This window comes from Rhabdaerophilum sp. SD176, assembly GCF_030143245.1.
Taxonomy (GTDB): Bacteria; Pseudomonadota; Alphaproteobacteria; order Rhizobiales; family Beijerinckiaceae; genus Rhabdaerophilum.
Genome location: NZ_JARJNS010000003.1, coordinates 1 through 112,662, shown reverse-complemented (window position 1 = coordinate 112,662; position 112,662 = coordinate 1). Strand labels below are relative to the sequence as shown.

112 protein-coding genes and 2 tRNA genes (1 of these 114 only partly in view) are annotated in these 112,662 nt (G+C 61.9%); 52 read left to right on the top strand and 62 right to left on the bottom strand.

What is annotated here, in order from left to right; all coding sequences use genetic code 11:
- The 3 genes in view from nadC to nadA are tightly spaced (at most 23 nt apart) and all read right to left on the bottom strand, a layout consistent with a single transcriptional unit that may run on beyond the window.
- A protein-coding gene (nadC, locus tag P0652_RS07340) for a carboxylating nicotinate-nucleotide diphosphorylase (RefSeq protein WP_284178139.1) crosses the window boundary here: on the bottom strand, positions 1–34 show its beginning. 839 nt of this gene lie to the left of the window's left edge; 34 of the gene's 873 nt are visible here — the first part of the coding sequence; its start codon is at positions 32–34; its stop codon lies off the left edge, out of view.
- On the bottom strand, positions 31–1,587 hold the full coding sequence (locus P0652_RS07335) for an L-aspartate oxidase (RefSeq protein WP_284178138.1): 1,557 nt from the start codon (positions 1,585–1,587) through the stop codon (positions 31–33). Before P0652_RS07335 ends, nadC begins: the two co-directional genes overlap by 4 nt.
- Before the next feature lie 23 nt (positions 1,588–1,610).
- Positions 1,611–2,663 (bottom strand): quinolinate synthase NadA, encoded by a 1,053-nt coding sequence (gene nadA / locus P0652_RS07330; RefSeq protein ID WP_284178560.1) that lies wholly within the window; start codon positions 2,661–2,663, stop codon positions 1,611–1,613.
- Positions 2,664–2,864: 201 nt separating this feature from the next.
- On the opposite strand from nadA, the gene P0652_RS07325 reads away from it, so the two are divergent.
- Together P0652_RS07325 and trhA are read left to right on the top strand one after the other, a co-directional pair.
- The gene (locus tag P0652_RS07325) at positions 2,865–4,868 is read left to right on the top strand and encodes a glycosyltransferase (RefSeq protein ID WP_284178137.1); all 2,004 of its coding nucleotides are present in this window, start codon (positions 2,865–2,867) and stop codon (positions 4,866–4,868) included.
- A gap of 200 nt (positions 4,869–5,068) precedes the next feature.
- A complete protein-coding gene (trhA, locus tag P0652_RS07320; RefSeq protein WP_284178136.1) occupies positions 5,069–5,731 on the top strand; it encodes a PAQR family membrane homeostasis protein TrhA in 663 nt (220 codons plus the stop codon).
- A 28-nt stretch (positions 5,732–5,759) separates the two neighbouring features.
- Here trhA and P0652_RS07315 read toward each other — a convergent pair whose 3' ends face one another.
- The gene (locus tag P0652_RS07315; protein WP_284178135.1) at positions 5,760–6,743 is read right to left on the bottom strand and encodes a Bug family tripartite tricarboxylate transporter substrate binding protein; all 984 of its coding nucleotides are present in this window, start codon (positions 6,741–6,743) and stop codon (positions 5,760–5,762) included.
- 160 nt (positions 6,744–6,903) lie between these two features.
- Between P0652_RS07315 and P0652_RS07310 the strand changes: the two genes are divergently transcribed.
- Together P0652_RS07310 and P0652_RS07305 are read left to right on the top strand one after the other, a co-directional pair.
- The gene (locus P0652_RS07310) at positions 6,904–7,746 is read left to right on the top strand and encodes a DUF1932 domain-containing protein (RefSeq protein WP_284178134.1); all 843 of its coding nucleotides are present in this window, start codon (positions 6,904–6,906) and stop codon (positions 7,744–7,746) included.
- 111 nt (positions 7,747–7,857) lie between these two features.
- Complete coding sequence (locus tag P0652_RS07305) at positions 7,858–8,352, top strand: Csu type fimbrial protein (protein WP_284178133.1); 495 nt, start codon at positions 7,858–7,860, stop codon at positions 8,350–8,352.
- Between the two features lie 39 nt (positions 8,353–8,391).
- On the opposite strand, the gene P0652_RS07300 is transcribed toward P0652_RS07305, so the two are convergent.
- Positions 8,392–8,465 (bottom strand) — tRNA-Gly (locus P0652_RS07300).
- 164 nt (positions 8,466–8,629) lie between these two features.
- Here P0652_RS07300 and P0652_RS07295 point away from each other — a divergent pair.
- Positions 8,630–9,421, top strand: coding sequence for an ion transporter (locus P0652_RS07295; RefSeq protein ID WP_284178132.1), 792 nt, complete (start codon positions 8,630–8,632; stop codon positions 9,419–9,421).
- A 45-nt stretch (positions 9,422–9,466) separates the two neighbouring features.
- Here P0652_RS07295 and P0652_RS07290 read toward each other — a convergent pair whose 3' ends face one another.
- Positions 9,467–10,555, bottom strand: coding sequence for a 2'-deoxycytidine 5'-triphosphate deaminase (locus P0652_RS07290; RefSeq protein WP_284178131.1), 1,089 nt, complete (start codon positions 10,553–10,555; stop codon positions 9,467–9,469).
- 211 nt (positions 10,556–10,766) lie between these two features.
- Here P0652_RS07290 and apaG point away from each other — a divergent pair, with 211 nt between their 5' ends.
- Positions 10,767–11,159, top strand: a complete 393-nt coding sequence (gene apaG, locus P0652_RS07285; RefSeq protein ID WP_284178130.1) for a Co2+/Mg2+ efflux facilitator ApaG/CorD — start codon at positions 10,767–10,769, stop codon at positions 11,157–11,159.
- A 12-nt stretch (positions 11,160–11,171) separates the two neighbouring features.
- On the opposite strand, the gene P0652_RS07280 is transcribed toward apaG, so the two are convergent.
- From P0652_RS07280 to P0652_RS07270, 3 genes are read right to left on the bottom strand one after another with little or no spacing between them, the layout of a single operon-like run.
- Complete coding sequence (locus P0652_RS07280; RefSeq protein WP_284178129.1) at positions 11,172–12,134, bottom strand: Hsp33 family molecular chaperone; 963 nt, start codon at positions 12,132–12,134, stop codon at positions 11,172–11,174.
- Positions 12,134–13,081 carry an ornithine carbamoyltransferase gene (gene argF, locus P0652_RS07275; protein ID WP_284178128.1) on the bottom strand — a complete coding sequence of 316 codons (948 nt, stop codon included), beginning with the start codon at positions 13,079–13,081 and terminating at the stop codon, positions 12,134–12,136. Before argF ends, P0652_RS07280 begins: the two co-directional genes overlap by 1 nt.
- Positions 13,082–13,105: 24 nt before the next feature.
- The gene (locus tag P0652_RS07270) at positions 13,106–14,287 is read right to left on the bottom strand and encodes an aspartate aminotransferase family protein (RefSeq protein WP_284178559.1); all 1,182 of its coding nucleotides are present in this window, start codon (positions 14,285–14,287) and stop codon (positions 13,106–13,108) included.
- A gap of 506 nt (positions 14,288–14,793) precedes the next feature.
- Between P0652_RS07270 and P0652_RS07265 the strand changes: the two genes are divergently transcribed.
- Positions 14,794–15,273, top strand: coding sequence for a GcrA family cell cycle regulator (locus P0652_RS07265; RefSeq protein WP_284178127.1), 480 nt, complete (start codon positions 14,794–14,796; stop codon positions 15,271–15,273).
- Positions 15,274–15,342: 69 nt separating this feature from the next.
- Here the strand turns inward: P0652_RS07265 and phoB are convergent, their stop codons facing one another.
- The 14 genes from phoB to soxA form a co-directional block, all read right to left on the bottom strand.
- Positions 15,343–16,044: a phosphate regulon transcriptional regulator PhoB gene (gene phoB / locus P0652_RS07260; protein WP_284178126.1), complete on the bottom strand. Its 702-nt coding sequence runs from the start codon at positions 16,042–16,044 to the stop codon at positions 15,343–15,345.
- 7 nt (positions 16,045–16,051) lie between these two features.
- Entirely contained in the window at positions 16,052–16,765 is a 714-nt protein-coding gene (gene phoU, locus P0652_RS07255; protein ID WP_284178125.1) for a phosphate signaling complex protein PhoU, read from the bottom strand.
- Between the two features lie 26 nt (positions 16,766–16,791).
- A complete protein-coding gene (gene pstB / locus P0652_RS07250; protein ID WP_284178558.1) occupies positions 16,792–17,568 on the bottom strand; it encodes a phosphate ABC transporter ATP-binding protein PstB in 777 nt (258 codons plus the stop codon).
- 69 nt (positions 17,569–17,637) lie between these two features.
- The gene (gene pstA, locus P0652_RS07245; RefSeq protein ID WP_349774976.1) at positions 17,638–19,371 is read right to left on the bottom strand and encodes a phosphate ABC transporter permease PstA; all 1,734 of its coding nucleotides are present in this window, start codon (positions 19,369–19,371) and stop codon (positions 17,638–17,640) included.
- Between the two features lie 7 nt (positions 19,372–19,378).
- A complete protein-coding gene (gene pstC / locus P0652_RS07240) occupies positions 19,379–20,746 on the bottom strand; it encodes a phosphate ABC transporter permease subunit PstC (RefSeq protein ID WP_284178123.1) in 1,368 nt (455 codons plus the stop codon).
- 78 nt (positions 20,747–20,824) lie between these two features.
- Positions 20,825–21,877, bottom strand: coding sequence for a PstS family phosphate ABC transporter substrate-binding protein (locus P0652_RS07235; protein WP_284178122.1), 1,053 nt, complete (start codon positions 21,875–21,877; stop codon positions 20,825–20,827).
- Positions 21,878–21,995: 118 nt separating this feature from the next.
- The gene (locus tag P0652_RS07230; protein ID WP_284178121.1) at positions 21,996–23,312 is read right to left on the bottom strand and encodes an ATP-binding protein; all 1,317 of its coding nucleotides are present in this window, start codon (positions 23,310–23,312) and stop codon (positions 21,996–21,998) included.
- Positions 23,305–24,330 carry a lysylphosphatidylglycerol synthase domain-containing protein gene (locus tag P0652_RS07225; protein WP_284178120.1) on the bottom strand — a complete coding sequence of 342 codons (1,026 nt, stop codon included), beginning with the start codon at positions 24,328–24,330 and terminating at the stop codon, positions 23,305–23,307. The genes P0652_RS07230 and P0652_RS07225 overlap by 8 nt, the downstream gene beginning before the upstream one ends.
- Before the next feature lie 159 nt (positions 24,331–24,489).
- On the bottom strand, positions 24,490–25,563 hold the full coding sequence (locus P0652_RS07220; protein ID WP_284178119.1) for a YeeE/YedE family protein: 1,074 nt from the start codon (positions 25,561–25,563) through the stop codon (positions 24,490–24,492).
- Between the two features lie 13 nt (positions 25,564–25,576).
- Positions 25,577–25,939, bottom strand: a complete 363-nt coding sequence (locus P0652_RS07215) for an ArsR/SmtB family transcription factor (protein ID WP_284178118.1) — start codon at positions 25,937–25,939, stop codon at positions 25,577–25,579.
- Positions 25,940–25,942: 3 nt separating this feature from the next.
- Positions 25,943–26,284 carry a thioredoxin fold domain-containing protein gene (locus P0652_RS07210; RefSeq protein ID WP_284178117.1) on the bottom strand — a complete coding sequence of 114 codons (342 nt, stop codon included), beginning with the start codon at positions 26,282–26,284 and terminating at the stop codon, positions 25,943–25,945.
- Between the two features lie 113 nt (positions 26,285–26,397).
- Complete coding sequence (locus P0652_RS07205; protein ID WP_284178116.1) at positions 26,398–27,693, bottom strand: DUF3422 family protein; 1,296 nt, start codon at positions 27,691–27,693, stop codon at positions 26,398–26,400.
- 71 nt (positions 27,694–27,764) lie between these two features.
- Positions 27,765–28,382, bottom strand: coding sequence for a sulfur oxidation c-type cytochrome SoxX (gene soxX, locus P0652_RS07200; protein ID WP_284178115.1), 618 nt, complete (start codon positions 28,380–28,382; stop codon positions 27,765–27,767).
- A gap of 12 nt (positions 28,383–28,394) precedes the next feature.
- Entirely contained in the window at positions 28,395–29,210 is an 816-nt protein-coding gene (gene soxA, locus P0652_RS07195) for a sulfur oxidation c-type cytochrome SoxA (protein WP_502947481.1), read from the bottom strand.
- 184 nt (positions 29,211–29,394) lie between these two features.
- Between soxA and soxY the strand changes: the two genes are divergently transcribed.
- The 8 genes from soxY (at position 29,395) to P0652_RS07155 (ending at position 36,149) form a co-directional block, all read left to right on the top strand.
- A complete protein-coding gene (gene soxY, locus P0652_RS07190; RefSeq protein ID WP_284178114.1) occupies positions 29,395–29,856 on the top strand; it encodes a thiosulfate oxidation carrier protein SoxY in 462 nt (153 codons plus the stop codon).
- 18 nt (positions 29,857–29,874) lie between these two features.
- The gene (gene soxZ / locus P0652_RS07185; protein WP_284178112.1) at positions 29,875–30,204 is read left to right on the top strand and encodes a thiosulfate oxidation carrier complex protein SoxZ; all 330 of its coding nucleotides are present in this window, start codon (positions 29,875–29,877) and stop codon (positions 30,202–30,204) included.
- A gap of 96 nt (positions 30,205–30,300) precedes the next feature.
- Positions 30,301–31,998 carry a thiosulfohydrolase SoxB gene (gene soxB, locus P0652_RS07180; RefSeq protein WP_284178111.1) on the top strand — a complete coding sequence of 566 codons (1,698 nt, stop codon included), beginning with the start codon at positions 30,301–30,303 and terminating at the stop codon, positions 31,996–31,998.
- 16 nt (positions 31,999–32,014) lie between these two features.
- Positions 32,015–33,292 carry a sulfite dehydrogenase gene (gene soxC, locus P0652_RS07175; RefSeq protein WP_284178110.1) on the top strand — a complete coding sequence of 426 codons (1,278 nt, stop codon included), beginning with the start codon at positions 32,015–32,017 and terminating at the stop codon, positions 33,290–33,292.
- The gene (locus tag P0652_RS07170) at positions 33,276–33,929 is read left to right on the top strand and encodes a c-type cytochrome (protein ID WP_284178109.1); all 654 of its coding nucleotides are present in this window, start codon (positions 33,276–33,278) and stop codon (positions 33,927–33,929) included. Before soxC ends, P0652_RS07170 begins: the two co-directional genes overlap by 17 nt.
- A gap of 1 nt (position 33,930) precedes the next feature.
- Positions 33,931–34,308: a c-type cytochrome gene (locus P0652_RS07165; protein WP_284178108.1), complete on the top strand. Its 378-nt coding sequence runs from the start codon at positions 33,931–33,933 to the stop codon at positions 34,306–34,308.
- A gap of 14 nt (positions 34,309–34,322) precedes the next feature.
- Entirely contained in the window at positions 34,323–34,835 is a 513-nt protein-coding gene (locus tag P0652_RS07160) for a DsrE family protein (protein ID WP_284178107.1), read from the top strand.
- Positions 34,836–34,871: 36 nt separating this feature from the next.
- The gene (locus P0652_RS07155) at positions 34,872–36,149 is read left to right on the top strand and encodes an NAD(P)/FAD-dependent oxidoreductase (protein ID WP_284178106.1); all 1,278 of its coding nucleotides are present in this window, start codon (positions 34,872–34,874) and stop codon (positions 36,147–36,149) included.
- 48 nt (positions 36,150–36,197) lie between these two features.
- Here the strand turns inward: P0652_RS07155 and P0652_RS07150 are convergent, their stop codons facing one another.
- A complete protein-coding gene (locus P0652_RS07150; protein ID WP_284178105.1) occupies positions 36,198–37,352 on the bottom strand; it encodes an ATP-binding response regulator in 1,155 nt (384 codons plus the stop codon).
- Positions 37,353–37,470: 118 nt separating this feature from the next.
- On the opposite strand from P0652_RS07150, the gene P0652_RS07145 reads away from it, so the two are divergent.
- Entirely contained in the window at positions 37,471–40,305 is a 2,835-nt protein-coding gene (locus P0652_RS07145) for an ATP-binding protein (RefSeq protein WP_284178104.1), read from the top strand.
- Here P0652_RS07145 and prmB read toward each other — a convergent pair.
- Genes prmB through P0652_RS07130 form a run of 3 tightly spaced genes read right to left on the bottom strand, consistent with a single transcriptional unit; the run spans position 40,302 to position 42,864 of the window.
- The gene (gene prmB / locus P0652_RS07140; protein WP_284178103.1) at positions 40,302–41,261 is read right to left on the bottom strand and encodes a 50S ribosomal protein L3 N(5)-glutamine methyltransferase; all 960 of its coding nucleotides are present in this window, start codon (positions 41,259–41,261) and stop codon (positions 40,302–40,304) included. The two genes, P0652_RS07145 and prmB, sit on opposite strands and share 4 nt — an antisense overlap.
- Positions 41,242–41,667 (bottom strand): hypothetical protein, encoded by a 426-nt coding sequence (locus P0652_RS07135; protein ID WP_284178102.1) that lies wholly within the window; start codon positions 41,665–41,667, stop codon positions 41,242–41,244. Before P0652_RS07135 ends, prmB begins: the two co-directional genes overlap by 20 nt.
- 3 nt (positions 41,668–41,670) lie before the next feature.
- Positions 41,671–42,864 carry an acyl-CoA dehydrogenase gene (locus P0652_RS07130; protein WP_284178101.1) on the bottom strand — a complete coding sequence of 398 codons (1,194 nt, stop codon included), beginning with the start codon at positions 42,862–42,864 and terminating at the stop codon, positions 41,671–41,673.
- Between the two features lie 259 nt (positions 42,865–43,123).
- Between P0652_RS07130 and P0652_RS07125 the strand changes: the two genes are divergently transcribed.
- The 5 genes from P0652_RS07125 (at position 43,124) to dapE (ending at position 48,380) form a co-directional block, all read left to right on the top strand.
- Positions 43,124–44,593: a circularly permuted type 2 ATP-grasp protein gene (locus P0652_RS07125; RefSeq protein WP_284178100.1), complete on the top strand. Its 1,470-nt coding sequence runs from the start codon at positions 43,124–43,126 to the stop codon at positions 44,591–44,593.
- A 3-nt stretch (positions 44,594–44,596) separates the two neighbouring features.
- Entirely contained in the window at positions 44,597–45,538 is a 942-nt protein-coding gene (locus P0652_RS07120; RefSeq protein WP_284178099.1) for an alpha-E domain-containing protein, read from the top strand.
- A 28-nt stretch (positions 45,539–45,566) separates the two neighbouring features.
- Complete coding sequence (locus tag P0652_RS07115) at positions 45,567–46,391, top strand: transglutaminase family protein (RefSeq protein WP_284178098.1); 825 nt, start codon at positions 45,567–45,569, stop codon at positions 46,389–46,391.
- A gap of 69 nt (positions 46,392–46,460) precedes the next feature.
- Positions 46,461–47,210 (top strand): proteasome-type protease, encoded by a 750-nt coding sequence (locus P0652_RS07110; RefSeq protein WP_284178097.1) that lies wholly within the window; start codon positions 46,461–46,463, stop codon positions 47,208–47,210.
- A 3-nt stretch (positions 47,211–47,213) separates the two neighbouring features.
- Positions 47,214–48,380, top strand: coding sequence for a succinyl-diaminopimelate desuccinylase (gene dapE, locus P0652_RS07105; protein WP_284178096.1), 1,167 nt, complete (start codon positions 47,214–47,216; stop codon positions 48,378–48,380).
- 30 nt (positions 48,381–48,410) lie between these two features.
- Here dapE and P0652_RS07100 read toward each other — a convergent pair whose 3' ends face one another.
- Entirely contained in the window at positions 48,411–49,595 is a 1,185-nt protein-coding gene (locus P0652_RS07100; protein ID WP_284178095.1) for a DNA recombination protein RmuC, read from the bottom strand.
- A gap of 94 nt (positions 49,596–49,689) precedes the next feature.
- Here P0652_RS07100 and def point away from each other — a divergent pair, with 94 nt between their 5' ends.
- Genes def through truA form a run of 3 tightly spaced genes read left to right on the top strand, consistent with a single transcriptional unit; the run spans position 49,690 to position 51,924 of the window.
- Positions 49,690–50,211, top strand: coding sequence for a peptide deformylase (gene def / locus P0652_RS07095; RefSeq protein WP_284178094.1), 522 nt, complete (start codon positions 49,690–49,692; stop codon positions 50,209–50,211).
- On the top strand, positions 50,208–51,158 hold the full coding sequence (gene fmt / locus P0652_RS07090; protein WP_284178093.1) for a methionyl-tRNA formyltransferase: 951 nt from the start codon (positions 50,208–50,210) through the stop codon (positions 51,156–51,158). The genes def and fmt overlap by 4 nt, the downstream gene beginning before the upstream one ends.
- A gap of 1 nt (position 51,159) precedes the next feature.
- On the top strand, positions 51,160–51,924 hold the full coding sequence (truA, locus tag P0652_RS07085) for a tRNA pseudouridine(38-40) synthase TruA (RefSeq protein WP_284178092.1): 765 nt from the start codon (positions 51,160–51,162) through the stop codon (positions 51,922–51,924).
- Here truA and argB read toward each other — a convergent pair.
- The 7 genes from argB to rpmH form a co-directional block, all read right to left on the bottom strand.
- Entirely contained in the window at positions 51,914–52,810 is an 897-nt protein-coding gene (gene argB, locus P0652_RS07080; protein ID WP_284178091.1) for an acetylglutamate kinase, read from the bottom strand. The genes truA and argB overlap by 11 nt on opposite strands.
- Before the next feature lie 77 nt (positions 52,811–52,887).
- Complete coding sequence (locus P0652_RS07075; protein WP_284178090.1) at positions 52,888–53,250, bottom strand: DUF423 domain-containing protein; 363 nt, start codon at positions 53,248–53,250, stop codon at positions 52,888–52,890.
- A complete protein-coding gene (gene yihA, locus P0652_RS07070; protein WP_284178089.1) occupies positions 53,247–53,921 on the bottom strand; it encodes a ribosome biogenesis GTP-binding protein YihA/YsxC in 675 nt (224 codons plus the stop codon). The genes P0652_RS07075 and yihA overlap by 4 nt, the downstream gene beginning before the upstream one ends.
- Positions 53,918–54,565: a CatB-related O-acetyltransferase gene (locus tag P0652_RS07065; protein WP_284178088.1), complete on the bottom strand. Its 648-nt coding sequence runs from the start codon at positions 54,563–54,565 to the stop codon at positions 53,918–53,920. Before P0652_RS07065 ends, yihA begins: the two co-directional genes overlap by 4 nt.
- Before the next feature lie 24 nt (positions 54,566–54,589).
- A complete protein-coding gene (yidC, locus tag P0652_RS07060; RefSeq protein WP_284178087.1) occupies positions 54,590–56,371 on the bottom strand; it encodes a membrane protein insertase YidC in 1,782 nt (593 codons plus the stop codon).
- A 115-nt stretch (positions 56,372–56,486) separates the two neighbouring features.
- The gene (gene rnpA / locus P0652_RS07055; RefSeq protein WP_284178086.1) at positions 56,487–56,837 is read right to left on the bottom strand and encodes a ribonuclease P protein component; all 351 of its coding nucleotides are present in this window, start codon (positions 56,835–56,837) and stop codon (positions 56,487–56,489) included.
- 109 nt (positions 56,838–56,946) lie between these two features.
- The gene (gene rpmH / locus P0652_RS07050; protein ID WP_160084676.1) at positions 56,947–57,081 is read right to left on the bottom strand and encodes a 50S ribosomal protein L34; all 135 of its coding nucleotides are present in this window, start codon (positions 57,079–57,081) and stop codon (positions 56,947–56,949) included.
- 211 nt (positions 57,082–57,292) lie between these two features.
- On the opposite strand from rpmH, the gene P0652_RS07045 reads away from it, so the two are divergent.
- From P0652_RS07045 to P0652_RS07035, 3 genes are all read left to right on the top strand, one after another.
- Positions 57,293–58,468: a hypothetical protein gene (locus P0652_RS07045; protein ID WP_284178085.1), complete on the top strand. Its 1,176-nt coding sequence runs from the start codon at positions 57,293–57,295 to the stop codon at positions 58,466–58,468.
- A gap of 73 nt (positions 58,469–58,541) precedes the next feature.
- Positions 58,542–59,981, top strand: coding sequence for a sensor histidine kinase (locus P0652_RS07040; protein WP_284178084.1), 1,440 nt, complete (start codon positions 58,542–58,544; stop codon positions 59,979–59,981).
- Positions 59,982–60,042: 61 nt separating this feature from the next.
- Positions 60,043–60,119: transfer RNA gene (locus P0652_RS07035), tRNA-Arg, on the top strand.
- Here the strand turns inward: P0652_RS07035 and P0652_RS07030 are convergent.
- Positions 60,090–61,748, bottom strand: coding sequence for a recombinase family protein (locus P0652_RS07030; RefSeq protein WP_284178083.1), 1,659 nt, complete (start codon positions 61,746–61,748; stop codon positions 60,090–60,092). The genes P0652_RS07035 and P0652_RS07030 overlap by 30 nt on opposite strands.
- A 378-nt stretch (positions 61,749–62,126) precedes the next feature.
- On the opposite strand from P0652_RS07030, the gene P0652_RS07025 reads away from it, so the two are divergent.
- From P0652_RS07025 to P0652_RS07015, 3 genes are all read left to right on the top strand, one after another.
- Positions 62,127–62,576, top strand: coding sequence for a hypothetical protein (locus P0652_RS07025; RefSeq protein WP_284178082.1), 450 nt, complete (start codon positions 62,127–62,129; stop codon positions 62,574–62,576).
- Between the two features lie 175 nt (positions 62,577–62,751).
- A complete protein-coding gene (locus P0652_RS07020; RefSeq protein WP_284178081.1) occupies positions 62,752–63,558 on the top strand; it encodes a nucleotide-binding protein in 807 nt (268 codons plus the stop codon).
- Positions 63,555–64,400 carry a hypothetical protein gene (locus P0652_RS07015; protein ID WP_284178080.1) on the top strand — a complete coding sequence of 282 codons (846 nt, stop codon included), beginning with the start codon at positions 63,555–63,557 and terminating at the stop codon, positions 64,398–64,400. Before P0652_RS07020 ends, P0652_RS07015 begins: the two co-directional genes overlap by 4 nt.
- Positions 64,401–64,415: 15 nt before the next feature.
- On the opposite strand, the gene P0652_RS07010 is transcribed toward P0652_RS07015, so the two are convergent.
- From P0652_RS07010 to P0652_RS06955, 12 genes are all read right to left on the bottom strand, one after another.
- Positions 64,416–66,269 (bottom strand): hypothetical protein, encoded by a 1,854-nt coding sequence (locus P0652_RS07010; protein WP_284178079.1) that lies wholly within the window; start codon positions 66,267–66,269, stop codon positions 64,416–64,418.
- A gap of 359 nt (positions 66,270–66,628) precedes the next feature.
- A complete protein-coding gene (locus P0652_RS07005) occupies positions 66,629–67,672 on the bottom strand; it encodes an AAA family ATPase (protein WP_284178078.1) in 1,044 nt (347 codons plus the stop codon).
- A 196-nt stretch (positions 67,673–67,868) separates the two neighbouring features.
- Entirely contained in the window at positions 67,869–68,567 is a 699-nt protein-coding gene (locus tag P0652_RS07000; protein ID WP_284178077.1) for a hypothetical protein, read from the bottom strand.
- A 10-nt stretch (positions 68,568–68,577) separates the two neighbouring features.
- Positions 68,578–68,988: a hypothetical protein gene (locus tag P0652_RS06995; protein WP_284178076.1), complete on the bottom strand. Its 411-nt coding sequence runs from the start codon at positions 68,986–68,988 to the stop codon at positions 68,578–68,580.
- Positions 68,989–69,091: 103 nt separating this feature from the next.
- On the bottom strand, positions 69,092–69,481 hold the full coding sequence (locus P0652_RS06990) for a hypothetical protein (RefSeq protein WP_284178075.1): 390 nt from the start codon (positions 69,479–69,481) through the stop codon (positions 69,092–69,094).
- A 578-nt stretch (positions 69,482–70,059) separates the two neighbouring features.
- Complete coding sequence (locus P0652_RS06985) at positions 70,060–72,072, bottom strand: MobA/MobL family protein (protein ID WP_284178074.1); 2,013 nt, start codon at positions 72,070–72,072, stop codon at positions 70,060–70,062.
- Between the two features lie 358 nt (positions 72,073–72,430).
- Entirely contained in the window at positions 72,431–73,330 is a 900-nt protein-coding gene (locus P0652_RS06980; protein WP_284178073.1) for a PHP domain-containing protein, read from the bottom strand.
- A complete protein-coding gene (gene nikE, locus P0652_RS06975; protein ID WP_284178072.1) occupies positions 73,320–74,987 on the bottom strand; it encodes a nickel ABC transporter ATP-binding protein NikE in 1,668 nt (555 codons plus the stop codon). Before nikE ends, P0652_RS06980 begins: the two co-directional genes overlap by 11 nt.
- Positions 74,971–75,813 (bottom strand): ABC transporter permease, encoded by an 843-nt coding sequence (locus P0652_RS06970; protein ID WP_284178071.1) that lies wholly within the window; start codon positions 75,811–75,813, stop codon positions 74,971–74,973. Before P0652_RS06970 ends, nikE begins: the two co-directional genes overlap by 17 nt.
- The gene (locus tag P0652_RS06965; protein WP_284178070.1) at positions 75,810–76,763 is read right to left on the bottom strand and encodes an ABC transporter permease; all 954 of its coding nucleotides are present in this window, start codon (positions 76,761–76,763) and stop codon (positions 75,810–75,812) included. The genes P0652_RS06970 and P0652_RS06965 overlap by 4 nt, the downstream gene beginning before the upstream one ends.
- Positions 76,764–76,827: 64 nt before the next feature.
- Positions 76,828–78,390 (bottom strand): ABC transporter substrate-binding protein, encoded by a 1,563-nt coding sequence (locus tag P0652_RS06960; RefSeq protein ID WP_284178069.1) that lies wholly within the window; start codon positions 78,388–78,390, stop codon positions 76,828–76,830.
- A 47-nt stretch (positions 78,391–78,437) separates the two neighbouring features.
- A complete protein-coding gene (locus P0652_RS06955; protein ID WP_284178068.1) occupies positions 78,438–80,003 on the bottom strand; it encodes an ABC transporter substrate-binding protein in 1,566 nt (521 codons plus the stop codon).
- A 74-nt stretch (positions 80,004–80,077) separates the two neighbouring features.
- Here P0652_RS06955 and P0652_RS06950 point away from each other — a divergent pair, with 74 nt between their 5' ends.
- Complete coding sequence (locus P0652_RS06950; RefSeq protein WP_284178067.1) at positions 80,078–81,025, top strand: LysR family transcriptional regulator; 948 nt, start codon at positions 80,078–80,080, stop codon at positions 81,023–81,025.
- Here P0652_RS06950 and P0652_RS06945 read toward each other — a convergent pair.
- Complete coding sequence (locus P0652_RS06945; protein ID WP_284178066.1) at positions 81,005–81,562, bottom strand: HD domain-containing protein; 558 nt, start codon at positions 81,560–81,562, stop codon at positions 81,005–81,007. The two genes, P0652_RS06950 and P0652_RS06945, sit on opposite strands and share 21 nt — an antisense overlap.
- A gap of 547 nt (positions 81,563–82,109) precedes the next feature.
- On the opposite strand from P0652_RS06945, the gene P0652_RS06940 reads away from it, so the two are divergent.
- From P0652_RS06940 to P0652_RS06930, 3 genes are read left to right on the top strand one after another with little or no spacing between them, the layout of a single operon-like run.
- Positions 82,110–82,583, top strand: coding sequence for a hypothetical protein (locus P0652_RS06940; protein WP_284178065.1), 474 nt, complete (start codon positions 82,110–82,112; stop codon positions 82,581–82,583).
- A 30-nt stretch (positions 82,584–82,613) separates the two neighbouring features.
- Positions 82,614–82,982 carry a YciI family protein gene (locus P0652_RS06935; protein ID WP_284178064.1) on the top strand — a complete coding sequence of 123 codons (369 nt, stop codon included), beginning with the start codon at positions 82,614–82,616 and terminating at the stop codon, positions 82,980–82,982.
- 29 nt (positions 82,983–83,011) lie between these two features.
- Positions 83,012–84,205, top strand: a complete 1,194-nt coding sequence (locus P0652_RS06930; protein WP_284178063.1) for an RNA polymerase sigma factor — start codon at positions 83,012–83,014, stop codon at positions 84,203–84,205.
- A 239-nt stretch (positions 84,206–84,444) separates the two neighbouring features.
- Here the strand turns inward: P0652_RS06930 and P0652_RS06925 are convergent, their stop codons facing one another.
- From P0652_RS06925 to P0652_RS06915, 3 genes are all read right to left on the bottom strand, one after another.
- Complete coding sequence (locus tag P0652_RS06925) at positions 84,445–85,260, bottom strand: hypothetical protein (protein WP_284178062.1); 816 nt, start codon at positions 85,258–85,260, stop codon at positions 84,445–84,447.
- Between the two features lie 81 nt (positions 85,261–85,341).
- A complete protein-coding gene (locus P0652_RS06920) occupies positions 85,342–86,277 on the bottom strand; it encodes an alpha/beta fold hydrolase (protein ID WP_284178061.1) in 936 nt (311 codons plus the stop codon).
- Positions 86,274–87,461 (bottom strand): MFS transporter, encoded by a 1,188-nt coding sequence (locus P0652_RS06915; RefSeq protein ID WP_284178060.1) that lies wholly within the window; start codon positions 87,459–87,461, stop codon positions 86,274–86,276. The genes P0652_RS06920 and P0652_RS06915 overlap by 4 nt, the downstream gene beginning before the upstream one ends.
- Positions 87,462–87,511: 50 nt before the next feature.
- On the opposite strand from P0652_RS06915, the gene P0652_RS06910 reads away from it, so the two are divergent.
- Entirely contained in the window at positions 87,512–88,387 is an 876-nt protein-coding gene (locus P0652_RS06910; protein ID WP_349774968.1) for an SDR family NAD(P)-dependent oxidoreductase, read from the top strand.
- Positions 88,347–88,964, top strand: coding sequence for a TetR/AcrR family transcriptional regulator (locus P0652_RS06905; protein WP_284178058.1), 618 nt, complete (start codon positions 88,347–88,349; stop codon positions 88,962–88,964). Before P0652_RS06910 ends, P0652_RS06905 begins: the two co-directional genes overlap by 41 nt.
- Positions 88,965–89,182: 218 nt before the next feature.
- Here the strand turns inward: P0652_RS06905 and P0652_RS06900 are convergent, their stop codons facing one another.
- Positions 89,183–90,301, bottom strand: coding sequence for a TRAP transporter substrate-binding protein (locus tag P0652_RS06900; RefSeq protein ID WP_284178056.1), 1,119 nt, complete (start codon positions 90,299–90,301; stop codon positions 89,183–89,185).
- A 382-nt stretch (positions 90,302–90,683) separates the two neighbouring features.
- Here P0652_RS06900 and P0652_RS06895 point away from each other — a divergent pair, with 382 nt between their 5' ends.
- Positions 90,684–91,640 carry a 2-dehydropantoate 2-reductase gene (locus P0652_RS06895; protein WP_284178055.1) on the top strand — a complete coding sequence of 319 codons (957 nt, stop codon included), beginning with the start codon at positions 90,684–90,686 and terminating at the stop codon, positions 91,638–91,640.
- On the opposite strand, the gene P0652_RS06890 is transcribed toward P0652_RS06895, so the two are convergent.
- The 4 genes from P0652_RS06890 to P0652_RS06875 all read right to left on the bottom strand — a co-directional run bounded on the left by P0652_RS06890 (position 91,641) and on the right by P0652_RS06875 (position 94,844).
- Positions 91,641–92,249 carry a protocatechuate 3,4-dioxygenase gene (locus P0652_RS06890; protein WP_284178556.1) on the bottom strand — a complete coding sequence of 203 codons (609 nt, stop codon included), beginning with the start codon at positions 92,247–92,249 and terminating at the stop codon, positions 91,641–91,643. It lies immediately after the preceding gene.
- A 4-nt stretch (positions 92,250–92,253) separates the two neighbouring features.
- A complete protein-coding gene (locus P0652_RS06885; RefSeq protein ID WP_284178054.1) occupies positions 92,254–92,967 on the bottom strand; it encodes a dioxygenase family protein in 714 nt (237 codons plus the stop codon).
- A gap of 15 nt (positions 92,968–92,982) precedes the next feature.
- Positions 92,983–93,756 carry an alpha/beta fold hydrolase gene (locus tag P0652_RS06880; protein WP_284178052.1) on the bottom strand — a complete coding sequence of 258 codons (774 nt, stop codon included), beginning with the start codon at positions 93,754–93,756 and terminating at the stop codon, positions 92,983–92,985.
- Between the two features lie 107 nt (positions 93,757–93,863).
- A complete protein-coding gene (locus P0652_RS06875; RefSeq protein ID WP_284178051.1) occupies positions 93,864–94,844 on the bottom strand; it encodes a Bug family tripartite tricarboxylate transporter substrate binding protein in 981 nt (326 codons plus the stop codon).
- A 104-nt stretch (positions 94,845–94,948) separates the two neighbouring features.
- On the opposite strand from P0652_RS06875, the gene P0652_RS06870 reads away from it, so the two are divergent.
- The 9 genes from P0652_RS06870 (at position 94,949) to P0652_RS06830 (ending at position 102,332) form a co-directional block, all read left to right on the top strand.
- The gene (locus tag P0652_RS06870) at positions 94,949–95,671 is read left to right on the top strand and encodes a GntR family transcriptional regulator (protein WP_284178050.1); all 723 of its coding nucleotides are present in this window, start codon (positions 94,949–94,951) and stop codon (positions 95,669–95,671) included.
- A gap of 69 nt (positions 95,672–95,740) precedes the next feature.
- Positions 95,741–96,355 (top strand): glutathione S-transferase family protein, encoded by a 615-nt coding sequence (locus P0652_RS06865; protein WP_284178049.1) that lies wholly within the window; start codon positions 95,741–95,743, stop codon positions 96,353–96,355.
- Positions 96,348–97,580 carry a CaiB/BaiF CoA transferase family protein gene (locus tag P0652_RS06860; protein ID WP_284178048.1) on the top strand — a complete coding sequence of 411 codons (1,233 nt, stop codon included), beginning with the start codon at positions 96,348–96,350 and terminating at the stop codon, positions 97,578–97,580. The genes P0652_RS06865 and P0652_RS06860 overlap by 8 nt, the downstream gene beginning before the upstream one ends.
- A complete protein-coding gene (locus P0652_RS06855; protein WP_284178047.1) occupies positions 97,580–98,176 on the top strand; it encodes a carboxymuconolactone decarboxylase family protein in 597 nt (198 codons plus the stop codon). Before P0652_RS06860 ends, P0652_RS06855 begins: the two co-directional genes overlap by 1 nt.
- Positions 98,173–99,066, top strand: a complete 894-nt coding sequence (locus P0652_RS06850) for an amidohydrolase family protein (RefSeq protein WP_284178046.1) — start codon at positions 98,173–98,175, stop codon at positions 99,064–99,066. The genes P0652_RS06855 and P0652_RS06850 overlap by 4 nt, the downstream gene beginning before the upstream one ends.
- Complete coding sequence (locus tag P0652_RS06845; RefSeq protein WP_284178045.1) at positions 99,063–99,830, top strand: enoyl-CoA hydratase/isomerase family protein; 768 nt, start codon at positions 99,063–99,065, stop codon at positions 99,828–99,830. Before P0652_RS06850 ends, P0652_RS06845 begins: the two co-directional genes overlap by 4 nt.
- Positions 99,831–99,837: 7 nt before the next feature.
- Positions 99,838–100,707: a fumarate hydratase gene (locus P0652_RS06840; RefSeq protein WP_284178044.1), complete on the top strand. Its 870-nt coding sequence runs from the start codon at positions 99,838–99,840 to the stop codon at positions 100,705–100,707.
- A gap of 3 nt (positions 100,708–100,710) precedes the next feature.
- The gene (locus P0652_RS06835) at positions 100,711–101,286 is read left to right on the top strand and encodes a fumarate hydratase C-terminal domain-containing protein (protein WP_284178043.1); all 576 of its coding nucleotides are present in this window, start codon (positions 100,711–100,713) and stop codon (positions 101,284–101,286) included.
- A 215-nt stretch (positions 101,287–101,501) separates the two neighbouring features.
- The gene (locus P0652_RS06830; RefSeq protein ID WP_284178042.1) at positions 101,502–102,332 is read left to right on the top strand and encodes an MBL fold metallo-hydrolase; all 831 of its coding nucleotides are present in this window, start codon (positions 101,502–101,504) and stop codon (positions 102,330–102,332) included.
- 2 nt (positions 102,333–102,334) lie between these two features.
- Here P0652_RS06830 and P0652_RS06825 read toward each other — a convergent pair whose 3' ends face one another.
- Entirely contained in the window at positions 102,335–102,751 is a 417-nt protein-coding gene (locus tag P0652_RS06825; protein WP_502947480.1) for a winged helix-turn-helix transcriptional regulator, read from the bottom strand.
- Between the two features lie 84 nt (positions 102,752–102,835).
- Between P0652_RS06825 and P0652_RS06820 the strand changes: the two genes are divergently transcribed.
- Both P0652_RS06820 and P0652_RS06815 read left to right on the top strand, forming a co-directional pair.
- On the top strand, positions 102,836–103,666 hold the full coding sequence (locus tag P0652_RS06820; protein ID WP_284178041.1) for an SDR family oxidoreductase: 831 nt from the start codon (positions 102,836–102,838) through the stop codon (positions 103,664–103,666).
- Between the two features lie 125 nt (positions 103,667–103,791).
- Entirely contained in the window at positions 103,792–104,433 is a 642-nt protein-coding gene (locus P0652_RS06815; RefSeq protein WP_284178040.1) for a dioxygenase family protein, read from the top strand.
- Between the two features lie 503 nt (positions 104,434–104,936).
- Here P0652_RS06815 and P0652_RS06810 read toward each other — a convergent pair.
- From P0652_RS06810 to P0652_RS06795, 4 genes are read right to left on the bottom strand one after another with little or no spacing between them, the layout of a single operon-like run.
- Positions 104,937–105,551 (bottom strand): PIN domain-containing protein, encoded by a 615-nt coding sequence (locus P0652_RS06810; RefSeq protein WP_284178039.1) that lies wholly within the window; start codon positions 105,549–105,551, stop codon positions 104,937–104,939.
- Complete coding sequence (locus tag P0652_RS06805) at positions 105,526–106,707, bottom strand: XRE family transcriptional regulator (protein ID WP_284178037.1); 1,182 nt, start codon at positions 106,705–106,707, stop codon at positions 105,526–105,528. The genes P0652_RS06810 and P0652_RS06805 overlap by 26 nt, the downstream gene beginning before the upstream one ends.
- Entirely contained in the window at positions 106,704–108,077 is a 1,374-nt protein-coding gene (locus P0652_RS06800; RefSeq protein ID WP_284178036.1) for a 7-cyano-7-deazaguanine synthase, read from the bottom strand. Before P0652_RS06800 ends, P0652_RS06805 begins: the two co-directional genes overlap by 4 nt.
- Complete coding sequence (locus P0652_RS06795) at positions 108,074–108,634, bottom strand: hypothetical protein (protein ID WP_284178035.1); 561 nt, start codon at positions 108,632–108,634, stop codon at positions 108,074–108,076. The genes P0652_RS06800 and P0652_RS06795 overlap by 4 nt, the downstream gene beginning before the upstream one ends.
- A 178-nt stretch (positions 108,635–108,812) precedes the next feature.
- Here P0652_RS06795 and P0652_RS06790 point away from each other — a divergent pair, with 178 nt between their 5' ends.
- Genes P0652_RS06790 through P0652_RS06775 form a run of 4 tightly spaced genes read left to right on the top strand, consistent with a single transcriptional unit; the run spans position 108,813 to position 112,621 of the window.
- Positions 108,813–109,613 carry a type IV toxin-antitoxin system AbiEi family antitoxin domain-containing protein gene (locus P0652_RS06790; RefSeq protein ID WP_284178034.1) on the top strand — a complete coding sequence of 267 codons (801 nt, stop codon included), beginning with the start codon at positions 108,813–108,815 and terminating at the stop codon, positions 109,611–109,613.
- Complete coding sequence (locus tag P0652_RS06785) at positions 109,600–110,514, top strand: nucleotidyl transferase AbiEii/AbiGii toxin family protein (protein WP_284178033.1); 915 nt, start codon at positions 109,600–109,602, stop codon at positions 110,512–110,514. The genes P0652_RS06790 and P0652_RS06785 overlap by 14 nt, the downstream gene beginning before the upstream one ends.
- A complete protein-coding gene (locus tag P0652_RS06780; RefSeq protein ID WP_284178032.1) occupies positions 110,511–111,104 on the top strand; it encodes a hypothetical protein in 594 nt (197 codons plus the stop codon). The genes P0652_RS06785 and P0652_RS06780 overlap by 4 nt, the downstream gene beginning before the upstream one ends.
- Positions 111,104–112,621: a hypothetical protein gene (locus tag P0652_RS06775; protein WP_284178031.1), complete on the top strand. Its 1,518-nt coding sequence runs from the start codon at positions 111,104–111,106 to the stop codon at positions 112,619–112,621. The genes P0652_RS06780 and P0652_RS06775 overlap by 1 nt, the downstream gene beginning before the upstream one ends.
- Positions 112,622–112,662 lie beyond the last annotated feature (41 nt).

Here is a 112,662-nt window from a genome sequence, read left to right as displayed (position 1 = left end):
TGGCCGGGAGAAGAGCGGCCCGGGGTCCGATCATGCCAGCGCTCCGTTGGTCGCGAGATAGCGCTCCACGAGAAGGCCCGGAAACGGAGCCTCGCTCGCTCTCGCGGCAGGAGCCGTCTCGGGATAGTCCGTTCGGAAATGGGCGCCGCGGGATTCCTGGCGTTCCAATGCCGACGAGGCGATGAGCAAAGCGGCCGTGGTCATCCTGAACACCGTCCGGGAGCGGGTAGAGATTCGCAAAGCCATCAGTTCGTCGAGCGCAGCCTGCATGTCGGGCCCGTTCCGTACGACGCCGAACCGTTCAGCCATCAGCCTCCGGACGGTTGCGATCTCGTCCATCGGTTCCGGCTGCGGATTGGCGATCGACCGGTCGAGGATGCGGACGGGCGAACCTGCCTCGCCGAGTTCGGTGCGGACATGCTCGGCCGCCCGCGCCGCGAAAACCACCGCTTCGAGCAGTGAATTCGAGGCCAGCCGGTTGGCGCCATGCACCCCGGTGCAGGCCACCTCGCCAACGGCATAAAGGCCCTTGAGCGAGGTAAGGCCATTCTCGTCGGTCGCGACGCCGCCCATATGGTAATGCTCGGCCGGCGCAACCGGAATCGGCTCCGTCACCGGATCGATCCCCGCAGCACGGCAGCGGGCATAGACTGCCGGAAAGGCCTCGGGAAAGCGGTCGCCGATCGCCGCCCGCGCATCGAGCATCGGTCGACGGCCGGCCACCCATTCCTCGAAGACGGCCCGGGCCACGATATCACGCGGGGCCAGCTCGCCATCCGGATGATGGGCGAGGGCGAAACGCTTGCCCGCATTGTCGATCAGGATCGCGCCTTCGCCGCGCAGGGCTTCCGTGGCGAGCGGGGCGGGATCCATCCCGATATCGAGCGCGGTGGGGTGAAACTGGACGAATTCGGCATTGGCGATCCGGGCGCCGGCCAGCGAGGCCATGGCGAGGCCGAGACCACGCGCCTCCGGCGGGTTGGTCGAGCGAGCGAAAAGCTGGCCGATCCCGCCCGTAGCCAGGACAATCCGGTCGGCCCGCATGAAGCCGCCCGCGCGATCGAAATTCTCGTGGATGAACTCGACGCTGGCACCGATGACCGTATCGTCCGGCCATTTCTCGAGTTCAAGCGCCTCGACACCTTCGAGGACGCGGATGGAAGGCGTCCGCCGCACGGCGGCAACCAGCGCCTCCATGATCGCCGCCCCGGCCATGTCGCCCCGAACGCGCACGATGCGGTTGGCCGAATGGGCGGCCTCGCGCGACTGGACGAGGCGCCCACCGAGGTCCCGATCGAAGGGAACGCCGAAGCCCAGCAAATCGTGGATCCGGTCATTCGCCTCGCTGGCCATCAGCCGGACCATGCGCTCGTCGCAGAGGCCGGCGCCAGCAGCGAGCGTATCGGCAACATGCTTGTCAACCGAATCCCCCTCGCCGATTGCCGCGGCAATGCCGCCCTGCGCCCAGGCCGAGGAGGCCCCCTGTCCGAGCGGCAGGGGGCTGATGATGGTGCAAGGGAGCGGGCTGAGCTTAAGTGCCGTGAAGAGCCCGGCGAGCCCGCCGCCGATGACAAGGACCGAAGCCATGGAGAATTCCCGGTTCCTGCGGTTCAGTTCTGCAGGTTGATCATCCGCTCGACGGAGCGGCGGGCCCGCACGGCAAGCTCCTCGGGGATCTCGACCCGATGCTGCAGCGTGAGCAGGCTGTCGAGGATCTTCGGCAGCGTGATCCGCTTCATGTGCGGGCAGAGATTGCAGGGCCGGACGAACTCGACATCCCGCGCAGAGGCCGCCACATTGTCCGCCATCGAGCATTCGGTGACGAGCAGGACTTTGCCGCCCTTCTGCGATGTCGCATAATCGATCATTCCGGCGGTCGACCCGGTGAAATCCGCCTCGGCAATGACATCGGGCGGGCATTCGGGGTGCGCGATGATGCGGATTGACGGGTCCGCCTCGCGATAGCGCCGCAGTTCCTCACCGGTGAAGCGCTCGTGAACCTCGCAGGCGCCGTGCCAGGAAATAATCTGTACCTTCGTTTTCGAGGCCACATACTTCGCAAGGTACTGGTCGGGCACGAAGAGCACACGATCGACGCCGAGGCTTTCGACCACCTGGACCGCATTGGCGGAGGTGCAGCAGATATCGACCTCGGCCTTTACCTCGGCCGACGTGTTGACATAGGCCACGACCGGAACGCCGGGATAGGCTTCCCGCAGCCGGCGGATATCGGCACCGGTGATCGAGGAGGCCAGAGAGCAGCCCGCCTTCAGGTCCGGGATAAGGACCATCTTGTCCGGATTCAGCAGTTTCGAGGTTTCGGCCATGAAATGGACGCCGCCCTGCACGATGATGCGCGCGGTGCTGCGGGCCGCCAGCTTGGCCAGCTGCAGGCTGTCCCCCACGACGTCTGCGACGCAATTGTAGATTTCCGGCGTCTGGTAGTTGTGCGCGAGAATCACCGCATCGCGCTCCTTCTTGAGCCGGTTGATGGCGGCAACATAGGGGGCATGGAACGGCCACTCGACCGGGGGCACCACATGCTTCACACGGTCGTAGAGATGCGCCGTCTCAGCGGCAACTTCGGGCGTATAGGTCAGGTCAGGCATCGGCAGGACCCGGTTCTCGCCGGAATCCGGGCCGGGCACCCTCGCCGTCATCATGGCCGGAACTGTCAACGTCATCTCGGTTTCCTCCAGAGCCAGAAGCTGGCTACGGATATATGCTCATTTTGAGTATTTCTATTACACGGTTTCCTCCGGAAAATCTAGAGCGAATCCTGCTGTTCTGCGCCGGCTTGTCAGATAAGGATTTCTGTCCTATTTGCGTCAGATTGCCCTACTCATTATTTGCGCGTTTTTTAGATGTTCCTTGCCACTTCCCGGCCACTTTCCGGCCCCGGCGAGCCCTGCCTGATCCTGGCGCAGGGGCTAGGCCTGCCCCCGCCCCTTTGGCGCCAGCTTTGCCATGAGGCCGTGGAAGCCCGGCGCCATCCGCTCGATCTCGCTCTAGCACGGGGCAACATCACCGAGCCCGCCCTTCTCTCGATGCTCGCCCGGCTGACCGGCAGCCCGGTCCTCCAGGAGCTTCCCCCACCTGCCGGGACCGTCTTCCCCGACGAGGCATTCCACCGACGCGGCTATCAATGCCGATATCAGGGGAAGACCGCGAGACTGATCGCGCCGACCGGTGCCCTCGCCGAGATGCTGGTGCGGCGCGCGCTCGCGGGCAATCTCCCGCCGCTGGTCCTGACCGGCGAGCAGGATCTGCTCGATGCCCTTCTCCGCCAGCATGGCCCTGCCATTGCCCGGCAGGCCGCGACCGGACTTCCGGATGAACTATCCGCGCGAACGCTGCGCACAGGGCCCCGCCTGCTGGCCCTCGGTGCGGGACTGTTTGTGCTGCTCGCGCTTCTTGCCCTCACGGGGGCCGTTCCCGCGGCACCGGTCGAGATCGTCCTCGCTGCCCTGACACCGGCCTATCTGATCGCGGCACTGGCCGTTCTCACAGCAGCCCTTATGCCCGCCGCCGAAGCGAAGGCGGGATTGGCCTCGTCCGAGCCCGCCCTGCCCGAGTCCGCCCTGCCCGGCTACACCCTGCTTGTCCCGCTCTACCGTGAGGGCAATGTCGCACGGAAGCTTGTCCGGAACCTCGCCGCGCTCGACTATCCGCCGGAGCGTCGCCAGGTCCTGCTGCTGATCGAGGCCGACGATGCCGAAACCCTTGCCGCCCTTGCCGGCTTTGCGCTGCCGCCGGGCTTCCTGCTCTTCCGGATCCCGCCGGGGGAACCCCGCACCAAGCCGCGCGCGCTGAACGCCGCCCTGCCTTTCGCCACAGGCGAATTGGTGACCGTATACGATGCCGAGGATGTGCCCGAGCGGGATCAGCTCAGAAAGGCGGCAGCGGTCTTTGCCCGCGCTCCGCCCGAACTGGCCTGCCTGCAGGCCAGACTGGCCATCTCGAACCCGGAGGACGGCTTCCTGTGCCAGCGCTTTGCGCTGGATTACGCTGCCCTTTTTGACTGCACACGACGCGGCTTCTCCCTCGCCGGCTGGCCAGTCGCACTCGGGGGAACGTCCAATCACTTCCGGGCGGAACAGCTCCGCCGCGTCGGCGGATGGGATGCCGCGAATGTCACCGAGGATGCCGATCTCGGCTACCGGCTGGCCGAAGCCGGGCTTGCCGTGGGCGACCTCGCCTCGACCACCTGGGAGGAGGCGCCCAACCGCTGGCCTTTCTGGCGGAACCAGCGAATCCGATGGCTCAAGGGCTGGTTCCAGACGGCGCTTGTCCATGCCGGAAGGCTGCCGCAGTACCGGCAGAAGCTGGACGGACTCTCTTTGCTGGTGGGCGCCTGTATACCCTTTGCGCTACTGACGACTTCGCTTTTCCTGCCGGTCTTTCTCGGCCTGGTGCTCGGCCGCATGCTCTCGCCCGTGCCGCTGGGCGGCCACGGCCCGCGGCAGGCCTTGCTCGATGCCAACATGCTGTTGCTGATCACCATTGCCGTGCTCACCGAAGCCGTGCCGGCTCTGGTGGCTCTGCACCGCCGCCAATGGCTCCGGCGCTGGCCGTGGCTGCTGGCCTTTCCCGTCACGCAGCTGATGGTCTCGTTCTGCGCCTGGCTGGCACTGGCCGAACTGGTCACCCGGCCGCAGCATTGGCGGAAAACGCCGCATGGCCTCGCGCGGACCGGATTTCCGCCCCAGCCACCGGCTCAGAAGCAGAGTGCCCAGGCCGCAGCCACCATTTCCGCGAAGACGGCGCCGCCATACCGGGCCCACAGCCCGCCAGCCATGAGCAGGAACAGGCCGATCACGGCAAAGGGGAGCGCCCGGCCGAGCCAGGCGGACGTTGCTTCATCCTGATGGATCCCGTCCTGAGCCATGCCATTCCTTCTGCCGGACACTGATCCGCACCTCCGAAATATAGGCTCCTGCGCATTTCCGCGCAACTGTGGCTCACAACCAAAGGCCACTTGACGCGGAAGCCGGGAGAACGGTTTACTCATGCACCAACTCCGACCAGGGCCAGTCCTTCCAAGGTCCGATCCCGCCAAGGATAAGCCATGCTGCCTGCCGACCATCCCCGTCTCCGACGGCGCCCTCTTAGCCAGGGGGAACTTGTGGCCGATGGCGTGGTCCATGCCCTTGCAATCCTTGCGGCGCTGATTGGCATCACCCTCCTGATCGCGCTGGTCATCATGAAGCGTGGTGCCCATGAAGTGACGGCAGTTGCGATCTATGGGCTGGGGATGCTGGCCATGTTCGGGTTTTCCGCCGCCTACAATCTCGTGCCACCCTCGTCGCTGAAATGGCTGCTCCGGCGTTTCGATCATTCCGCGATCTTCGTGATGATCGCCGGGACCTACATGCCGCTGCTTGTCCTGATGCAGGACAACTTCTGGGCGATCCTTCTCGGTAGCCTCGTCTGGATCGGCGCCGTCGCCGGCTGCATCATGAAGCTCGCCTTTCCCGGTCGCTATGACCGGGTTTCGATTGCGGTCTATGTGCTGCTTGGCTCATCCGCTCTGCTGGCCATGGAGCCGCTTGCCCGCGACCTGCCGCCGCTGACACTCCGGCTGATGCTGGTCGGCGGGTTGATCTATGTGGCCGGGATCGGCTTCTATATCTGGAAGAGCCTGCGCTTCCACAACGCCATCTGGCACGGTTTCGTGGCCACAGCGGCTGGTTGCCACTATGCCGGCATCACCCATGCCATGATCCAGTGAGGCCTCGATCCAACAAGGTTTGCGGCCATCAGAGACGGATGCCGCGCCTTTCGATCAGTCCCTTCCATCGGGTGATCTCGGTTTCCACATGGGCGCGGAAGGGTTCCGGCCCGATCGTCCAGACATCCGCACCCTGCGAAGCAAGCCGCCCGGCCACATCGGCCGCATTGAAAGCTGACTGGATCTCGCGGGTCAGCCGCCCGGCAATCGCCGCCGGCAGGCCAGCCGGCGCAACGATGCCGTACCATTGCGAGGCCTCGAACCCCGGAAGCGGAATCGCTTCTGCGATTGTCGGCATTTGCGGGGCATCGGCAATCCTCTGCAGCCCTGACACAGCAAGGCCACGCAGCTTGCCGTCGCGGATCAGCGGCAGAAGCACCGGGGCGCCGGTCAGCATCAACTGGACGCGACCTCCCAGCAGGTCCTGCACTGCAGGCGCGGTCCCGCGATAAGGGACGTGCTGAAGCACCAGACCAGTCGCATCGGCCAAGGCTTCGATAGCGATATGCGCTGCGCTGCCATTGCCGCCAGAGGCATAGTTCAACTGACCGGGCCGCTGTTTGGCATAGGCGACAAGCTCCGCGACGGACTGGACGGGCAGGTCGAGCGGCACGGCGAGCACGTTGTGCACGCGCGCAAGCATGCTGAGGAAGGTGAAGTTCTTCAGCGGATCATAAGGCAGGCGCGGATAGAGGCCGGGATTGACGCCGAGCGTGCCGATATGGCCCAGCAGCAACGTATGACCGTCGGGAGCGGCATTCGCCACCGCGGCAGCGCCCAGCGCGCCGCCGGCACCGGGCTTGTTCTCGACGATGACTGTCTGCCCGAGGGCGGCTTCCAGCTTGCTGCTGGCGATGCGCGCCAGGATATCCGTCGTTCCGCCGGGGGTGAAGGGAACGACCAGCGTGACCGGACGCGAAGGGAAGGTTTCCGCCCGGGCCGACCGGCCCGCCAGCGCGGGCAAAGCCAGGGCCGCTCCGCCCCGCCGAATTAAGCTTCGCCGCGTGATCATGGTGATTTCCTCCTGGATTTTTCTCAAGTCTCGGCGGATGCGCGGCGTGAATCAAATTCGATTTTCGATGCTTTTCATGAGCGTATTGCATCAATGGCCCCGAATTTCCCATTTGCCTTTGACGGAGCTGTAACGAAACTCGGCGCGAGGAGACGACGCCATGATCAACGAGAACCCTGAACCGGCCTTGCGCCTTGCCTTTATCGGCTACGGGGAAGTGGGCCAATTGTTTGGCCGTCAGTTTGCGCAGCAGCCTGGAATCACCGTCTCCGCCTATGACCTGAAGATGCACGACCCTGTGCAGGCCAAGGCCCTGAAAGGCATAGCGGACCGGGATGGCGTGCTTCTTGCCGGAAGCGCCGCCGCTGCCGTTGAGAAGGCCGATATCGTCTTTTCCGCCGTCACCGCATCCTCGACCCGCGCCGTGGCGGAAAAAGCCCTTGGTTATCTTACGGCACATCAGGTGCTGTTCGACCTGAATTCCGCCTCGCCGCGCACCAAGGCCGGTTGCGGCGAGGCCCTTGCGGCGCGCGGGCTGGCCTATGTCGAGGGCGCTGTCATGGCTCCGGTCGCAGAACCGGGCATCCGGGTCTCGATCCTGGCCGGCGGGGCGCAGGCCATGGATGTGGCGGAAAGGCTCAACCCGCGCGGCATGGCGATCCGCGTGGTCTCCGACACGATCGGCCGGGCCTCGGCCACGAAGCTCTGCCGTTCGATCATGATCAAGGGGATAGAGGCCTTGATCATCGATTCTGCCCGTGCCTCGGCGGCCTGGGGCGTGAGCGAAGACGTCTTTGCCTCGCTGGGCGCCACGTTTCCCGGACAGGATTGGGCGCATCTCGCCCGGCTGATGGATAGCCGGGTCGCCCGACATGGCATCCGAAGGGCCGCCGAAATGCGCGAGGCCGCGCAGATGCTGGCCGAACTGGGCCTTTCACCTTCGCTGAGCGAGGCGATTGCCGAGGCACATGAACGGCGCGTCCTTCAGCCACCCGCAGAGTGATCCATTTCGGGACAATGCCCGGAGCTGCGGTTTAACCATTCGTCAAGAATGATCTTCCCTGCCCGGCAGGCGGGCACTAGCGTGCAACGATCGTTTCTTGGAGCCTTGGCCTTGGGTATCACCGAAACCCTGCCGCAATGGCGCGCAGGCATCACTGCTCTGGCGTTGGCTGCCCTGCCCGTTGCCCTGCCATTGCCGGGCGCAACAGCGGCGACGCGCACCGGCACCCTCGAAGTGAGCCTCACCATCCTCGGACAATGCCTGATCCGGACTGTGCCATCCTTCCAGGCCGGCGATATCGAGCGCATGGTTCTCACGGGGGAGACAAGCGGCGCCGTCCTTGTTCGCTGCAGCCAAAGCACGCCGTTTTCACTTGCCTGGAGCCGAGATTCGCTGCGGTCGTCGCGCCCGGCCATTCGGCCCGCCCCTTTAGGGACTGCGCCGTTCAACCCGCGGCTCGACGATCGCTTGGCTCAGGATTCCCCGCTGAGCCTTACGAACAGCCCGTCCCGACTGATAATCCCGTCCATACAGCCGGAGACTCCCTCGGGCACAATGGTCCCGGAGACGCCAAGCGCACCACCGATGATGGTGATCACCTTCTAGTCGCGCCACAAGAGCCGTGAGGCCAAATATCGGAAGAGCTGGAGCGGGTAGCGGGAATCGAACCCGCGCGTTCAGCTTGGGAAGCTGACAGGCTACCATTACATCATACCCGCGCGGAGGCGACATAAACCGGTTGCCCCGCGAAAGGCAAGGGTGTTGCAGCGCGGAACCGGCGCGGTGGATTTCACTGCGTATAAATCCCTGGCCGATGCGCCTTCCCCCTCGCCGGGGAGCCTGCGCTGCCCTATCCAGAAGGCGAGGCTGCAAGGGGAATACGATGTCGCTGCTCCATTCGATCGTCACCAATCCGCTGACGGAGCGGATCGTCATCGGGCTGATCGTTCTCAACGCGGTAACGCTCGGCCTCGAGACCAGCCAGACCATGATGGCCCAGTATGGCCCCATGCTCCATGCGCTGGATGCCCTGCTGCTCAACATCTTCGTCGTCGAATTGCTCGCCCGGATGGCCGTGCACCGCCGGAACTTCCTGAAGGACCCGTGGAGCGTGTTCGACATGCTGGTTGTCGGCATCGCGCTGGTGCCGGCCACGGAATCGCTCTCGGTGCTGCGGGCACTGCGCGTGCTGCGCGTCCTCCGGCTGGTGACGATGCTGCCTTCGCTTCGGCGGGTCGTCGCCGGTCTGATCGGCGCCATGCCGGGAATGGGGTCGATCAGCCTGCTGATGCTGCTGATCTATTATGTCTTCGCCGTGATGGGCACGAAGCTGTTCGGCGGAACAGCCCCGGAGCAGTTCGGCTCGCTCGGACAGACCGCCTACACGCTGTTCCAGGTCATGACTTTCGACGATTGGTCGAACGGAATTGTCAAACCGCTGATGGAGAAGCACCCCTATGCCATCACCTATTTCGTGCTCTTCATCCTGCTGTCAGCCTTCATGATGCTCAACCTCTTCATCGGCGTCGTCGTCACGGCGCTCGATGACGAACGCGCCAGCGACCAGAAACAATTGCTGCACGATCCTGCCTTGATGGAAACCATGCTGACGGAGCTGCAGCAGATCCGCACGAAGCTTGACGCGCTCGAGGCGCGGGAGCGTGGGCAGGGCTGAAAGCCCGCATGGCAGGAAAACCGGAGCGCCTTCCGCAGAAGAGGCTCAGCTCCGGAAATGCTTGGACAGCTTGAGGCCCTGTGCCTGATAGTTGGAGGCAAGGCCTGCGCCGTAAAGTCGTTTCGGCGGACCGGCCATGCGCTCGTAGATCAGGCGGCCAACAACCTGTCCGTCCTCGAGAATGAAGGGCACATCGCGCGAGCGTACTTCCAGCACGGCCCGGGCGCCGGCGCCGCCGGCTGCGGCATGGCCGAAACCGGGGTCGAAGAAACCGGCATAATGGACGCGGAATTCGCCCATCATCGCATCGAAAGGGACCATTTCCGCCGCATGATCCGGCGGGACATGGACCGCTTCCTTTGAAGCAAGGATATAGAACTCATCCGGATCGAGCACGAGTTCGCGCCGGTCATGCAGCGAGATCGGCTCCCAGTAATCCTCGACCCGATAGGCGCCGACACGATCAACATCGATGAGGCCGGTATGGCGCTTGCCCCGATAGCCGACGAGCGAGGTTCCACCGAAACCGGAGAGATCGACCGACAGCACGACCCCGTCCTGGATGAGCGCGGAATCGCGGTCGACCAGCCGCTCGCGCTGGTGAAGGGCCTTCAGCGCGACATCATCGATCCGCGGCTGGCCGCTACGGAAGCGTAGCTGTGACAGCCGGCTGCCCTGACGCACCAGAACGGGGAAGGTGCGCGGCGAGATTTCGGCAAAGATCGGTCCGTCATAGCCCGCCGCAACAACATCGAATGCGGCAGCACCGTCAGTGATCACCCTGGTGAAGACATCGAGGCGCCCGGTAGAGCTTTTCGGATTGGCGGAGGCGGCCAATCCTTCGGGCAGGCGCACCGATTCGAGGATTTCGGCCACATAGACGCAGCCGGTCTCCAGCACGGCGCCCTGCGTCAGGTCGATTTCGTGCAGGGCATAATCGCGGATCCGGCTGGCGACATCGCCGCCATGGCCGGGCAGGAAACTCGCCCGCATGCGCCAGCAGCGGCGGCCGAGGCGCAGATCCAGGCTTGCCGGTTGCACCTGCCCCGGGGCCAGTGGCTCGGGAATGCGGATGGCGCCAGCCTCGACGAGGCCTTCGATCATCGCATCCGAATAAATCCCCGGCGCCGGCATTGGCAAACCTGATCTCCCTTATTCCGGTTCTGGCTACAGGACTGCCCTCCCGGTGACAAGCTTCGGCGGAGCGCGCAGGCGAATGCCCACAGATCTCCGACGACTTATGCCCAGAGGCCCGGGCTTGCGGGGCACCGATTCCGCCATTGACGGGCGGGATGGCGCTCGGCATGGTCATGCCCGGTTTCGCGCGGGCAGGATGAGGGGCGCCATGTACCGCAAGAGCACGCGAGGGATCGAGGTGACCGTCGAACCGGAATTCTCGCCGGAGCGATCGCGTCGTGAGGCCGGCCAGTTCTTCTGGACCTATGCCATCGAGATCCGCAACCTGTCGACCGAGACAGTCCAGCTCAGGGCGCGGCACTGGATCATCACCGATGCCGACGGGCAGGTTCAGCATGTGCGCGGCCTCGGCGTGGTCGGCGAGCAGCCGATCCTGCGGCCAGGCGATCTCTATCGCTATGCCTCCGGTTGCCCGCTGACGACCTCGCACGGTATCATGGTCGGCACCTATGAGATGGTGTCGGCCAGCGGCGAGCGTTTCGAGGTCGAGATCCCGGCCTTCTCGCTGGACATGCCAGCAGATCGCCGCGTGCTGAACTGACAGGCGGGCCCATCAGAGGGCGAGGCGATACCGGCGGCTGCAGAACTCGCAGGTCACGGCGATCGCACCATCCTCCTCACGCATCTCCGCGAGATCCGAATCCGGGAACTGGGTCAATGTCTCGCGGATCCGCGCCTCGGAGCAACGGCATTGATCCTCCATGCGGATCGGCTCGGAAACCGAGACACCGCGTTCATTGAACAGGCGGTAGAGCAGGCGATCGAGGCCCAGGCCTGGATCAACCAGCTCGATATCCTCGGTGGTCTCGACAAGGGCACGCGCCTCGATCCACGCATCATCTTCGGGCACCACATGCCGGATCGTGCCGGCCGGCGCATCCCCGGGATCGAGATCGGCCTGCCGCATCCGCTCCGGTGCTGCGGGAAGGAATTGTGCCAGCACGCCGCCGACCCGCCACTGACGCTGACCGCCGGCCTGCTGATGCTCGGCCACGGCAATGCGCAAGGCGGTGGGGATCTGCTCGGATTGCCGGAAATACTGCATGGCCGCAGCTTCAAGGCCCTGTCCCTCAAGCGCGACAATGCCCTGATAGCGGGACTGGAACGCGCTCTGCTCGACGGTGAAACCGAGATAGCCATGCCCGAGCAGGGTGGCGGCATCCGCGCGCTCTCCCGCCGCGGTAACCCGCTCGGCATCGAAGCGCGCATAGGCCCGCAGCGATGACGGCGTGCCCAGATCAACGACCAGCAGGGAAACAGGGCCGTCGGTCTTTGTCTGGAGCTGGAAGCGCCCGTCGAATTTCAGCGACGAGCCCATCAGCGCCGTCAGCGCGATCGCCTCGGCCAGCAAGCGCTCCACCGCAGGGGGATAGGCATGACGGGCCATGATCTCGTTCAGCACCCGACCGAGCCGTATGGCACGGCCACGCGTATCCAGTGGCTCCACATGGAACGGGAGCACGATGTCATCTGCGCCGAAGATCGAACCCGAACCCGGGGATGCCTCCACGGCCATCAGGCAAAGCTCTCGCCATAGGCCCAGGCCAGGATGGCCTTCTGGGCGTGCAGGCGGTTCTCCGCCTCGTCGAAGACCACCGATTGCGGCCCATCCATGACCTCGTCGGTCACTTCCTCGCCGCGCTTGGCCGGCAGGCAATGCATGAAGATGGCCTGCGGCCCGGCAACCCGCATCAGCTCTGCATTGACCTGATAGGGCCGGAGAAGGTTGTGCCGCCGGCCGGCATCCTTGTCGCCCATCGAGACCCAGGCATCGGCGACGACGCAATCGGTTCCCTCCACGGCTTCCTGCGGGCTGCGCATGAGGCGGAGATCGACCTTGTTGGTGCGCGCCCAGTCAATGAGATCGGCCTTGGGCTGCAATTCCTCGGGCGTGGCGACCCGCATCGAGAAGCCGAGACGGCCGGCCGCCTCGATCCAGGAGCGCAGGACGTTATTGCTGTCACCAACCCAGGTGACAGTCCGGCCGGCAATCGGGCCGCGATGCTCCTCGAAAGTGAGGACATCGGCCATGACCTGGCAGGGATGCGAGGTCTTGGTCAGGCCGTTGAGCACGGGGATCGTCGCATTCTCGGCCAGCTCGACCAGCTGGCGATGGTCGAGAATGCGGATCATGATGCCGTCGACATAGCGCGACAGGACACGGGCGGTATCGGCGATGCTCTCGCGCTCGCCGAGTTCGATCTCCTTGCCGGTCACCATGATGCTCTCGCCACCAAGTTCGCGGATCGCCATGTCGAAGGACATGCGGGTGCGCATCGAGGGCTGCTCGAAGATCATCGCGATGGACTTGCCGGCCAGCACCCTGTCGCCCGGCTGGGGCATGCGTCGGCGCGCCTTGATGCGGCGCGCGCCGTCGAGAATGTGGCGGATCTCCTCGGCGCGCAGGTCGCCGAGGTCAAGGAAATGCCTATGGGAGGCCGGAAGCGAGAAGGAAGAACTCATCTGTATCGCACCAGTTCTGATCGTTCAGCTGGCCTTGGCCGGAGCCTGCGCCGACCGAAGGGCCGCACAGGTGGCATCAAGCCGGCGATAGGCTTCCTGAATCTCAGGCTCGCCGATGATCAGCGGCGGCAGCAGCCGGACGACATTATCGCCGGCGCCGACGGTAAGGATGCCCTGTTCGCGGCCCTCGGCCACGAAAGCCGTGTTCGCCACACGCATCTTCAGGCCGATCAGCAGGCCGGAACCGCGCACCTCCTCGACGATATCCGGATAGTGATCCTTCAGCTCGGCCAGGCGCTGCGCGAAATCCCGGGCGGTCTCCCGGACCCTTTCGAGAAAGTCGGGGGCGGAGACAACATCGAGCACCGCATTGCCGACCGCCATGGCAAGCGGGTTGCCGCCATAGGTCGAGCCATGGGTGCCGGCCACCATGCCTTTGGCAGCCTCCTCGGTGGCGAGGCAGGCCCCGAGAGGGAAGCCTCCGCCAATGCCCTTCGCGACCGCCATGATGTCCGGGCGGATGCCCGACCATTCATGCGCGAAGAGCTTGCCGGTCCGGCCGACGCCGCTCTGCACCTCATCGAGGACCAGCAGCAGGCCGTGCTTGTCGCAGAGTTCGCGCAGGCCCCGCAGACATTGCGGCGGCACAGGACGGAGCCCGCCCTCGCCCTGGACCGGCTCGATCAGGATTGCGCCGGTATCCGGCCCGATCGCGGCCTCCAGGGCCGCATGATCACCGAAGGGGACCTGATCAAACCCCTCGACCTTGGGGCCGAAGCCATCGAGATATTTCTGCTGGCCACCCGCCGCAATGGTCGCGAGGGTGCGGCCATGGAAAGCGCCCTCGAAAGTGATGATGCGGTAGCGGTTCGGCTGGCCGTTGGCCGAGTGGTATTTCCGCGCGGTCTTGATGGCGCATTCCAGCGCTTCCGCGCCGGAATTCGTGAAGAAGACGCGATCCGCGAAAGTCAGCGCGCACAGGCGCTCGGCCAGCCGCTCGCCTTCCGGGATCTTGTAGATATTCGAGACATGCCAAAGCTTCTGCGCCTGCCCGACCAGCGCCGAGACAAGATGCGGATGCGAATGGCCGAGCACGTTCACGGCAATGCCGCTGCCGAAATCAAGATATTTCCGGCCATCCGGTGTGAAGAGCCAGGCGCCCTCGCCGCGCTCGAATTCAAGGGCGGCGCGGGCATAGGTCGGCATCAGGCTGGAGGTGGCCGATCGCCCAGCGCGGGCCGGGAGATGTGCGGCTTCGCTTTTGGACGTCATGCTCATGATACCCTCCTACCGGGTTGGGCCTGCCGGCTGACCGGATGACCCGATCTGCGGCCGGCCTTTGGCGAAATTCCTCGCCAAAAAAGAAGGCCGCCTCGGACCGGGCGGCATGCTGTTTCTTTGCGAGATAACGGTCGAAAAGTCAATAATTCACGCAGCTGCCACAGTTGTGACTCACGAGGGGCGCGGTGAAGGACGCCTGATTATGCCTGTTGAAAACGGGTGGTGTTGCAGTGTCGAGTCTCAACCTTGGACGCAGCTTCGGCTAGTGTCGCGAGCAGAGACAAGGTGTCGGCAAGCAACAGGCGTCGGCACAGCGTGGGGTCTCGGGTCAGGCATTCCCCCTCCGGATGTTCCGGTTGGTTGCTCGCCTATTCGCGAGCCACGGTGAGGGATTCCGCCGGAGCACCGCACAGGAAGGCGAGGAGGCAACAATGTCGTGGGACGACAACCGCATCGAACAGTTGAAGAAACTGTGGAGCGAAGGGTTGAGCGCCAGCCAGATTGCTGCAGAACTTGGCGGCGTGACCCGCAATGCGGTGATCGGCAAGGTGCACAGGCTCGGCCTTTCCGGCCGCGCCAAGGCCAAGCCGGCCAGCGTGGCGCGCCCGCGCAAGGTGGTGAAGGCGGCGGCCCGCACGGCAACCATTTCTGTCCGTGGCAACCTTGCCGTGGTCGAGATGATGGAGACCGTGGCCGAAGTGGCGCCGGCGCGGGACAATGTCGTGATCCCGATTTCCCGCCGGATCTCGATCATGGAACTGCGCGAGGGCCTCTGCCGCTGGCCGATCGGCGATCCTCTCCAGGCTGACTTCGTCTATTGCGGCGCCGATTGCGGCGCGGGGCGGACCTATTGCGAGGCGCATGCCCGGGTCGCGTTCCAGCCCCAGGGGGATCGTCGGCGCGGCGGCTGATCTTTCTCCGATGCCGGTATTCGACAGGGGGCGGAAACGCCCCCTTTCTGACGTTGGAGCCATAAACTGTCAGGCTTTGCGGCCGAAGGTCTCGTCGAAGGCGTAACCGGCGCCGCGCACGGTCCGGATCGGATCAGCCTGACCGCGCCGGTTCAGCACTTTCCGCAGCCGGCCAACATGGACATCGACGGTGCGCTCGTCGACATAGACATCCTGCCCCCAGACGGAATCGAGGAGATGGTCGCGTGCGAAGACCCGGCCCGGGCTCTTCATCAGGAATTCCAGCAGCCGGAACTCGGTCGGTCCCAGATGCAATTCGCGCTCGGCACGGCGAACCCGCTTGGTCACCCGGTCGAGTTCGATATCGCCGATCACAAGGCGATGGGCCACATGCTCGGGCTTGACCCGGCGGAGCAGGGCATGGACCCGCGCAACCAGTTCGGGAACCGAGAAAGGCTTGACCACGTAGTCATCGGCACCCTGGCTGAGGCCGCGGATCCGTTCCGATTCCTCGCCGCGCGCTGTCAGCATGATGACGGGCAGACGAGCGGTTTCCGGCCGTGCCCGCAGGCGCCGGCAGATTTCGATGCCCGACAGGGCCGGCAGCATCCAGTCAAGAATCAGCAGGTCCGGCACGGTTTCCTTGAGACGGAGATCCGCTTCGTCGCCGCGGGCCACATGATCGACCTCGTAGCCCTCGGCAGTCAGGTTGTAGCGCAGCAGGATGGCCAACGCCTCCTCGTCTTCCACAACCATGATGCGCGGTGCCATAACGGCCTCACTTACCCGGCGCGGAAACCGCGAAAACCGAGGATTCGCCTTTCGGGCGCGGGCCGCTCAATTGCTGCCCCGTCTCGATGAAAAAGACCGTCTCGGCGATGTTGGTGGCATGATCACCGGCACGCTCGATGTTCTTCGCGATGAAGAGCAGGTGGGTCGAGAACGTGATGGAACGCGGATCTTCCATCATGTAGGTCAGCAGCTCGCGGAACAGAGAATTGTTGAGCTGATCCACCTCGCCATCATGCAGCCAGACATGACGCGCGAGATCGGAGCTTTTCTGCGCGAAGCCGTCCAGCACGGCCTTGACCTGGCCGAGAACCAGATGGGCCATGTGCTGGATGCCAGCCAGCGACCGGGTGCCGATGAAACGCTCTTCCATCACCGTGACACGCTTGGCGATGTTCTTCATCAGGTCGCCGATCCGCTCGATATCGGAAGCAATGCGGATCGTGCCCATGATATGGCGAAGATCATTCGCCATCGGCTGGCGCTTGGCGATCACGAGAACAGCAAGTTCCTCGATCTCGTTCTGCAACGCATCAAGCTGGCCATCCCGTTCGATAACGCCCCGGGCCTTGCCCACATCGTGGCGCACCAGGGCATCAATCGCATCTGTCAGCATGGCCTCGGCAATGCCGCCCATCTGGTTGATTTTGACGGAAAGAGCGCCAAGCTCCTCGTCATAGGCCCTCACGATATGCTGGGTCATTGTCTGCTTTCCATCTCGCCGCAGAATCAGCCGAAGCGGCCGGTAATGTAATCCTGGGTCCGCTTGTCCTTCGGGTTTGTAAAGATCTGCTCGGTCGATCCTTCCTCGACGAGGGAGCCGAGGTGGAAGAAGGCGGTGCGCTGCGAAACGCGCGCGGCCTGCTGCATGGAATGGGTGACGATGACAATCGTGAAGTTGCTCCGCAGCTCGTCGATCAGCTCCTCGATTTTCGCCGTGGCAATCGGATCAAGCGCCGAGCAGGGCTCGTCCATCAGGATGACTTCCGGGCTGACAGCGATCGCGCGTGCGATGCAGAGGCGCTGCTGCTGGCCGCCCGAGAGGCCGGTGCCGGATTCCTGAAGGCGATCCTTCACTTCCTCGAACAGGCTGGCGCGCTTGAGCGAGTTGACGACAATCTCGTCAAGCTCGGTCTTGCTCCGAGCCATGCCGTGGAGCCGGGGCCCATAGGCGACATTCTCGTAGATCGACTTCGGAAACGGATTGGGCTTCTGGAAAACCATGCCCACCCGGGCACGAAGCAGCACCACGTCGAGGCGGGAATCATAGATATCCTTGCCATCAATGGTGATGTCGCCGGTCACGCGGCAGATCGGAATCGTGTCATTCATCCGGTTGATGCAGCGCAGGAAGGTCGACTTGCCGCAGCCGGACGGACCGATGAACGAGGTTACCGCCCGCACCGGGATATCGACGGAGACATCCTTCAGTGCGTGCTTTTCGCCGTAATAGACATTGACATTGCGGGCAGCCACTTTCGCGGCGGCGGCGGCGGGTTCGGGCATGTTCGCCTGTTCCTGGATCATGGGAGATGCAAAGGACATCGACTCTTTCCTTGTTTATGCCGCGCACGATTACCAGCGGCGCTCGAAGCGACGCCGCAGGAGAATGGCCGCGCCATTCATGACGAAGAGAAAGCCCAACAGGACGAGGATTGCCCCGGCGGTCTTTGCCTGGAAGGCGACCTCGGGCAAGTCCGACCAGAGGTAGATCTGGACCGGCAGCACCGTTCCAGGATCGGTAATCGCCTGCGGGATGTCGACGATAAAGGCCACCATGCCGATCATGAGCAGCGGTGCGGTTTCGCCCAGGGCATGCGCCATGCCGATGATCGTGCCGGTCATGATGCCGGGCATGGCCAGGGGCAGGACATGATGGAAGATCGCCTGCTGATGCGAAGCACCGACGCCAAGCGCCGCTTCCTTGATGGACGGCGGAACGGCCTTCAGCGCCGCACGGCTGGCGATGATGATCGTCGGCAGGACCAGCAGCGCCAGAACCAACCCGCCGACCAGCGGCGCCGAGCGTGGCAGGCCAAAAAAGTTCAGGAACATCGCGAGACCGAGCAGGCCGAAAACAATCGACGGAACGGCTGCGAGATTGTTGATGTTGACCTCGAGAATATCGGTGAACCGGTTCTTCGGAGCGAATTCCTCAAGATAGACGGCAGCACCGACGCCGAGCGGCAGACAGACCATCAGCGTGACCAGGAGGGTCAGGGCCGAACCGATCAAGGCCCCACGGATGCCGGCGAGTTCGGGCTCGCGGCTGTCACCGCTGGTGAAGAAGCGCGTTGAAAAGGCCTTCTCGATGGCACCGCGGCCATTAAGCGTTTCAAGCCAGGCGATATCGGCGTCGCTGGCCTTACGGTTGCTCTCCGGCGTGGCAAAAGTGGCAACCGTCCAGGAGTCGATCCGGGAGATCTCACGCTGCGGCGCCACAAGGAGGAAGCCCTTGGCCGAGCTCGCTCCGATCTCCTGAAGCCGGATCGAAGCACCCTCGGCCCGAACGATCCGGCTGGGCATGGAGGAGAAGTCGATCGTTTCCGCGCTGCCGACATCGCCAGCACGGCGCCGGAGCTCAGCAACACGCTGGGCAAGTTCGATACGCCTGGCATCCAGCGCCGCGTTGTTGCCGCCCTGCTGGGAAGCCGGCAAACGGGCCAGTTCGGCGCCAATGCGCTCGGCATCCTGCATCAAGCCGGCCTTCACATCGGCCAGAATGGCCGCGAAAGGCTGGCCGGATCCGGACAGCTCGACCTCCCGGCCGTTGATCTTCACATCGAGTGCGCCGGTCCCGGGAGCGGAAGAGATCCGGGAAGACAGACCCTTGAAATGGAGGTCGGCATCGTCCGACAGGAGAATCGGGAAGCGGATCTTCTGGCCGATCAGCGCGGGGTCACGGATAACCGCGGCCCGCAAGTCATCGGCGGCACCGCTCGAGACCAGCGCCTCGAGCCGGCGGCGTTCGGCGCGCTGGGTTACCTCGGGAAAGTTGGCCCGCCAGGCGTCCATGACGATCTTGTTGTAGTCACCGTTCCGCAGGGCATCGATTTCCCGACGCCCCGTCGGGTCGATCAGGCTGGCATCGAGATCCAGCGTCAGGACGACGCGATGCTCGAAGAAGGCTGGCATGCCCTTCCGGACGATATCCGCGAGAAGGATGAAGACGAAGGCGCCCGCGAAGAGAACAGCCAGCAAGCCATAGAGCTTGAAGCGTGCCTCTGTCTGGTAGCGCCGCTTCACACGCGCCTGCGCCTCGTCGGAGCCGTAATCGAAGGTGCGGATGCCCGGTGCGGGCGGAGTCATCGAGGTGTCAGTCATATTGTTCCCGATACTTCCGAACGATCGCCAGCGCGATGACGTTAAGGGTCAGCGTGAAGAAGAAGAGCACGAAGCCGAGGGCGAAGGCCGCCAGCGTCTTGGCACTATCGAATTCCTGGTCGCCGACAAGGATGGTCTTGATCTGGACCGTGAAGGTGGTGACGGCATCGAGCGGGTTGAACGAGAGGTTCGCGGCAAGCCCCGCCGCCATGACCACAATCATCGTTTCGCCGACAGCGCGCGAGATGGCGAGCATGAAGGCGGACACGATGCCGGGAAGCGCGGCCGGGAGAACAACCTTCTTGATCGTTTCAGACCGGGTCGCGCCCATACCATAGGAGCCGTCGCGCAGGGATTGCGGAACCGCGGTAATGACGTCATCCGACAGGGACGAGACGAAGGGCACGATCATGATGCCCATGACGAGCCCGGCAGCGAGCGCGCTTTCCGACGCGACACTCAGGCCAAGCGATGTTCCGACCTCGCGGATCAACGGCGCAACCGTGAGGGCAGCGAAGAAGCCGAGCACGACGGTGGGAATGCCGGCGAGGATCTCGAGGATCGGCTTGGCCCAGGCGCGGAACTTCGGCGATGCATATTCGGCCATGTAGATCGCGGCGAAGAGGCCAATCGGGCCGGCCACGAAAATGGCGATGGAGGAAATAAGCAAGGTCCCGACGAGCAGCGGCACCATCCCGAACGAACCCGAGGATCCCACCTGGTCCGCGCGGATCGCGGTCTGGGGTGACCAATGGGTGCCGAAGAGGAAATCGACCGGCGAAACCTTCTGGAAGAACCGGAACGTCTCGAACAGGACCGAGAAGACAATCCCGATCGTCGTGATGACAGCGACCGTCGCGCAGGCCATCAGGAGATAGCGCACGACATGCTCGAACCGGTTCCGGGCACGGAACTCACCAGAAATGCTGCGCAGTGAAAACAGGGACATGGCGATGCCGACGGCAAGGCCGAGGCCGAGGACGGCCCAGTTCGTCAACGCTGCAAGATAGGCGTACATCGCGGCGCCCGCCTGAAGCGCCTGGGTGGCATTGGCGGCGCCTCGACCGCTCGCAAATTCGCGGATCTCGCGGAAAGCCGCACCCCGACGCAACTCGTCCGTCAGGAGGGCCGGATCCATAGCCACGAGAGATTGATACTCGACGAAGCGTGCGGACAGTACGGATCCAACGAAATGGATCAGGATCATCGGGATGATGACCTGGGCCGCCGCGAGCAGGCCGTGATAATTCGGGCGAGAATGAAGGGTCTGGCCACCGGCCAGCGCAGCCGCCCGGCTCCGGACAAGGAAGTAGGCCCCGAGGGCGAGCGCGATCATGAGCGCGTAATATAAACTTGTCACTGCCTACCCCCGCTGGCAAGGATCGGCGCCCGCAGGCGCCGATTTATTTCGCCGATAAAGCCATTACTGGCCGCTGCCTTACTTCGGCAGACCTTCGCCCGTCATGGACTTCAGGGCCGCGACATTGGCCTTGGAGGTGGCAAGCTTGGCCTTCGGAACCGGGACGAGGCCCTTCTTCTCGAGATAGCCGCCTTCGGCAGCCGCACGATCCGAAACATATTCCTGGGCGAACTTGTCAAGACCCGGGACGACACCGACATGGGCCTTCTTCACGTAGACGAAGAGTTCACGCGACGGGCCATACTTCAGCGAGGAGATCGAGTCCATTTCCGGAACGACACCGTCAATCGTCACACCCTGGATCTTCGCGGCGTTCTCTTCGAGGAAGGAGAAGCCGAACACGCCGAAGGCATTCGGGTTGGCTTCGAGCTTCTGGACGATCACGTTGTCGTTCTCGCCGGCTTCGACATAAGCACCGTCTTCACGGATGGTCTTCCAGGCGGCGTCGAAAGCCTTGCGGTCCGAAGCCTTCAGCGCCTTCAGGGCCGGGATCTGCTCGGCACCCGGCTCCATCACGAGCTCATGGAGCGAGTCGCGCGTACCGGAGGTCGGCGGCGGGCCCAGGATCTCGATCGGCTTGTTCGGCAGCGACGGGTCGATCTGGTTCCAGGTCTTGTAGGGGTTCGGGATGAGCTTGCCATCCGGACCCGGAACGTTCTTCGCCAGAGCAAGGAACACCTGGGCACGGGTCAGCTTCATCGGCGCCGACTTCTTCGAATGCGAAAGCGTCAGGCCATCATAGCCCACCATCAGTTCGATGATGTCCTTGACGCCGTTCTTCTGGCAATTCGCGAACTCGCCCGCCTTCATGCGGCGCGAGGCATTGGTCGCATCGGCAAAGTTGACGCCGACACCTTCGCAGAACATCTTCATGCCGCCGCCGGTACCGGTGGATTCAACCACCGGGGTCTTCACACCGCCGGTCTTGCCAAGCTGTTCGGCAACCGCCGTCGTGAACGGATAGACGGTCGACGAACCAACGATACGGATCTGGTCGCGTGCGGAAGCAACGCCGGCGCTCAGGGCCATGGCGAGGGCGATCGCGGACACGCCGAGGAATTTCGAACCCATCTCGGGACTCTCCTTGTTAGCCCGACCGCGCGGGGTTTAAATGCGGCCGGTCCGAACGCTTCTATAGGCCGGTGACGACAAAACGATGACAGTACAACCGGTTGAAACTACGTGGTTTTCAATCTTTTGTGGTCGGCAGCGTCACCGAGAAGACCGCGCCCTCTCCGAGTGTGCTGGAGATCGCCAGTCGCCCGCGATGGCGGGTCACGATGTGCTTGACAATGGCCAGGCCAAGCCCGGTTCCGCCGAGGACGCGGCTTTCGGCAACGTCAGCCCGGTAGAAGCGCTCGGTCAGGCGCGGGAGATGCTCCTCGGCGATGCCCGGCCCGTAATCGCGGACCTGGACAACGAGTTCGGCTGGCGGATCCTCTCCGACCTTCTGGAGCCCGATGTCCACCCTGCCGCCGCTCTGGCCGTATTTGATGGCGTTCTCGATCAGGTTCTCGAAGACGCGGACAAGTTCGTCGCGATCCCCCGCAACCGGGGGCATGCCCTCGGCCAACTCGAAATGAAGCTGGACGCCCCGGTCGCGGGCGAGCCCCCCCAGCGCATCGGAGACGGAGCGGAGAAGCAGCGCGAGATCAACCGAAGCCGCCGGCGGAATATGGGCATTCAGCTCGATTTTCGAGAGCGAAAGCAGATCCTCGATCAGCCGGGCCATGCGCCTCGCCTGCTGCTCCATGATCCCGAGGAAATTGCGCCGAGCCACCGGATCGTCCCGCGCCGGACCTTGCAGGGTCTCGATGAATCCGAGGATCGAGGCGAGCGGCGTCCGCAATTCATGGCTCGCATTGGCCACGAAATCCGCACGCATCGCCTCAAGCCGGCGAGCAGCGGTCGTGTCCGTCATGAAGATGACCGCATAGGCCACGCCGTTAGCCGGTTGGACGGGCCCCTGGCCGAGGCGGCGGATGATGATGTCGTAGCTCCGCTCGATCGGGACGCGTTCGACGATTTCGGCCCGCGCTTCGGCCTGGCCGGCAATCACCATCTCGAGCGCCGCAAGCATGGCCGGAGCCCGAAGCGCGAACGAAACCGGATGTCCAAGCCGGAGGCCTGCAAGAGCCCGCATGGCAGCCGCATTGCCATGCACCATGTTGCCGCGGTGATCGATCAGGATGGTCGGCGAGGTCATCGCATCCAGCACCGTGTTCAGCCGCATGTCCGGCGGATTGCGGATGGAGCGGACCGGATCGGCCCGGCGCAAGCTGGACGGTTCGAGCGTGCGCCAGCCTAGCCAGACGAAGACGAGCGCCAGAAGGGCGAGGAGATGCGCCAGCCAGGGCAGGCTGGAGAGATGCGCCATGAACAGGAGCCCGCCCAAAGCGGCAATGGCCAGCACGCGGAGGACATTGGCACGCATCACGAGGGAGCGGAGCGTGGGCGGTACCGGTGCATCCTCTGCCGGATCGGATGGCGGGCTGGCGTCAGACATGCTCGCCCTCGTCCGGGGTCGAAAGCTGTCGCTTCAGCATACCGGCGCGGATCATCAACTCGCGGACCCCGAGCAGGACCAGCGCGAGGACAAAGGGTACGACGTAGTAGCAGAGCCGGTAGACCAGAAGCGCGCCGAGCAGTTGCTCCCGCGGGACACCCGGCAGGGCCAGCAGCATCGTCGCCTCGAAGACGCCGATACCGCCGGGTGCATGGCTGGCAATGCCGAGCGTGCAGGCGAAGACGTAGGCGGCCAGCATGGTCGCAAACGGAACCTGCGCATCCGGTGGGAGCAGGACAAAGAGAACGGCCGCGCCGGCGCAAACATCGGCGGCGCCCAGCGCCATCTGCCGCGACGTGATCCGCACGCCGGGAAGGCGCAGCTGCCAGCCCTGGACAGACAGCGTCCGGTTACCCCGCTTGACGACCAGAAGATAGATCGCGATGCCAAGGAGGACGGCAAGCCCAATCAGGACATTCATCGACAGCGGCAGCCGCGTGAAGGTCGAGGCGGAGCCTGGAAGGACGATCATGACCGTGGCAAGGACCACGCCCATCCCCAGCCAGAAGGTGATCCCGGCGATCAGTGTCAGGCTGGCAATGGCCCGGGCACCAAGCCCAACACTGGAATAGATCCAGTAGCGCACGGTTGCGGCCGTCAACAGCGGGAAGCCGAGCGTGAAGCTGACGGCATAGGAGGTGAAGGAGGCAAGCGCGGCGATCCTGTAGCGGACCTTCTGGGTGGTGACGGCCGGCAGCGCCACCCAGTCATACCCCGTCAGCATCAGGTAAGAGACCGCCGTGAAGAACAGGGCGAGCCAGATCTGGCTGCTTTTCGCCCGCGCGAAAGCGGCCTTCACTTCGTCTGCATCCAGTTCGGTGATCAGCCAGTACAGGACAGCCAGCGACACGGCGAACAGCCCGGCACTGGCGAGCGTGCCGGCAATCTTCATGAAGCGGGCACGACGGGCCATGACGGCGGAATCTTCCCGCGCGGCGGCTTGGTCCACGTTGCTCACCCTTTCTTCCGCTCCCGAAGCCTGGAGCTTTCGGGCCCGACATTCATGCCGGCGTAGCGTATCGTTGATGTTGCGATGGCTATCAACCGAAATTCCTGACCGAATCATGGTGAGGATGCGGTGCTTGTGCGCACGATGGCGGCAGAGCGCCGCACCCTGTCACGCCCGGCTGGCGAGACGCCGCATCCAGTCGCCGGCATCGCCCATCAGGACCGCGATGCCGATCCGGGCCCCGACGAACATGCTCAGGATCGCAACGGGCATCGACAGGGCCAGCAGGGAGCCCGCGGTCAGGCCCTGACCAATGGTGCAGCCCCCGGCCAGAACACCGCCTGTGCCCATGCAGATGGCACCGACGAGATGCCGCTTCATCTCGTGGTGATCATCGAAGGCCTCCCACCGGAACTCGCCCGCCCGGACGCTGGCAGCAAAGGCGCCGATCACGACGCCGGCCACGTTGCTCACGCCGAAGTCCAGCCAGTCATCCTGCCCGGAAAGCACGCCGAACATCGCCCGGGCCACCGGCGCGACATAGGTGAGGCTCTGCACGCGCTGGTGCAGGTCGAAGGGGTCGCTCCACCAGCCGCTCGCAGCCCAGCCCATGGCCACCGCAACGCCGAGCGTAAGACCTGCTGTCAGCAGCCGCCGGGCCCGCAGCAATCGCGGATCGCGCAGTACAGCCAGGACGAGCAGCACAATGACGGCCAGACTGACCACGGCGCGGAGGTCAAGGCCGGCAAACCGTTGGATCTGCGTTGCGAGGTCCGAGGCGCTGGGCCCCGGCATGGGCCATGCCCAGCCCTCGATCATGCCGATGCGGAAGCCGGACAGCACGCCGCGCAACATCGCGTAGGCAAAGAGTGCATAGACAATGATCACGACAAGGCTGCGGAGATCGCCGCTGCCCAGTCGGATCAGCGAGCCGAAGCCGCAGGTGCCGACAAGCGCCATGCCGATGCCGAACAGCACGCCGCCGATGACCAGCCCGACAACAGGCACGGATTGGGGCAGGTAGGTTGTCCGGCTGGCATCGAGGAAATCAAACAGGATCATGCCCTGGGTCAGGAGAATGGCAACTGCCAGGGCCAGTCCGAAGACCTTGGCGCGCCGCCAGTCCTGCCCCATCAGGCCGTCCTCGATCGCGCCGAATGTGCACAGACGGGCGCGATAGATGATCGCGCCAAGGGCCAGCCCGGTCAGGAATCCCAGCAGACCGGTGGCGAGTGCAGGCATTCGGTGCTGTTCCTCAGGTTTTGGGAGGGTCGCAGAAGATGCTGTAGATGATCGAGATCACCTGACGCACATCATTGTTGGCGAGGCTGTAGTAGATGGTCTTGCCATCCCGCCGGGTGGTGACCAGCCCGTCGAGACGGAGGCGCGCGAGTTGCTGCGACACGGTCGGCTGCCGCAGCGACAGGATGTTCTCGAGGTCGCTGACCGAGCGTTCCTTCTCCGAGAGGAGGCAGAGCAGCAACAGCCTGTTCTCATGGCTGAGCGCCTTCAGGAAATCGCTGGCCTTACGGGCCTTGCGCATCAGCTGGTCAAGTTCAGGCGAGAACTCGTCGCCGTCACGCAGTTCGGATTCAAGGCCTGCTTCAATCAAGGACATTGGTTACTTTCCCGCTTGATCTTCCGAGTCCAGCTTGCCAGCCAGCATCTTCATCAGGCTCCAGAAGGCGTCGTCCCCCATATAGCCGGTTATCCGGCCAATTTCTTCCCCTTTTTCCACCAGAACAAAAGTCGGCGTGTAGAAGACCGGCTCCTTCAGGCGGTAGGCGGATTGTGACTGCCGGTCGAGCATCACGGCCTTCAGCGGCGCGCGCGCGCCTTCCGGCGTCTTTGGATAGATGCTGCCCACTTCCTTGTGCCAACGCACGCACCAGGGGCAACCCGGCCGCTCATACATGACCAGCTCGGCGGCAAGCCCGTTTGTCATCCCGGCCCAGGCCAGCATGATCCCGACAAGCCACGCCCTGACGGGCGCGAATGGCCGGAAGCAGCGGAGGATGGAAACGGAAGGCAGCATCCACATGATATAGCGCAAGATGAATATGTTGGCCAGTCTCCTCAGAATCCGTCGGCGCTGGTATGAAGGCGACGGAGCCGGCGCATGATGACCCACATGACCGCGACAACCAGCGGAACCGACAGGCCGATCGCGACATCCAGTGGCAGCGGGAGCCATCCCGATTCCTTGCCGGCCTTGAGCAGATAGCCAACCAACCCGATCACATAATAGCTGATCGCCGCAACAGAGAGGCCCTCGACCGTCTGCTGCAGACGGAGCTGCATGCGCGTGCGCTCGCTCATTCCGCTCAGGAGCGCATTGTTCTGCTTGGCGAGTTCCACGTCGATGCGGGTGCGGAGAAGCCCGGAAGCACGCGTCAGCCGCGCCGCAAGATCGAGAAGATTGGCCTCCATCGTCTCGCAGGTGCGGAGCGCCGGCGCGTTGCGCCTTGTCAGGAAGGCCTCGACAGTCGGCGCATCCTGGCTTGCCGGAACCGTGAAGGCCGAGAGCCGATCATTGAGGATCGCGCCATAGGCGCGCGTTGCACCGAAACGGAATTTCGTGGTGGCGATCTCGCTCTCGACGCGTGCCGTCATGTTGGTCAGGCGGGCCAGCAGCTCGTCACCTTCGTTGAGCGTGGTCTGGTGCACAAGATCGCCCATGAGGTCCGCAAGCCCCTTCTCGACCTCGCGGACGATCGGACCGATCCGTTGTGCTTCCGGCAATCCGAGCAAAGCGAGGTTGCGATAGACCTCGATTTCCATCACATCCCGGGCGAGCGAGCCGAGGCGTCGGTCGGGCAGGCCGCGATTGACAATGACAAACCGCACGAACCCGGCCTCGTCGGGCACGAAGTCCGACGCGACGCGGGCGCGGCCATCCTCGACATCGGAGACCGAGATCACACCCGACTGGACGTGGCTCATCGCCGCATCGCCCTGGTCCTCGCCGATCAGCGACATGTCGACCGAGACGATGTGCGGGCCGGGTTGCTCCGGCAAGGCGAGCGACGCGAGGATCTCGCCCCCGGTCAGGTCAAACCGGGCTGCCTCGCCGCCCAGCATGAAAACATAGGTGGTGAATTCCGTATGCTGCTCCCACCGGAACAGGCCCTGCGGCAGGTTCATCCGGTGATGCCGGGCCGAGGCCGGCGCCGGCGCCGCGCCATGGCTCCGCGCAAAGGCATCCAGCCGCTCACGGACCTGCTCCGGCGAGGCAGTGCCGCGGAGGAAGGCGAGCCCGAGCACGCGCGCTGGCGTTTCGAGCCGGAAGAAAGGCCGTGCATGGGCTTCGGAGAGAATCGCGTGGCGCGCCGGATGCGGGGCGAAGGGCGGGGTCGAGGCGACGGTCAGCACGGAAAACCCCATGAAACGAAGAAGGGAGGCTGGATAGCCTCCCTCTATACTGTCGCTTTCCAGCAAAAAAGCTACTTGTTGACCGGAGATTCCGGATCAAACAGCAAAGCTGTGAGGTCCTTCAACTGCTGTTCCGTCAGGAAGCCGTGATAGCCGAATCGCGGCATGGTCGAACACGGAAGGACCGACATCGAATTATAGATCTTCGCATAGGCGGCCTTGGCCTCTTCCGGCGCAAACTTGCGATCCTTGCCATAATTGACCAGCGAAGGCCCGAGCGTCCCGTAGCTGAGCTCGAAGCGGTCCATCTGGTGGCAGGCATAGCAGTTTCCGCCATTGGTCATCGGCTTGTCCGTGAAGGTACCGCCTCGGCCATTATTCGCGGCCCGCTGGCCAGCCTTCCAGTCCCCGAGCACCTTGCCGTCGGCCGGGAACTTGACCGTGGCCAATTCGCGCGCCTTGACCTTGTCGAACTCGGCCTGGGGCAGATCGTTGCGGTATTGGGAGCAGATCGCCTGGGTTTCGTCGAAGGAAATGCGCTTCTCCCAGCCCTCGGGAGTCTTGGGCCACATGGCCTTCGTGACTTCCTCGAGGCGCTTGGCATCCACCTTAGGCATATCCTGCGCATGGGCAGGGCCAACGATGAGCGCGCCGGCAAGCGCGAAAACAGAAATCGAGAGTTTCTTCATGATCCATCTCCCTCAGCGCTTGATCGACGGAACCTGGATCTCACCGCCCTCAGCCTGCTTCACAAGATACAGGGTCAGTGCGGTGAGGCCTTCCGAGAGATAGACGGGCTCCGGCGAGCGCATCTGGCGATAGCAGTCCCACAGGCGATGCTGCATTGTCCGCGTCTGGCTTTGGCTGACGCGATAGGTCGGCCACGAGCCCATCGTCGCCTGCGCATCCTTGCCGGGCTTGTTCAGCTGCGGCAAGGCCTGCAGGCGGATCCGCTTGCTTTCCTCTGCATGGCAGGTGGCGCAGGAAAAATCCTGAAAGTCCGAGCGACGGAAAAAGAGCTCCTGCCCGATTGCGAAGGCTTCCTTTTCCTTGGGATGGGAAAGCGGTACCGAGAACTTCATGCCGCTCGACTTGTTGGCAATGAAAGCCACGAGATCTTCCATGTCCGAAGTCTGCCCGACCCTGCCGAAGCGGCGCTTCACGATATCCGCCGTATCCAGCCCCTGGATGGTATCCATGCAGTGCTTGAGGCGCTGCTCGAGATCCATCACCTTGCCCGTGTCAGCAAAGAAGCGCGGGAGCTTCGCGTAGGCACCCTCGAGCTTTCCGGGCCCCTCGCCGAGGTCGCAGCCTTCAAGCGAGACATTCTTCGCGCCGCGCTTCTGTGCCCAGAGCACCTCGCCGCGGTCAACATTCAGGAAGCCGGGATTGGACATCGGATCCGACATCATCTGCCGGTATTTCTCGAGTTCCTTCTCGGTGTCGATCGCCTGCTGGGCATGGGCGAACCCTGCCCCCAACGTGACCGACATGGCCAAGGCCATGAACACCCTCATCGTTTCTCTCCTCTTCCGGGTCGTCGGCGGGATTCTTTTGCCCCGTTCGACCTTCATTTCGGTTGTGCAAGGCAGACGCTAGCACGCTTTACATTCAAAAAAAACTATGTTTCTATATGTTAGGTTGAGGGAGGAGCGTTGCATCCGTCAAGATGTCGCTCTCAAAAAAACAAGGAGATGCCTGATGGCACAGCGTGCGGCGCAGACGCGCCGGGAAACCCTGATCGCCGGCATGGCCAGCTTTGCGGCGGCAGCGATTGCCCCGTCACTGGCCTTTGCCGATGCCGCCGCCGTCGAAGCGGAGATCAAGAAGCTCTACGGCGACAAGAAGGCCGAGGCAGGCAAGATCAAGCTCGACGTTCCGCAGATTGCCGAGAATGGCCTTGTCGTGCCAATCAATGTGGAAGTCGAAAGCCCGATGACCGCCGCCGACCATGTGAAGTCGGTGCATGTCTTCGCCGATGGCAACCCGCTGCCCGGCATCGTGAGCTACAAGTTCACGCCGGAAAGCGGCCGCGCAGCCGCTTCGGCACGCATGCGCCTCGCGCAGACGCAGAACATCGTCTGCATCGCGGAAATGGCGGATGGCAAGCTCTTCACGGCCAAATCGGAAGTGAAGGTTACCATCGGCGGTTGCGGCGGCTGAGAGAAGCGAGACACGATCATGAGCAACAAGCCCACTCCCCGCGTTCGCGTCCCGGCCAATGCCAAGAAGGACGAGATCATCGAAATCAAGACGCTGATCAGCCACGAGATGGAATCCGGCCAGCGTCGATCTGCCGATGGCAAGACCATCCCGCGCAAGATCATCCATACGTTCACCGCCGCCTTCAACGGCAAGGTGTTCTTCGAGGCGACCTGGCATCCCTCCGTCTCGGCGAATCCGTACCAGTCGATGTTCTTCCGCGCCTCGCAAAGCGGCGAGTTCGCCTTCTCCTGGAAGGATGACGATGGCTCGGTCTACGAGTCCAAGGCCAAGCTGACGGTCGCCTAATCCCGCAGCATCCGCCGGCATCTCCGGGTGCCGGCGTTCTTTCAAAAGCAAGAATGACAAGGGCATGCCAGCGCTCGCTGGCGTGAAGGGAAACGCATGGTCTCGCGACGCGAGTTTATTCAGGCCGGCCTGGCCGGTTCTGCCCTGCTGGCCGGAAGCGGCCTCGGCTCGATCGGCCGGCTGGCCGCGCAGCAGCGCCTTTCGGAAGCGGAATTGCTGCGGTTCGAGCCACTTGGCAATGTCACGCTGATCCATGTCACGGATCTGCATGCGCAACTGGTCCCGATCTATTTCCGGGAACCCTCGATCAACCTCGGTGTCGGCGAGGCCAAGGGCCTTGTTCCTCATATCACGGGCAAGGATTTCCTTTCCCACTACAAGATCCCGGCCGGCTCGCCGATGGCGTATGCCCTGACCAGCGAGGATTTCGCGGCCCTCGCCCGGAACTATGGCCGGATGGGCGGCTTCGACCGCATTGCCCGCGTCGTCAAGAGCATTCGTGCCGAGCGTGGCGATCGTTGCCTGCTGCTCGATGGCGGCGATACCTGGACGAACAGCTGGACCTCCCTCCAGACCAAGGCCGCCGATGTCGTCGAGGCGATGAACCTGCTGAAGCCGGATGCCATGACCGGGCACTGGGAATTCACGCTCGGCGCCGACCGGGTCAAGGAAATCACCGACAGCCTCGCCTTCCCGTTCCTTGCGCAGAATGTGCGCGAAAGCGAGTTCGAGGACCGCGTCTTCGAGCCGCAGAAGATGTTCGAGCGCGGCGGCGTGAAGGTGGCCGTGATCGGGCAGGCCTATCCGTATACCGGCATCGCCAATCCGCGCTGGATGTTTCCGAAATGGACCTTCAGCCTCAAGGATGATGACGTCCAGAAGGAGGTCGATGCCGCGCGGGCGGCGGGCGCGCAGCTCGTGGTGCTGCTCTCGCATAACGGCTTTGACATCGACCGGAAGATGGCCGGGCGTGTCAAGGGCATCGACGTCATCCTGACGGCCCATACCCATGATGCGCTGCCCGAGGCGGTCCAGGTCGGGAAGACACTGCTCGTCGCGACGGGCAGCCATGGCAAGTTCGTCTCGCGGCTGGATCTCGATGTCGACAAGAGCGGCGTGAAGGGCTTCCGCTATCGCCTGATCCCGATCTTCTCCGATGCCATCACGCCCGATGCCGAGATGGCCGCGCTGGTCAAGAAGGTCAGGGCGCCGTTCGAGGCGGATCTCGGCCGCGTGCTCGGCAAGACTGACGGCCTGCTCTACCGGCGGGGCAATTTCCAGGGCTCGCTCGATGATGTCTTCACCGATGCGATGCTGCAGGTCCGGGATGCGGAGATCGCGCTTTCGCCCGGCGTGCGCTGGGGTGCCAGCCTCATTCCCGGGCAGGACATCACGTTCGAGGATGTTACCAATGCCTGCGCCATGACATATCCGAATTGCTACCGGACCAGCATGAAGGGCAGCCAGCTCAAGGCGATCCTCGAGGATATCGGCGACAACATCTTCAACCCCGATCCCTATGCGCAGGGCGGTGGGGACATGGTTCGCCTCGGCGGCCTGACCTTCACGGTCGATCCCTACCAGACCAGCGGAAGGCGGATTTCCAATCTCAAGCTTGCCCGGAACGGGCAGGCCCTGGATGCCGGTCGCGACTATACCGTCGCCGGCTGGGCCTCGATCAACCAGGGCACCGAAGGCCCGCCCATCTGGGACGTCGTCAGCACCTATCTGCAGCAGAAAAAGGTCATCACGCCTCGCCCGCTCGACGCGGTGAAGGTCGTGGGGGCCGGCTAACCGTCAGGACATCGCTATGGATCAAGATCCCCAATTCCAGAAATCGCGGCGCGGGTTCCTGGGCGGGCTCGGCGCTACCGCGGCCGGTCTGTCCCTTGCACAGACTGGCTCCGCCCGCTCTGCCACCAAACCTGACCCGGTCATTACCGAAATCCAGGACTGGAACCGCTATCTCGGCGATGGCGTGGCCGCCAATCCCTATGGCAAGCCCTCGAAATTCGAAAAGAACGTTGTCCGACGCGATGTCGAATGGCTGACGGCCAGCCGGGAATCCTCGGTGAATTTCACACCCCTCCATGCACTGGACGGGATCATCACGCCGAATGGCCTCTGCTTCGAACGTCATCACGGTGGGTCACCGGAAATCGATCCGTCCAAGCACCGGCTGATGATCAACGGTCTCGTGGACAAGCCGCTGGTCTTCAGCATGGACGACCTCAAGCGTTTCCCCGGCCGGGTCAACAAGGTCTTCTTCCTTGAATGCGCGGCCAATGGCGGCATGGAGTGGAAGGGCGCCCAGCTCAATGGCTGCCAGTTCACGCACGGCATGGTCCATAACGTGATGTATACGGGCATCCCGCTGAAGGTCCTTCTGGACGAGGCCGGGGTGAAGACAAACGGCAAGTGGGTCATGCCGGAAGGTGCGGATTCCTCGGCGATGACCCGCTCCATCCCGATCGAGAAGGCGATGCAGGATTGCCTCGTGGTCTGGGGCATGAACGGCGAGGCTCTCCGCCAGGAACAGGGCTATCCGCTGCGCATCGTCGTGCCGGGCTGGGAAGGCAACATGTGGGTGAAATGGCTCCGCCGGATCGAAGTGGGCGACCAGCCATGGCATCACCGCGAGGAGACCTCGAAATATACCGATCTCCTCGCTGACGGCCGCTCGCGCCGCTTCACCTGGATCATGGATGCGAAATCCGTGGTGACCAACCCGTCGCCGCAGGCTCCGCTGACGCAGAAGGGCCCGAACGTGCTGTCCGGCCTCGCCTGGTCCGGCCGTGGCACGATCCGGCGTGTCGATGTCACGATCGATGGCGGCAAGAACTGGCAGACGGCCCGGATCGACGGACCGGTCCTGCCGATGTCGCTGACGCGCTTCTACGTCGACATCAACTGGGATGGCCGCGAGATGCTCATCCAGTCACGGGCCATGGACGAGACCGGCTATGTCCAGCCGACGAAGGACGAGCTCCGCAAGGTCCGCGGCCTCAACTCGATCTACCACAATAACGGAATCCAGACCTGGCTCGTCCGGAGCAACGGGGAGACGGAAAATGTCGAAATTTCGTAAGGTCGCCGGGCTGGCCCTGTTCGCTGCCCTCATCGCGGCGCCGGCTCTGGCCGGGAAGGTTGGGCTCGGGCGCGAGGCCCTGCCCGAAGAGATTGCGGCTTGGGACATCGACGTCCGCCCCGATGGCGCCGGCCTGCCGCCGGGCAAGGGCTCGGTGAAGGATGGCGAACAGCTGTATCTTCAGCAATGTGCCACGTGCCACGGCGAATTCGGAGAGGGTGCCGGGCGCTGGCCCGTTCTCGTTGGCGGGCAGGGAACGCTGAAAAGCGAGGGACCGGAGAAAACGATCGGATCGTTCTGGCCCTATGCCTCGACGACGTTCGACTACATCAAGCGGGCCATGCCCTATGGCAATGCGCGCTCGCTGTCGGATGATGATGTCTATGCGATCACGGCCTTCCTGCTGAACCAGAACGGCATTGTGAAGGACGACTTCGTCCTGTCGAAAGAGAACTTTTCCAAGGTCAAGCTTCCGAACGAACAGGCTTTCTACCATGACGACCGGGAAAAGGCCGAACGTCACTTTTGGCAAAAGGACCCTTGCATGAAGAACTGCAAGGCTGATGCTAAGGTCACCGGCCGCGCGCGGATGGTCGATGTGACACCGGAAGACGGCAAGTCGATCAAGGTGGAGTAAGATGCCGATGAGAGCACTGGTCAGAGCGTTCCGCGGCCGAATCAGGCCTTCGGCTGCGCTCGCCCTTCTCGTCCTTTGCGGACCGGTCCAGGCCAGTTCGGATGCAGCGGCTTCTCCCAAAGGCGACGCAGCCTTCGGAGAATATCTGTCCGGCACCTGCGTCACCTGTCATCAAGTGTCCGGGAAGGCGACCGGCGGCATCCCGCCGATTGTCGCCTGGCCCGAGGACCAGTTTATCGCGGTCATGAACTCCTACCGGTCGAAGGACCGCGAAAATCAGGTCATGCGGACCATCGCGGCCCAACTCAATGACGAGGAAATTGCCGCACTCGCGGCCTATTTCGGCGGCCTTATCCTGCAACCAGACACAAAAAAATGATGGGGAGGTAGAGCATGGGACCTATGGATCGTCGGGCCGTCATCGGCGGGGCCGTGCTGGCCGGTGCCGCCGGCATCGCACGGGCGCAATCCGCCCCCAAGCAGCTCGGTCTGGCCGATATTCGTAAGGAGGCCGACATGGCCTGCCTCTATCATTGCGATTTCGGCGAGCCGCAGCGCTTCTCGCAGATGATCAACAATATCGGCAACCATTACTCGGTCTATGGTGCTAACCCATTTGATGCCCAGATCTGCATCGTCGCGCATTCAGCGGGTGTGAAATTCTTCTTCGACACGGTCGAAGGCACTCCCTGGGCCGAGGAACTGACCGTGCCGAAGATCTTTGAGCGCGTGGAAGCCCAGATCAAGAACGGGCTCAAGATCTATCTTTGTGCCATCACATTCGAGCGCCTCAAGCTCGATCGGGCGAAGGTGCGGAAGAACGATGCGATTGCCTTTGTTCCGTCCGGCGTCGCCACAGTGGCCGCGCTGCAGGGGAAGGGTTTCGCCTATCTGAAAGTCGGCTGAGGCACCAGAGAAGTGCCGAATTACAAGGAGAGCACGATGATGATCAACCGCAGACAAATGCTGGCCGGTGCCGGCGCGCTCACCGCCGCGGCAGGGCTCGGCATGCCGGTGGTGAAGGCCCAGGCCAAACCGCGCGTCGTCGTGATCGGCGGCGGGCCCGGCGGAGCGACGGCCGCGAAGTACATCGCCAAGGACAGCCAGGGTGCAATCGACGTGGTGCTGGTCGAGCCGAAGGAAACCTTCGTCACCTGCTTCCACTCGAATCTCTATCTCGGCGGCTTCAAGAAATTCGACCAGATCACGCATCGCTATGACAAACTGAGCTCGGCCTACGGGGTCCGCCATGTTCGCCAATGGGCCAATGCCATCGACCGCGACAAGCGCGAGGTCGTGCTGGGAGACGGTTCACGCATCGGCTACGACCGGCTCGTCGTCTCTCCGGGAATCGACCTGCGCTATGACAGCGTCCCGGGCTGGGGCAAGGAACACGAAGAGACCATGCCGCATGCCTGGCTGGCCGGGCCGCAGACGCAGCTCCTGCGCAAGCAACTCGACGGCGTGAAGGATGGCGGCGTCATCGTGATGATCGCCCCGCCCAATCCCTATCGCTGCCCGCCGGGCCCCTATGAGCGGGTCTCGATGATGGCGCACCAGTTGAAGTCGACCGGTCGCACCAAGTCGAAGATCATCGTGCTCGATCCCAAGGAGGCCTTCTCGAAGCAGGGCCTGTTCCAGCAAGGCTGGGAGCGGCACTATCCCGGGATGGTCGAATGGCTCGGCCCGAAGATCCATGACGGGATCAAGTCGGTCGATCCCAAGACGATGACGGTCACGACCGGCTTCGAGACCTACAAGAACTGCGCGATGGTCAACGTGATCCCGGCCCAGCGGGCCGGAAAGATCGCGATTGATGCCGGCCTCGCCAATGCATCCGGATTCTGCCCGATAAAGCCCGAGAGCATGGCGTCGACGCTGGACCCGAACATCTATGTGCTCGGCGATGCGTCGATTGCCGGCGACATGCCGAAATCGGGCTTCTCGGCCAACAGCCAGGCCAAGGTCGCCGCCATGATGATCCGTGGCGACCTGGTGAAGGCCCGGACCTTCCCGGCGCGCTACGCGAATACCTGCTGGAGCCTGATCGCGCCGGACGACACCGTGAAGGTCGGCGGCCGGTACGAGCCGAAGCCGGACAAGATCACCGCTTCCGAAACCTTTGTATCGAAGACGGACGAGTCGGCGGATTACCGCAAGCAGGTGCAGGCGGAGAATATGGGCTGGTATGACGGTATCATCGCCGACATGTTCAGCTGACGGCCTCGGAGCCAATCGACCACGGGGCGGCGCCAAGCCGCCCCTTCTTCATGCCTCGACCGGCAGCGAAATCGAGACCTGCGTGCCCTGGCCGGGCTGAGATTGCATCGTCATCTGCCCCTGATGGAGGCGCACGATCTCGGTCGTGATCGGCAGGCCGAGGCCGAGGCCCTCCCGCATCCGCGCGAGTGACATGGTTTCCTGCGAGAAGGGTGCGAGGCAGGCGGCGACCCTTTCCGGCGGCATGCCGATTCCGTCATCCTTCACCGAGAGCAGGATGCGCCCGTCGCAAAGCGCGCTGGCGATGGTGATCGTCCGGGCGTGGGTGGCATGGGCGATCACGTTATCGATCAAGCGGACAATTGCGGAGACCAACAAGGTCTGGTCTGCCTGCATGCGAAGAACGCGCGGCTCCTCGTTGATCACGAGGGTGAGGCCCGCCTGGGCGATGGCCCGCTCGCGATGCTCGATCGCCTCGCCGAGAATCCAGTTCGGATTGATCGTCGCCGGGCTTTCGAGGGCTTTCTGGGCGATCAGATCGGAGTAGGTCGACATATCGAGAAAGCTGGCCATGAGCCGCTCGCCTGATTTCCGGACAAATTCGAGATGCTCCTTCAGGCCCGAGAGATCGCCGGAAAGCTGGGCTTCCACGGCCAGCTGGGTGAAGCCTGTGATGGCGCTGAGCGGTGTCTTCATCTCGTGACGGATGACGGAGATCAGATTGTCTTTCGCCCGGGAAAGCGCCTCGGCATCAGCATGTGCACGCCGCGCCGTGATCTCGTTCAGGGCCGCGCGGCGCACGAACCGGATGGCATGGTCGAGCAAGGTCCAGTTCACCGGCTTGACGATGAAGGACGAGGCGCCGAGCTCATAGGCCCGGTCGATCGCCGGGGCATCGTCCCGGCTGGTGACCATGATGATCGGCAGATCCCGCTGCCGCGGCATGGCGCGCGTCGCGGCAATCACCTCGAGACCGGTCATGTCCGGCATCTCGAGATCGACGATCATCACGTCGAAATCATCATTGGCTACCTGGGCGAGCCCGGCGCTGCCGTTCTCGGCCAGCACGACCTGGCGGCCGAACATGGACAGGAACATGCGAGCGGTTTCCCGATAGATCGGGTCATCATCAACCACGAGGATCCGCATGGCATCGCGAGATTTCGATGCTGCGCCATGGCGAACGGGTACGGGATCAAACATTTCCGGCCTCTTCCGTTCCTTGTATCGAACAAGCTTTTAAGCCGAGGTTACGGCATTAACCTGAACAACAGGGATTTGCGATAAATACGGTCGGGATTCCGCGTCCTCCGAGTGGCCCTTGTCGATCCGCGCCCGCCTGCTTCTCCTCATCCTGGTCTCGACCCTGACGGCCACGATCATCGTCACGGGCCTGTCGGTCATGCGGGAGGCCGGGAATTACCGCGAGACGCGGAAGGCCGAGATCGAAGCCACCGCCCATGTCTTTGCGTCCGTAGCCGCAGATGCCGTCATGGCGAGGGATCAGGGCCAGGCGCTCCGCGTCCTCCGGTCGATCGCCCGCATTCCCGGCCTGCAGAGCGCAACCCTGCTCGATAACCAGGGCCGGATCATCGCCTCGCTCGGCGATGCCGTGCTCCTCGTCCGCGACAGCCCCCAGAATGGCCTCTATGGCTGGATCGACACGCTCGGCCGCCAGCAGATGCATATCGTCGTCCCCGTGATTGCCGGCGGTGAAACCGTCGGGGAGATTTCCGTCGTCGCGGATACCTCGAAAGTGCTGGATAATGCCCTGGCCAGCGTCCGGGCTGCAGCGATCGGCGGAATCATTGCCCTGCTGGCCGGCCTCGCTCTCGCCCTGCAGGTGCAGCGGAGCCTTGTCTCACGCATCCGGGCGATGGTGGAGACGATGGAGCATGTCCGCCGTCGCCATGATTTCTCGCGCCGGATCGATCCGCAGGCGCAGGATGAATTCGGGCGCATGGCGACAAGCTTCAACGCGATGCTCGACGAGATCGACATCCGGGATTCGAAACTCGCCCGCCATCGGGAGATGCTGGAAGACGAGGTGGCCGAGCGGACGCGGGATTACCGGCTTGCCAAGGAACAGGCCGATTCGGCCAATGCCGCCAAATCCGAGTTCCTTGCCACGATGAGCCACGAGATCCGGACGCCGATGAACGGCATCCTCGTGATGGCAGAATTGCTGGCTGCCTCGGATCTCCAGCCGAAGCAGAAGCGCTTTGCCGATGTGATCGCCCGTTCGGGCTCGTCGCTGCTGGCGATCATCAACGACATTCTCGACTTCTCGAAGATCGAGGCCGGGAAGATCGAGCTGGAGACGATCCCCGTCCAGGTCGACGACATGATCGAGACCGTTGCCCAGCTCTTCGAGGAAAAGGCGCGCTCGAAGGGGCTCGATCTGGCCACTCATATCGCCCTCAACGTGCCGCAGCGCGTCGGTGCCGATCCGGTGCGGCTGAACCAGGTGCTGTCGAACCTCGTCAACAACGCGCTGAAATTCACCGAGAACGGATCGGTCAGCCTGACCGTGCAGCGCGATCCCGAGCGGATGGCGAACCTGCTCTTCGAGGTCATGGATACCGGCATCGGGATCCCCGAAGACAAGCTGGCAACGGTGTTCGACTCGTTCAGCCAGGCGGACCAGACAACGACACGCAAATTCGGCGGAACCGGGCTCGGCCTCGCCATCTCGCGACGGCTGGTGGAGGCAATGACGGGGTCGATCCGGGTGCGCAGCACGGTTGGTGTCGGGACGACCTTCTCCGTCTCGGTGCCGATTATTCCGGTGGACCAGAAGGAACTCGCGCGGCACGTGGGGCCCGTCGGCAGCGGCCGCGTGCTGATGGCGGTCTCCGGAGACGCGACCGCCCGGCATCTCGGTGCCTACCTCACCGAACTCGGCTTCGAACCGGCAGATCCGGTCACGGAAAGCCGGATGCCCGGGTTCAGCGATATCCGATTGGTGATCGCGGATGCCAGCCTGCTGAGCGATCCCGGTCTTCGCCCGCTCCTCAAGCGCGCGCCCACGATTGCCGTCGGCGCCTTCGGCGATTCTGAAACCGACCGGCTGCTCGAACAGGGAATCGCACAGGGTCAGATCATCAAGCCGGTCAGCCGGCGCGACCTGCGCCAGGTCGTGACCGACCTTCTCGCCGGCCGCAAACAGAACCGTGGCTCGGCCGGACAGGGCACCGAAAGCTTCGAGCGCTACCCGGATCATCTCGTGCTGGTGGCGGATGACAACCCGGTCAACCGCGAGGTCATCATCGAGACCCTGCGACGGTTCGAACTGCCCTGCGATACCGTGGTCGATGGGCGTGCCGCCTTCGAGGCCGTCAAGGCCAAGCGTTATGACCTCGTGTTCATGGACGGATCGATGCCCGAAATGGACGGGTTCCAGTCAGCCAGCGCGATCCGGCGCTGGGAGCAGGAAACCGGCACGTCGCGCACGGCCATCATCGCCCTGACGGCCCATGTCGTCGGCACCCATGCGGATGCCTGGAAGCAATCCGGCATGGATGGCGTGCTGCACAAGCCCTTCACCCTGCAGGCCATGGGCGAGACGCTGGCGAGGCATTTGCGGCCGGCAGATACCAATCTCCGGCAGGAACGGGCGCGGCGCGATGGCCAGGGCGTGGTCCCCGGCACCCAAGCCGCTGCTCCGGCACCGGTGAGCGAGGTTCTTCCCAAAAGGGAGGGCCTTCCTCCCAGGAAGGAAAGCGTTACCGAACGTGCGATCGCGGATGAAGCCAACGATATCGCGATGCTCGATCCGCACATGACGCAACAATTGCTTGGCATGATCCCGGTTGGCGGCAAAGCGGCTGTCCTGCGGATCTACCGGCTGTTCCTCGAGAATGCTCCGCTGACCCGGAACGAAATCGCAGAGGCAATCGCGGCGCGGGATTCGGTGCGGCTCGGCAAGGCAGCCCATGCGCTCAAATCAATGAGCCTTTCGCTGGGTGCCAGCAAGTCAGGCCATGTGGCGGGCGAGATCGAGAAGGGCGCGCGGGCCGAGATGACCCCGCTCTATGGGGATATGCTGAGCCAGCTCGACGCTGTACTCGCCGGCACCGATGCCGCCATCCTCGCCCTGATCGCAGAGCATGGGCTGGCCGAGAGCGAAGGCGCCCCGGCTGCGGCGGTGGGCTAGGCCTTCCGGCCGGATTTCGCGGCCGAAGGGAAATCCTCGCGCGGCAGCCAGTACACTTCGGCCTCGCTGTCCTCGGTATCGAGCCACAGGAAAGCCGTTTCGGAAAAGGCGGCTTCCAGCGTCGGCCGGGCCAGGCCGACCTCACAGAGCAGGCCGGCTCCCGGCGCGAGATGGCGCGGCCCTTCCGCGAGGATCCGCCGCGTGACATCCAGCCCGTCCACACCGGACCCCAAAGCCATGGCGGGCTCATGCCGGAATTCCACCGGCAGCATGGCCATGGTCTCGGCATCGACATAAGGCGGGTTCGAGAGAATGAGGTCGTAGACGCGGCCCCGGACAGGCGCGAAGAGATCGCCCTCGAACAGTGTGATGCGGTCCGCGAGCCCGTAATCCGCGATGTTCTCGCGCGCCAGCGCTGCCGCTTCCGGCGAGAGTTCGACCGCATCGATCCCGGCATTCGGGAAGGCATGGGCGGCGAGAATTGCCAGCGAGCCGCCGCCGGTGCAGAGGTCGAGCACGCGCGTCACGGCTTCCGGATCGGCAACCAGCGCGCCGGGCTCTCCGCTGCCATCGAAAAGCGGGCTGAAGAGCAGATCCGCAATGAAGGAACGCGGGATGATCGCCCGGGCATCGCTGCGGAACGAGAACCCTTTCAGATAGGTCCGCCCCGTCAGGTAGGCGGCGGGGATGCGCTCCTCGACCCGACGGGCGAGGCGCTCGCCGAGCAGGGCCTTCTCGCGGGCGGTCAGGCGCGCTTCGGCGAAAGCGTTGAAGTCATCAACCGGGAGATGCAAGGTCTCGAGGATCAGGAACGCCGCTTCATCCAGCGCCGTTGTCGCGCCATGGCCGTGATGCAGGTCGGCCGAATGAAAGAGCGTGACCGCATAGCGCAGCATGTCGCGCAGGGTCGAGAGTTCGGCACATTCGCGGCGGGGATCAGGGGGCTGTTCGGCCATAGGAGGAACCGGTTGCGGAGGCTGCGAGGCGCGGCATCACGATGAGGAGGGCCTGAGCGAGAAACGAAAGCATGCCCGTTAGCGTGAAAAGGTCGGCAATGAAAGCCGACAGGCCGCGCCCGAGGATCAGGATGCCCAGAGCCATCTCCGCCGCCATCAGCAACAGGAAGGCGATCAACCCGACCTCGAACTGCCAGCGCGCAGACCTCTTTCCGGCCCGGCGGAGGATCCAGCGGGCCGAGAGCCAGGAGAGGGTGATCATCACCGGCAATTCGAGCAGGCGGGCAACATCCGGGCCGATAGCATGGCGCAGAACCAGTTCACGGAGCGTGCCGAGGACGAAGCCCGCAGCAAAGACGAGGCCGAAGAGCCCCGCCCCTGCCGGAACAGCGCCCTGCCGGAGCATGGCTCAGAAGAAGGCCTGCAGACCGGTCTGGGCCCGGCCGAGGATCAGTGCATGGACATCATGCGTGCCCTCGTAGGTGTTGACGGTCTCGAGGTTCTGCGCGTGGCGCATGACGTGGTACTCGACCTGGATACCGTTACCGCCGTGCATGTCACGCGCCATGCGGGCAATGTCGAGCGCCTTGCCGCAATTGTTGCGCTTGACGATGCTGATCATTTCCGGCGCCTCGCGATGCTCGTCCATCAGTCGGCCGACCCGCAGCGAGGCCTGCAGGCCGAGGCTGATCTCGGTCTGCATATCCGCCAGCTTCTTCTGGAAGAGCTGGGTCTGGGCCAGCGGGCGGTTGAACTGCTTGCGGTCGAGGCCGTATTGCCGGGCGCGGTGCCAGCAATCCTCGGCGGCCCCGAGCACGCCCCAGGAAATGCCATAACGGGCGCGGTTCAGGCAGCCGAACGGGCCCTTGAGGCCCGAGACATTCGGCAACAGGTTCTCCTCGGGGACGATCACGCCATCCATCACAATCTCGCCGGTAATCGAGGCGCGGAGCGAGAGCTTGCCGCCGATCTTCGGCGCCGAAAGGCCCTTCATGCCCTTCTCGAGAATGAAGCCGCGGATCTGGTTGTCATGCGCGGCGCTCTTTGCCCAGACGACGAAGACATCGGCGATCGGGGAGTTGGAAATCCACATCTTCGAGCCAGTCAGGCAATAGCCATCGGCCACCTTCTCGGCCCGGGTCTTCATCCCGCCGGGATCGGAGCCGGCATCCGGCTCGGTCAGGCCGAAGCAGCCGATGAACTCCCCGGAGGCCAGCTTCGGCAGGTACTTCTTGCGCTGGGCTTCCGAGCCATAGGTGTAGATCGGGAACATGACGAGCGAGGATTGCACGCTCATCATGGAGCGATAGCCGGAATCGACGCGCTCGACCTCGCGCGCGACAAGGCCATAGGCGACGTAGGACGCATTGGCGCAGCCATATTCCTCGGGCAGGGTCACGCCGAGCAGGCCCTGCTCGCCCATGAGACGGAACAGGCCCGGATCGGTCTTTTCCTCGAGATAGGCTTCCTGCACGCGGGGCTGCAGCTCGCCCTCGGCAAAGGCCCGGGCTGCATCGCGGATCATGCGCTCGTCTTCGGTGAGCTGGCTCTCCAGATCGAAGGGATCGGACCAGACGAAGGGTGCGAAAGTCGATTTGGTCATGGCAGGAGCCTTCCTCGAAACAAAAGGGGGGTCGCGCGCGTGTGCGAAGATGCGCCACCCTTAACCGAATTGGTTGCGGGTGCAAGCAGCGCGGCTGCAGTGCGGCGCCGCCCCTTGCCCCATCGATGCGAGGGAGATTGAATTCTCAGCCGGAACCCTCACTATGCAACGGAGGGCAACGATCTTTGGCCCGGCATTTGCTGCCGCCAGAAGGATCGATTGGCCGCCGGAACAACCGGCGAGCCCCGGGGGAGAGCGTATGGCGAACGAGGCGGTGTTTGACGAAATGGGTGGCGTCGAGGGAGATCCGCGACAAATCTACGCCGACGTCGCCCAATGGTTCCGACAAGCCAGCCCAGACCTGATCGCCAACCGCAAGGCCGAAGCCGAGGCCTTCTTCCGCCGGATCGGCATCACCTTTGCCGTTTATGGCGACGAGCAGGGCGCGGAGCGGATCATCCCGTTCGATATCCTACCGCGGATTCTCTCCAGCGGTGAATGGAAACGGCTTTCCGAAGGCCTCGAACAGCGCGTCCGGGCGCTGAATGCCTTTATCGGCGATGTCTATGGCGCCCGGGAAATCGTGCGGGCCGGTATCGTACCCGAAGACCTGATCCTGTCGAACCCGGCCTTCCGCCCGGAAATGACGCGCATCAAGCCGGCAGCCGGGCTCTACACCCATATTGCCGGCGTCGATCTTGTCCGCACCGGGCCGGATGAGTTCTATGTTCTCGAGGACAATGCCCGGACCCCGTCCGGCGTCTCGTACATGATGGAAAACCGGGAAGCGATGTTGCGGTTGTTCCCGGAACTTTTCGGGAAATTGCGGATCAAGCCGGTCGATCAATATCCGGACGAATTGCTGACCACGCTGCGCTCGGTTGCGCCGAGTTCGGCCTCGCGCGAGCCAACCGTGGTGGTGATGACGCCCGGGCCGTTCAACTCAGCCTATTACGAGCATTCCTTCCTGGCCGACAGGATGGGCGTGGAACTGGTGGAGGGGCGCGATCTCTTCGTCCGGTCCAACGTCGTCTATATGCGGACAACGGAGGGGCCTCAGCGGGTGGATGTGATCTACCGGCGTGTCGATGACGAATTCCTTGATCCCCTCGCCTTCCGGCCCGACAGCACGCTCGGCGTTCCCGGGCTGATGTCTGCCTACAAGGCAGGCAATGTGACGATTTCGAATGCGGTCGGCACCGGCGTTGCCGATGACAAGGCCGTCTACAGCTACATGCCGGAAATCGTGAAATTCTACACGGGCAAGGACGCGATCCTCGCCAATGTCCCGACCTGGCGGTGCCGCGAGCCGGATGCGCTGTCGCATGTCCTGGCCAATATCGGCGATCTCGTCGTCAAGGAAGTGAACGGCTCGGGCGGATACGGCATGCTGGTGGGTCCGCATGCGACAAAGGCCCAGCGGGAGAGCTTCGCCGCGAAGGTGCGCAACAATCCCAGCAACTACATCGCGCAGCCGACACTCGCCCTGTCCACGGTGCCCTGCTATGTCGAGGAGGGCCTGGCACCCCGGCATGTCGATCTCCGGCCCTTCGTCCTGTCCGGTGCCGACAAGGTGCGCATTGTTCCGGGCGGGCTGACGCGCGTTGCATTGAAGAAGGGATCGCTCGTGGTGAATTCGAGCCAGGGTGGCGGCACCAAGGATACCTGGGTCATCGAGGACGGTGCCCCGCGCGCCAGCCAATCCCAGTCCCAGAAGGCAGGAGCCTGACCGATGCTGGCCCGCACTGCTGACAATCTCTACTGGCTGTCCCGTTATGTCGAACGCGCCGAAAGCCTCGCGCGGATCCTCGATGTTGCCCTGCGCCTCGCCACACTTCCCTCGGCCTATGCCGGAACCTCGAACGAGTGGGAAAGTGCCATCGACATCGCTGTCTGCCGTGACGCGTTCTTCCGGCATTACGATGTTGCGAACCAGGCGAATGTCACGCAGTTCATCATTGCGGGGCCGGATAACCCGTCCTCGATCCGGGCCTGCATCGAGGTGGCGCGGCAGAATGCCCGCGCCGTCCGCACGGCGATCACCACGGAAATGTGGGAAATCCTCAACGATGCCTGGAACGAGATGCAGCGGCTGCGCTTCCAGAGCTTTACCTCGAAGGACCTGACCAAATTCCTTGCCTTCGTGCGCGAGGTTTCGCTCCGCTTCGACGGTGCGGCCTACCGGACCATGCTGCGCACGGACCATTACTGGTTCCAGCGGCTGGGCATGCTCCTGGAGCGCGCCGATAACACGGCACGCCTGCTGGACGTGAAATACCATGTCGTGCTGCCGGAGACGGAGCCGGTCGGGGGCGGCCTCGACTATTTCCAGTGGTCTGCCCTGCTGCGCGCCGTATCCGCCCTCAATTCGTTCCACCTGATCTACCGCGGCGGCATCAAGCCCTGGCTGGTGGCGGATTTCCTGATCCTCAAGCCGGAGCAGCCACGTTCGCTGATTTCTTCCTACGAAACGCTGAACCGCGTGCTTGACCTGCTGGCCGAACGCTATGGCCGGCAGGGGCCGAGCCAGCGGCTGGCCCGACAAACCTATTCCCAGTTGCAGAACATGGATATCGACACGCTGTTCCAGACCGGCCTGCACGAGTTTCTCGAGCAGTTCATCGCGGATAACAACCGCCTCGGTCTGGCGATCAACGATCAGTATCTGCAATAACGGGCTTCCTGCAGAGAAGGCCCGGATCATGCGGCTCAAGCTTCACCACGAAACGCGTTACATCTACGACGAGCCGGCCCGCGGCGCGATCCAGATCCTCCGGCTGACCCCGCGCAATCATGCGGGCCAGTTCATCCGGGCCTGGCGGGTCGAGATCGATGCCGATTGCCGCCTCTATCGCGACGAGGATGCCTACGGGAATATCATCCATACCTTCTCGATCGATGGTCCGCTTGCCGGGCTGCGCATCCTTGTCGACGGCGAGGTCGACGTGGCTGCCGATGCCGGCATGGTGAAGGGCTCGCTCGAGCGGTTCCCGGCAGGGTATTGGGCCAGCGAGACCGCGCTGACGCGTCCCGACCCCGCCATCCGCGATTTTGCGTCCGATCTCGCCGGCCAGGAGGGCGGGGATCCGCTGGCCTTCCTGCACCGGCTGGTCGGGACAATTTTCAAGGAATTCGCCTTCGAGACCGGTGCCACCGATGCCGGTACAACGGCCGAACAGGCCTTCGCCAGCAGGAAGGGCGTCTGTCAGGACTTCGCGCATGTCTTCATCGCGGCCGCGCGCGCGCGGGATATCCCGGCGCGTTATGTCAGCGGCTATTATCTCCGTTCGGATACGACCGAACAGGAAGCCGGCCATGCCTGGGCCGAGGCCTATGTTCCGGCGCTCGGCTGGATCGGATTTGACCCTGCGCATGGGCTCTGCACGGATTCCCGCTATATCCGGATCGCGATCGGGCGGGATTATCTGGAGGCTGCCCCGATCCGCGGCGCTCGCCTCGGCGGGGCCGGCGAAGCCATGGATGTCGCGATTTCCCTTCAGGCGGGAAAGTCGCTGATGGACCAATAGACAAATGGACAGGAACCTGACGCCGGCTTAAGGGCAGAGGCGGGACGGAACTGTCCGGGGGGCTTCTTCATGACATATTGCGTCGGCATTCTGACCGCCGAGGGCCTGGTGATGATGGCCGATACCCGCACGAATGCCGGGCTCGACAACATCGCGACGTTCCGCAAGCTCCATATCTTCCGCGACCCCGGCAAGAAGCTCTTCGCCCTGGCGACGGCGGGCAATCTCGGATTCACCCAATCCGTCATTTCCATGCTGCGCGAAGGGCTCGAACGCGAGGATGGCCGGATCGAGCGCCTGATCGACCAGCCGTCGATGTTTCGTGCGGCACAATTTGTCGGCGAGGTGATCCGGCATGTCTACCGGATCGACGGCAACGCGATCGAGCAGATCGGCGCGTCGCTGGACATCTCGATGCTGCTGGCCGGCCAGATCGAAGGACGCAGCCTGCGGCTGTACATGCTCTACAAGGCCGGAAATTTCATCGAGGCGACGCAGGACACGCCCTACCTGCAGATCGGCGAACATAAATACGGCAAGCCGATCCTCGACCGCGCCGTGACGTACTCCTCGGATCTCTACGACGCGCTCAAGCTGGGCCTGATCTCGATGGATTCGACGATGCGATCGAATCTCGGCGTCGGCCTGCCAATCGACATCCTCGTCATGCGCCGCGACGCGATCGTGCCGGAAGTCGAACACCGGATCGAGGCCGGTGAGCCCTATTACCACGACCTCCGCGAGCGCTGGTCCGCCGCTTTGCGCAAGGCCCACAATGATATCCCCGCGCCGCCCTACGGCAAGAACAAGAGCCCCTGACGCATGAACCTTCCCGTTCCGTCCCGCGCGGTTGCCATGACCGCCGATCTGGTCCGCTGTGCATCGGTCACCCCGGAGGAAGGCGGCGCGCTCGGGTTGATCGAGGGCTGGCTGAAACCCTACGGCTTCGAGATCCATCGCCCCATCTTCCAGACCGAGGGGCATTACGCCGTCGAGAATCTCTATGCCCGGATTGGCTCCGGCGCGCCCTGCCTTGTCTTTGCCGGCCATACCGATGTCGTGCCACCAGGCGACCTTTCGGGCTGGTCGCGGCCGCCCTTCTCGGGCGAGATCGCCGAAGGCGCGGTCTGGGGGCGCGGCGCCAGCGACATGAAATCCGGTGTCGCGGCGGCCATTGCTGCCGTGCTCGACCATCTCGATACCCATGGCGTTCCGGCTAAGGGCTCGATTGCCTTCCTGATCACCGGAGACGAGGAAGCCGATGCCGTCGATGGCACCGTCCGGCTGCTCGAATGGGCGCAGGCGCGTGGCGAGGTCTTCAGTGCCTGTGTCCTTGGCGAGCCGACCAATCCCGAGGCCATGGGCGACATGGTCAAAATCGGCCGGAGAGGGTCGCTTTCCGGCGATCTTTTCGTGGATGGCGTGCAAGGGCATGTGGCCTACCCGAACCTTGCGCAGAACCCGATCGACGGGCTGATGCGGCTGATGGCGGCTCTGAAGGAACCGCTGGATGACGGCACACCGCATTTCCTGCCGTCGAATCTTGAATTCACGGCGCTGGATTGCGGCAACCCGGCGCGGAACGTCATTCCGGCGCGAGCCGGCGTGAAGTTCAACATCCGCTTCAATGATCTCTGGACCAGCCAGACCCTCGCGGCCGAATTGCGGCGCCGGTTGGCCGGCGTCAATGATGCGCCGCGCTACGAACTGACCCTGCTTCCCACGAATGCGGAAGCCTTTGTCACCGAGCCCGGCCCCTTCGTGGATCTTGTCATCGCCGCCATCGAGGCGGAGACCGGGCGACGCCCTGCCCTGTCGACGACTGGCGGCACCTCGGATGCCCGGTTCATCCAGGCCTATTGCCCGGTTGTCGAGTTCGGCGTGGCTGGCAAGACGATGCACAAGGTCAACGAGAACGCTTCAATCGCCGATATCGACTGCCTGACAGCCGTCTATGGTCGTGTGATCGCGCGCTTTCTCGGCTCCTGATCCCGCGAATTACCGACTTGCAGGAACGGCTCAGATCACATTCCGCAGGCGCGGCTCGTTGCCTTCCTCGCGCGGGGATGCCGGCAGGTTCGGCTGCTCGAATTCAAGGCTCTCGATCCGCTGGCCGCGGCGGTTGACCTTCTCGGACGAGACAAGGATGCCCTGCACATCCTCCTGCGCCTGACGGAAATGCTGTTCCAGCTTGCCTGCGCGCTCGGTCAGCCGCCGGACATCCTCGAGCAGCTTGCCGAGTTCCGACTGGATGACACGGGCCTGCTCACGCACAGCAGCATCGCGGACGATCGATTGTGCGACCTGGATCGCCATCATGAGCAGCGAGGGCGAGACGATCAGGATCCGGGCGCGATGGGCCTTCTGGATCACATCGTCGAAATGCTCGCCGAGATCGGCGTAGATTGCCTCCGAAGGCACAAAAAGCATCGCGATATCCTGCGTTTCGCCGGGGATCAGGTATTTGCCGGCAATATCACGCAGATGCGTGCCGAGGTCGGTCCGGACCTGCTTCTCGGCCGCCGCGCGCTGGTCGTCGCTCCGCGCCTCGCGTAACTGGACAAAGGCCTCCAGCGGGAATTTGGCATCGATGACAAGCGGCCGGTCATCTCCGGGCAGAAGGATGGTACAATCGGGCCGGGAGCGGTTCGACAGGGTCGGCTGGAAGGCATAGGCGGAGGCCGGCAGCGCATCCCGGACGATCGCCTCCATCCTGCCCTGCCCATAGGCCCCGCGGGCCTGCTTGTTCTGGAGCACGTCCTTCAGGCTCAGGACCTCGCTGGTCAATCCCTTGAGATCAGCCTGGGCGGCATCAATCACCGCCAGCCGTTCCTGGAGCTTCGCCAGCGATTCCTGGCTGCGCTGGGCGGTTTCCGTCAGGCTCGAGGTCATGCTGTGCCGGACCGAATCCATCCGCTCGCTGACCAGCCGGGCGAGATCCGCCTGCCTCGTGCCGAGAATCTCCCCGAGGGTCTGCATCCGGCCGGCCATCTCGGATTGCAGGCGGTTGATCGACTCGACCTTGTCATCCAGTTCCCGCTGGCGCTCCTCCTCGCGCGCGAGGGCCATCAACCGCTCACGCCGGAGGCGCATCCCGCCAATGACCTGCACGAGCAGCAGGCAAACCACGATCCCCACAGCCCCCGCGAGCGCGTGGAAAACCGTTACAGCCTGGTTGCCCAGAAGGAAGAGCGTGGCGTCCAAGAAAGGCCCCGGGGAATCGTTCTGCAGGAACAAAAAATGAACATGTTGACCGGGCTTCCGTCAATGCCTATGTGAACGCCAAAGAGAGTTATCCATGGCCGTCCGACCCCTTGTCATTGTTCCCGATGCGCAATTGCGCCTGATCTCGAACCCGGTTGCCGAGGCCGACCGCGAATTGCGGTTGCTCGTCGATGACATGTTCGCGACGATGTATGACGCGCCGGGCATCGGCCTTGCCGCGATCCAGATCGGCGTGCCGCGCCGGGTGATCACGATCGATCTCGCGCGCAAGGAGGAAGCCGCCCAGCCATTGGTGCTGATCAACCCCGAAATCGTCTGGTCGTCGGAGGAACGGCGCGAGATGGAGGAAGGCTGCCTCTCGATCCCCGAATATTACGAGACGGTGGAACGCCCGGACAGGATTCGCGTACAGTATCAGGATGCCGATCTGAAGCCGAAAATCCTCGAGGCTGATGGATTGCTGGCCACCTGCATCCAGCATGAGGTGGATCATCTCAATGGCGTGCTCTTCATCGACTATCTCTCGAAGCTGAAGCGCGACCGGGTGCTCAGAAAATTCGCCAAGCAAGCCAAGTTGAAGGAGCCGGAGGCGTGAGCCTGCGCGTCATCTTCATGGGCACGCCGGATTTTGCGGTGCCTACCCTGACCGAGATCATCGGACAGGGCCATGACGTCGTGGCCGTCTACACGCGCGCGCCGGCTCCGGGCGGGCGACGCGGCCTCGATCTTGTCGAGAGCCCGGTCCATCGCTGTGCGAACGGGTTCGGTATCCCGGTCCTGACACCGAAATCGCTTCGAAATGCCGAGGCCCAGGCGGCGTTTGCCGCGCATGAGGCCGATGTGGCCGTGGTTGTCGCCTATGGGCTGCTGCTGCCGAAGCCCGTGCTCGATGCGCCCGCTCTCGGCTGCCTGAACCTGCATGGATCGCTGTTGCCACGCTGGCGCGGCGCGGCGCCGATCCATCGGGCCATCATGGCCGGTGACCGCGAGACCGGCGTCATGGTGATGCGGATGGATGAGGGGCTGGATACCGGCCCGGTCGCCATGGTCGAACGCATCACTATCGGTCCGGACATGACAACCGGCCAGTTGCATGACCGGATGCGGGTGATCGGCGCCGACCTGATGGCCCGTGCGCTGGCCGCGCTGGAGCGCGGCTCGCTGGGTTTCCAGCCGCAGGCCGAAGCCGGCGTGACCTATGCCCACAAGATCAGCAAGGCCGAATGCCGGATCGATTTCGCAGCCGGCAGCCAGACCGTGCATAACCAGATCCGCGGGCTCTTTCCCTTCCCGGGCGCCTATCTCGAACTCGACTGGGGTGCCGGCCCCAAGCGCATCAAGGTCGGGCGCGCGCGGCCCGTTACCGGGAAGGGCGAGCCGGGAACCATTCTTGACGATGCACTCACCCTTGCCTGCGGCGAGGGGGCCGTGCAGCTGCTTGAGGTCCAACCTGCCGGCAAGGGCATGATGAGCGCCACCGAATTCCTGCGCGGTGCGGCGGTCGGGCCGGGGCTGCGGGCCATTGCCGGGCCGGCGGCGTGATATGCCGCGCTTCCGGCTGCTGATCGAGTATTTCGGCGCGCCCTATCATGGCTGGCAGAGCCAGGCCGGGGGCCGCACCGTCCAGGATGCGATCGAGCGCATGATCGGCAAGCTCGGGGAACCGCCGGTCCGCATCATCTGCGCGGGCCGCACCGATGCCGGGGTGCATGCGCTCGGGCAGGTTGCGCATGTCACGCTGACCAAGCCCTGGCGCCCGGATACGCTGCGCGATGCGCTCAATGCCCATCTAACCCAGAATGGCGAAAGCATCGCCGTCCTCGAGGCTGCGGAAGTGCCGGAGACTTTCGATGCCCGGCTGAGTGCGATCCGGCGGCATTACCGCTACCGGATTCTCAATCGCCGGGCGCCTTCGGCGCTGGATCGACAGCGGGTCTGGCACGTGGCGCGGCCGCTGGATGCGGCGGCGATGCACGAGGCCGCGCAGGGCATTCTCGGCAAGCATGATTTCACGACATTCCGGGCCTCGTCCTGCCAGGCGAACAGCCCGGTCCGGACACTCGAGCGGCTCGACGTGATTGCGCAGGGCGAGGAGATCCATGTCCTGGCCAGCGCGCGCTCGTTCCTGCATCATCAGGTGCGCTCGATGGTCGGTTCGCTGGCCCGGGTCGGCCATGGTGCATGGCCGGTCGGGGCCATGCGGGAAGCGCTTGATGCGCAGGACAGGGCCAGATGCGGCCCGGTCGCCCCGCCAGACGGGCTCTATTTCCTGGCGGTCGACTATCCCGCCGAGGCTTTCAGCCTGTGATCAGCGTGCCGGCGCCATGCTCGGTCAGCAATTCGAGCAGGACGGCATGCGGCACCTTGCCATCGAGGATGACAACGCCCTCGACCCCCTGCTCGATCGCGTAGATGCAGGTCTCGATCTTGGGGATCATGCCACCGGTGACGGTGCCGTCCGCGATCAGGCGGCGGCATTCATCGACGGTGAGCTGCGGGATGAGCTTCTTGTCCTTGTCCAGAACGCCAGGAACATCCGTGAGGAGCAGCAGGCGCTTCGCCCGCATGGCGCCGGCAATCGCGCCGGCAAAGGTGTCGGCGTTGACATTGTAGGTCTCGGCATCCTCGCCGATGGCGACAGGCGCGAGGACCGGGATCAGCTCGGCTTTCAGCACGGCATCGAGGACCGAACGATCCACCTTGTGGGGATCGCCGACAAAGCCGAGATCCAGCTCGCGCTCGATCAGCGAATCCGGGTCGCGGACCGTGCGCGTCAGCTTGCGCGCCGTGACCATCTTGCCGTCCTTGCCGCAGAGGCCGATCGCCTTGCCGCCCTCGGCCGCGATCCAGCCAACGATCTGCTTGTTGATGGAGCCGGCGAGAACCATCTCCACAACCTCGACCGTGGCCCGGTCGGTGACGCGGAGGCCCCCCTGGAACTCGCTCTGGATGCCGAGCTTGTCGAGCATCCGGCCGATCTGCGGGCCGCCGCCATGGACCACGATCGGCTTGACGCCCTGCAATTCGAGCAGGACGACATCCTCGGCGAAATCCTCTGCTGCCGCGCGGTCACCCATGGCGTGCCCGCCATATTTGATGACCACGACTTCCTGATCATAGCGCTGCATATAGGGCAGCGCCTGGCTGATCACCTCGGCGCGGACATGGACATCGGGCAGGACTTTTTCAGACATGACGAGGATCTCCGCGCAGGCACCGGCGCCTTCTTAGGCAATGCCGCGGGTCGGCTCAACCGTCCGGCGACAAAAAATCAGCGGCGCGGCAGCAGCGCAACCAATCCGAGGCCGGCCCAGGCCAGGATGAGGAGGATACCGCCGGCCGGCGCCGCGCCGGGGAAGAGACGCGTCCCCAGGAAAACGCGGGCAGCGAGATCGCCGCAGAACAGCGCGAGCCCCAGCGCCCAGCCCAAGCCAATGGCTGAAATCGGTGCTCCGGCGGCGGGGCTGTTCCCGGCCAGGGCGCCAAGCGCAAGGAAGGCGGCAGCATGGATCAGCAGGAATGTGCCGGCTATGCCAAGCGAGAAGCCGCCTGGATAATGGGTGCTCATGGCCGACAGTACAACCCCCAGCGCCCCGCTGAGCCCGGCCAGAGCGAGCGCGAGACGCGGCCTCATTCCAGTGCCCATCCGGGAAGCTGGTGCCGGTCATGCAGGAGGCGGGCGAGGCTCGCCCGAAGCGTCTCGATGCCCATGCCGGTCTTGCTGGAGGTCAGGATGATCTCGGGATGCGCCGCCGCCTTCTTCCGCAGGATCTCCCGGATCGCGGCGACGCGCTGCTCGGCCTCACGGGCCGAGAGCGCATCGGCCTTGGTCAGGATGAGCTGGAAGGAAACTGCCGCCTTGCTCAGTGTCTCGAGCACGGGATCATCCGTGTCCTTGAGGCCATGCCGGGCATCGATCAGCAGCAGGACGCGGGCCAGTTCGACACGGCCGCGGAGATAGTGATGGATCAACCCGGTCCAGGCCGAGACCTTTTCCTTGCCGACCGCGGCATAGCCATAGCCGGGCATGTCGACGATCGAGAAGGCGCCGGCAATGTCGAAGAAATTGAGTTCCTGCGTCCGGCCGGGCGTGTTCGAGGTGCGCGCGAGGCCATTGCGGCCGGTCAGGGCGTTGATCAGAGAGGACTTGCCGACATTCGAACGCCCGGCAAACGCGATCTCGAGCCCGCGCGGCGGCGGCAGGCCGTCCTTCTTGGCCGCAGCCCAGTAGAACTCGCATTCGCGTGCGAAAAGACGGCGGCCCGCTTCGGTGAAGTCCGGCTCATCGGCCGGGTCCATGCTCATGATGCGATCTCCCTCGCGGCAGCGCGGAGCGTCTCGAGATCCGTTCCCCGGATCGCCGCGACATGCCGCATGATCTGTTCCACCGGCCAGTCCCACCAGCGAATGTCCAGAAGGGCATCGATGGTCGCGCTGTCGAAACGGCGCCGGGTCTCCCGTGCAGGGTTACCGACGACAATCGCGTAGGGCGCGACATCCCGGGTAACCACGGCATGGGCGCCAATGATGGCACCGTCGCCGACCTTTACCCCCGGCATGATCACCGCCTCCCGACCGATCCAGACATCATTGCCGATGATCGTATCGCCGCGCGGAGGATCCCCCTCCGCCCCCGGTGGCTCGCCGGGCACGAAGCCGAATGTGCCGAAGGGAAAGGTGGAATAGCCGCCCATCGGGTGGTTCGCGCCGTTCATGATGAACTGCGCCCCCTGCGCGATGGCGACGAACCTGCCAATGACCAGCCTGTCGCCGACGAAGTCGAAATGGTACCGCACGCAGCGCGCAACAAAATGCTCGGGGCCCCGCGAGTCGTCGTAATAGCTGAAATCGCCGACCTCAATCCTCGGATGGTTGACGATGGCCCTGAGATAGGCCGTGCCGTGCCAGCCCTGGACCGGGTTGCGTACGAGCGGGTCGGGAATGCGCATGCCAGCCTCCCGGAGCCGGCGGGGTCACCCCCGCCGGAACGTGCCCTTGAGATTGTCCCAGAGCTCGATCTTGGTGCCCAGCTTCTTCATGATCAGATATTGCTGGGCGACCGAGAGGATGTTGTTCCAGGCCCAGTAGATCACGAGACCAGCCGGGAACGAGCCGAGCATGAAGGTGAAGATCACCGGCATCCAGGCGAACATGGTCTTCTGGATGGGATCTGTCGGCTCCGGGTTCATCTTCATCTGGACCCACATCGTGATGCCCATGATGATCGGCCAGACGCCGAGATGGAGCATAGACGGCGGCGTGAAGGGCAGCAGGCCGAACAGGTTGAACAGGTTGGTCGGATCCTGCGCCGAGAGATCCTTGATCCAGCCGAAAAAGGGCGCGTGCCGCATTTCGATGGTGACGAAGAGCACCTTGTAGAGCGCGAAGAAGACCGGGATCTGGATCAGGACCGGCAGACAGCCGGCCATCGGGTTGATCTTCTCCTTCTTGTACAGCTCCATCATCGCCTGCTGCTGCTTCATCTTGTCATCGGCAAAGCGATCACGGATGGCGAGCATTTCAGGCTGCACGGCCTTCATCTTGGCCATGGATTCGTAGGACTTGTTGGCCAGCGGGAAGAAGAGCAGCTTGATCAGGACGGTGACGATGAGGATCGTGACGCCGAAATTCCCGATCAGATGGAAGACCTTGTCCATCACCCAGAACATCGGCTTGGTGATGAAGTAGAACCAGCCCCAGTCGATCATCAGGTCGAAATTCTTGACGCCGAAGGCATCGCCATACCCGTTGATGGCATTGACTTCCTTCGCGCCGGCGAAAAGCCGGATCGTGCTGTCGATGCTCGCGCCCGGCGCGACCTGCTGCACTTCCGTGATCGCCGCGGATTCATAGACCGGATCATTGCCATTCGAGCCGAAAGCGGCCGAGAACGGCTTCTTCTGGTCCGGGATCAGGGCCGAGGCCCAGTATTTCTCGGTCAGGCCCAGCCAGCCGCCCTCGCTGCGCGCAAAGGTCTTCGACTTGTCCTTGCGGATCGAGTCAAAGCTGACTTCCTGCAACTTGTCGGCGACGTAGCCGATCAGCCCTTCATGGAGAATGTAGAAGCCCAGAACGGTCGGCGTGCCCTTGCGCGTCACGCGGCCATAATTCTGGAGGGCGACCGGCGCGGCGCCATTGTTCCGCACCGAATCGGTGACCGTGAACAGATACTTGTCATCGACCTCGATACGCCGGGTGAAGACGAGGCCCTGCCCGTTATCATACGTCAATGTCAGGGGCGTGCCCGGCTTGAGCACGTCGCCCGAGGGCTGCCATTGCGTGTTCTCGTTCGGGAGGTTCTGTCCACCGAGCCAGCCAAAATCGGCGAAATAGGCGTCCTTCGCACCATCCGGCACATAAAGGACGATGTTCGGGCTCTTCGGATCAACCGTCTCGCGATAGCGGACGAGGCTGAGATCGTCGATCCGCGCGCCGATCACGGCGATCGAGCCGGTGAGCGAGGGCGTTTCGATGCGGACGCGCGGCGACCGTGCCAGAGCCGCTTCGCGCGTCACGGGCGCCGCCACGGAAACTGCCGGAGGCTGGGCGGCCGGCGCGGTGGCGGCCGGTGCGCCGGAAGGCAGGACCGTCGAGGACGGCGCCTGCCCGGCCGGCGGCTGGGCCGCTTGCGTCTGCTGGGCGGCCTGGCGCTGCTGGTCGATCTTGGGGGCCCCGTAGAAATAGTTCCACCCGACCATCACCCCGACCGACAGCACAATCGCCAGTAGGAGGTTCCTGTTGTCTTCGGACTGCATCGCCCTGCCTTGCCTGCTTGCGGGCTCCCTGCCGGGAACCCTCATGAATTCGCTGCCGCCTTCTATGCCGAAGCAAGGCATATTGCCAAGCGCTGCCTTGCGGCAGGGCCAAGAATCACGACGGTTTCCGCGTCGGGCCTGCCGCGGGCCGGGCACCGAGCGCCGCGACGGCCCGCGCGAGATCAGCCTCGATGGACGAGAAGGGCAGCGTCAGCAGCGAGGCGCGGGCAAGGACCACGATATCCATCGCCGGTCCTTCATGGCGCTGCGCCAGCGCGCGGATGGCCGCGCGCAGCCGCCGGCGGATCCTGTTGCGGATAACGGCATTGCCGACCTTGCGCGTCACGGTCAGTCCGTAGCGGACAACGCCGTCATCCGCGGCGCCCGGCTTGCGCAGCAGGGTAAAGCCGGGCGTCGAAAACCGGAAACCGGCCGAGGCTGCCTTGAAATCCGAGCGCTTTTTCAAGCTTTCGAAACGGAAAGGGGGCGCGCCCTTGCGGACTGCGCACCCCTGTTCATTCTCGATCGATCCCACCGGAAAATCGCACGCCGCAGACGGCGCGGATGCCGGATTGTCAGGCGGAGAGGCGCTTGCGGCCACGATTGCGACGGGCCGCAATGACCTTCTGGCCACCCTTGGTGGCCATGCGCGCACGGAAACCGTGGCGGCGCTTACGAACGAGCTTGCTCGGCTGATAGGTGCGCTTCATTGTCGATCTCTACTGGCTCGTGAGCGGAACACCAAAGACAGGCCACCAAGCCGGCGCCTTGGACTGCTCCGAATAGAATTGAGATCGCGCACAAACATCAATCGCTCGTAAAAGTCAACGCCTGTTCGCACCGGTTTGCCAAGAACCTCCCCTTGCGGCATGACGGCGCGATGCCATTTCTCCTGCCGCGAGCTTGTGCAAGGATCCCTGAATGTCCGTGAAGCCTGATCTTCTCGTCATTGGCTGCGATCCTGTCGGCTTCGAAATTGCGTTTTCAGCGGCCGGGCTCGGCGCGACAATCGTGCTGATCGGGCAGGATCGGCCGCCGGAACCCGCGTACCGGGCCCGCCTCGCTGCTGTCGGCGCAACGATCATCGACGGGTCGGCGCGCCTGGTCGACGGCCGGCATGTCACGGTCGGAGATCATCGCTGGGCGCCGAGATGGATCGTTCTAGCCAATGGCGCCACCCGGCCTGATCCCGGTCTGCAAGCTGGCACCGGGCCGGTGACACTGGTTCTGGGCGATGATTGCGAAGCCTGCACCGCAGCACTCGCCGCAAGCGATGCCGGAAGCCGCGTCGTGCTGGCCTGTCCGGGCCCCTTTCTCGGCCGGTTCCATCGTGATTCCGTGGCATGGCTGCGGCTCGATCTGGAACGGCGCGGCATCGTCATTCTCGATGAATGCGGTCGTGTGCTCGAAACGGCAGAGGGCCCGGAACGGATCCGGTTCGAGGGCGGACATAGCCTGCCCGCGACGGAAATCGGCCCCGTCGTGAACTGCCTGCCACGCAAGGCGAGGCTGGAGGGATTGGATGTCGGGAAAGCCACCGGCGGAGCCCTCGTCCCGGATCGCGGCCTGCGCCTCGGCCGTTCGCGTGTCTTTCTCGTCGGAGAGGCGATCGCCGATCAAGACGGCATGCCGCCGGCCCGGAACCAAACCGGGCTCGTGCTCGGGCAGGCGCTTTTTGGCAAGCGAGACCGAACGGAAGCCCGCTTCGACCTGCGCCATGTTCCGACACGGCCAGGCCTCGCCGAATTCGGCCTGACACCGGATCGCCTCCCCGAAGCGGAACGCAACCGTTACCGGATCCTGCGGGCGACGCGCGCTTCGGCCAATCCCGCGGCAAAGGCCGCCCTGACAGTTGTAACAGACCGGAGATCCCGCGTGGTCGGGGCGGCAGCGTTCGGCCATCACGCTTCCGAACTGGTCACGCCGCTGCTTCTGCTCGCCCAGCAGGGCGATCCGGTGACCGCGCTTGCCGCCTTCGGGTTCAGCCCTGCCGGCGACGATGATCTTCTGGCGCAGGTCGCGCGGCAACCGCTCGCCGATCTCGTGAAGAGTCCGGCCGCGAAGCGCCTGATGCGGTTGCGCCGCGTTTTCGGTTAAAGTCCCGAATATGCTCGATTCGGCGACGGATACGCGAAATCCTGCCAAGATGCCTGCCGCTGCGGGAAAACGCATGCGGACGGGGCTTTCGGCGCGCCTCCTGTTCCTGACCGTCCTGTTCGTGTTGATCGCAGAAGTCCTGATCTACGTGCCATCGGTGGCCAATTTCCGGAACAACTGGCTGAGCGAGCGGCTGGCTCAGGCCCGCGCTGCGGCGCTGATCCTCGAGAAGAGCCCGCCCGATACCCTGCCGCGTCCTGTCATCGAGGAGTTGCTGGCCGGCATGGAAACCTCGATGATCGCACTCCGGGTCGACAATGCCCGGCGGCTTCTGGCGGTGTCGGACATGCCGCCGATGGTCGATTTCGAGATCGACCTCCGGCGGCGTTCCGTGCTGCGGGATATCGGCAATGCCTTCGACATCCTGCTGTTCGGCCACAGCCGTACCATCCGGGTGGTCGGCCCGCCGCCCCGGGGGGGCGATTTCGTCGAGATCGTTATCAACGAGTTGCCGCTTCGCCACGCCATGCTCCGGTTTTCGTGGGGCATTCTCGGCCTGTCGCTGATCATCTCGGTCATCACTGCAGTGCTGGTCTTCGTGTCGCTGAACGGCCTTATCGTCCGGCCGGTGAAAAGGCTGGCCGCGACCATGAAGGCCTTCCAGAGCCATCCGGAGGATGCCCGGTCGATCCTCCGGCCGACGCGCCGTTCGGACGAACTCGGCGAGCTGGAAAGCAGCCTGGCGGATATGCAGAGGAGCCTGCAGCAGGAGTTGCGCCAGCGCGAGCATCTCGCCAATCTCGGTCTCGCGGTCGCCAAGATCAATCATGACCTCCGGAACATGCTGGCCTCTGCGCAACTGATGGCGGACCGGATCAGCACCTTGCCGGACCCGAATGTGCAGCGCTTTGTTCCGAAGCTCATGGGCGCGCTCGATCGCGCAATTACGTTCTGTCAGTCGACCCTCGCCTACGGGAAGGCCAGCGAGAAGCCCGCTGACCTCGCCCCCGTGGATCTCGCCATGCTGGTGGAAGAACTGGGCGAGTTGCTGATGCTTTCGCCTGAGACCGAACCGGCTCTCCACGCCGAGATCCCGCCCGGATTGCAAGTGATGGCGGATCCGGACCACCTCGCCCGCGTCCTGACCAACCTGCTCCGCAATGCGCGCGCGGCCCTGGAAGCGATGGCCCCGCTGCCGGACCATCGCCGCGAGATCCGGATCGTCGCGCGGCACGATTCCGATATGACCCGGATCGCGATTATCGATAACGGACCCGGCGTGCCGGATTCGATCCGGGAACGGCTGTTCAAGGCCTTCACGGGGTCGGCACGGCCCGGCAGCACCGGGTTGGGCCTCGCCATCGCGCATGAACTCATCCGGGGGATGGGCGGCACGATCCGACTCCTTGAAAATTCTCAGGATCAGGGCCCGAAAGGCGCCGTTTTCGAAATCACGCTGCCCGGGACCAACCTGCCGCGACGTTCCGGGAATTTTTCCGGCAGCCTTCCCTAAGGGGGTTGCCCTTTGTGCCGCAACCCGCTATCAGACCGCCTCCTCCCGACGCGGAGGTCAAGCGCCCGTAGCTCAGCTGGATAGAGCACCAGACTACGAATCTGGGGGTCAGAGGTTCGAATCCTTTCGGGCGCGCCATTTCCGTACAAAACCGGGAACAAATCCACGGCCAGAAGCGTGGCTTCTGACGGCAACGTCGAGCTGTTGCCTTCGGCCCTGAATCTGGATCTTTTTGCCCTGCACTATGACGGCATCGATCAGCGTTGCGATGTGATTGCGCCGAAGGTTCGTATCCGCGTTTTCGAGCTTCTCTGACATCAGCCGCCCGAAACGATCCAGCAGATCTGGGCCAATCTCACTCTCTGGCATAGCCTGCCGGCGAACATAGTTATAGGCCGCCTCGGCCTTTTCCTTTTCCGCCTTTGCATTGGCGATGCGTGTCTTCAGCTCGTCATCAATAGCGATATCGCCATCTTCAACCAGCTTGTAGAGACGTGAAAGCTTTGAACGCGCATCCTCGAATGCCGCCTTCAGGTCCTGGAGTCGTCGATCGACATTGGCCTGGTTTTGCCGGTGGCGATTGATCAGGCCTTGCAGCAACGCCTCGAGGCGAACCGGATTAAGCACATGGTCTCGGATGGCCTTCATCACGGCAGTGTCGAGAAGCTCGGTGCGGATATGCTGCCCGGTGCAAGCTGACTTCCCCTTTGTGTGGCAGCCCGCGCAGGAATAATAGCTGTAGCGCCGCTTGCCTCGCGTCGTGCCGGTGCGGGTCATGGATGCCCCGCAAAGCCCGCATTTGGCGAGACCGATAAGAAGGCTTGGTCCATTCACCTCGCGCGGCGCAGTGACCTTGGGGTTGCGCTCGGCAAGGGTACGTTGAACCGCCTCGAATGTCTCTTCGTCGATGATCTTTGGGACGGGAATGTCGACGGGTTTGTCTGCGGGCCGGGTTAGCCGGGTGTTTGAACGATCGACACCGTGAGGCCATTGGCCGGTCATGTAGTAGCGGGCCGTCAGGATCTTGTGGGTTGGCCCGACCCCGAACAGGGCCCCTTTCCGGGTGCGGTAGCCGCGATCATTGAGCCAGCGCGTGATGCCGTTCACACCGAGGGGGCCAGATGTTCCGTCTCCTTCGCGATAGAGCCTGTAAATCAACCGAACGAGCTCAGCTTCCGTCGGTTCGAGTGCGACACGCTTCTTGACTTTTTGCCCGCGTTTCTCGGCATCGACGACCTTATAACCAAGGGGTGGCGTCGCTCCATTCCAGAAGCCCGCGATTGCGTTCTGCCGCATTGTGCGGCGGACGTTTGCAGAATTCTGGGCCGAGAAATATCCGTCGAACAGATTGATCACCTTACGAGAAAGATCAGCCGCCTCGTCGTCACCAAGGGGCTGGCTGACACTGACGATCCGGACGCCCTTCTTGTCGAGGTCGCGGCGCGTGATCTCAAAGAGTGTCTCATCGCGGAAGAAGCGCGAGAAGCTGTGCACCAGAATGATGTCGAATGGATGCTCTGAACTCTTGGCCGCGGACACCATGGCTTGGAATTCGGGCCGGTCGTCAGTTGTCGCTGAATGCCCCGCATCGACATACTCGGACACGATCGTCCAACCCTGCGCTTCGCAGTATTGCCGGCAGGCATCGCGCTGCGAGGGGATGGAGGCATCGTGCTCGGCCTGGCGCTGCGTCGATACACGCAGGTAAAGGCACGCGCGGATGGCTGGGTTCAAAGTGCTGGATCGAGTTTGGTCAGGTTTCGGCATCTCTTGTCTCGTATCTTTGAGCAGCTATTGAATCTCGATCGCGGTGCGTGAGCAAGTCGAGCAGCGCGGGCCCGAGGAGATGCTCAACAGCAACCAGTTCCGTGGGCGCGACTTCCTTGGCAAGCTCGGGCATCACCGCTATAGTCAAGTCGTCAGGAACAGGCGCAACACGACCAGCAAGGCCGGCGCAAGAGCCGTTCTTGGTGTTATGCGCGGTCTGTCGCGAACGTTTGGGCACTGAGTTTGCGGTCCTGTCGATGGTGATCGACGGCACCGGACCAGAAATCGAGAACCTCCAAACCCCTAATTAGTCGGATCGTGTAGCGGGACGCAGAGGCCCGTGTTGTCGTCGTGGAAATCAAGCCACGAGGACCCACTATGGACGAAGAACCGGCAAACCTGCTTCGCACCGCGCCGATCCGCCGTCAGGTCGATCAAAGCCTGACCGCCTTCATCGTGTCGCACGCAGACGATTTGCGCGCGCGGCGGATAGCCGGCGAGCGTGCAGAGGACATCTTGCCTCTGGTCGCGCAGATGCTTGGCCGGCCGATCAAGCTTGTCACCTTTGCCTCGCTCCTGTCCCGGCACGTGCCGATAGAGCCAAAGCCGCCGCACTCAGGCCTGAAATTCGAACAGGCGCCCAAACAGCCCATCAAGGCTGCAAACCAACCCGCATTGCGCCAGCGGGCGCGAGAGCCGCCTGCCCGTTCCAAGGATGCCGTTCCGCCGATCCCGGACAACCACACCGAGCAACCCGGGATCGCGCGGGCAATCAAGCCCAACCTCTTCATTGCGCATGAGACCAGGACGAAAGGGAATAACTCATGAAAGTGATCAATCGCGCTTCGCTGCTTCCGCCGTGCCAGGACCACCGGCGACCTGAGCCAATGACATCCACGAAGTATCCGACAGGAGGCATAGCGAGCAGCCCGGGATCACGCGTCCAATCAAGCTCAGGATCGTGAGGGCGAAGCAAATGCAAAAATCCAAAAGGAATAAAACCATGAGTAAGGTGAATTCTCTCTTGCAACGCACCGATCACAATGTGATCTCGGCGCATATCTACATTGTCGTCGTTGAGGGAAAAGGCGGTGTGGGAAAATCCTTCACCAGCATGACTTTTCATCACGCCCTTTCTGCCGATGGGTCTCGTGTTGCTGTGCTCGAAACCGACACGACCAATTCGACGATGTACTCCGTTGGGCTTACATCCGGCGATCCGATCTCAACCCGTGACGAGACGATGCTTGGTGGCCTTCTTGAGGGTGTGGCCCTTATCGCAGATGGCGAGGCGGATCACATCGTTCTCGATGCGGGCGCACGCGACGAGGCGTTCCTGATGCCTCATCTAACGAAGCTTGCCCAGCGCCTTCGGCAGATCGGCGGCCATCTCGTTGTCGTTCGCCCTCTGACGACGTCGCATTTTGTTTTGAGCAATGCGGCGGAATGCGCGAATCTGCTCGAGGGAACCGGCATCAGCCTGATCTATTCCCTCGGGCTCTGGGGCGGGCGAACCTTAAAGGACTATCAGGGCTGGATGGATTCGCCCTACCGGGAGGCTGCCCTGGCTGCCGGCGCGGTGGAGATCGAGGTCCGCAGTATCGGCACGGTGGTCGCGGACAACATGGTGGGGTTCGGCCTGTCCATCGTCGACGTTGCGGATCGAAATTTCGGTAAGGCCGGCGAGAACGAGGCGGTGGCGCGTAAGGTCTTCACACGCCCGATGGTGCTGCACTGCAATGAATGGCTCGATGAGCACGTGATACGCGTGCGCGCCGGCCTCATCGAGGCTCTGGGACGCCCGCTATGAGCAAAGCCCGAGATCTGACACGATTTGGGGAGACCGCGCGCCAATTGCGCGCGGTCGTCCCGCCCTATGAGCGCATCCGGGACCCGGATCGCCTCGATGGCTGGTTCAGGAGGTTGCTCCGCCGGATTATTTGGAGCTGTCCTGCCATGATTGTAGGAGCCGTTGGTGTTTTCGGTTGGCAGTATAGCACTGACAGGGTGCTCGTTCCACGAGGTGATGTGGCCCTTCTCGAGTTGGCGCGACAAACTCTTGGGCCGATGAATCCTCCCGGGCAGGAGATTACCGAGACCGAGATCAAAGGACTCGCAGAAACGATTCGCCAACTCGGGTTCGTTCTCCAGCCCGCCACTCCTCGACCTTGGCTCAAGGATCTCGCGCGGATGACAGAGTTTAACGGCGACCCGGCTGTCCTTGAGAACCGCGGTCGCTTGCTGCAACATTTTCTCACCGCGATGGAGAAGGTTTCCCAGAAGGATCGTCCTCACGTCATGGCCAACATTATCCTTCACGCGCAATCTCGTATCGACTGGATGCCGTACGCCGAAATCTTGACCCGATTCAGCGTGGATTTGATGGATCTCCATCGCACCGGGAAGATCCCGGAACTGGAGCAGGCAATGCGGGCGGCTCTCGAAAAAGCGCGCGTTGAAGGCAACTTGATCAAAGCGGTCGCAGCGTTGGAAAAAGAAAAGCGCGAACTCGAACTTCGGCGCGTGGAATCCGAGAATGATCGCGTCGCAATCCGCAGATACATCCAGTCACAAGTCTCAGCGAATGGTGGTCGCCGAGCCTGCGCTGACGCGTTCGTGACGTGTCAGCGCAAGCTTGAAGGGAAAAGATGAGCCCATCGGTGATAGCTACATTACGCTGCCCATGATCTGCTCTTCGGACAATCTTAGCCCGTTCCTCGTGAATTCAGGCGGAAACATGTCCCGATAGGTTTTCCCATAGATTTCGGTCGCCTTGTCGAAGGAAACGCCATGAAGCTGGGCTTGGTGAGCGAAATCGCACCACGCGAGAAACCTATCTGGTTGCTCAACGTAGTGGCTGACACCGTAACAGGCGAAGGTTACTGCTGACGCGTAAGCCCGGCGCGTTTTCGAGGCTTGGCCACTTTTGTCCTTCGCCTGAGCAAGGACATCGACAAGCGCTTCGACAATATCGGCGACGACTGAGTGTTTGGGGTAAAAGTCGCAGAGATTGTAGCCAATCGTTGCGGAATGGGCGAAGACGTCTTTCACATGGATATCTGTAATTGAGCCGACGACGCCTGTGACAAGTCGCGTGAAAGCCCTTTCGTAGTCTTTGGATGCTTGGCTGTTTTTATTGGCGAAGGACGCTTCAGATTGCTTCAAAGCGAGGATTTCCCGCGCTGCAGGATAGCAGATACACTTGACCCGGAAATAGATCTTGAACAGGCTGATTGCCGTCTGGATCGATTTTTCGAGGAGGCCCACTCCACCGGCGATGCCGGCTTCCTGGGTCGCCATCTGGAAAATCGTCTTGCACGTTTCCTCAAAATCTTCGTTATCCTGAAAACCACCCTCGACATAAGTTTTGCTGGTGATCTGATCGAGGAAGGCGTCGCACGACATCACGCCGATCTTTTCGACGTAATGCCGACGATCGATTTTGGTTCTGTCTTTGAGATCTTTCTTGGATACCAGCCGGACATCTTTCAGAGCCGCCCCTTCAATTGGTAAAATCACAGGATCTGTAATTCGATCATACAAGATTGGCGCGAACGACTGACCTTCTCCGATATTTATAAGCCCCATGGTGGGGCTTGGGAGCGCTGGCCTCCCCGACTTGAGCCATGCCTCTTTTAGCTGATTGCGAAGGACACATGCCCGTCGAAACTCCAGCCGCAGTTCCAGGAAGAGCCTTGAGAGAACAGCATCGGGCTTGGGACGCCCTTGCGAGATCGGCGCGTGAATAGCACCGATCACGAGCTTCTGGCGGTTCTGATTGTCAAACCGTAAGCCGGGCGCCCTTTGGGCATGCTGGCGGGCCGCCGGCAGGTAGCGATGCAAAGTGCCGGTTGGAGGGTTTGCATCATCCTTAACAAACAGGCTCCTCATCTGCTCGGCTGTTTGCTTCCGACGTTCGCCCATCGCGAGTGTCGGGATATATCGCCTGGTCTCCCACATGCTGATGCTGATGTAGCTCATCATCGCGGGTTTGCCGCTTTCGCGTGCCCTGCGCTCCGCTTGTCGCAACCGTTGGTAACCATCGATCACGACCGCCTGTGAGAGATCGATGTTATAGGCGACAGGCTGAAGAAACTCAGCGTAATCTAGGTTTGCGTGGAGAGCAAAGGAATCCGGGGCAAGCCTTTGCTCTTCACAGGGTCCGAGATCGACTACGAGGATCGGGCTATCAAGCCAACACTCATGCATTTCGGGTGGATTGACCGCATCATCAAACCGATGATCGGGCAGAATTACCCTTGCAAGAAAGTCCTCAGCAGGCCCAGAGCCAAACTTTGCTGTCCTGGCTCGCCGCGCCGCGATCGTGAGCGCCAGGTCGCCGACATTGAGAAGGTGATGGTAGTTTAAGGAGCGCAACTCGCCGTGCGTAACCTTCGGATGTAGGGGGTAGCGTGCGGCGGCATACTTGGCCAGCTGATAAAAGTGATCGCTCCAGTGATGACGATCAATGTCGTCATAGTGCTGATTTGCGGCTTGAGATTTGGGATCAAATGCGGACATGACAGAAGCTCCTTCGCGCGACCGTAACTGGTCGGATCAGGAGCGTGGTCATGACGGCACATCAAAGCAAGACAACGATTTACTTTGAATTTTAGCCAATCACTCCCGTAGATTTATAACAGAGTTGAAATATATAAATCTACGAATTCTGGAATGATCACTGCACTTCCTGTACGAATAACCCAAATTGTTGTAATTCTGCAACATTTTTATCGAGTGAACCGACCGACAAACGCGATTCCATGGTTAACAACTGAGAAGGAGGACAACTCCGATTCGGGCATCGGGGTGTTGCCTGTCCCGCTTTTGGCCTTTGCCGCGCATGATCTGGGGTAGCCCGAGTTGCCCATTTCTGCGTGCTACGACCAGTGCCGGATGAAGCCAACTTGGGACCAGCGCGCGCTGTCCTTGCGCGGATAGGGGCAATCGCCAATTTCAAGACCCTTTCGCCCATCGGCGGCGGCGCGGATCATCGCAGCCCTTAAAGCCGCCTTGATCTGCCGCGGCGAGCTCGCCGCAACGCGGGTAATGACCGCAGGGTCGATGTCCGGGGTGAACCATCCCTGCCATTCCATCGCGAGCTCGGCATAGATCGCGCGGATGACCGCTTCCATCTGGGTTCGATCCGGTGCGGCAATTGTGTAGACCAGCGCCCGATCAAGGAGGCTTTCACGGATGTCCTGCGTCTCATTGCTCGTTGCCATCCAGATCACGCGGTGAGCCGCAAATTGGCAGCCCAGACATTCATCCGTAAAGCGGCGGGCATTTTCCGGTTCCCATAGCTGGTGCAGCACGTCCAAAGGCGCATCGCCGGCATAAGAGAATGTCTTTTCCAGCTCATCCAGGAGGATGCATGGCGAGGCCGTCTCGCCCGAGACGAGCGCCTGGGCGACCTTCCCAACACGGGGATGTTTCCATGACTGGTCAGTCCCGGTGAGCGGTCCCGCGCCGTTCATCTGGGACATCGGGATTTCTGTCACGCTCGTCCCGAGGATCGCAGAAACGGCCTTGGAAAAACGCGTTTTGCCTGTTCCTGGCGAGCCATTGAGGATCATGGCAGGGACTTGCCAGGGCAGGCCGGTCGCGAGGGACGCGCGAGAGGCGAGATGAATGGCCTCAAGGGGTTCTTTAAAGTTGGGCATGACCGGGCCGAGCGCCTCGAGCGCGGTGATTGTTTCATCCGTTGCCACCGGCAAGCGCCGCCAGCCGCATTGCCGGTCATGGGCCATCGCGCGCAACATGGGATCGCCCGCTTGCCCGCCACCAAGGGTAAACGAGCCCAAGGCCTCCGGGGCCTCGCCATGGCGGTCGGTATAGATGCGGACAGCTTCTGCCGGATCGAACACCTTGAGGTACCATCCCTTCACACCCTCAACCGTGATCGATCTCTGTTCGCCGATCACGGCAGGGATCGTCCAGATATCCCTGAGTTCCGTGCCCGTCCCGGATGGTGTCCCCTCGCTGGCGGCGGGGAACCGGACCTCGCGTTTGCGCGAGGCCCGGTTTTCGAGGGCCTCGCGGCGAAGATGGGCGAGGGTATGTCGTCCAAGGATCTGCCGGATCGGTGATGGATTGGTGTCGCGCGATTCCGCATCATCGTCACTCATCGCGGCAGGCTCCATAATGATGCACCAGCCGCGCCAGGCCCCGTGCGAGATTGCCCGTATGCTGGCGCGGCTCGAAGACGTAGAGTTCGCGCGCCTCGGCGAGTTGATCCGGGCGGTCGGCATTCTGGTAATGCGTAAAAAACCAACCCTTCTGGTCGACGCCGCCATTGCGAAGGCGGACCTGTCCGCCCTCGGTTGCAAGGACCCGCCTCAGGTTGATGTTGGCGAGAAGGTCATCGACCGTCCGGTCTACCGTTTCCGGATGGATCGAAGCCGGCAGGCTGATCGTGATGCCCGCATTCTCGAACCGCAAGGCATTGATGACGTCGTGATCAAGCTCGCTCGGCCTTGGCAGTCGGATCTGGACCCAGCTCTCAGCGCCCGGCAATGCGGTCATGCTGGAAACATCCTCGCCGGGACGGCCCCAATACCCGGCATAATGATGCCGGGCGAGCCCGCGAATGCGGTTGATTGCGCCAAACCGGGCAATGCCGATCTTGAACACCGGAATGCCGGTGAGGCGGCTGAACTGGGCCAAATGCGGGGCGCCGGCACAGTAGATGGTATAGTCGACCATGCTGGTCTCGGGGCCTGGCAACGCCGCCTTTTCAAGGTTCGGGGCGAGGAATACCTCGCTCGCGTGGAAGCCGGCGGGCGCGCTCGGGCGAGGCGCGAACGGATTCAGGGTCATGGTGATTGCCTCAGTTCAGGGTTGGCGCGATGGTTTTGAGCTCGATTTTGACCCCGAGCCGCTCGCTGTCGTGGCGAAGTGCACCAGCAATAAGGTGCAGCATCAGGCTCGTTCCGGGGAGGAAGGGCGCTCCGAGGAGGGACGAGTATTTGACGCGGCACTCCGCCTCGGAGGCCACGGGCCAGAACAAGAGCCGGATTGCCGCATCGATCGCATAGGTTTCGATCTGACGACACAATTCAGGGTCGCGCGACGCATCAACGGTCTTGGCATCGCGCGTGGCCTTGTTCAAAGCCGCGGCGGCTTTCTCGGGGCTCGGGTTGTAGCGGCTCTGATCATGCGCCGCGTAAAGATGTCGATCCTCGTGTGTGAGGTGGTGGGTGTCTTTTTCGTCGGGGGTCTTGGGAGGGTTGATGGTCATGGCTTTTGCCTTTCTTCGGCGGTGATGAAAACAAAATCGCCGCCCGGGTCAGGGGCGGCGATCAGCAGGGTCGGGAGAGCGGATTTTGCGGGAATTGACCCAGTTAACCCTCGGACTTTCTTGACGTCTTGAGAGTCATTCGGGATTCGAAATGCGTGACGACGGGGTCGTCGGCGGGAAGACCAAGCCGGGCGATATCGGCCCTCAGCACGGTCTCGCAAACAAGGTCGTAATGGCCGTTCTCCGGCCGATCCGCGCGTGAATCGGCCAGGATCATGATCCGCGTCCGGAGTTCATCCCGCGACTGAGCCGGGCGAAGCGCCATCTCCATGATCAAAAGATCGGACAGCCAGCCTGCGGCATAGACGAGCCTGTCATCAATGAACGGGTCGAAACGCGCCAGCCAGGCCTCGATATCATCGATGTCGACACATCGATCGATGAGATCCACCGGCGCGACAGGCGCCGCAAAAAGAAGGAGCTGAACCGTCATTGGCAGATCCTTGATGCCGAGCGAGACGTGAAATTCGTCCCAGGTGAAGCGCTCGCGTCGGGGAAAGGATTCCAAGGACTGCGAAACGTCGTTGCGCTCATCGAAAACAGCCACGCTTTGCGGGTGATCAGGCGCTTCCGAGGCTTCGTTTGACGAGGTCGAGGAGTTTGAAGAGGGCTCCAGGGTTTCCGGAGTTTCCGGCGCTTGATCGGTCGGCGGGGCCGTTTGGCCGGCTCTGCTCCCGGGGCTTTCAGCCGCCGGCGAGGAGATAAGGTTTGTGGCAGGGCATGCATCGTCGTTCTTCGACATGGTCGGGCTTTCTATTTTTAAGGGAGGGAGGGATGAGCCGGACGGCCAACTCTTTCTTGGGAATTGACTCGGAAGAAGCTCAAAAAGGAAGAAGAAACAGAACTTTAAATGGTGCGTGATGCGCGGAGGCGCTTGAGTGGAACGCGCTTCAACATGAAGGTTGCACTAATCGGTGGATCGCCGTCGGGCATTCCCCGCCGGCAAAAATCGGGAATGGCGGTGACCGGGTGTCGAGCCACAAAATTCAGAGGTTGGCATCGGAAAATGGATTACCGTTTGATGCCGCCCTTTCCCTTCTGTCGGGCGATCATCACCCGCTTCCGCTCCATCGCTTTGGGCGGTTTCGCGGCCTTCTTGCCGGGCTTGTTGTTGGCTGCATTCGGCGGATCGGAAATGGAGGCCTCGAGGGTCGCCAGCACAACAGTTGCCTCTTGAGGCGAAGGCAAGGACGGGACGGGTTGGGCCGGCCTTTGCGGGGTATTGGCAGGTGTTGTTGCTCGCAGCGATCGGGATGCTCTTGCGGGTCCGACAGACGCCTTCTCGTGCTTGTCTCGGGGTTTCGCCACCCGCGCCGGCACCTCGATTTCGGGGGCTTTTCGCTCGGCATTCCGCTGACTGAAACGCTCACGTTCCGCGCTGATTTCAGCATCGAAGTCCTCGGCAAGCGCCTCAGCGGCGCGCTTTTCGGCTGATTCTTCGTCCGGTGATCGGAGCCGGAACCGGCTTATGATCCGCAAAGCGACATGAGAGAGAGCATGGAGGTAGGCGATTTCGTCACCATTGGCGGCAGGAGCGGCCTCGGCCTCCTTAGCCGTCTTTGTTTTCCCGGATCGTGTCGAACGCGTATTCTCTTGAACCACACGGGCAATCGAGCGGACGTCATCCTCCCATTGCTGCGTGGCGAGCTTGACGCCGCGCGGCGTTGTCAGCCCACGACGCTCGCGGCCATAATCTGTCTTCGGCAGATGGGGTCGTGGTGGTGGCAGACCCATGGCTTCATGGGTGCGCGGGTCGAGGCGCTTTTGATAGCCGCCGCGTTCGAGATGCTTGTTCGCGATCCGCGCAAATCGCGCTCGCTCGATGGGAATCCAGTTAAGGTGGTTCATCGCCCGGATTTTCTTTTGGGTGAACGGCCGGATGATCCGCCTGGTATCATTGGCGTAGGTTCTTGTTGCGAGAACAGAAAAATCCCAGACCAGCTCGCCGGAAAGTGGATGGGGGATCTTCTTTGCCGGCCGCGTCGCCAGATTAATATGGAGATGATAGTTCCGCGCATCATTATTCGGCCCCGGGGCGTGGATCACCGCCCAATAGGGGATTCCAAGGCTCTCGAACTTTGCTGTGTAGTCCTTGGCGAGGGCGAGCCGCTCGCGGGCCGTCATTTCATGTGGCAGGCTGACGATTATGCGCGTCTGGACGTTGCCGCCGCGGCCGAGATCGAACCGCACCGGCGCGGGCTTTGCTGAATCGCGCTTGGCAGATGGGACGAACCCGGCGCGCGCGAAAGCCCGGAAGACCATCAGCGCCTCATCGTCTGATACGGCAACAGACCGGGATCCCGCGACGAGCTCGGCGAAAACCCGCACCGGAAAATCCCGCGACCGAGTTGCCTTGGCCCAGATCTCGGGGTGGAAGGCCGGGTCGAAGGCGAGAAATGTTGGGCGCGGGTTGTTCTCGACTTGCTCAAGTTGCCGCCAGAATTCCAACCGCTCCTTCGGATCGGACGAGATCGTGCCCCAGGAGGAACGCTCGCGTTCAATCGTCTCAGTCGCCCCATCCCGCTCGATATAGCCTTGATGATTGGCCGCATCCCCAGGATCGAGGGTCTCGATCCCGTCCTCGCGCTCGATGTATTTCTGGTGCGCGACTGAGCCGGGATCGTTAAATCGACCGATCACGCGCCAGGGCACCCGCCCTTCAAGTAGATCGACGATTAGCCCAGCGGTCGTGATATTCCGAACATCGAAGTGAAATGACACACTTCCCTGCGAGGAAATTGGTCGGCTGGTTGTGATCATCGGAGAGGCGCTCGTGCCCGCCACGGTCATTAGCCCCGGCGAACTCCACCATTCGCGAAACAACGCTTGAGCCCGCTCGGCGCCGACCTTGGCATTGAGGATTTTTAGCGCGCGCCGCTCGGCCAGGGCGATCGCCTGATGCGTGACCCGCATCGCCTCCTCAATCTCGCTATCAATCTCTGCCTGTTTTGCGCGTGCCAGCCGGGCAGCACCGCGCTCCTGACGTTCGAGGAAAAGCTTAAGGGCGTGATCGAAGCTGTCCATGACGGGTTCTCGCCTTTTGAAAAAAGACAAGAACGACAGCGGATATTTGCATGTCATCGCTCGATCGCGGCAACAATGAGGCCTCAATCGAAGTCAATCGAAATATATTCAGTGCAATCAAAAGCACTGCCGTGGCCAAAGGCAGCGTGAAGCGAGAAAGCCGACAATCGGTTTCGCGCCGCCATTCTTGTCGCTCATGCAAGAACAGGCTGGCACCCGAAAGCAGTCATTCAACGCGATAGGGTCAGCGGGTCGATCAAAATCTAGTTCGAGACCGCCGGAGCGCCATGCTCCTGGGGCCAGTGAAGGCTGCCGTCAAGCAAACAGGCCGCTGGTCCGAGACTAGGGCGCGAAGCCTTCAAAGCCAGACAGGGTTTGTCCAGGCACGCCGGCCGGTGGCGTCGGCGATGGCGATACGGATGAAGCCACCTCTGCGCAGCTTTCCAAGCGGCAGCTGGGCCCTTGTCAGACCTGTGCCGATCTGTTGCTCGGCCAAGGACCCACGCCCGAGCGCCATAATCGCCTGGCAAGGCGAACAGACGATTTCGACCGTGTCATCGGCGATTGTGACCTGCTCGATGGTCGGCCCTTGGCTTGAGTAAAAGGCCCCGGCCTTCAACGCCGCGAGAAGTTCATACGGTGTATTCGCCACGGCCTTGACCATGACGAACCCGCCAAAGGCATCATCACAGTGAAAATGCGCATCGTCCGTTGCACACAGATTGATCTTGCGGCCCGCAACGAGCATCTGGTCGACCAGATAGGCACCGTCGCCTCGATCCGTCCGCACATGGCTGGTATGGTTGTAGATCTCCACCGCATGGGCAGTCGGCAAGGTCGCGGCATCGTCTGCCGTGAGCGCGTACCAGCCAGGATGCGGGATCGCGACAAAAGCGCCGGCGTCAACGCAGCGCTGCGCGAGTGCTGCACCGGATTCGTCGGGCGAGGTCGGCGGGAAATCAGCAGGAAGCCCGACAGCCAGGATATGCCAGACTTCACCGAGCGCGGTTTTCGGCGCGTGCACTTCTGCGCCAAGGATGGTGGTGAAGCCAGCCGTGCGAAAGGGCTCCGTGTCAACAATCGGGAAGCCGAATTTGGGGAGGAAATGGTCTGTCAGGGCAAGGAAATCATAGCCTGCCTCGCGATAACGCCGGCAGACCTCCTCAGGGGTGAGCGCACCATCGGAGCGATTGGAATGGGTATGGATATTCCCCTTGAAGAAGGAACCGGGCGAGCCAAAGGCGGGATCAAACGGCATGTGCAAGGGGCTCCTCGATCAGGGTGGTGTCTTGCCCCAGACGCCTGACGCGGGAGGCAGACGACAACAGATTGGCGGTGTAGGCATCCTTCGGGGCAGCAAACACATCAGCCGTCGCGCCTGTTTCGATGACGAGACCATCCTTCAGCACCATCACCCGGCTGGCCATCCGCCAAATCACCGCGAGATCATGAGTAATCAGGATCACGCTCGTGCCATGCTTTTGGCGAAGAGCGTCCAGCTCTCCAAGAACCTGTCCTGCGACTGACGCATCAAGAGCAGATGTGATCTCATCGCAAATTAAAACATCGGGTTCGGCAGCAAATGCTCGCGCAATGGCGACTCGCTGTTGCTGTCCTCCAGAAAGCTGCCGCGGGTAACGCTCCAGGAATTCCGGCCCAAGCCCGAGATCCGCCAGAAGCGATGCGGCCTTTTCGCGTGCAGACTTGCTATTCATGCCAAAGAAATGGCGTAGCGGTCGCATGATGGCGGTTGCGACCGTCTGGCGCGGGTTGAGCGAGGAGAGCGGGTCCTGGAAAACGGTCTGGATCCGTCGGCGCAGAGCCGGCTGGCGCTTGCCGGCGAGCATCGCGATGGATTGCTCTTCCAGCATCAATACGCCCTTTTCTGCCGCGATCAACCCTGCCAGAACAAGGCCCAGCGTTGTCTTTCCAGAGCCGGATTCCCCTATCACGCCCAGGACTTCGCCTCGGCCAAGCGACAGATTGACCCCGTCCAAGGTCGGTTTTCCGGTGGAATTTTTGGGCCCGAACCATCCGCTTTGCTGGTATCGGAAGGTCAGATCCTGAACCGAGACGAGCGGCTTCAGCCCGGCATTCACGGAGGGTGCGGCGCCAGAGAGATCGAGCGACGCACCAAGCAGCGTCTGCGTGTAGGTATCTTCCGGCTGTCGGAACACGGCGGAAACAAGCCCCTGCTCGACGATCCGACCCTCCTTCATGACCAGAACGCGCTCGCATACATCGGCAACAACATTGAGATCATGCGTCACCAGCACCAGGGCCGCTCCACGCGCCACACGCATGTGTTGGATCAGCTCCAGGACCTGAGCTTCGGTTGTCTTGTCGAGCGCGGTTGTCGGCTCATCCAGAACCAGCAGGGCCGGGTCACAAGCGAGTGCTGCGGCAATGACAACCCGCTGCCGCTGGCCACCCGAGAGTTGGTGCGGGTAGCGTCGCCCGATCGTCTCGGGATGTGGCAGACCCATTTCCGCAAAGAGTTCCACAACACGTCGCTCCGCTTCGACCCGCACCAGACCGCGGCGAGACCGGAGCACCTCTTCAACCTGGCGGCCAACCGGCATGTGATAGGTCAGTGACGCCAGCGGATTTTGCGGAACCATCGCCACGCGCAACCCACGGAGTGAGCGAATAGATGTGAAGGTAGTGCTGGTGATCTCAATCCCGTCGACAAGGAGACGGCCCCCATCAAACCGCCCACCGCCCCGCAGATATCCCAGAAGCGCCCGCGCCAGCGTTGATTTTCCGGAGCCAGATTCGCCGACAATTCCCATGGATTGGCCGGGCCCGAGACGGAATGATACCTCGTCCACGACGCGCGCGACCTTGCCGAGCATATCGGCGTAGCCAATGGACAAGCCGCTGCATTCGATAATTGGATTACTTGCCTGTTGCACCGCGCGCAGCCTCCAAGCCCAGTAAACCCGCGACGCCTTCCGTCGCGAAATTGATGCCGATTACAAGGCTCGAGATACACAGAGACGGCGCAAGAACCAGCCAGGGTTCCGAGCGGATGGATTGCAGCCCGCTCTGGATCATCAGCCCCCAATCCGGCGTGGGTGGCGAAACGCCTAGCCCAAGGAACGATAGCGCCGAAACAAGCAACAGCGCGCTGGATGTGCGCAAGGCAAACTCAACCGTCAGGAGATCCAAGATATTTGGCAGCATTTCGCGGAGAATAATGGCGAAGCTGCTTTCGCCGCGCAGTTGCGCCGCCTTCACATAGCCCTGCTCGAGGATCACCAGTCCCATCGCACGCGAGGTTCTGATAACGCCCATCATATAGATGAGACCCATGGTCAGAACGAGAACGGCCAAGGATTGCCCGAAGCCAGTGACAAACAGGGAGACAAGCAGGATCGAGGGGATCGACAGCTTCATTTCGACAAGGCGCGACACCACATCATCGAACAGGCCACGATGGTAAGCACTCGCAAGACCAAGAAGTCCGCCGCCGATGGCTGCGATCAGCCCGGCGCATGCAGCAGCAATGATGGAAATCTGGCCGCCCAGCAGGAGCCGCGAGAAAAAGTCCCGTCCAAGCTCATCCGTTCCAAGCCAATAGGCTTCGGTTGGTGGTTCCAATGGCGCATCAAGGAGCTTGAGAGGGTCATACGGTGTGATCCATGGCGCAACAAGCGCGACCAGGAGATGGAGGCCAACCAGCACCAATCCAAAGAGGGTGAGCGGCCGCCTGACCAGCCGTCTGAAGAATAGTGTCATGCGCGCCTCGTGCGGGGGTCGAGGGCGAGGATGGCCATATCCGCCAGAAAGTTAAGCGCGACGACAAGCGCTGCCGAACACAGTGCGATGGCCTGCACCACGTGCACCTCTCGCCGGGTCACTCCGCGCACAAGTTCCTGCCCCAGGCCGGGATAGGCGAAGACCAGTTCTACCACCACGATACCTGAAACGAGCGCGGCAGCGTAAAGCGCCATCGCCGTCAGGCTCGGCACGATCGCTGCCGGCAAGGCATGAAGGAAAACGATCCGCCATTCCGGGATGCCGGTAAGGCGCAGGCGCTCGACAAAGTCCTTCGCCAGCGCATCCACCATGCCGGTCCGCAGAAGCCGGGCGAGGTACGCGATCGAGCCGATGAGCACTGTCACGACCGCCAGAGGTGATGCCGCGAGCAATGTGAGCGCTGCATCATTGGTGGATGCTGTGATCGTGGCAGGAAACACTGGCCATGCCACAGCGAAGATCATGACAAGAACTGTCCCAATGACAAATTCCGGGATCGAGTAGCCGATGATGGCCCCGGTAGATGCGATGTTGTCAATCGCTCTGCCCTGCCAAACAGCTGCTGCAATACCGATCGTCAAAGCCAGCGGAATGGCCAGAAGCAGCACCGCGCCCGCGAGGATCAGCGAATTCCTCAGAGGGTAACCGATGATGGCCGTCACCGGCGTTTTCGAGATCAGCGTCTTGCCGAAATCCAGTGTCAGGACACCGCCGAGGAAGCTCAAAAGCCGTTCGGGTGCAGGACGGTCGAGCCCAAGATCCTGCTTCATCTTGGCAAGGCGCTCAGGCGGGATCATCGCGATCTCGTCGGCCGAAAGCGACACGTCAAGCGCGTCGCCCGGCATGATCTCAGTCGCGATGAAAATGAACACCGTCAACATGACCAGCGTGATGCATGACAACAAGACACGGCGCAGGGCGGCGATCAACATGTCGCCCTCCTGCGCCTCTTGTAGACGGCGTCACACAAAGCCGCGTGATTCCTCAATGCGATCACGCCCGCCAGATCTCTTCGTATCGGATCGACCAGATCTGCGGGTGATAGGGCATATTGCGCATATGCTTGCGCTTGACCATGAGCGTGTTTCCGCCAGCGGGCAGGATAGCAGGCACCTCTTCGTGGAGGATCGCCTGCATCTCGGCGTAGATTGCCTTGCGCTTGGCAGCATCCGGCGTGACCATCGCCTGATTGTAGAGCGCGAGATACTTGTCATGTTCCGGGCCGCGCCAGTGGCCACTTTCGACAAAGGCCGCGCGCATCCGGAATAGGCTGATGCCGGGGTTGCGCGAGCCAACCGCCGTCATGGCGAATTTATGGAAGTTGCCCTTGGACAAGTCGTTGTCGCCGGTACGGAACTGGATGTAGCCGTCATTCGGACGCTCTTCGATAGTCAGCGTGATCCCGGCATCTTTCACCGATTGCTGAAGCACCTGGAAGTAACGGCCAGCCTCGGGGAGCTGTGGGCTCCAATAGAGCGTGCCGAGGTTGATCCCGTTGGGATGGCCTGCTTCAGCAAGCAGTTGCTTGGCCTTTGCCACGTCGCGGCCACCGGCCCGCGGCACGAAGGCTGCATCGGTGACCATCAAGTGGCTATCATTGCCAATCCAGCCAAAACGACCGCTATAGGCCACACGCACAATCGCCTCCCGGTCGATGGCATAGGCAAAAGCCTGACGCACACGCTTGTCGAGGAAGGGACTGCCGGGGTGCTTCGGCAATTGGATGACGAAGGAATAGCCCCCGCGTGCTGTCTCGATCTCGAAGTTCGGATCGTTCTGGAACTGGAGAGCGGCGCGACCATCGATATTCATCACCGCGTCGAACTGGCCTGAGCGCAAGCCATTCAGCGCGGATTCCTGCTGACCCTCGCGGTTGTGAATCTCGATACGATCAAGATGTGGAAGGCCCTTGCGCCAGTAGCTTTCGAAGCGCTCGAGAATCATCAGACGGTTCGGGTCGCTCTGCACAATCTTGAACGCACCGGTGCCAATGCCGTCTAGGCCGATTGTCTCGAGCGGCGCCGCCTTCATGATCGGGCTGTTATACTCCGCTAGCACATAGCCGAACTCGGCGTTGCCGGCTTCCAACGTGAAGCGGACGGCGTATTTCCCGATCTGCTCCACCTTGGTGATTTGCCGGGCGAACGGCGCGTTCTGGCGATGGTAGTTGAATGAGGCTACGGCATCAGCGGCGGTCATCTCGGTCATGTCGTGGAACATCACCCCTTCACGGAGCGTCATGTCCCAGACCTTGAGCGAGCCATCTGCCGGCTCAAGCTTGGTAGCGATCTCCAGTTCGAGGCCGAGCTCCGGGTTCACCCAGGTTGGCGTCGACCAGATCTGCTTCGTGTTGGCGTCCACGATGAAATAGGGATGCCTGGAGTTGTTCGGACCAGCCGAGCGCCGGTTGGCGGAGAGCTGCGCGTAGGACAGCGTCCCGCCCCGCTTGGGCTGCTCCTGCGCGATGGCATCGCCCAGAAAGGCTGCATCAAGTGCGGAAAGCAGGGCTGCGCCGGCGCCTGCCTTGAGAAGATCCCGTCGGTTGATGGTAGACATAGGTGTTCCTTTGGAATGGCGTGGTTGAGGCCAAAGATCGGCAGGCGTCAGGCTTTCCAGACGCCATCCCAGGTGATGGACCAATGCTGCGGATGGTTATTGAGGCCGCGAATGTTTGGCCGCTTGATCAGTACATTGTTGCGACCCGCCGGCAGCAGCGCAGGTGCCTCATCGAAGCAGATCTGCTGCATTTCGGCGTAGATCGCCTTGCGCTTGGCGGCATCCGCCGTGACCATCGCCGTCCGGTAGAGATCCATGTAGCGGTCATGCGCCGGACCGGACCAATAGCCCGACTCGTTGTTGGCACCGCGCATGCGGAACAGGCTGATGCCCGGATTCCGCGGGCCCACAGCGGTATAGGCAAACTTATGGTAGTTGCCCTTTGTAACATCGGCCTCGCCCTGGCGAAATTTCAGATACCCATCATTGGGCCGCTCTTCGATGGGGAGCGTGATGCCGGCTTCCTTGACCGTCTCCTGGATAACCTGGAAGTAGCGACTCATTTCCGGCCATTGCGGCGCGTAATAGAGCGTTGGAAGCGTGATGCCATTGGGGTGACCGGCCTCGGCAAGCAGCGCCTTGGCCTTGGCAACGTCGCGCTTGACCGGCCGGGGCGCAAACATCGGGTCGGTGCCGGCCATATGGCTGTCATTGCCCATCCAGCCGAATTTCGCTCCACCATAGACGATCCTTACGATCGCCTCCCGGTCGATTGCAAAGGCGAGAGCCTGGCGGATGCGCTTGTCAAGGAACGGCGAGCCCGGGTGCTTGGGCAGGATGATGACAGCCTGATCACCCGAGGAGGCCGGCACCACATCCGTTTCCGGTTCGTTGGAAAGCTGGCGGACAAGACGCGGGTCGATGTTGAGCACCGCATCGAACTGGCGCGAACGGAAGCCGTTGATCGCGCTCTCCATCTGGCCTTCGCGATTGATCACCTCGAGGCGATCGAGGAAGGGCTGATCCTTTCTCCAGTAGTTTTCGTTACGTTCAAATACCATCCGGCGCTGAGGATCGGCTTCGACGATCTTGAAGGGGCCGGTGCCAATGCCGGTCAGCCCGATTTTCTGGAAGTCCTCGTTAGCGGGCATAACCACATTATCGTATTCGGCGAGGACGAAGGGGAATTCGGAATTGCCTGCGTCAAGGAAGAAGCGCAGCGAATGCGTGCCAGTTACCTCGGTTGACTTGATCTGCTGGGAGGCGAAATTGCGCCTGCGATGCAGTTCGAAGGACGAGGCCCAATCCTTTGCCGTAACCTCGCGGCCATCATGGAACTTAACGCCCTCGCGGACGGTGACTTCCCAGACATTCAGCTTGTCATCCGTTGGCGCGAGCTTCGTGGCCAGTTCGTTGACGATATTCAGGCCCTCGTCGACCCAGGTCAGCGTATTGTACGCCGAACGCGTGATCAGATCGATCATGTAATAAGGATGCTTGGCATTGGAGGCATCACCGCCGCGCCGATTGCCGGAACACTGGGCATAGACAAGCGTTCCACCGCGTTTCGGTTGTCCCGATTGGGCAGAAGCGGTTCCAAGCAACGCAGAGTCGAGGGCCGCTAGAAGGGTAGTTGCGCCAAGAAGCGCGCTGCGTCGGGTCAGTTCGGTCATTGACAGCTCCATAGATTATATCTATTTAATGATTAATTCGTTGCTTTTTTTTAATCGATGGAGATGTCAGCTACATGACACCGAACGGGCATTCGAGAGCCCCTGGCAGGCGGGAGCGCGAGATCACGCTTTCCGGTCTGAGGACCTTCGTAGCCGTCGCCGAGGCGAGTAGCTTTGCTGCGGCGGCCCAGGCGCTCGGCGTCAGTCAACCAACCGTATCGGTTCAGCTCGCCGCGCTAGAAGACGCTTGTGGTGTCTTGCTGATGCATCGCCGGCCACACCTTGTGCTGACAGAAGCGGGGGCGGATCTGTTTGTGCGCGCACGCCTGGCGATCGGACGGGTGGATGAGTTTGCTGCTTCGGTCAAAGACCTTGCGGGCATGCAGCGTGGTCATCTTCGCGTTGGGCTATCGACGCCCCAAGCGGCATTGCCGATCATCGCGTCCTTCATGGAGGCGCAGCCAGCCGTCAAGGTTTCAACGTCAATCGGCAATACAGCCGAGCTGCTTGATCGGATCGCGCGCTGCCAGATCGATATTGGCGTGATGACCCTGATGGAGCCACCGGGGCAGTTTGCCTGTGCGCTCGTAGCGACGCCTCGCCTGATGATCTGCATGCAAACAAGCGATGAGTTGGCCGCGAAGGCCTCGCTTCGTCCTGCTGAGATCTCACACCGGCCTTTCATCCTGCGCGAGGAAGGGTCCATGACACGCGTTGTTCTCCAGGCGGGGTTCGATGCGGATCGTGCAATCCTGAATGCGCGATTGGCCTTGGGCAGCCGCGAGGCCGTTAAGGAGGCCGTAGCCGCCGGCATGGGCCTCGGCGCCGTGTTCGAGAACGAACTCGGGCACGATGATCGATTGACCGGTGTGCCTCTGGCGATCCAAGGGCGCGCACATGGTGTCTATGCAGTGGCGCTCAAGGAATCGCTGGATATTCCTGCCGTGCGAGAATTCATCGACCATGTCCCTGCCGGCCATCTTCCTGCCAGCGAACGCCCCTCAGGATACAGGGCTGGCTGAAATGGCCGCGTCTATATGCCGGACGAAATGCAAAAAGTCCGGCGTGTTTGCGGTGGGATCCTTCGCACGGTCATCAATTTTGCGGAGCCGCACAGCCGCCTCAAAATGCGGGTTGCGCTCGAACTCCGTCACTTCCGCCGACGACATCGGCCCACCCTGAAGTGCCAGGGACTTAACCGAATCCAGGGAGAGTTTTCCAAAATATGACTGGTCAACTGCACAAAGATAGCGCTTCGCCGGCACATGGAGGCGGACGGGTTCTGAGACCTCCGGCCCGAAGTACTGCGCCAGCCATCGGCCCGCCAATTCTTCATGCGTGTCATCGATGCCGTGGTCAGCTGCGTCCTCGCCATGTTCGTGAATCATATGACCGACATCGTGGAGAAGAGCGGCGGCAATGAAGGTCGACGACTCACCGTCGCGCTCCGCCAGGGCAGCGGATTGCAATGCGTGCTGGAGCTGGTTCACGTCCGAAAGACCGTAACGGCCGTTCGCCTTGCTTGCGTAGATGTCTATCAGCACCTGCCGGATGTCCATTTTTGATACCTCGCGAAAGCAGATTAAAAATTTCCTATGATAGCTGGCTAGTCAAATAGAATTTATCTATTTCAAATGTTGGTCCTGCTGCCACCCCGAATATTAGCGAACCCGCTTGTGTTGTGCATCGCGATGGTCTGGCAAGGGAATGCCGGTGCACTGTCAAAGCGGATAGATGCAGGGAAAAACCGATGTTTGGCTTGAGAATGCCAAGGAGCTAAGGCTGGTTTGCGCCCGCGTTTCGGACATTTAGACGGATACTGCGCTCTTCCAGAACCGGACATTGCACCTGGCGGCAACAGACAACGCGTTTCACAATTGCGCACCTAACAAACTACTGAAATCATTGCCATTCGTATTCGGAGCAAAATTCCTTTGTTTTGTGTACGGCGACGGCCGCCAACCGAAGGATTTGCAACCTACCAGGCGCTACAGCTCCCGAACCTCGCCTGATTTTTACGCCCGTGTCGAAATCGCCTTCCCTCGCGTGTCATTGGGGCAGGAGGCGACGGATGCCTTCGCTCGATGACCCGAAGGAGAAGGTTTGATGACACTCGAAACTGACGAACCAAAATCGCCGATATGGCTTTGGCTGGCTGGAGGTCTTGGCGTTCTCTGGAATGCCTATGGTCTCTATCAGTTCATTGGCTCGTTCCGGCAGACCAAAGACAGCCTGATGGCTGCTGGAATGACCGCTGCGCAAGCCGAACTGTACCTTTCGCTGCCGGGCTGGATCAGCGTGGCTTTTGCGGTCGGTGTGATCGGTGGTCTGGCCGGCTCAGTCGCGCTCCTGATGCGCCGTGGACAGGCGGTTGTGATCTTCTGGGCCTCGATGGCAGGCTATATCACCCTGTTCTCCGGAGACCTCTACTATGGCGTGTTCGCCAACATCCCCACACAGCTCGTCATCCTAACCATCGTGGTCTTGATCGCTGCCGGGCTGTTGGGGGTGAGCCTATACGCCAGGAAGAAAAATCTCCTCACCCGACAGACATTCCGGAATCTCGAGCATTCCGCTTGAACAAACCCCCGATCCTGAAAGGATAGAACAATGCAATTCATGCTCCTGCTCAATGAACCCGAAGCCGAATTCGCCAAGCGCAATGACCCGGAACAGGCGACGGCCTATTGGGGTGGTTGGAACGCCTTCATCGGCGCCATGGCGCAAGCCGGTGTCATCGTGAAAGGCGACGGTCTTCAAGGGCCTCACACTGCAACGACCGTGCGGGTTCGGGATGGGAAGCGAATGGTTCAGGATGGGCCCTTCGCCGACACTAAGGAACAGCTTGGCGGCTATTTCGTCATCGAGGTGCCCGATCTCGATACGGCGCTCGAATGGGCCGCGCGGTCGCCGTCGGCGTCCTGTGCCACGGTCGAAGTGCGCCCGGTGCTGCCGCCCATGGCACCGCCTGTTTCCTGATGTACAGCGCACGGGATACCGCTGAATGGGTGGCACGTGCAGCCTATGGGCGGCTGATTGCCATTCTGTCCGCCCGCTCACGCGACATCGCGGCTGCGGAAGACGCTTTGGCCGAAGCGTTCGCAGCCGCTTTGCGGTCCTGGAACGATCACGGCGTGCCAACGAACCCAGAAGCATGGCTGCTGACTGCGGCACGCAATGTGATGAAGAACCAGCTTCGCCACAGAGGCATTGCTGAAGCTGCGATTCCCGATCTGCTCGCATCACAGGAAAGCATGGCCGAGGATGGCCCTCAATTTCCCGACGAACGGCTCAAGCTGCTCTTCGCATGTGCGCATCCGGCCATCGATGCGGGCATCCGAACGCCTCTGATGTTGCAAACAATTCTTGGTTTGGACGCCGCGCGCATCGGAAGTGCATTTCTTGTGGCGCCGACGACCATGGGCCAACGCCTCGCGCGGGCGAAGGCGAAGATCAGGGATTCGGGGCTCCGCTTTGAGCTGCCGTCTCAGCATGACATGCCACAGCGACTATCCGAGGTGCTTGATGCGATCTACGCCGCCTTTGGCATTGGATGGGATGCGGCCGCCGGTATCGAAGCGGGAGGGCGTGGCCTGACAGAGGAAGCGATTTACCTCGGCCGTCTCCTTGCGGCCCTGATGCCCGATGAGCCCGAAGTGAAGGGCCTGCTCGCACTCATGCTCTATTGCGATGCCCGCCGGGATGCGCGGCGCGATGAACGGGGCGCCTTCATTTCGCTCGATCGGCAAGATGCCCGCCTGTGGAAGCGTGATCTGATCATTGAAGCCGAGAGCCTTCTGACCGCCGCCTCTCGGCATGCCCGCTTCGGGCGCTTCCAATGCGAGGCAGCCATCCAGTCGGTGCATGTCCAGCGGCCCATCACGGGTCGGACCAACCACGAGGCGCTCCTCACGCTCTACCGTATGCTTGTTCAACATCACCCAAGCATCGGCGCGAAAACCGGTCTTTCCGCCGTGCTCATCGAAGCCGGGCAGGAAGGCGAGGCTTTGGGCCTTCTCGATACTATCGCACCGGATGAGGCACGGACCTATCAGCCCTACTGGGTGACAAGAGGGAAGGCGCTCCACGCTCTCGGAGCCTTCGAGCAGGGCGATCAAGCGATCGAGACTGCTATCGGTCTGACACAAGAAGAGCCAGTCCGTATTTTCCTGGGAACCTTGATATCCAGCAGGGCGATTTAGGACTACGCCCATTTGCCAGTCGCGCCGTTTAAAGGTGACCTCTCCGAGTTCCAAAGAAGGTTGATTCATGCGGGGTCAATTCATCCGCTCCGCGCCCGCATTGCCGTCGTTCGGGTTCGACAATCTAATTCCCTGAAGCGGACAATAGCCTTTGACCCAGTCTCATGAACCGCAACTGGAACGGGTCGTATTTTTCAGACATCGGCGAATTCATTTTCTGGCAGAAACCTAGTTGCTGATTACCTGAAAAGGGACGTCAAAATCGATGAATTCCCGTCCAGTGCTTTGCGATACTCGGAGATGGTCAACAGCGCCCAGAACCCGGCAAAAGCGAAAACAGGCAGCACCGCCGCCCGCCCAGAAAGGGCCCGATCGACCAGTAGTGCTGCTAAGGGTATGGCTTGGATCATATGGGTCGCAAGAAAGTGGGAAACACGCAGATCTCCACCGGTCATTGACCACCCGGTCAGGACCATGCGCGAACCAAAGTCGGGAATTCCGCCAACGAATGGGCTCAAGCGGCCGCCAATCGTGAAGGCCGTGATCAAAGTCAGAACCGTTCCGCCAAGAAATCCGAGGATGATCGCACTCTTCAAGGGCGGCGAGGCCGCAAATCCGGAATCTGACATTGCCATAAGGCCGATTGCGCCTGCCGCGCCAACAATGATGACGGCAGCGAAGGCCATGACAGAATACATGAAGCGATGAAAAGGTGTCCCGACGTTAAAATGTGACTGCTGTCCGAGGCCGCCCTGTATAATGATATAGCTCATTTCAACGATGCAGGCGGCGAGAAACAGAAGCGCAATTACCACCATAGGCATGCTGCTCCTGGTCGATTGGCTGAACAGGCCGCATACAAGTGCGATCGTCGATGCATGAAGCGCGAGCGATATCTCGAATTTGAGTGGCTTCGTCCATACCGACGTATGCCCATCGAGCGTTCTTCCGTCGGCGAACATCAGGATCAGAGTGATTGCGCCCGCAGCCAGCATGGCAAGGGCAATCGCCCAATAGATGGTTTCGGGCCACGAAGAACCAAGGCGGATTGGCATGCGGGATATCCTCAAATGGGCCGGGATGCTATTTCAAGGCTTTCTGCAACGTTTCTGATGCCGCCATCTTGGAATGCGGGATTATTCAGACCGGCGCAGGAAGGCACCAACTGCCCTTGCCGTCTCCTTGATGGATTGCTCGGGCGGGACATGTCGACAGGAGTCAAAGATACGCAATTCGGCACGGGGCAGCGCTTCAACCAGCCTCCGCCCGATGGCCAGCGGCACCGTCGGATCGCTCCGGCACCAGATGACGAGGGTTGGCTGGCGCAAGCGGGGATAGCGCGCGATGACCTCCGGGAAGTTTTCCGGTTCGATTCCACGTCCGGTCTTGATGAGGGCTTGCAATGCGCCAGGATCTCGGAGCGGACGCGCATAAGCCTCGATATCGCGGCTTGTGATTTGAGTGCCATCCCCAGCATTCAGGATTGCGCGCGCGCCGAACTCGGGCGTCAGTGCCGGGAGAAGAATGTAGGGAACAAGCGGGAGCCGCAGGACGCTGATTGCCAGCGAATCCTTCTGTTTGAAGGCCGGACTATTCATGAGAATGAGGCGAGAAATCCTCCCGTCGCCCGCCTGATCTGCCTCGACTGCAAGGAGCAACGCAACGGCGCCGCCCAGGGAATGCCCCACAAGCGTGACATCGCGAAGTCTGAGCCGATCCAGGATGGCGCTGACCGCAGCCACGTGATCCTCGATGCGATACCCCGCACCGGCAGGTTTGTCCGAACGCCCGAAGCCCTTGAGATCGATCGCGATCACGCGGTGGTTCTTCGCAAGTTCAGGTGCGAGATGACGCCACATATAGGAAGAAGCACCCAATCCGTGGAGCAGGATGATTGGTCGGCCAGCCCCTCTTTCCTCGACATGGAGCGCAAAGGGCTGTTGATCAGGGAGGGCGATTGTTACCCGATACGATTTCATCATCCGGGCGTTTGCTGGCGCGGAGAAGAGGAAAAGAGCCGCAACAGATGCGAGCAAAGCCCGCATCGCCAAACCGGCGATCGATACCATCATGAATCCGCTCCCAGTCTTGAATGCCCAGGGCCGCACATGGTGACGGGCTGCGATACCGCCAGAACCAGTCCGCCAAGGGCGATTGCCGCACTGCCGATGCAGACCCAGAACAAACCCGCGTTGTCTGCAAGAAAGCCGCCCAGGATCGCACCCAGTCCCTGACCCAACGAGACCAAAGATCCATTCGTTGCCAAGACGACAGGCGTTGCGGCACCGGCAAGTGTGCCGAGGCGTGAAAGGTTGATCGGGATGGCGGCGAACAGAGCCGTGGAGGATATCAGGATCAGAACGGCGATGAGAGCCGGCGGCCAAGAGGCCGCAGGGCCCGCGAGCAGAAAGGCAAACCCGAGCGCTACCATTGCCGCACTCACGAATGACAGGATCAAACCGAGGTGGTGGCGTTCCTGATCTCCTAGGATGCCGCCCAAGGCGAGCCCCAGAAAGGAGCCGACGCCAATGAACGCTTGCAAAGCCCCGATGCCCGCGCCCTTAAGCCCGGTTACAGCGTGGATGATGGGCCCAAGGAAGGCAACAATGGTGAAGGCAGCGGCGAAGGCCAGCGTGGTTAGAGCGAAGACTTGAATAACCTCCGGCGATTGCAGAATGGCGCCGACCGGGATTGTCGAGCGACTTTCCGGCTTGAGGCGCGGCATCCCCATTGCGATCAGCACCGTGCAAGCGGCGCAGACAAGGCCTGAGTAGACAAAGGTCGCGTGCCACCCGAAGATGCCACCGATCACCGAGCCCAATGGAACGCCCACGGCAAGCGCGACGGTCATGCCGCCGACGACCAGAGCAAAAGCGCGCCCGCGCCTCTCGGGAGGAGCAAAGGCCGTCACCGATGCGGTGGCAAGCGAGCCGATGCAGGCGGTCGCGAGGCCGCCAAGAATACGAAGGCCGAGGAGTGCTGGAAATGTCGGCGCGAAGGCACAGAGGAAATTGCAGATCGATAACACAGCGAGGCCGATCAGGATCACACGTTTGCGCTCGTAGCGCGCGAGCATTGACATGGCGAATGGCGATGCGACGGCGAACGTGATGGCTGAAGCAGGAACCAATTGTCCTGCCGCGCCGATCGATACGCCCAGATCGGCAGCCAGTTCGGCAAGCAGTCCCGTGAACACAAAACTCTGCGTACCAATCGCGATGTTCACTGTGGCGAGGACGAAGATCACGACGGGCATAGGCGCGCTCGAGTTGACGATGTCTACCTGATATGCCACAGAGGTAGACAATGTCAACTATATCGAAGGAAGATCGCTCAATGATAACGCAAAGCGATGCAGGCAAATCATGGCTGGATCGATACGGCCCGTGGGCAGTCGTGACCGGGGCTTCAGACGGGATTGGCCGCGAGATCGTCCGGGATCTGGCACAACGAGGATTGAACGTCGTTCTTGTCGCCCGTCGAGGCGAGCTTCTGGATCAGATCGCTACGGAAGTCCGGCAATCAAATTTCATCGAGACACGGGTGATCGTTGCCGATCTCGGGAAAGCCGAGGATGTCGAGCAGGCGCTTCTCGATTGCGAGGCCCTCGATGTCGGATTATTCGTCGCGAGCGCTGGGTTTGGAACCGCCGGAAATTTCCTCGCCACGGATGTCGAGGATGAGATCGACATGCTCGATGTCAATTGCCGAGCAGTCCTTGTCATGGCCAAGGATTTCTCCGCTCGCTTTGCCAGGCGTAAGAAAGGGGGCCTGATCTTCTTCGGTTCGATCGTCGGGTTTCAGGGGGTTGGCAATGCCGCCCATTACGCTGCGACCAAGGCCTATATCCAAACGCTTGCAGAAGGTCTGGCCATCGACCTCAAGCCATTTGGAATCGACGTGTTGTCTTGCGCCCCCGGGCCGGTCGAGACAGGGTTTGCCACGCGTTCGAACCTGTCTCCGGCCAATTCCGCCGATCCGAGGAGCGTTGCCCGCGAGACCATAGCGGCGTTGGGCCGCAAGACGACCGTCAAGCCGGGAATCCTGTCGAAAGTCCTGATTAACTCGCTGGCGACGTTGCCACGGTTTGTCCGAACCATGATATTGAGCGCCATCATGGCCAGCAGAACGAAACATCACGATGGCAGCAAAGCCCAAAGCCGGCCCAAGCAATCTGCGTGAAGCCTGCATCAGCGAAGCCTTGCAGATCATCGAGGATGCCGGAATCGAAGGCTTGAGTCTTCGCGAAGTGGCGCGCCGTCTCGGCGTTTCGCATCAGGCGCCTTACAAGCATTTTCCAAGTCGCGACCATATTCTCGCGGAAATCCTTGCACGATGCTTCGACGAGTTCGCGATGTTCCTCGACCAAAGACCGCCCAGTACTGACCCCTTCATTGACCTTCGGGGGATGGGTGAGCGGTACATGGCCTATGCACAACTTCATCCGGTTAAGTATCGGCTCATGTTCAATACGCCGATGCCCGACCCGGACGCGCATCCCCAGATGATGCGGAATGCCCAACGCGCATTTGCGCTGCTGCGGGATCGGCTCAAAGACATGAAACTGCGGCCTGCCGGTGAATTTCACCCATCCAGTGCCAGTCTCGACGCCATGTTTGTTTGGTCGACCCTTCATGGTCTGGCGAGTATTCTACAGTCGGACACGCTCCGGACGCTTCAAATGTCTGATATCGAACTGCAACAAGCGATGTCGAGATGCTTTGCCCGGTTGAGCTTGGCTCTGATACCATTGCCATGAGGGGCGTCTCTGAGGCTCGGTTTCCATAGACCGCTTCGCGCCCGCATTGCGGTCATTCTTGCCCCCAACGGAGCAAATCGGAACCGGACATGCGTCGCCATGCCGAAAACTAGGGCATCTTTATCCAGAAGATCGACTGAACGAGCACCAAGTCGCCAAGGGTTCCGGATTGGCGGGGGCCTCGCTGTCCCCGCCAATTCAATTCGAGGGCGGGCCGGTTAGCCGCCCGAACGCTTTCGGTGGACATAGTTCGTATAGGCGGCCTCTCCAACCCGGGCGTAGATTTCATACTCTTCCAACGCCTTGAGCCAGTGGGGGTAGATCTTTGCGAAATCCGGGCTCTTTGCCCGCAACTCGTCGAAGACCTGGAAGGCTGCGGCATAGGATGCGTCGAGGATTTCCTTGGAGAAAAACCGGATCTTGGCACCAGCTGTCACCAGTTGCCTGAGCCCGCCGGAATTGATCATGTCATAATTGGCGATATGTGTGCTCCAGGTGGCGGTTGCTGCCGTTTCCAGGATTGACTTGTAGATATCCGGCAGTTCGTCCCATTTCTTTTTGTTGATGAAGCACATGATTGTGGCCTGCGGCTCCCACCAGCCCGGCGCATAGTAAAAGGGTGCAACCTTGTGGAGGCCGAACTTGAAATCGTCGTATGGGCCGGCCCACTCGGCCGCATCGATTGTGCCTCTCTCGAGCGATGGATAGACATCGCCAGGCGTCAGTTGCTGCGGGACGACGCCAAGCTTTGACATGACGATCCCGCCAAGCCCCGGGATCCGCATCTTGAGACCCCGGAGATCCTCCAGTTTGTTGATTTCTTTCCGGAAGAAACCACCCATCTGCGCGGTTGAATTGCCAACCGGAAGGCCGTGCGTGCCACGCGCATTGAAAAATTCATTGAGCAGCTTCAGGCCACCGCCCTTGAAGAGCCACGCAGCCTGACCGCGCGTATCGAAGCCGAAAGGCAAGGTGGTGCCGAATGCGTAGGCGGGATCCTTGCCAAACGAATAATAGGACAGGGTGAACGCGCATTCTACCGTGCCCGCTTCCGCAGCATCCAGCAGGGCCGGGCCTCCCGGCACAATCTCGCCGGCACTGAAGGGCTGGATCTGGAATTTTCCACCTGTCGCTTCGGAAACGCGACGGATGAAATCGTTTGCAGCGTCGACCACCGAGTCCACAGTGCGGGGCACGAACATGGGCATGCGCCACTTAAATTCCGGCATGGCCTGCGCCAAGGCAGGCTTTGCAGCGACAAAGCCGCTCGCAACCGCCGCGCCTGAAACCATGGTCCGGCGAGAGATATGCTTCTTTGATTGATCCGACCCGGCCATGATACCCTCCCGAGGTGCTTGATGTTGACTTGATGTCAATTTAGGTCATTAAACTGACCTATAGGATCATGATCTGTCAAGCCGCTTGGGTCGCCGTTGGTTTCGGTACAAGAATTCCCTGTCGCAGCCGGTCGGGCGCGCTGCTTTTGCGCCGCAAGTCGAGGTTTCTATGCCCCACGTGCCAAACAGCCCCACGATTTGAAACGCCGGCCAACCGTGATCCCGCGACTTTCTGGCGCGAGTTGCGGCACCACGCAGCATGGCGCATTCAACGAACCGGGAAATGCGCCATTACCGCGAACTGGCGATTTCATGAACCCAGCAGGAGACATTGCAAACCATGATATCCAGCCAATCCGTACAGGAATTTGCCGGCCGCCGCGTGACCGTTCTCGGAGCAGGCGCGATCGGGGGCTGGATTGCCGCGGGGTTCTGCCGGGCCGGCCATGACGTTTCTATCCTCGCTCGCGGTGGAAGCCTGGCCGCACTTCGCGAAATTGGTCTTGTGCTCATGGACGGCGACCGTCGGGAGGCCTTCGGTATTCGGGCAAGTGACGATCCGAGAGCGTTGCCTGCTGCGGAGCTTCTGGTGCTCGGGCTGAAGGCCCATGACCTGCCGGCCAACGCACCTCTGATCGCTGCCTTGCTGGGCCCGGAAACAATCGTTCTTCCGGTGATCAATGGCATTCCATGGTGGTTCCTGGATCATTTTGGCGGCCCCGCGAACGGGCTGACGCTGCAATCGGTCGATCCTGACGGCACGCTCAAAGGCCTGATGCCAGCGCATCGCGTGATCGGAGCTGTTGTGCATGCCGCGAGCCGCGTCGAAAGCCCCGGGTGCATCCGTATCCTGAAGGCGGATCGCTTGCTCCTCGGTGATCCCGCCGGTGAGGGCAAAAGCACCGCAATAGCGCAAACCCTTGTCGCAGGCGGCCTGCCGGCACAGCGGGTTGCGGATATTCGCGGTGAAGTCTGGAGCAAGCTCTGGGGCAATTCCAACATGAACCCCCTGAGTGCATTGACAAAGGCCGATGCCGCCCAACTGATCGATGATCCCGGGACCCTTGCGCTTATCCGTGGCATGATGGCTGAAATGGCCGGAATGTGTGGCCTCATCGGATTGCCCGAACTGGGCGATGCGGAGGCGCGGATTGGGGTAACGCGCAAACTCGGCGCCTTCCGTACGTCCATGCTTCAGGATCTGGAAGCAGGGCGCAGCCTTGAGATCGGACCGATCATCGGGGGGCTCGTCGAGCTGTCACAGCATCTTGGCTATCCCGCTCCTTTGCTCACCGGTATCCATGCGCTGTTGCGCTTGCTTGAGGTCAATCGAGGCTGATCAATCCTGGAAGAATGGCGTTTCGTCTTCGGCGCTTCCCCGCAGGAGGATATCAAAGCTGAAGACGCGGACCCCGTTCTCAGGCGCGCGTTCTGCGACAACGAGGCGCTGCCGCAATTCTGGCGGAACAGCATTCAAGACCGGGTCTTTGGCATTTTCCAAGGCAAAATCCGGGAAGAATACGGTGGTGCAGACGGGGTTCATCAAGCCGGCGCCCATCACCCTCAGATTGGCATGGGGCGCCCGGACCGTCCCGATTTCGGCATAACCCTTGGGCAGGACAGACCGGAAACTGTAGCAGCCCTCGAGGTCGGTCCAGTCTCTCCCCCAGCCCAGAAAATCCGGATCGGCTTCGGCATGGGCAGGATCGAGCGGATGGCGGAAACGCCCCGAGGAATCGGCCTGCCAGAACTCGAGGATGGCGTTTGGAACAGGAATCCGCCCCTCCTTCATCACGGTTCCGCGCAAGATATAGGGTGTTCCCGATCTGGTAGGCGCAGCGTCCCGCGATACCCGGGTCAGGTCGTTATCGGCTTCGGAAAAGAAATGCGGTGGAAAGAATGGTCCAATCGTGTGCGATGACAGGGGCAGTTGAAGTGGTGGTTTCATCATCTCAGGCCTCCGGCGTCGCAAGCGCCCCGCGCAGCACAATATCGAAATGGTAGGCGAGGAAGGTGTCTCCAGCCTCCGAGGGATGGATCTGCCGGGCAACAAGCCGCGCTCTGGCCACGGAGCTATGTATCGATTGAAGGATGCGATCCCATTCGTTCAGCGGGTCGCCCGGGAAATACATCTGTGTCACAAGCCGCGACAACGATGACGGGCCAACAACCGAAAAGTGAACATGTGGAGGGCGCCACCAGGCATCCTTGACCGGAACGGGATAGGCCCCGGGCTTTATGGTGAAGAAAGTGTAGCGCCCTTCTTCGTCCGAGAAGACACGGCCATGGCCTAGGAAGTCAGGATCAACCGGTGCCTTGCTGCCATCATGCGAATGTGCATAGCGACCGGCGGCATTGGCCTGCCAAAGTTCCACGATCGCACCCGGGATCGGACGGCTGTCTTCGCCAAGAACCCGGCCTGAGATCCGCATGAACTGACCGAGAGCCATCCTCCCCGGCCGCAGCACAGCGAGATTGTTGTCTCCGCAGGGCAGCTTGCGCCAAAGCTCAGTCGGGCCAGTCGCCTCGGTGCGCGTCAAGGGTCTTGGGAAGGCCGCGCGCTGCGGCGTGAAGGTCCAAGTGTTGGGGTATCCCTCGATCGGGACACTCGGTTCAACACCCTCCGGCCAAGGCCGGAAATGGTTGGATGGTTGCCAATCGCTCATGTCGCTCCCCTGCGGTTATGGTTGCGGCAGTCGCCGGGCCCAGGACGCAACGGCTTCGACCACCGCTTGAGGCTGTTCGGGGATCAGCGCGTGGCTGGCGTTCGGGATGATGGTCACCGTGACGCGATCACCGAATTCCTCGCGGCTCTCGAACCACTTTTCTTTCGGCTTAAACGGATCTGAATCCGGCACAACGTCGAGGATTGGCACGCCACCAGCCTGCCAATACTCGGCCTGCTTTGTTGCCGCCGATGCGAGGCCCTGGATACGGTTGGCCTCCGGCGCCCAGCCATGTAGCCAGACGGAAGCGTCATGCCCGGGGAAGAAGAACCCTCTGCGCAAGGCTTCGAGACGCGTTGCGTTCGGAAGAGCTGCGTTGGCGGATTGCTGGACGTCCGCACGCAAACTGTCGGGGAAGGTCTTGGCGGCAGCGGCGACCAAAGCCACACCGCGAACCAGATGGCGGTGATCCGTCGCCACCATTCGAGCTACCCAATTGCCGAAGGCATGCCCGACAATCACAGCAGGCCCGGCTTTTTCACGCTCGATGACAAAGGCAACATCACGGGCGAGATCCTGCATCCGGATGCCATCCGAGGGGCCCTTGCTGGCCCCCGCGCCGCGCGGCTGTGGCCGCAGGACCCGAAACCCCGCCTGTGCAAGGCCTGCTGCAACAATATCAAAATCATCTAGGTCCCGACCGCGTGACGGGAGCAGAACGATCAGCGGGCCTGACCCTTCCGAGGTTAGGTCGATCGAGACATGATCGTAGGTCACGATCTCACGCATTTTCGGCGCCTGAGCATGCGCAGTAGCGAGCCCGATCAACAGGAAGGCTATCCAGAAAAGCCTCATGGGACACCTCACAGCTCGGGGCGATATATGGCACGGCCAACTCACCGAACCTTCGCACCGGCAGCCTTGACGACAGCCGTCCAGGTGACGGTCTCACGTTCGACCAGAGCACGGGCTTCGGTCGGCGACATGGTGACGGGGATAATGCTGCTGGCGACAAGCTTCCGGCGCACTTCTGGATCGGCCATTGCGGTCGCCAGCGCTGCCGCAAGCTTGTCGACAACAGGCTGCGGCAATCCCTTCGGCCCAACCAGCACGTTCCAGAGCTCAACCGCGTAATCGGGCACCCCTGATTCCCGGACGGTTGGCAGGTTCGGCAGGTCCGTCGTCCGTTCGCCGCCGAGCGCAACGATTCCCTGCACCTTGCCGGCCTTCACATGCTCGGGTGTCCCCGGCATGGTCAGCACACCGATGTCAACATGGCGGCCAATGAGATCATTCAGAAGCGGCGCGTTCCCCTGATAGGGAACATGGTTCATCGTCACGCCGATCCGGGACAACAGCAGTTCCATCGCGAGATGGCCGGGAGAACCGGCACCCGATGTGCCGAAATTGAGGGCTCCTGGCCTGGATTTCGCCAGAGCCGTCATGTCGGCCAGTGACTTCACATTGAGATCCGTTCGCGCGCCCAGCAGCAGCGCAGTCGATCCCATATGGCCGATATAGGTGAGGTTCGAGGGGTCGTAGCCGATATCGCGCCCGAGAGCGAGGAGAATGGCGGAGGGGCCAACGCCGCTGACACCCAGCGTGTATCCGTCGGGTGGAGCGCTGGCGACGGCACGGATGCCGACCGCTCCGGCTGCGCCGGCCCGGTTTTCAACGATGACCGGCTGCTTGAGAATCTCGGACATTTTCTCGCCGAGGAAGCGGCCAGCGATATCGGTGGAGCCACCCGGCGGGAACGGGACAACGAGCGTAATGGCCCTGACCGGATATTCCTGGGCGGTCGCAGGCAGGGCTATTCCAACGGCCATAAGACCAGCTACAATAGCGGCACCCCATTTCATACGGTCCGATTTCATTCTTGCCTCCCTGATTGTTCGCTATTTCATCAAACAGCTATACTATTGACCTTTTATGGGCAAGGGGGCAATGTGCCACGCAACGTCAGGAAGTCGGGAAAGTCATGAATACGCTCAACCAGAGCCCTATCCCTCGCTACATCCAGTTAGCGACCATGTTTCGTCGGAAGATCGAGACAGGGCAGTGGAAGCACGGCGAGCAGATCCCGACCGTGGACACACTGGCGGCGGAAACCGGCGTGGCGCGCGCCACCCTGCGCCAGGCTCTGGGCATTCTCGAGCAGGAGCAGATGATCGAGCGGCTCCGGGCCAAGGGTACCTTCGTACGCTGGCAGCCGAAGGATCAATTGTGGCTGACGATGGAAACGAACTTCGCCGGCCTCTTGCGCGCCCGCGATGGCGCCACCATCGAGATCCTCGACGATCAGCCAAACGAGATGCCGGCGAGTTTCCCGCATGCCATCGGCGAACCAGCCACAGGCTATCGGCGCTTGCGGCGGCGTCACTCGCGTGAGGGCGAGGCCTTCCTGCTGGCTGAAGTATTTGTTGACGAGCGCCTGCGGTCCCGAATCTCGGAGGACGACATCCGTACCAAGACCGCACTGAAACTGGTGGCCGATGTGCCAGGCATTGAGATCACCGATGCGCGGCAGACCCTGACAATCGGCGGAGCGGATATCGAAACCGCGAAGCTTCTCGAATTGCCACTCAATTCTCCGGTCGCATTCGTCCAGCGCACGGCGGTCGATCGCGACGGATTCGTCGTGCTTCTGGCGGATGGAATTTATCGCGGTGATCTCGTGCGGCTGGACATGAAGCTGCGCTAGGCGTCGGCGCGATGGAGGCCGCGCGCCTCAGAAGTTTGCAATTCAGGCGACAAAGATCTGGAGATATTCATGAAACTGCACTGGTCGCCCCGCTCGCCCTATGTTCGCAAGGTCATGATCGCAGCTCACGAACTTGGGCTGGCCGGGCAGATCTCGCTGGTGAGAAGCGTCGCCATGATGACAAAGCCCAATCCGGACATCATGGCGGATAACCCGCTAAGCAAGATTCCCACACTCGTGCTCGACGATGGCCGGGTGCTGTTCGATTCCCTGACCATCTGCGAATATCTGGATGATCGGGCCGGTGGGGGAAGGCTGTTTCCTGTAGCGGGAGAAGCGCGTTGGCAGGCTCTGACCGATCATGCATTGGCCGACGGCCTGCTTGATCTCCTGATCCTCTGGCGGAATGAGCGTGAAAAACCTGTCGAACGGCAGACGCCTGCCTTGCTGGCGAGTTTCGAGCTTCGCGTTGGTGCGGGGCTCGACCGGCTCGAGCAAGCGGCTGATCTTCTTAACGCAAGCCCATTCGATATCGTTCAGATCACCGTCGGCTGCTGCCTGTCCTATGTCGATTTCCGCTTCGGCGATCTTGATTGGCGCAAGACGAGGCCAAGCCTCGCCGGCTGGCACCAAACATTTGCAAGCCGCGCCTCAGCCCGGGCGACGGAGATCGTCGATGCCTGAGGAACGGAGCGGCCCGCTTTCGCATCTGACGGTGCTGGATCTCAGCCGTATCATGGCCGCGCCATGGGCCACGCAGATCTTTGCTGACCTCGGCGCCGATGTCATCAAGATCGAGCGCCCCGGCGCGGGCGACGATACGCGAAGCTGGGGGCCCCCCTTTCTCAAGGACAAAGCCGGATCGACCACCCGGGAATCCGGCTATTACCTGTCGGTCAATCGCGGCAAGCGCTCGGTTACGGTGGATATCTCGGCCCCTGAAGGACAGGATATCATCCGGCAATTGGCCCGCACCGCAGACATCGTCATCGAGAATTTCAAGGCCGAGACGCTCCAGCGCTACGGGCTGGATGCCGCGAGTCTTCGCGCGGAGAATCCGCGTCTGATCTACTGCTCGGTGACAGGCTTCGGGCAGGACGGCCCCCGCAAGGATCAGGCCGCCTATGATTTTGCAATCCAGGCCATGGGCGGTCTGATGAGCGTGACCGGCGAGCGCGACGACAAGCCGGGCGGCGGACCGCAGAAGGTGGGCGTGCCCATCGTGGACCTCATGACCGGCATGTATGCCGCCGTGGCCATTCTCGCGGCAGTGGCGCGGCGCAATGAGACCGGCCTCGGCGATGTGATCGATCTGGCCATGCTGGATGTGCAGGCTGCTTTCCTCGCCAACCAAGCGATGAACCATCTCGTCGGAGGACGCGTCCCCCAGCGGGGCGGCAACCGGCACCCCAACATCCAGCCACAGGATGTCTTCCCCTGCGCGGATGGGTTCCTCGTGCTTGCCGTTGGCAATGATGGGCAATTCGCAAAGCTCTGCGACGTGATCGGTCATCCCGAATGGGCTTCGGATGAACGCTTCTCGATCAATGCCGGCCGCGTGAAGCACAATCCCGAGCTCACCGAACTGCTGACCGCCCGGTTCAGGACCTTTTCGCGGGATAATCTTATCGCGCGACTTGATGCCGCCGGTGTTCCGGCTGCACCGATCAATACCGTCCCTGATGTTCTGGCCGATCCGCAGATCCGGCATCGCGAGATGGTACGGGATCTGCCGCATCCGCTGGCAGGAACGGTTCGGCACGTCGTCAGCCCGCTGCGTTTCGAGAATGCGCCCTTGCGCTTCTCGCGGTCTGCGCCGCTGTTGGGTGAGCATACACATGAGGTGCTGTTGCAATTGGGTTTCTCGGAAAGCGCAATTGCTGACTTCAAGTCCAGGGGAAAGATCTGATGCCGCGCATTCCGCTTCCCGGCCCGGACGAGATGAACGAAGCGCAGCGCCGCCTGTATGATTCCGTGGTTTCCGGCCCGCGGGGGCGCATGATCGGCCCGCTTCGTGCTGTCATTCACAGTCCCGAACTGGCGGTGCTCTGGTCGAGCTTTGGAGAGTATCTGCGCTATCGCACCTGCTTGCCATCCGCACACAAGGAGCTGGCGATCATCGTCACGGCACGTCGCTGGACAAGCCAGGTCGAATGGTGGGTTCATGCTGAAGCCGCAGCCAAAGCCGGCATTGCCAAGACCATCATTGCGGCGATTCATGCGGGTAAGGCACCCGAATTTGGCGATCATGCCGAGGCAGACATCTACGAGTTCGCGCGCCAGCTTCAAATGACCGGCACGGTGGGGCGGGAAGTCTATGGTCGCATCGTGGCGCGTCATGGCGCTCAGGGCGTCGTCGAACTGACCGCTGTGATCGGGTATTACACGATGGTCTCCATGACACTGAATGTGCATGAAATTCCACTGCCGGAAGGCGAAACGCCGCCGTTTACCCCGATTGCGTCCGAAGGACTGACGGTTCTGCCAGAGGCGAAGCGCCTATGACGGAGATCGCGCCGGCACCGCTGGTCAACACACCACGCTTTGCTGCGCCGCCTGGGGCCTGCGATGCGCATAGCCATGTTTTTGGCCCATTCGACATCTTTCCGGCGGGCGAGGCATCGACCTATGCCTTGCCCGATGCTCCGCCCTCGATCCATGCGGCAGCACGGGCGGCCATGGGGATCAGCCGTGGTGTGCTGGTCCAGCCCGCGCCCTATGGCATGGATGCCTCCGCCATGCTCCATGCCGTTTCACAATCGAACGGTGCCTTGAAGGCCATCGCCATCGCCGATGAGACAGTGAGCGGGGAAACCCTGGCTGATTGGCCAGCGCGCGGGGTCAAGGGGCTGCGTTTCGTGGAAATGCGTGCGCCAACGGGGCAGCGTTATCCCGGAAGCGTGGGCTTCGATGCCCTGGCCCGACTTGCGCCCCGGATGCGGGAGCATGGCTTGCATGCGCAGCTCTGGGCCAGCGCGGCAACCTATGCGGAGCACCTTCCGGAACTTTCCAAGCTGGGCTTGCCGCTTGTTCTTGATCATCTGGCGAGCCCGGATGTGCCTGCGGGACCCGATGCGCCCTCCTTCCAGGCCGTGCTGAATGCGCTGCGCGACGGGTCGGTCTGGGTGAAGCTGACCCTGTGCCGGGTCGCCAAGGATGCGCCCGGCTATCGCGACGCACGCCCCTTCCATGATGCCTGCATCGCCGCCAATCCCGAATATCTCCTCTGGGGATCGGACTGGCCTTATGTGCGCCTTCAGCCGGCGCCCGATGCCGGGGCGATGCTCGACCTGTTCGCGGACTGGACGGCTGATCCAGCCCTGATCCAGCGCATCCTCGTCGAGAACCCGCAGGCGCTTTACGGTTTCAGATCCCTCGACAAGGCAGCGCCATGACAGAACCTTACCAAGCCTTTTCGGTCGAGATTGCCGATCATGTGGCGACAGTCACGATCAATTTGCCGCCCGTGAATGCGCAGAACCGCGCGTTTCGCGAGGAGATTACCGGCCTGTTCGACAGTCTGGGCGAACGGCCCGACGTTCGGGCCATCGTGCTGACGGGCGCAGGCAAGATCTTCTCGGCCGGGGCAGACCTCAAGGACCGGCCGGATCCTCAGGTGGCAGGCGCCTATCCCACGCATAGCCGAAAGGTGCGCGAAGCCTTCAACTGCGTGATGGAATGCCCGAAGCCGGTGATTGCCGCAGTCAATGGCGCGGCGATCGGCGCCGGCTGCGTTCTGGCTCTGGTCTGCGACATCATCGTGATGGCCGACGAGGCTTATCTCGCCATGACCGAGGTTGATTATGTGCTGGCTGGCGGTGTCAGCCATATCCGCCGCCACTTTGGCGAATCCGATGCGCGGCTGATGATCTACACGGCACGCCGCATTTCCGGGCCGGAAGCCTTGCGGATGAATGTGGCGTCGCTGTCCGTCCCGCGCGCCGAGGTGCTCGAGGCTGCTCGGGCCATCGCCCGGGAGATTGCGGCGAAAAGCCCCGCGGCCGTGCGTGCTGCCAAGAAATCCTTCCTCGTGACGGAAGATCTGCCGTTGCAAGAGGGATACAAGTTCGAGCAATCCCAAACCGCCATGCTTGCAACCACCGACGATTTTCGCGAAGCGCAGCGCGCCTTCGCCGAAAAGCGCAAGCCGGCTTTCTGAGGCTGCGATGGCCATCACTCCGGAAACAATCAAGCGTGTCACAGCCGATCTCTATGATCGGTCGCTGCGGTTCATCCCCAAGGATTCGAAAGCCGCGCTCAGCAGGGCTGACAGTCTCGAGACCAACGAGACCGCGCGCCACACCTTGCAGACCATGCTGAAAAGCGCGGATCAGGCAGAGAAATCCTGGCGGTTTGTCTGTTCGGATTCCGGCGTGCCGGTCTATGTCATCAAGGTTGGCACACAGGCCCGCTTCGAGGGCAACGTCCGCAAGGCAATTGTCGATGGGTTCGCCGAGCTTGTCGCCAGCATCCAGCCCCCTTTGCTGCCGCATGTCACCAATCCACTGACGCTGGAACGCGGGCATAGCGGGCGGCATATGCCCATCGTCACTTTCGATATGGTCGATGATTGTGATTTCATCGACATCACATGCTCACCCAAGGCCTTGGGCTCGGGGCGCTGGTCGGCGATGGAAATCTTCAGCTTTCCGGATATTCCGACCATCGAGGCCTATGTGCTGGACGTCGTGAGGAAGGCGGGCTCGCAACCCTGCCCGCCGGTGGTGGTTGGCGTGGGCATCGGCGGCACCTTCGATTATGCCTGCAAGCTTGCCAAGGAGGCGACCCTTCGCCCCATCGGCCAGTCCCATGCCGAAGCCATGGTGGCCGAGATGGAGCAGCGCCTTCTCACTGCCGTAAACAAGACTGGTTTCGGGCCGATGGGAACGGGCGGCGACTCCACTGCCACGGCAGTTCATGTCGACTACGCTGCGGGCCACGGCTTCACGCCGGTTGCCGTCACCTTCAATTGCTGGATCAACCGCCGAACCCGCGCGCGCTTGCACAACGATGGCCGGGTTGAGGTGGTGGAGTAATCCATGGCCATCCGGACGCACCATCTCACCTTTCCGCTCAGCGCCGAATCCGCCCGCACCCTGCGGGCTGGCGACATGGTTGTCATGAGCGGCGAGATCGTCGTGACAGCTGGGCTGCCTACACATCACCGGCTTCTGGGTTGCCTCGATGGCGCGGAGCCCATGCCGATGGATCTGGACGGCGCCTCGGTCTTTCATCTCGGCAGTTACAGCGAGGAAAAAAGCGGCGGATTCGAGATTCTCTACCTCAATCCGACAACCAGCACGCGCTTCAATGCAGTGATGCCGCGCCTGATCAAGGGCTTCAACTGGCACGCGGTCGGCGGCAAGGGGGGGCTCGATCGCCCTTGTGTGGAGGCCTTGCAGGAGGTCGGCGGGGTCTATCTCTCGTTCCTCGGCGGCGGGGCGACCTTGCACACCCAAGCCATCCGCCGCGTCATCGAGGTCGGCTGGAGCGACATGCTCATCCATTACCGGCTTGTCCGGCTCGAGGTGGAAAATCTCGGCCCGGTTACGGTTGCGATCGATGCGCATGGGGTGAGCCTCTACGAGACGATCAAGGCCAGCCAAACTGAATGAAAGCCGCCTGTCGATCACGCCACGCACAGCTCAAAAGTCAGGAAGTAACGCGAATGTTTCGATCCGCCGCTGTCAGCTCCCTGATGTTGGGAATGAGCCTTGCTCCGGCCTTTGCCCAATCGGCCCCGGTGGCTGCACCTGCCGCACCGATCACAACGCGATGCGAGTCTCCGCCGTTGATGGCGGCCTTCAGCCTGTTCGGTGAAACTGGACGGATGCCACCCGATCTCGGGCGGTTCCTGTCGGATGCCGCTCTCCAGCGGATCGAGCCCTACAAGGCGTTCGACAATGTCTATTACGTCGGCATTTGCTGGGTCTCGGCCTGGCTCATCACGTCCGCCAAAGGCCATGTGCTGATCGACACCTTGTATGGCCCGTTCACTGACCAACTCCTCGCGAACATCAAGGCCGTCGGGTTGGACCCGAAGGATATCAAGCTGGTGGTCGTCACGCACGGCCATTTCGATCATGCCGGCGGCATGGCCAGGCTAAAGGCTGCCCTGCCCCCGGGCACTCAATTTGCGATGACCGAGGAAGGCTGGACCGAAGCCTTCGAAGCATCCCGGCAATCCGTGGCTTCTGGTCGGAATCCCTGGGCCATGATCGAGCGCGATCTCGTTTTGCAGGATGCGCAAACGGTCAAGGGCGGCGATGTCGCGATCGAGACCTACAAGACGCCGGGCCACACTTTCGGGACGGCCTCCTTTGCTTTTGATGCGCAGGATGGCTCCAGGACCTATCGTGCCTTCACTGTGGGTGGCCTTGGCCTCAATGCGATCCAGGGACCGGAGCAGGTGGAGGCGTTCATTGCCAGCATCAAGCGTATCCGCGCACTGACGGAGACCGGCAGCAGGCCTATTGATCTTCACCTGACGACCCATCCGTTTTCAAACGGGTTGACCGAGGCGAAGGACCGGATCAGGTCACGAAAGGCCGGTGAAGCCCATCCACTTGTCGACCTTGCGGGCTTTCGTCATCAACTCGATGGCTTGCAGGCCGGCGCGGAAAAACGCCTGATCGTCGAGCGGCAGAAGAAAGCCAACTGAGTTTATCGGGGCTGCTGCCAAGTTTCGACAAAACGGGGAACGCTGGTCTCGATCCAATCTGCCAGAACGCGAACCTTCTCTGCTGCCTCCAGACCAAGCGGCGTAAGGCTGTACTCGACATGGGGCGGCACCACATCAAACGCGACACGGTGGACGATCCCGTCCCCTTCAAGCCATTTCAGTGTCTGTGCCAACATGCGTTCACTGACCCCGCCGATCATCCGGCGGATCTGACTGAAACGCAGGGTCCGGCCCTCAAGCGCGATCAGCACCAACACGCCCCACCGGCTGGTCAAATGCTTGAGAACCTCGCGTGAAGGGCAAGCCTCGGCCATGAGGTCGCCACGCAGATTGCCACGCTCCAGGATGACGGAGAGCGGGAGCCGGTCCCCGGATTCTGTCGAAGGATGGTTTTTCATACTAACATTCTTGTGCGTACTTACGAAAAGTTATCAAGCGAATTATCTACCATCCATCGAAACTCGCACAATAGAGATCCTGACATGAATATTGCCATTTCCGGCGCAACCGGCCAGCTCGGCCGTCTGGTCATTGCGGCGCTCAAGGTCCGCAGCGCCCCGATCATCGCCCTTGCACGCGATCCCGCCAGGGCCGCTGACCTTGCCGTCGAGACCCGGGCTTTCGATTACGCCCATGCCGATGCCGCAGCGTTGGTGGGGGTTGATACGCTCGTCCTCATCTCCTCAAGCGACTTCAACGACCGCGCCGGTCAGCATCGCAAGGCGATTGCCGCAGCCAAGGCGGCCGGGATCGGCCGTATCCTCTACACCTCGATCCTGAAAGGTGACGCATCGCCGATGGTCCTCGCGCAGGACCATATTGCAACCGAGGCAGCGCTCCGCGAGAGTGGCATCCCCGTCACGATCCTGCGCAACGGCTGGTATACAGAGAACTTTACCGGTGCTCTGGGCGCCGCGATCGAGCATGGTGCGATCATCGGCGCAGCGGGCAACGGGCGCGTATCCTCTGCCGCGCGCAAGGATTATGCCGAGGCGATTGTCGTGACCGCACTCGACCCGTCCCATACCGGCCGAACCTACGAACTCGCCGGAGACACAGCCCATACCGGGGCCGATCTTGCCGCCGCTGTTACCAAGGCCTCGGGGAAGCCCATCGCCTATGTGAACTTGTCGCAGGCCGAATATGCGCAAGCACTCATGGGCTTCGGATTGCCCGAGCGGTTTGCGATTGCCCTCGCCGACAGCGATGCCCGCGCCGCCGATGGGGCGCTCTACGATGAAAGCCGCACCCTCTCACGCCTGATCGGTCGCCCGACGACGCCGATCTCCGAGACGATCGCGGGCGCCTTGTAATGCACTGCTTTGGCCCGGGCGAGACATCAGGCGACAGGCTCAGGTCTCGCCCGGGCCACAAGGTAAGGTCTCGGCCGGCCCCTGAACGGCCGAGCGGGACTGGCCATGAACCGGGGAGAATGTCCATGAAGACGCCTGTGAAAATCGCAGCAGCTGCGCTTGCCCTCACGCTTGTTGCGGGATCGGTTCTGGCGCAGCCGCTACCGAATGCCGTGGCTTCCGGCGAATCGCAGCCGCTCGCGCTCACGCCATCCCAGATGGAAGGGCCGTATTATCCGGTCGCCAAGCCGGCTGATCACGACAATGACCTCACGCGAGTCGGATCCGGGACGGTCGCGGCGGGCACCATCCTCGTCCTGCACGGGCGTGTGATTGACCAGCGTGGCCGCCCTGTCTCCGCTGCTGTCGTCGAGTTGTGGCAGGCGGACAGGAACGGTATCTACATGCATCCGAATGATTCCCGGACGGAACAGCGCGACAGGGCATTCCAGTTTTTCGGCCAGTTGACGACCGACGGCACGGGAAACTTCGAATTTCGAACGATCATGCCCGGATTTTATGGCACAAGGCCAAGGCATCTCCATATCCGAGTCATCCGGCGCGACGGCAAAACCCTGACAACCCAGCTCTACTTCGAGGGGGACGAGAGGCTGGCGCAGGATTTCCTGACGCGCAGGCTGGGCAACAGACTTTCGGCCATCCTGCTGACGGCAACACCACGAACGAGCAGCGAGTTAAGCGCGGAAAAAATCCTTGTGATGGAGTGATGCGCGCTCGGCTGCACATCGGTGTTACGGACTGATCTGGTCGTGTCGCGTACAGCAAAAATTGATGTCAGCGTCAATAACCAGCGGCCTGCCCGTTAAAACGCACGCCTTACCGATGACGAGATGGGAATGGGATTTGATAAACCCGGCGCGCAATTCCTCGATCAATATCGCGGGAGTATGCGCGGTGTCTTTTATGCGACTTGGTTTCCGCATTCCCCATCACTATGCCAGAACCTGCCAGTCAGCAATCGGCCCCATTGCAGTCGCCTGGCCGTTTAGGTATCAAGAAAAACACCACGCCTGAAAGGGCGTGCGGCGAAGCCGCGTGTACGGGAAATTGCGTATGCAATGACCCGCCATTTTTCTAAATTTCCGATTAATTGAAGTCAATTGCGATGCAATTGACGATCATTTTTTGTGCCTGCACAAAAAATGAGGTGTTGGACCAATATTACTTCCACGGTGAGCCTGTTGATTTCTCACCTTGCGCGTGCCGTCCCCTACAAGGCGGATCGCGCCGCCTTCGGTAAGCTCGGGCACGAGGCAGCGCTTTTTTCCCCGATAATCGCTAAGACCCGGGCGATCTGATCTGGCGGCACGCGCATCCGAGCCTTTTGCAGCGCGCCAAGGACAGCGTCGACATGGCCCTGGCGCCCGAGAGCGCGGATCACGGCTTCATGCATAAGCAGCTGGACCGTCGGGACCACGAGGAGTTCAGGGAAGCTGTCGGCGCAGAGGTTCATGGCCTTGCGCTCATCGATAAGGGCGATCCCCCCGACCTCTTGCGCATAGCCTATCGTTGCCGCTTCGCCATCGTCCAGCGTGCGCAGGGCAGAGCCGTCGATCAGTGTTTCGTAAACTTTACCCCCATGATCTCCAAGGCTGACAGCGTCGATAATACCAGCGTCGATCAGCTCTTGAAGAGCCCGAGCATCGTTATGCCCGTTCCGCATTCCGCTGAGCAGTTCCGCCAGTGCGTTCGCCGTTATAACCCACCTGTTCGGAAAGGCTGTAATGATGGCACGCGCGTATCCGGTCGCGTTGAGATTGATCACGACGCTGGCATCGGTCACGAGAACAGAACGGGGATCAGTGAGGAAGTTTGAAGAGCTCATTCGCTTCACTTTCCTCCATTTCCGCTCCGTCGAGGACCTCTCTGATGTCAAGCCGGTCAAGGTGCAGAAGACGCGCCAGCTGGCCTTCGCTATAGAAGCCGCGCTTCCACGTCTCTCGTGCGAGCAGTGCGAGGCGAGGTGGCACAAAGCTATGCGCCTCAACGGCATTCATCCTGCGATCCGGCAGTTCGCCCAACACCTGCCGTACCTGTTCGCTGGTGATGCCGCCGTTGTTTTGAAACCAGTCCCACGTCCCGCCTTTTGCGAGAGACAAGTCCTCTAATCGGCGCACCATGGCTTGTGAGGAAAGACCAAAATCATGCGCGAGAAGGATGATATGTCGGCGCGTCAGGTGCGATTGTCCCGCCGTAAGCTCTGCGAAGCGCTGTCGGACGGCGCGGGCGGGCGCGAGGAATGAAGGAGCGAAGGCCGCAGCATAGCGTTCTTCCCGCGATGAAAATTTCTCATCCTCGGTCAGTGCTTCAGGTTGGCCGCGCGCCGATATGAAGTGGGCCAACTCGTGAATCCCAGTCTGCCGGAATCGTTCAGGCGGATGGCTCGCATTCAGAAGGATGCAGGCCCCGACCGCATCGTCATAGGCAAAAAGACCCGACACTTTTCCATCAAGCCGCCGCACATAGACGCGGATGCCGAGCTGATCGAGGATCGACACGATATCAAGCACTGGCCCTGGACCCAGACCGAGCCAGTCGCGCAGCTCCTGCGCATCTTGCTCGGCCTGCGCGCGAACATCACCCGGGAGGATAGGACGCTCCGGCGGGTAGTTGCGGGCTCGTTTTATACCAAGCGCGTTCTCAAGTTCGACTTCGGCGCGGACAAGGTCGTTGAGAAGGCGGGCGGCATTCTCGATGGCGTCGCCGCCGCTTTGCGGCAGCTTCCGAAAGCGCGGCACCATGTCGAGATGCACGGCTTCCCGCCGTAGGATGGCATTCGCTGAAGTCCGGTAAAGGGTCGCGAGCTTCTGGAGCTCGTCCATTCGCACACGCCGCTGACCCTTTTCGATGGCGACGATAGTCGTGCGCGCGACATTAATGGCTTCTGCCGCCGCCGACTGCGTGAATTTCTCGCTCTCGCGTGCAACCCGCAGCCTCTCGCCAATCTCCAGATCGGAAAGCTTTTCAGCGTTATCGGTCATTGTGCAGTCCGCGCCCATTGTCTTACGAACGAGTGCGCTCCTAGCGAATTCATGTAGGACTTCCATTCTTCTGCATGCGTGTTCAGCAGGGTGATCAGCCGTTCGCCCGCCTCCTGCGGGCTCAGCCCGAGAGCGGGGCCCAGTGTCGCTGCGTGCCGGGTAATTTCAGATCGCTGCTCCGCTGACGCCATATCCGCGAGGTGGTCCATGTGGAGGATGCCGGCCAGCGCATATTGCCGGAACGCGCCCCCGGTTTTCGTGAAACCCAATTCGGCAGCTCCTTCAAGCGTGGCTGAAGTCATGTCCGAGCAGATATACGTTTCTGGCGGCTCGGTCAGGCCAGCAGCGTGTACACTGACGCGCCGCAACATGCAGGCGGCGCAGACGCCGCATTGCCGCTGTTTACCGTTGATCGAACTCCACTGGTTGTTGCGCCAGCAGGATTTCGTCTTGCGCCACGCGTCGGTGTTATCGATCGACACATACGCGCGCAGCGTCTCGCCTTTGGTGTTCCAGATGCGGGGGAAGACGTAGCGCACATCCTTGTCGAGAAGGGCTTTCAGAAAACGCTCCATGAGCCGCGTAAAGCGCGGGTGGTTACGGAAGTCCGGATAGGCGTGGCCCACCGTCAGTAGGGCCGGGCCGATAGCGCCCTGACCGCTCTCCGGGATCACAATCTCGGCAGCGTCCGTCAGATAAGCGGCAATGCCGCTGATGATTGCGAATTTGAATCCGCGCGTGCGCGCGCTGGTTTCTCGGTTCGGCATGTCAGACGCCACATCATAGGGTACGGCAGTAAATGGCTCGCGTTTGCCCTTCTCGCGCGGACGGTCCGACGTCTTCGTGCCGACACGGACTCGAACGAGCTTTTCGCCAAGTTTTGCGCCGACGAGCCCCGCGACCGCGCGCGAGTCCATTCCGTCGCTGAAAGCAAGGATGGCCTGCGTCGGTATCGTGAGGGCAAGCATGCTAAGTGGAAGGTTGGGTTGAGGTTTGGTGCGCCTTACAAAGCTAATTGCCCAGATATCGCCGGTCAAAAATCCGAGCGCATCATGCAGGGCCCCCGAAACGTCCGCCGCGCTCCAGCGTGCAGGATCGTGGACGGGAATGCGCAGGGTCAGGCGGCGCCCCCAGCCATGCGGCGCGCGTTTAACGATCTTGTCGGCATATTCAACGGCAGCGGCGACGACCAGCGCATCGTGCGTCACAGACTCCCACCGCGCGAACGCGAAGGTTTCAAGCGCCGCCGTCGAGAAGCTGACATCCCGGCCGAGTTCGAAGGCGATGTGGTCTCTGCGGGCGCGACGGCCTGGTTCGACGACGTCGATGTTCTTCGCGGGCATCCGCATGAAATAGGGTTCAGCGTTCATAGGGTCGGCCCTTCATCAAGGCCGGTATGGCGGGGGAGGTGCGCCGCGCCGCGCGGCGGTTTCGCGCCCGCCATGAAGCCCGAAGCGACGGTTTTGAAGTCGCATTGCTGGCGCGCGGCATCGAGCCGGTCGCGCACGTACCCGGCGCTGCGCGGGCTGGCCTCGCGGTAGTAATGCTCCTCGACGCTGCGGAACTGGCTGCGCACTTGCGCTTCGCAGGCGTTCTCCAGCGTTGCCCGGAAGGCAGCTTCGCCGGTCAGGCCGCCGCTGACGGCGTGGATGGCGCAGTCGATGACAAGGTTGCATGCCGCCGAGCGCGTGCTTGCCTGGCGGACGGCTTCCAGCCGTTTGATCTCGTTGTTGGCGAAAAGGGAGCCTTGATCGCCGCTGAAGATGTCCCGGATCGCGGCGAGCGGGGCTTCACGCAAATCCCTTTGCAGAGCAATGGGCAGAGCCTCACATACCTCATCCGCGGAGTACGCGGCCTTTGCTGCCCGCTCCGCGAGGTTTTTCCAGTGCCGCCGCATCGGCAGACTTCTATGAGGCCCGTCACTCATGGCGATTCTCCATGTCAGAAGCTTAATTCAAAAATGCTGACAATGTCAAATTCTGTGTGAGTCCTGTTTGAGCGCGACCGGTCGGTTTGATAACCCTGTTCTTTGCTAAGCTGGGCTACGCAATGAGCCCATCTTTCAAACCTTGGAGTCAGTTTGAATCTGTGCTATTTTACTAAGTATGACTGAGCGAAACACAGGGAAGCTAAACCAGCTCGAACGCACCCTGCCGGAGGGCCTACTGGCCGATGCGGCATGGATGGAGCGCCATGGCTACTCGACGAGCTTGCGCAGCCAATATGTTTCCGCCGGGTGGTTGGTGCAGCCGGTGCGTGGCACTTACAAGCGCCCGCTTGGCGAGTTAGACTGGCAGAAGACCGTCGTTTCGCTGCAAAAGCTGATGGGCCGCGCGCTTGCGGTTGGCGGGCGTACTGCGCTCGACCTGCAAGGGTTCACGCATTACCTGTCTGCCTCCGGCCCCTCGACAATCCACCTGTACGGAACAGAGCCGCCTCCCGGGTGGCTTTCCAAACTTCCGCTGAAAGAAGCGTTCCGGTTTCACCGCTCGCAGGTCCTGTTCTCGTCGCTCGCCACCAGCGCCGACGCCCTACAAGCCGGGACGTTGCGGGAATTGCCGGGACCAGCCGAATGGCCGCTCATAGCCTCGACGCCGGAGCGCGCGCTACTCGAAATGCTCGACGCGCTCCCGAGCCACGACAGCTTCCATCAGGTCGACATGGTGGTGGAGGGGCTGCGGACCTTGAGCCCGCGACGGCTCCAGACGCTGCTCGCCGACTGCCGCAGCATCAAGGTCAAGCGGCTCTTCTTCTGGTTCGCCGATCGCCACCAGCCAGCGTGGTTGAAGCAGATAGACCGCACGATCGTAAATCTGGGTACCGGAAAACGCATGCTGGTCAAGGGCGGCAAGCTCGACCCGACGTACCTCATAACCGTTCCGGAGGACCTCGTTGCCCCTGTCTGAACGCTATCGCCGCCAGGTGGCGCTATTGGTCGAAGTAATCCCGTTCGTCGCGGCTGAGCGGGATTTTGCTCTGAAAGGCGGGACGGCGATCAATCTGTTCGTCCGGGACATGCCACGCCTGTCGGTCGACATTGATCTGACCTATTTGCCCGTAGCCCCGCGACCGGAATCGCTAGCCGCGATCGATGCTGCTATGAAGCGCATTGCTGGGGCCATCCGGGCTAGAATGCGCGGCCTGCGCGTAACCGAAGTCCTGAATGCGCGCGAGCAGATCGTCACCAAACTTACCGTTCAGCGTCCTGATGCCCAGATCAAGATCGAAGTCACGCCCGTTCTACGCGGCTGTGTTTTCGAGCCGGAAATGCGTGCTGTCTCTCCCGGCGTAGAAGATGCCTTCGGCTTTGCGGAAATGCAGGTAGTTTCGTTTGCCGACCTCTACGCGGGCAAAATTATGGCTGCGCTGGACCGGCAGCATCCACGCGACCTCTTCGACATCCGCGACCTGTTGGCTAACGAGGGTATCAGCGACGATCTGCGGCGTGCCTTCATCGTCTATCTGATCAGCCATGACAGGCCGATATCGGAAGTGCTCGTGCCACGCCGTAAAGATATTTCCCAGGAGTTTGCGCAGGGATTCGACGGCATGACGGCGGAGCCTGTTCCCCTTGATGAGCTGCTAGCTGCCCGCGAGGAGCTTATTGTCTCCATGGCAAAAGGCATGCCAGATGGACACAAGGAATTTCTTCGGGGGTTTAAGCGCGGTCAGCCGGACTGGCCGCTTTTGGGGATTCCGGGAGCTGCCGACCTGCCTGCTGTCCAGTGGAAGCAATTAAACCTGGGCAAGCTTACTGTCGAGGCACGCGCACGGCTGATCGATCAGTTGGACGAGCGACTAAGATGAAAATTGGCATTCTCGCATTTGGATCACTTATCGATAGCCCAGACTGGGAGATAGAGGCAGTAACGACTGGCGTCGATCGCGGCATACGAACGCCATTTGCTGTAGAATACGCAAGATCAAGCAATACTCGGGGCGGCGCTGCAACGCTGGTGCCCGTGGAGTCCGGCGGCGCGCAGGTCGCTGCGGTTATCTTTACAATTAGCGCACCCGAGAAGATTGCAGCTAACATCCTCTATCGCCGAGAAATTCATAAGGTGGGGACGGATCGCATTTACAAGGAACCTGCCGTAGATCGCACGAACACGGTTCGTATTGAACGACTGGCGAATTTTGGCGGCTACGATTTGGTTCTTTCGACACGTATTGCAGCGAACATAAGTCCGCTTTCTGCCGACCATTTGGCAGATTTGGCTATTGCCAGCGCAAAGACGGTTGGCGATGGCAAAGACGGCATCAGCTATCTGATTGCGGCAAGGGCGAACGGAATTGTTACTGGCTTGTCCGAACAATACGAGGCGAAGATTCTGGAACGGCTGCAAGTCGACAATCTGACGGCAGCCTTGGCCGCAATCCGCAAGCTGCAGGTTTGATGGCGCGCATGAAGCTCTCCGAAGAACTACTATCCGCAGATATAAAGAGGGACCCAACAAATCCCGCATTTCCCGCAGTTTACAATGCCCATGGTGTCTATAACACCCTGCAATTCGTGCTCCGCCTCTCGCCAAAAGTTCATCAAACTTTGAGACGTTTTGCTCCGGGAATAACTACGAACGGGATTATTGGGTTGGAAGGCGCCCAAGCCATGTCAACGCTGCTCCATGAAACAATTCATTGGTGGCAACATATCGGGACCACTTATGGGTTCGTGCTGAGCCTAAACTATCCGGTACAATCGCATTGCACGCACTTCGATCTGAAGAAACTTGTCGAGCAAGATGGATTTAAGAAGTCGGTTTTTTCTCAGGCGGGCGTGCTCAATCTGCGGGGTCCCACCGGATTTGGGACGACTGCGGGAATCGCCAACACCATCATAAACAACCACTACGATCTTCTGGCTTACCGCACTTTCACTCTAGGGCCGGATTCAGCCAAATCAATTATCCAGCGCAATCTCTTTGAGAATGTGGGTCACGCATTTCACATGACCTACGCGCATACGGTCAATCAATTGGCGTCCACCGTTGATAAAGACTTCCGGCTGTTTTCCCAACCAAAGGAGTGGGCCGATGGCTTTCGTTCTCTTAGGGACAGGCGGGTCGAAGGCTACTATTATGGATCACCGATTGGGCTCTGGCCGATAGGGGCGCGTGAGATCTTTGAGGGGCAAGCGTGCTTCTCTCAGATTCAGTATCTCTCCCATGCCTGCGGCCATCGGCTCGACTGGAATGATTTTCGCGCAATCGGAATGCTGCATGGCGTATACGTCAGGGCGTTCGAGGAATTTTTACGGCTAACCGAATCGGACGCTCCAAATAAGTTCGATAATCCATTGATCGGCCTGTTTTTGCTGGTCTGCGATCTTGCCTTGAACCCCGGCAGCGGCTTCCCGTTTCCGGTAGCTCCCAACTACGAGTCATTTATCCATGACGTCAATCCGGGAGGCCGCTTTGTGCTTTTTTGCCGTTTGATTGCACTGCGATTCCCCAGCCTGAAGACGCTCATTCAAAACTATAGCCGTGACGAATATGTGGCGATTAGCAATCAGCTTTGCCATGCGGCCAAAGAAGTTCCACCACTGGAGATATCCGAGATTTTCGCATCTTGGTTTGCCGCAGGCGGACGATTGTCGAGCCTTCGGCAGGAGTACGAAACTTATGTCTTCGGACCAGAGAACTTTGTTATCCGGCATCTGTTCGCTCATTTCCTCGCATTTCAGGAGGACAAGTTTAAACGGCCCGAGTTTTTCTGTTGGCCCGGGGCTTGGATGGCCGGCGACCGCGTTTCGGAGGAAGCTGAGAAGCTCTTCGAAAAGCATGGAGCACTTTTCGTCGACAAGGAGGATGACGACGCCGTATTTCCCCGTCTTCAGCCTAACCGTGCAATTTCTTCAGTGTCCGATACCTTCAATGCATTTTACCAGAACACTGACGTTGCCCCTCTGACCTAATCCAGCTTGAAGTTCGTTCTGGCCGCATGAGGAGACCAGAA

Excerpts from the sequence above, each read along its gene's own strand:
- P0652_RS07335 (WP_284178138.1), bottom strand. The coding sequence starts at position 1,587 with ATGGCTTCGGTCCTTGTCATCGGCGGCGGGCTCGCCGGGCTCTTCACG.
- nadA (WP_284178560.1), bottom strand. The coding sequence starts at position 2,663 with ATGATGACGGCGAGGGTGCCCGGCCCGGATTCCGGCGAGAACCGGGTC.
- P0652_RS07325 (WP_284178137.1), top strand. The coding sequence starts at position 2,865 with ATGTTCCTTGCCACTTCCCGGCCACTTTCCGGCCCCGGCGAGCCCTGC.
- trhA (WP_284178136.1), top strand. The coding sequence starts at position 5,069 with ATGCTGCCTGCCGACCATCCCCGTCTCCGACGGCGCCCTCTTAGCCAG.
- P0652_RS07315 (WP_284178135.1), bottom strand. The coding sequence starts at position 6,743 with ATGATCACGCGGCGAAGCTTAATTCGGCGGGGCGGAGCGGCCCTGGCT.
- P0652_RS07310 (WP_284178134.1), top strand. The coding sequence starts at position 6,904 with ATGATCAACGAGAACCCTGAACCGGCCTTGCGCCTTGCCTTTATCGGC.
- P0652_RS07295 (WP_284178132.1), top strand. The coding sequence starts at position 8,630 with ATGTCGCTGCTCCATTCGATCGTCACCAATCCGCTGACGGAGCGGATC.
- P0652_RS07290 (WP_284178131.1), bottom strand. The coding sequence starts at position 10,555 with ATGCCGGCGCCGGGGATTTATTCGGATGCGATGATCGAAGGCCTCGTC.
- apaG (WP_284178130.1), top strand. The coding sequence starts at position 10,767 with ATGTACCGCAAGAGCACGCGAGGGATCGAGGTGACCGTCGAACCGGAA.
- P0652_RS07280 (WP_284178129.1), bottom strand. The coding sequence starts at position 12,134 with ATGGCCGTGGAGGCATCCCCGGGTTCGGGTTCGATCTTCGGCGCAGAT.
- argF (WP_284178128.1), bottom strand. The coding sequence starts at position 13,081 with ATGAGTTCTTCCTTCTCGCTTCCGGCCTCCCATAGGCATTTCCTTGAC.
- P0652_RS07270 (WP_284178559.1), bottom strand. The coding sequence starts at position 14,287 with ATGCCGACCTATGCCCGCGCCGCCCTTGAATTCGAGCGCGGCGAGGGC.
- P0652_RS07265 (WP_284178127.1), top strand. The coding sequence starts at position 14,794 with ATGTCGTGGGACGACAACCGCATCGAACAGTTGAAGAAACTGTGGAGC.
- phoB (WP_284178126.1), bottom strand. The coding sequence starts at position 16,044 with ATGGCACCGCGCATCATGGTTGTGGAAGACGAGGAGGCGTTGGCCATC.
- phoU (WP_284178125.1), bottom strand. The coding sequence starts at position 16,765 with ATGACCCAGCATATCGTGAGGGCCTATGACGAGGAGCTTGGCGCTCTT.
- pstB (WP_284178558.1), bottom strand. The coding sequence starts at position 17,568 with ATGCCCGAACCCGCCGCCGCCGCCGCGAAAGTGGCTGCCCGCAATGTC.
- pstA (WP_349774976.1), bottom strand. The coding sequence starts at position 19,371 with ATGACTCCGCCCGCACCGGGCATCCGCACCTTCGATTACGGCTCCGAC.
- P0652_RS07235 (WP_284178122.1), bottom strand. The coding sequence starts at position 21,877 with ATGGGTTCGAAATTCCTCGGCGTGTCCGCGATCGCCCTCGCCATGGCC.
- P0652_RS07230 (WP_284178121.1), bottom strand. The coding sequence starts at position 23,312 with ATGTCTGACGCCAGCCCGCCATCCGATCCGGCAGAGGATGCACCGGTA.
- P0652_RS07220 (WP_284178119.1), bottom strand. The coding sequence starts at position 25,563 with ATGCCTGCACTCGCCACCGGTCTGCTGGGATTCCTGACCGGGCTGGCC.
- P0652_RS07215 (WP_284178118.1), bottom strand. The coding sequence starts at position 25,939 with ATGTCCTTGATTGAAGCAGGCCTTGAATCCGAACTGCGTGACGGCGAC.
- P0652_RS07210 (WP_284178117.1), bottom strand. The coding sequence starts at position 26,284 with ATGCTGGCCTGGGCCGGGATGACAAACGGGCTTGCCGCCGAGCTGGTC.
- soxX (WP_284178115.1), bottom strand. The coding sequence starts at position 28,382 with ATGAAGAAACTCTCGATTTCTGTTTTCGCGCTTGCCGGCGCGCTCATC.
- soxA (WP_502947481.1), bottom strand. The coding sequence starts at position 29,210 with ATGAGGGTGTTCATGGCCTTGGCCATGTCGGTCACGTTGGGGGCAGGG.
- soxY (WP_284178114.1), top strand. The coding sequence starts at position 29,395 with ATGGCACAGCGTGCGGCGCAGACGCGCCGGGAAACCCTGATCGCCGGC.
- soxZ (WP_284178112.1), top strand. The coding sequence starts at position 29,875 with ATGAGCAACAAGCCCACTCCCCGCGTTCGCGTCCCGGCCAATGCCAAG.
- soxB (WP_284178111.1), top strand. The coding sequence starts at position 30,301 with ATGGTCTCGCGACGCGAGTTTATTCAGGCCGGCCTGGCCGGTTCTGCC.
- soxC (WP_284178110.1), top strand. The coding sequence starts at position 32,015 with ATGGATCAAGATCCCCAATTCCAGAAATCGCGGCGCGGGTTCCTGGGC.
- P0652_RS07170 (WP_284178109.1), top strand. The coding sequence starts at position 33,276 with ATGTCGAAATTTCGTAAGGTCGCCGGGCTGGCCCTGTTCGCTGCCCTC.
- P0652_RS07165 (WP_284178108.1), top strand. The coding sequence starts at position 33,931 with ATGCCGATGAGAGCACTGGTCAGAGCGTTCCGCGGCCGAATCAGGCCT.
- P0652_RS07160 (WP_284178107.1), top strand. The coding sequence starts at position 34,323 with ATGGGACCTATGGATCGTCGGGCCGTCATCGGCGGGGCCGTGCTGGCC.
- P0652_RS07155 (WP_284178106.1), top strand. The coding sequence starts at position 34,872 with ATGATGATCAACCGCAGACAAATGCTGGCCGGTGCCGGCGCGCTCACC.
- P0652_RS07150 (WP_284178105.1), bottom strand. The coding sequence starts at position 37,352 with ATGTTTGATCCCGTACCCGTTCGCCATGGCGCAGCATCGAAATCTCGC.
- prmB (WP_284178103.1), bottom strand. The coding sequence starts at position 41,261 with ATGGCCGAACAGCCCCCTGATCCCCGCCGCGAATGTGCCGAACTCTCG.
- P0652_RS07135 (WP_284178102.1), bottom strand. The coding sequence starts at position 41,667 with ATGCTCCGGCAGGGCGCTGTTCCGGCAGGGGCGGGGCTCTTCGGCCTC.
- P0652_RS07130 (WP_284178101.1), bottom strand. The coding sequence starts at position 42,864 with ATGACCAAATCGACTTTCGCACCCTTCGTCTGGTCCGATCCCTTCGAT.
- P0652_RS07125 (WP_284178100.1), top strand. The coding sequence starts at position 43,124 with ATGGCGAACGAGGCGGTGTTTGACGAAATGGGTGGCGTCGAGGGAGAT.
- P0652_RS07120 (WP_284178099.1), top strand. The coding sequence starts at position 44,597 with ATGCTGGCCCGCACTGCTGACAATCTCTACTGGCTGTCCCGTTATGTC.
- P0652_RS07115 (WP_284178098.1), top strand. The coding sequence starts at position 45,567 with ATGCGGCTCAAGCTTCACCACGAAACGCGTTACATCTACGACGAGCCG.
- P0652_RS07110 (WP_284178097.1), top strand. The coding sequence starts at position 46,461 with ATGACATATTGCGTCGGCATTCTGACCGCCGAGGGCCTGGTGATGATG.
- dapE (WP_284178096.1), top strand. The coding sequence starts at position 47,214 with ATGAACCTTCCCGTTCCGTCCCGCGCGGTTGCCATGACCGCCGATCTG.
- def (WP_284178094.1), top strand. The coding sequence starts at position 49,690 with ATGGCCGTCCGACCCCTTGTCATTGTTCCCGATGCGCAATTGCGCCTG.
- truA (WP_284178092.1), top strand. The coding sequence starts at position 51,160 with ATGCCGCGCTTCCGGCTGCTGATCGAGTATTTCGGCGCGCCCTATCAT.
- argB (WP_284178091.1), bottom strand. The coding sequence starts at position 52,810 with ATGTCTGAAAAAGTCCTGCCCGATGTCCATGTCCGCGCCGAGGTGATC.
- P0652_RS07075 (WP_284178090.1), bottom strand. The coding sequence starts at position 53,250 with ATGAGGCCGCGTCTCGCGCTCGCTCTGGCCGGGCTCAGCGGGGCGCTG.
- yihA (WP_284178089.1), bottom strand. The coding sequence starts at position 53,921 with ATGAGCATGGACCCGGCCGATGAGCCGGACTTCACCGAAGCGGGCCGC.
- P0652_RS07065 (WP_284178088.1), bottom strand. The coding sequence starts at position 54,565 with ATGCGCATTCCCGACCCGCTCGTACGCAACCCGGTCCAGGGCTGGCAC.
- yidC (WP_284178087.1), bottom strand. The coding sequence starts at position 56,371 with ATGCAGTCCGAAGACAACAGGAACCTCCTACTGGCGATTGTGCTGTCG.
- rpmH (WP_160084676.1), bottom strand. The coding sequence starts at position 57,081 with ATGAAGCGCACCTATCAGCCGAGCAAGCTCGTTCGTAAGCGCCGCCAC.
- P0652_RS07045 (WP_284178085.1), top strand. The coding sequence starts at position 57,293 with ATGTCCGTGAAGCCTGATCTTCTCGTCATTGGCTGCGATCCTGTCGGC.
- P0652_RS07040 (WP_284178084.1), top strand. The coding sequence starts at position 58,542 with ATGCGGACGGGGCTTTCGGCGCGCCTCCTGTTCCTGACCGTCCTGTTC.
- P0652_RS07030 (WP_284178083.1), bottom strand. The coding sequence starts at position 61,748 with ATGCCGAAACCTGACCAAACTCGATCCAGCACTTTGAACCCAGCCATC.
- P0652_RS07025 (WP_284178082.1), top strand. The coding sequence starts at position 62,127 with ATGGACGAAGAACCGGCAAACCTGCTTCGCACCGCGCCGATCCGCCGT.
- P0652_RS07020 (WP_284178081.1), top strand. The coding sequence starts at position 62,752 with ATGAGTAAGGTGAATTCTCTCTTGCAACGCACCGATCACAATGTGATC.
- P0652_RS07015 (WP_284178080.1), top strand. The coding sequence starts at position 63,555 with ATGAGCAAAGCCCGAGATCTGACACGATTTGGGGAGACCGCGCGCCAA.
- P0652_RS07010 (WP_284178079.1), bottom strand. The coding sequence starts at position 66,269 with ATGTCCGCATTTGATCCCAAATCTCAAGCCGCAAATCAGCACTATGAC.
- P0652_RS07000 (WP_284178077.1), bottom strand. The coding sequence starts at position 68,567 with ATGACCCTGAATCCGTTCGCGCCTCGCCCGAGCGCGCCCGCCGGCTTC.
- P0652_RS06995 (WP_284178076.1), bottom strand. The coding sequence starts at position 68,988 with ATGACCATCAACCCTCCCAAGACCCCCGACGAAAAAGACACCCACCAC.
- P0652_RS06990 (WP_284178075.1), bottom strand. The coding sequence starts at position 69,481 with ATGACGGTTCAGCTCCTTCTTTTTGCGGCGCCTGTCGCGCCGGTGGAT.
- P0652_RS06985 (WP_284178074.1), bottom strand. The coding sequence starts at position 72,072 with ATGGACAGCTTCGATCACGCCCTTAAGCTTTTCCTCGAACGTCAGGAG.
- P0652_RS06980 (WP_284178073.1), bottom strand. The coding sequence starts at position 73,330 with ATGCCGTTTGATCCCGCCTTTGGCTCGCCCGGTTCCTTCTTCAAGGGG.
- P0652_RS06970 (WP_284178071.1), bottom strand. The coding sequence starts at position 75,813 with ATGACACTATTCTTCAGACGGCTGGTCAGGCGGCCGCTCACCCTCTTT.
- P0652_RS06960 (WP_284178069.1), bottom strand. The coding sequence starts at position 78,390 with ATGTCTACCATCAACCGACGGGATCTTCTCAAGGCAGGCGCCGGCGCA.
- P0652_RS06955 (WP_284178068.1), bottom strand. The coding sequence starts at position 80,003 with ATGACCGAACTGACCCGACGCAGCGCGCTTCTTGGCGCAACTACCCTT.
- P0652_RS06950 (WP_284178067.1), top strand. The coding sequence starts at position 80,078 with ATGACACCGAACGGGCATTCGAGAGCCCCTGGCAGGCGGGAGCGCGAG.
- P0652_RS06945 (WP_284178066.1), bottom strand. The coding sequence starts at position 81,562 with ATGGACATCCGGCAGGTGCTGATAGACATCTACGCAAGCAAGGCGAAC.
- P0652_RS06940 (WP_284178065.1), top strand. The coding sequence starts at position 82,110 with ATGACACTCGAAACTGACGAACCAAAATCGCCGATATGGCTTTGGCTG.
- P0652_RS06935 (WP_284178064.1), top strand. The coding sequence starts at position 82,614 with ATGCAATTCATGCTCCTGCTCAATGAACCCGAAGCCGAATTCGCCAAG.
- P0652_RS06925 (WP_284178062.1), bottom strand. The coding sequence starts at position 85,260 with ATGCCAATCCGCCTTGGTTCTTCGTGGCCCGAAACCATCTATTGGGCG.
- P0652_RS06920 (WP_284178061.1), bottom strand. The coding sequence starts at position 86,277 with ATGATGGTATCGATCGCCGGTTTGGCGATGCGGGCTTTGCTCGCATCT.
- P0652_RS06915 (WP_284178060.1), bottom strand. The coding sequence starts at position 87,461 with ATGCCCGTCGTGATCTTCGTCCTCGCCACAGTGAACATCGCGATTGGT.
- P0652_RS06910 (WP_349774968.1), top strand. The coding sequence starts at position 87,512 with ATGTCAACTATATCGAAGGAAGATCGCTCAATGATAACGCAAAGCGAT.
- P0652_RS06905 (WP_284178058.1), top strand. The coding sequence starts at position 88,347 with ATGGCAGCAAAGCCCAAAGCCGGCCCAAGCAATCTGCGTGAAGCCTGC.
- P0652_RS06900 (WP_284178056.1), bottom strand. The coding sequence starts at position 90,301 with ATGGCCGGGTCGGATCAATCAAAGAAGCATATCTCTCGCCGGACCATG.
- P0652_RS06890 (WP_284178556.1), bottom strand. The coding sequence starts at position 92,249 with ATGAAACCACCACTTCAACTGCCCCTGTCATCGCACACGATTGGACCA.
- P0652_RS06885 (WP_284178054.1), bottom strand. The coding sequence starts at position 92,967 with ATGAGCGATTGGCAACCATCCAACCATTTCCGGCCTTGGCCGGAGGGT.
- P0652_RS06880 (WP_284178052.1), bottom strand. The coding sequence starts at position 93,756 with ATGCGTGAGATCGTGACCTACGATCATGTCTCGATCGACCTAACCTCG.
- P0652_RS06875 (WP_284178051.1), bottom strand. The coding sequence starts at position 94,844 with ATGAAATCGGACCGTATGAAATGGGGTGCCGCTATTGTAGCTGGTCTT.
- P0652_RS06870 (WP_284178050.1), top strand. The coding sequence starts at position 94,949 with ATGAATACGCTCAACCAGAGCCCTATCCCTCGCTACATCCAGTTAGCG.
- P0652_RS06865 (WP_284178049.1), top strand. The coding sequence starts at position 95,741 with ATGAAACTGCACTGGTCGCCCCGCTCGCCCTATGTTCGCAAGGTCATG.
- P0652_RS06860 (WP_284178048.1), top strand. The coding sequence starts at position 96,348 with ATGCCTGAGGAACGGAGCGGCCCGCTTTCGCATCTGACGGTGCTGGAT.
- P0652_RS06855 (WP_284178047.1), top strand. The coding sequence starts at position 97,580 with ATGCCGCGCATTCCGCTTCCCGGCCCGGACGAGATGAACGAAGCGCAG.
- P0652_RS06850 (WP_284178046.1), top strand. The coding sequence starts at position 98,173 with ATGACGGAGATCGCGCCGGCACCGCTGGTCAACACACCACGCTTTGCT.
- P0652_RS06845 (WP_284178045.1), top strand. The coding sequence starts at position 99,063 with ATGACAGAACCTTACCAAGCCTTTTCGGTCGAGATTGCCGATCATGTG.
- P0652_RS06840 (WP_284178044.1), top strand. The coding sequence starts at position 99,838 with ATGGCCATCACTCCGGAAACAATCAAGCGTGTCACAGCCGATCTCTAT.
- P0652_RS06835 (WP_284178043.1), top strand. The coding sequence starts at position 100,711 with ATGGCCATCCGGACGCACCATCTCACCTTTCCGCTCAGCGCCGAATCC.
- P0652_RS06830 (WP_284178042.1), top strand. The coding sequence starts at position 101,502 with ATGCCACCCGATCTCGGGCGGTTCCTGTCGGATGCCGCTCTCCAGCGG.
- P0652_RS06825 (WP_502947480.1), bottom strand. The coding sequence starts at position 102,751 with ATGAAAAACCATCCTTCGACAGAATCCGGGGACCGGCTCCCGCTCTCC.
- P0652_RS06820 (WP_284178041.1), top strand. The coding sequence starts at position 102,836 with ATGAATATTGCCATTTCCGGCGCAACCGGCCAGCTCGGCCGTCTGGTC.
- P0652_RS06815 (WP_284178040.1), top strand. The coding sequence starts at position 103,792 with ATGAAGACGCCTGTGAAAATCGCAGCAGCTGCGCTTGCCCTCACGCTT.
- P0652_RS06810 (WP_284178039.1), bottom strand. The coding sequence starts at position 105,551 with ATGAGCTCTTCAAACTTCCTCACTGATCCCCGTTCTGTTCTCGTGACC.
- P0652_RS06805 (WP_284178037.1), bottom strand. The coding sequence starts at position 106,707 with ATGACCGATAACGCTGAAAAGCTTTCCGATCTGGAGATTGGCGAGAGG.
- P0652_RS06800 (WP_284178036.1), bottom strand. The coding sequence starts at position 108,077 with ATGAACGCTGAACCCTATTTCATGCGGATGCCCGCGAAGAACATCGAC.
- P0652_RS06795 (WP_284178035.1), bottom strand. The coding sequence starts at position 108,634 with ATGAGTGACGGGCCTCATAGAAGTCTGCCGATGCGGCGGCACTGGAAA.
- P0652_RS06790 (WP_284178034.1), top strand. The coding sequence starts at position 108,813 with ATGACTGAGCGAAACACAGGGAAGCTAAACCAGCTCGAACGCACCCTG.
- P0652_RS06780 (WP_284178032.1), top strand. The coding sequence starts at position 110,511 with ATGAAAATTGGCATTCTCGCATTTGGATCACTTATCGATAGCCCAGAC.
- P0652_RS06775 (WP_284178031.1), top strand. The coding sequence starts at position 111,104 with ATGGCGCGCATGAAGCTCTCCGAAGAACTACTATCCGCAGATATAAAG.